The following is a 110,347-nucleotide window of genomic DNA, read 5'->3' as shown; positions in this document are numbered from 1 at the left end:
GGAAACGGACTTGGCGTGATGTTGGAGAGTGAGGGCTACGTCGTGCTTGACGATCTAACCTTCGCGATCGGGTCTTCAACGCTCAGCGACGGCACCTATCCATCGCTCGCCGCCCTTGCCGATTATCTGAAAACAAACCCGAACCGGAACGTGACGCTCGTGGGTCACACGGATGCCGAAGGCTCACTCCCCGGTAATGTCGCGCTGTCGAAGCGGCGGGCGACATCGGTGATGGATCGCTTGGTCGATACCTACGGGATCAGCCGCAGTCAGGTCAGCGCCGAAGGCATGGGCTATCTGTCCCCCCGCGCCAGCAACCTGACGGACAATGGCCGGAATCAAAACCGCCGGGTCGAGGTTATCCTGACACCGGCGGAATGATGGAAAGCGTCGCTTAGGCCGAAATTACCAGCTATCCGGCCCCTTGTCGGCAAACGCATGGACAAGGAAATCGATGAACGCGCGCACCTTCGGCTGGGTAAAGCGACCCGGCGGGTAAACCGCGTAGATGCCTTGGCGTTCGGTCGGCAGTTCAGGAATCGCTTCCTCGACCAGACCATCGCGCAGCGCGTCGGCATAAAGGAAGCTTGGCAGATACGCGATACCAAGACCCGAAATCGCGGCGTTCAGCAGCGATTGCCCGTCATTCACGCTAAGCCAACCGGCTGTCCGCACCTGACGCTTTTCGCCCGACGGCGCGGTCAGTTTCCAGACGGACCCGTTCGACTGGCTCGAATAATGCAGCAGCTTGTGATCGTTCAGATCATCGATCTTTTCCGGTCGGCCGTATTTTTCGAAATATTCCGGCGATCCGACCATCCGCTTGGTCGATTCCGTCAGTTTCCGCGCCCGGAGCGTGCTGTCGTCCAGCTCCCCGATCCGGATCGCCATGTCAAAGCCTTCGGAGATCAGTTCCACATACCGGTTGTTGAGCACCATATTAACCGTGATATCTGGAAATTCCTGAAGGAACTCGCCCAGAACCGGGGACAAGTGATTGACCCCGAAATCCGTGGCGACTGATATCCGAAGGAGACCGGACGGCGCTGACTGCATTGACGTCACGAGCGCGTCCGCTTCACCTGCATCATTCAACACACGCCGCGCGCGATCATAGTAGGCCAACCCGATTTCCGTCGGGCTGACACGCCGCGTCGTGCGGTTCAAAAGCCGGGCGCCCAGGCGGGCCTCAAGGCTTGAAACATGTTTCGAGACGGCGGATTTCGAAATCCCCATCTTCTTGGCAGCATCCGTAAATCCACCCTGATCCACCACGGTGGCAAAGGCTTCCATTTCTGTAAGTCGATCCATAATCTGGCCTGTTACTACGCTTCCCCAAGGCGGGGTATGGCAGTGAAATCGGGCGAGATTAGGTCAGATGCCGGACAATAAAGCGGTTTTCTGAAAGATCGTTTTTGATGTGGAAACGCGGAAAAACCGGCGATCTTTCATTTTTACATAAACAAATCAAAGGGTTGTCGCCAATCTCGTCCCCTGGTCGATGGCGCGCTTCGCATCAAGCTCCGCCGCAACATCGGCGCCGCCGATGACATGCGGCGTTTTTCCCGCGTCAATAAGGGCATCGGCAAGGCTGCGTTCCGGCAACTGGCCCGCGCACAGCACGATCGTATCGGCGGCGATGATCTGCGGGTTTTCCCGCGCCTCGCCAAACGAGATATGCAGGCCATCCGCGTCAATCCGTTCGTAGTTCACGCCGCCGATCATCTTGACGCCCTTCGCCTTTAGGGCCGCACGGTGAATCCAGCCCGTCGTCTTGCCCAGTCGCTTGCCAAGCTTTTCGGACTTCCGCTGCAACAGCGTGATGTCGCGCGCAGGTGGTTCGGGTTGCGGGCCTTCCGGGGCCAATCCGCCGCGGCTTTCTTCCGGATCGCCGACGCCCCACTCCTCTTTCCAAAGCTCAAGGTTCTCGGTCGGGCTTTCGCCCTCGTGCACCAGAAACTCCGCCACATCGAAGCCAATGCCGCCTGCACCGATAATCGCGACCCGTTCGCCGACCGGCGCATTGTGCCGCAGCACGTCGATATAGCTAAGGACGTTCGGCCCATCCTGCCCGTCAATCGCCGGATCACGTGGCAGAACGCCGGTGGAGATCACAACCTCATCAAACCCCGTAAGGTCATTCGCCGTGACCTCTACCCCCAGCTTCAGCGTGATGTTGGAATTGGCGACGCTATGCTTGAACCAATCGACAAAGCCTTCAAACTCTTCTTTCCCCGGCACGCGCTTTGCCATGTTCAACTGTCCGCCAAGTTCCTCGGCCTTGTCGAACAATGTGACGTTATGCCCCCGCTCCGCCGCGGTCAGGGCCGCTGACAGGCCCGCTGGCCCGGCGCCGACCACAGCGATCTGTTTTAGTTCCGCCGCTGGTTCAATCACCAGCTCAGTCTCGTGACACGCGCGCGGATTGACGAGGCAGCTTGACAGCTTTCCGCTGAACGTATGGTCCAGACACGCCTGATTGCAGGCGATGCAAGGGGCAATCGCAGCTGCCTGCCCCGCCGCCGCCTTCGCCACGAAATGCGAATCCGCAAGGAACGGCCGCGCCATCGACACCATGTCGGCGCAACCATCGGCAAGAACAGACTCCGCCACATCAGGCGTGTTGATCCGGTTTGAGGTGACAATGGGGATAGACACCTCTCCCATCAGCTTTTTCGTGACCCATGAAAACGCCCGGCGCGGCACGCTTGTCGCAATCGTCGGAATCCGTGCCTCATGCCAGCCGATCCCGGTGTTGAGGATTGTCGCCCCGGCTTTCTCCATCTCTTTCGCCAGCAGCACGACCTCTTCCCACGTCGATCCATTCGGAATCAGGTCGATCATGCTCAGCCGGTAGATCACGATGAAATCGTCGCCGATAGCCCCGCGCACCCGGCGCATCACCTCTAGCGGCAGACGCATCCGGTTTTCGTAAGACCCACCCCAACGATCCTCGCGCTTATTCGTGTGGGTGACGAGGAATTGGTTCAGGAAATACCCCTCCGACCCCATGACCTCTACCCCGTCATAGCCTGCTTCACGCGCCCGCGCGGCAGCGGTGGCGATGTCGGCGATCTGCTTTTCGATACCGTCTTCGTCCAATTCCTTCGGCGGGAACGGAGAGATCGGCGATTTCACCGGCGAAGGGGCCACACATTCCGAGCCATACGCATACCGCCCGGCGTGCAAAATCTGCATCGCGATCTTGCCACCCGCGTCATGCACGCGGTCCGTCACGACCCTGTGATTTGCGATGTCTTCGGCTGTGAACAGCCCCGCCGCCCCCGGAAACACGCCGCCTTCGCGGTTCGGGGCCATACCGCCCGTGACCATCAGCCCGACATCGCCCCGCGCGCGTTCGGCATAGAACTCCGCCACGCGGTTCCAGTCTTTCGTTTCCTCAAGCCCCGTGTGCATCGATCCCATCAAAACGCGGTTTTTCAGCGTCGTGAACCCAAGGTCCAACGGGGCGAGCATATGCGGATAGTGCGACATGGAAGCTCCCTTCAGTTGCTCCGGAAAATGCGCATGCCCTTTCGCAATGTCACGCGAAACGCGGCGTCACGTCAGCCGTTGCCGGTTTCAACGCAATGGCGGCGGAAGGCCCGTTTCAGCATATCAAGCTCTGCCCGCAGCAGGTCGAGTTCGGCGCGGAAGTCATCATCCAGTGCCCGCCCCGCGACAATGGTGTAAGAGCCGAGCCGCTGACCGCTTGCGGTATCGGTGATCAGGACCGTCTGAACGCCGTCCGACATCGCCTCAGCCGGGATTGGAAAGCGTAGGGTCCAGTCGCCTCGCGGACCGTCCATCGGGGAAAGCTCAACGCCCTCCACCGGGGCATCTTCAAAGCTGACGGCAACGTCTGGCGTTCCGTCCCCATCGGAGCGCAGCACGCCCTCCCAAATGCCCGCGCGGGTTCTGATATGGGTCAGGGCCATCGTCATTCCCCTATAGTTCAGACCGCAAGCGGCGGCTAAAGGTCAAATCCCGCAGAACAACCTGATTCATCTCAGGTTCCTTCAAGATCAGATCGACCCAAGCCCGTTCCACCCGCCGTTCGTTCACTTTGGTATAGGCGATGTCAAATTCCATCTCCGCCTCACCGTTGTTCACCGGAAGCTCTCGCACCACTTGTTCGGTGTTCGGGCCGTGCTTGATGTTCAGCCGCGCGAATAGGTCCAGCGGTTTTTCCGTCTCAACAATCGCGTCGAGCCCAATCACATGCCGCTTGCGTAAATCGTGCGTCGCCTCAGCTGGCAGATCAATCGCCAGTGACAGAAAGCTGCCGTCAAACCCGAATACATCCATGCGTAAGCCAAACGGCGCAAGATCCACAGGCCGCGTGTTGCGCAACTGGCGAAACGTGAGTTCCGAGATCGTGCAATCGTGAAATACCGTCGCCTCTGACCCGATCTGAGTCTTGGTCGGCACGCTTGCCGCACCGACCGGGCGCACCGGCCCGCGCCAGATTTCCGGCCGCCACGACCAGTCCGCCCCGATCGGCGCCTGAATCGCGTTCGAACCGATCACCGGCAAGGTTAGTTTGTATTCCGCTTTGTGCAGCACCTCATCCAGCGGCTTTTGCAATTGCCGCGCCCGTGCACCCGCCTGCCTTAGCTGATGCGGATCAAGCGCGTCTGCCTCGTCGGCAAGCTTTGTCCAACGGCTCAGAAGCCGCTTGAAAGCGAGGCGTTGCAACGGTGTTTCGTTTGATTTCGGCATCACAGTCCTTGCACCGGTTCGCCCGGTTTCCACCGACTATATTGCGCAGGATTTGCTTTCATAGATGCAAAACCGGACGGCAAAGCGAAAATCAGATGTTTCCAGCGTTGGCCGCGCGGATTTGCGCAACGAACTGCGCCAATAGCGCCCGGCCTGCATCTGTGGAAAACGGCTGCGCCTCGGTGCCGAACACAGACGCTGACACCAACCGCCCTTTCACGTCAAACAGCGCGCGCCAGTATTCGTCGCGCACATCTTCTGCCAGCCCGTCGCTGGAATCCCGCGCGTGAACGAAAAACACGCCCTCAGCGGCTGAGGTTTCCAACACCTCAACCGTTTCGGCCTGCCCTGTTTGCGACAAGGCCGCCCGCCCCGCGTCAGAATTGAAGAACGCGCCGAACGCCTCCATCGACTCCGCCACCGGAGCGCCTCCGTCAGGCGCGGCAACGGACGCGACCAGCACTCCTGCGACCTGCGGGGTCGGCGCACGGGCCGATTGCGTGACCGACGCGCAGCTTGCCATCAACACAAACGCGCTGTCCGCCGCATCGCGCGTTGCGGATTTATCAACGCAATAGCCGCGCGGACCAGCGACCACGACCTCACTCCCTGCAACTGAGATCCGGCTGTCACCACGCGGCGCACCAAGGCCAAAGCCTGCGCCCTCGCACGCCGTCAGCGACAACAGCGCGATCAATCCAAACGCGACCCGATGGGCCGGTTTAGATATCCATGTAAACATGCCGTTCCGCTTTGCCGCCGGGATGTGTGACCGCACCCTTATGCGTTGCGCCAACCTGTTTGGCGAATTTCCACAAAGCACCTGACGCATAGATCGTTTCCCTCGGCCCGTTCCACTGGGCTTTCCGCTCGGCCAGAACGTCATCTGACAGGTCCACGGAAATCTCACCCTTAATTGCGTCAATCGTAATCACGTCGCCATTTTGCAGCAACGCAATCGGCCCGCAATGGGCGGCTTCCGGCCCAACATGGCCGACACAGAAGCCCCGCGTCGCACCGGAAAAGCGCCCGTCGGTGATCAGCGCGACCTTCTTGCCCATGCCCTGCCCCGACAAAGCCGCCGTGGTGGCAAGCATTTCGCGCATCCCCGGCCCACCTGCTGGCCCTTCGTTGCGGATCACGATGACCTCGCCTTCCTCGTATTCGCGTTTCTGAACGGCGGCGAAGGCGTCTTCCTCACACTCAAATACGCGCGCGGGGCCTGAGAAGACCTGCTGCTCCGCGCTCATCCCCGCAACCTTCACGATCGCACCGTCCGGCGCGAGGTTGCCTTTCAGCCCGACGACACCACCCGTTTTCGACAGTGGATTATCAACCGGATAAATCACGCGACCATCCGCCTCGCGGGTGACCTTGTCGATCTCCTCACCGATGGAATAGCCCGTCGCGCTCATGCAATCGCGGTGGATTAGCCCGGCCTTGTCGAGTTCCTTCATCACGACCGGAACACCGCCCGCTTCATAAAGGTCTTTTGCAACATAGGCTCCGCCCGGTTTCAGATCGACGAAATAGGGCGTGTCGCGGAAAATATCGCACACGTCATCAAGGTAGAAATCAATCCCCGCCTCATGCGCGATCGCGGGAAGGTGCAGCCCGGCATTGGTCGATCCGCCGGTGCAGGCCACAACCCGCGCCGCGTTCTCCAATGCCTGAAGCGTCACGACATCGCGCGCCCGGATATTCTTTTCGATCAGGTTCATGACGGCGCGGCCTGACGCCTCGCCATACTGATCCCGGCTTTCATATGGCGCAGGCGCACCCGACGAATTCGGCAGCGCAAGGCCAATCGCCTCTGACACACAAGCCATCGTGTTCGCGGTAAACTGCCCGCCACAGGCCCCGGAACTTGGGCAGGCGACACGTTCCAACACATCCAGCGCCGCATCCGACAGCCCGCCGGATTGATACCGCCCGACCGCCTCAAACATATCCTGAACGGTCAGGTCACGGTCCAAGAAATCTTCCGGCACATCGGCCCCCGAAGGCGCTTTGCCTGGAAGGATCGATCCGCCATAGATGAACACCGATGGCGTGTTCAGACGCACCATCGCCATCATCATCCCCGGCAAGCTCTTGTCGCAACCAGCCAGCCCGACAATCGCATCATAGCAATGCCCGCGCATCGTCAGTTCGACAGTGTCCGCAATCGCCTCGCGACTGGCGAGCGAGGATCGCATCCCCTCATGCCCCATCGCGATCCCGTCGGTGACGGTGATCGTCGTGAACTCGCGCGGCGTTCCCAACGCCTGCTTTACACCCATCTTCACCGACTGCGCCTGACGGTTCAGCGCGATGTTGCACGGCGCCGCTTCGTTCCAGCAGGTCGCCACCCCGACAAGCGGTTGGTGAATCTCCTCCTCCGACAAGCCCATCGCATACATGTAAGACCTATGCGGTGCACGCGCCGGGCCTTCGGTCACGTAACGGCTGGGCAATTTGGCTTTGTCGAATTTGCTTGCGGACATAATGTCTCTCCCACGTCTGAACGGCACTGGAATAGGCGACCGCAGGCGGTGATACAAGCGCGATTGCGCTTCATGGCCCTGCCTTCTACAGTCTTGAAATCACCCGTCCCGCAACGCTCCGGCCCCACCATTTTCCCAAAATATCCCCGCCGGAGGCTCCAAAGCTCAAATCCACCGATGCGCTATCCCGCCTATGAACCTCTTATCAGCCCCGCGCGCCCGAAGTCCGAGTTTTGGCGCCTCGGCCTGGGTGTGGGGCTGTGCTTTGTCCTCTACCTGATTGGCGCAACGGTCTACACGCAGCTTGTCGCGGCGATGTTTTCGGTTCCGATCTGGGCAGTGGCGGTCGGCCTGACGAACGGGGCGCAACCGGAGTGGACGCTCGCCATGCTGTTCAGCTTTACCGCGATGGCGCTCGCCCCGATGATCGTCGTGAAATGGCTGCACCAGCGCCCGGTTCAGACGCTGTTCGGCCCGCTGCCCAGCACCGTGCGCGACGGTGTTCGGGTGGTCGTCGCCATCGCCATCCTGCAAGTCGTCTTGGAAATCCTGCCGCCGTGGGACGCCTACGGCGCTGTCCGCAACGCCGCGCTTACGGTGCCGCACTGGCTTGCACTGTTGCCGCTTTCGCTTCTCGGCGTCCTGATCCAGACCGGCGCGGAGGAGCTTTTCTTCCGCGGCTACCTGCAAAGCCAGCTTGCCGCCCGTTTCCGCTCGCCGCTCGTCTGGATGCTGATCCCCTCCGCCCTGTTCGCCGCCGGGCATTACGATCCGGTCATGATGGGGGAAAACGCACTCTGGATCACGGCTTGGGCCTTTGCCTTCGGAATGCTCGCCGCTGACCTCACCGCCCGCACGGGCAGCCTTGGGGCGGCCATCGGGTTTCACTTCGCCAATAACGTCTATGCGATGATCATCATCGGCTTTCCGGACAATTTCGGCGGCCTCGCGCTTTATCACCTGCCCTTCACCACGAAGGAACTGGAACCGACCAACCCGCTTATTCTTCTTGATTTCGCAATCATGTTGACCGCATGGCTCGCCGCACGGGTCGCGCTGCGTCGCTGATTGCAATTCACCGCCAGCCGTCTTATTTCAGGGCAACGCGAAAGAGGTGCCACCCGCATGAACTGGATCACGAACTACGTCCGACCCACGATAAACTCGCTGTTTTCCCGGCGCGAAGTGCCAGACAACCTCTGGACCAAATGCCCGGAATGCGGGTCGATGCTGTTTCATCGCGAATTGTCGGAAAACCTGAACGTCTGCACCAATTGCGACCACCACATGGCGCTGACGCCGCGCGATCGGTTCACCGCGATGTTCGATGGCGGAATATTCACCGAAGTCAAAGTGCCCGAAGCGGTCGCCGACCCACTCCATTTTCGCGATCAAAAGAAATATCCCGACCGCATGAAAGAAGCCCGCCGCAAAACCGGCGAGAAAGAAGCGATGCTGGTCGCCGAGGGTGAAATCGGCCGCACCCCGATCGTCGCGGCTGCGCAGGATTTCAGCTTTATGGGCGGGTCGATGGGCATCTATGTCGGCAACGCGATCATCGCCGCCGCCGAACGGGCGGTAAAGCTGAAACGCCCGCTGGTGCTGTTCTCCGCCGCCGGGGGTGCGCGGATGCAGGAGGGCATCCTCAGCCTGATGCAAATGCCCCGCACCACAGTCGCCGTCGAAATGCTGCGCGATGCGGGCCTGCCCTATATCGTCGTGCTGACCCACCCGACGACGGGCGGCGTCACCGCGTCTTACGCAATGCTCGGTGATGTGCAAATTGCCGAACCGAACGCCCTGATCGGCTTTGCCGGAACGCGCGTGATTGAACAGACAATCCGCGAACAACTGCCGGAAGGCTTCCAGCGATCCGAATACCTGCTGGACCACGGGATGCTGGACCGCGTGACCCATCGCAAGGATTTGCGCCGCGAACTTATCACCATCACCCGGATGCTGACCGGTATGCCCCCCGCCGTTGCCGGTGATTTGCCCGCCCCGGCAGACCTTCCCGTGGCTGAGCCGTCCGAACAGGCCGCAAAACCCGATGCGACCGGCGACGCTCCGGCCCCAGACGCCAAGAAATGACGACGGCCACATCCGACGTCATCCTCGACCGGATGATGGCCCTGCACCCAAAGATCATCGACCTGACGCTTGACCGCGTCTGGCGCCTGCTCTCCGCGCTCGATCATCCTGAACACAGGTTGCCCCCTGTGATTCATATTGCCGGCACCAATGGCAAAGGCTCCACCCTCGCCATGATCCGCGCCGGGATCGAAGGTGCGGGGCGGTCCGCCCACGCCTATACCTCGCCGCACCTCGCCCGGTTCCACGAACGTATCCGGCTAGCGGGCGACCTCATCTCAGAACCTGCGCTGACCGCGATCCTTGACGAATGCTATGCCGCGAACGAAGGCGAGGCGATTACCTATTTCGAGATCACCACCATCGCCGCCTTGCTGGCCTTTGCCCGCCACCCCGCCGACTACACATTGCTTGAGGTCGGGCTTGGCGGGCGTCTCGACGCGACAAACGTGATCGACCGCCCGGAACTGACCATCATAACCCCGATCTCTATCGACCATGAACAGTTCCTTGGCGACACGCTGACGAAAATCGCTACGGAAAAGGCGGGCATCCTGAAACGCGGCGTACCCTGCGTCGTTGGCCCACAGCTGGAAGACGCGATTGACGTGATCGAAACGACCGCTGCCAAGCTCGGCGCGCCACTGCTTGCCTACGGCCAGCATTGGCATGTCTGGGAAGAACGCGGGCGGTTGATCTATCAGGATGAACGCGGATTGCTCGACCTGCCGCTGCCCGCCCTGCCCGGCGCACACCAGATCGAAAACGCCGGTGCCGCCCTCGCCGCCCTACGCGCGCTCAACCTTGGCGAACCTGCCTACGACGCTGCGATGACCGACGCCCACTGGCCCGCCCGGATGCAGCGCCTGCGCACCGGCCCACTGGTCGAGGCCGCAGCCGGCGCTGAACTCTGGCTAGACGGAGGGCATAACCCCGCCGCCGGGTCCGCTCTCGCCGCGCACCTGAAAACCTTGCCGCCGCGCCCGACACACCTAATCTGCGGAATGCTCAACACCAAAGATATCGGCGGCTACCTCCGCCCGCTCGCCGATGTCGCCGCAACCCTCACGGCGGTGTCGATCCCCGGAGAGGCGAACACACTTCCGGCTGAAGAAACCGCCGCCGCTGCCAACACAGCGGGCCTCACCGCAACAACCGCCGACAGCGTGGCCAACGCAATCCGCGCCCTCACCGCCAAAGACCCCGGCGCGCGCATCCTGATCTGCGGATCGCTCTACCTTGCCGGCCACATTCTGCGCGAAAACGGCTGACCCCGCTTCATCTTGCCAAAAATACTCATACCGACGGCCCACCAACCACCTCGCGATCAAATTTCGCGCTCCCCCTTCCCGCCGCGCCCCCACCTGATACCCTCGCCGAAAAAGGAGCATGGCCATGAGCGATTCTCGACCTGCCTCTTCCCCCTGCTTCGCGCATGAACTTGTCGCGGGACAACCTGTTGACCCGGACACCGCCCGTGATCTGGCCCGGTTCCGTAAGGCCGAGCGCGCGCGCCTGATCGACGCCCGCCTTGCCATCCCCGCCGATGACCGCGCGGCCCTGGCAGATGAGATCGGCGATATCCTCGATACGCTAATCGACCTCAAGGCGGCCCCCATTGTCAGCCTCTACTGGCCGTTCAAGGGCGAACTCGATTTCCGCCCGTGGATGGCCCGCGCCCATGCCAGGGGAGCCCGCATTGCCCTGCCTATTGTTAAAGCAAAGGCCGAACCGCTGATCTTCCGCGAATGGACCCCCGGTTGCGAGATGACCCGCGGCGTCTGGAACATTCCGATCCCCGCAGAGGGGCCAGAGATTACACCGAACGTCGTCATCTCACCCGTTGTCGGTGTCGATCCCAATTGCTACCGCCTTGGCTATGGCGGCGGCTTCTATGATCGCACGCTTGCCGCCATCGGCCCCGACCGTCAGGTGATAGGCGTCGGTCATCCCGTCGCGGAAATTCCAACGATCTTTCCTCAGCATTACGATATTCCGATGGATGTTGTGGTGCTTGGCGCGGATCACATCCGCCACGGCGAAACGCCCTAACCGCCGCCCCAGCTCGCGTCCTGCATTTCGCGCAAGCGGCTGGCGGTGCGTTCAAACTCAAACACCCCGTCCCCTTCAACGTAGAGCATTTCCGGCTCCGCCGCTGCGGTGCAGATCAGGCGCACCTTCGCCTCGTAAAGTGCATCAATCAGCGTCACGAACCGCTTGGCCTCATTGAAGTTCGACCGCGACAGGCGGGGGATATTCTCAAGCACCAGCACCTTCACCGCGTCCGCAATCGCGAGGTAATCTGCGGGGCCAAGCGCCCGCCCGCAAAGGTCATAAAACGTCGCGCGCGCGACACCGTTGCGGAACGCGGGCAGTTCCACCTGCCGCTTGTTGACGGTCAGCACCAGCGGCTCTGCCTGCCCACCCGACAGATCCTCCCAGATTGCTTTGACGGTGGCGCGGTTTTCATCGTTGACGGGGCAGAAATAGACTTGCTCTCCGTCTAGCCGCCCCTGTCGATAATCGGTGGGGCTGACCAACTCATGCACAATCATCTGCTCTTTCAGCAAGTCGATGAACGGCAGGAACAACTGACGGTTCAACCCGTCTTTGTAGAGGTCATCCGGCACCCGGTTTGAGGTCGTAATCACCACCACTCCTGCATCGAACAGCCGCTCAAACAGCCGCCCGACGATCATGGCATCAGTGATGTCATTGATCTGCATCTCGTCAAAGGCAAGCAGTCGCACATCATCCGCGATCTTCTCAGCAACGGGCGCAATCGCGTCATCGACGCCCTTCTTGCGCGCCACGTGCATCGCGGCGTGGACCTCTTGCATGAAAGCATGGAAATGCACGCGGCGTTTATCGGGGATCGACAGGTTTTCGACGAACAGGTCCATCAGCATCGACTTGCCGCGCCCAACCCCGCCCCACAGATACAAGCCCTGCGGCACCTCTTCGGGCTTGTGAAACAACCCGCCAAGTATCCCACGCTTCTTGGCCTTCGTGCTTTCCAGATGGGTGCGAATATCGTCGAGCACAGGCAGCACGGCTTCCTGTGCGTCGTCCGGCTTTAGCGTGCCGTCGGCGACCTTCCGGTCATATGTCTCTTTCAAGCTTTCGCCCATATCCCCCAATAAATCGCCGCGACCGATATGAAAAGCTGATGTGTCACGCAACAAGGATTGAATTGACGAGGTGCGCAATCTCGGCAACTGTCGCCCGGCGCGAACGGAGATTTTCATGGACGCCACCCGCACCCCATTGATCACGCCGGTCCTGATCGGCGGCTGTATCATCATCATGCTCGGATTCGCGATCCGGGCCTCCTTCGGCGTGTTCCAGATCCCGATTGCCGAGGAATTCGGCTGGTTGCGGGCCGAATTTTCCTTCGCCATCGCGATCCAGAACCTCGCCTGGGGCATCGGGCAGCCGATATTCGGCGCAATTGCAGAGAAATTCGGCGATCGCAAGGCGATCATACTCGGCGCACTCTGCTACGCCGTGGGGCTGGTGCTTTCGTCATACGCTGTTACGCCCGGTGCGCATCAATTCCTTGAAATCCTTGTGGGATTCGGCATTGCGGGCACAGGCTTCGGCGTGATCCTTGCCGTCGTCGGTCGCGCGGCAAGCGATGAACACCGCTCCGTCACGCTCGGCATCGCCACTGCCGCCGGGTCTGCCGGGCAGGTCTTTGGTGCCCCCGTGGCGGAATACCTGCTGGGCTTTATGGCGTGGCAGTCGGTGTTCCTCGTCTTTGCGGCCGCGATCCTGTCGGCCCTGTTCGCGCTGCCGCTGCTTCGCGCCCCGGCCCCCGTCAGCAAGGCCGAACTCGAAGAATCGATGGGGCAGATCCTGACCAAAGCCTTCCGCGATCCGTCCTATACTCTGATCTTCCTCGGCTTCTTTTCCTGCGGCTATCAGCTTGCCTTCATCACCGCCCATTTCCCCGCCTTCGTGACCGAGATGTGCGGCGCGATCGACCCTTCCGGCACGCTCGCTGCTGTCGGGGTCACGACGACCTCCGCCCTTGGCGCGGTCGCGATTTCCCTCATCGGGCTTGCCAATATCGTCGGCACGATCTTCGCGGGCTGGCTTGGCAACCGATACTCTCGCAAATATCTGCTCGCCGCGATCTACACCGGGCGCACCCTCGCCGCGGCGATTTTCATCCTGCTGCCAATCACGCCCACATCGGTCATCATATTCTCGATCGTGATGGGCGCGCTTTGGCTCGCAACGGTGCCGCTCACCGCAGGGCTGGTCGGCTACCTCTACGGGATGAAATACATGGGCACGCTTTACGGCATCGTGTTCTTCAGCCACCAGCTTGGCAGTTTTCTTGGCGTGTGGCTGGGTGGGCGGATGTATGACATCTACGGCGATTACACGATGGTCTGGTGGATCGGCGTCGGGGTCGGCGCGTTTTCAGCAATCGTCCATCTACCGATCCGGGAACGTATCCTGCCCTCGGGTCGTCCTCCTGCTGCAGCTGCGTAAACAAAACGTCCATACGCGATCCATACGTAAACCATACGTCGGATTTCGGGGCTACAGCCCCTCGCGCATCAATTCCTGAAGCGCGGCGCGAACCTCCTTCGGGTGCGTATAGGCCAGCCCATGCCCCGCCCCCGGAATTGCCACCTGCCGCGCGTCGCGATGAAGTTCCGCAAGCTTCCCAAGGCCGGACAGGGGGATCACGGAATCCTCCTCTCCCCAAATCGCAAGAACCGATATGTCTGTCGCAGCAATCGCCTTGTGTTCCTTGATTTGCACCGTCCGCAGCATGTGCCGGGTGCTTGACAGAACGGCGCGCAGGAAACCCCGCTTGCGGGTTTCGGCTTCCTGCAAATCGTGAAGGTCCGGGATGGCAGAGCTTGCCGCGGCAGCTTCGGCCCGGATTCCCCGGCGCAGCATCATGCCGCCAATCACTTGCATCAGCCAGTCGCCGATCAACGGCGTGTTCGCGGCGAATTTCATCAGCCCGCCCAGATCGTGCCCCAACCCGGCGGGCGCCAGCAATACGACCCGTTCCACACGCTCAGGATGCTGCGCAGCAAAGGCCGTGGCGATGGCCCCGCCCATCGAATAACCAAAGATCGTGACAGCCTCCGAAACCTCCTGATCGTCGAGCAAAGCATTCAACTGCTTAAGAAAGAACGCCGCGTCATGATCCCCGCCTGGGCGGTCCGAATATCCGCGTCCGTAAAGGTCATAGGTCAGCACACGAAACCCGATATGGGTTAGATCATCCACGATCGGGTCCCACACAAACCGGGGCGTCGTCAGGCCATGAACGCAAACCGCGACCGGCCCATCGCGTGGCCCCGTCCAGCGGTAATGCGTGACGCCCTCGGGCAATTCCGCAAAGCGTCCGGGGGCGGTTTCGCGGACGGCTTCATCCACCGGCTGGCGCAGCGCCTCCAGCACGAACGGCAGCGCGATCAGCGCCAGAATGCCTCCAAGAAGCCACCAGATCATTCGCTCTTCGTCCTCCCTACCGGGCCCGCCAAGCCTCCAAAATATAGCGACTCGTCATCAGGTCCAGATGCGCGCCGCCACCGTTTTTGAACAGTGTAATCTCATCATCCGATTGGCGCGCGAATTGACCCGAGTCCAGATCGTAGTAATCCGCCAGAACATGCCCCCGGTCAATAACCCCTTGCGAAATCGGGATTTTCAACTCTCCGATATGGTCAAGCGTCGTCGCCCGGCTATCGACAAACACCCGCGCTTTCCGCAGCGCCTCATCATCGGCTTCTCGCATATCAGGCCGGTAGGCGCCGATCAGGTCGACGTGCTGACCGGGTTGCAACCACGCGCCCTCTATCACCGGGTCGGTCGACATTGTGGCCGAGGTCACGATATCCGCCCCCCGCACGGCGACCTCCAGGTCCGCTACGGCATGAGTGTTGTCAAACCCTTCCGCAAACGCTTCTGCATTCTTCACGGTCCTGCTCCACACCTGAAACTCAGCATCCGGGAAGGCGCTGCCATAGGCCAGCCGCAGGTTTCGCCCCACCGTTCCCGACCCCACGATCAGGATTTTCCGACTGTCCGGCCGCGCGAGGATTTTCGCGGCCAACAGGCTATCGCCCGCTGTTTTCCAATTGGTGACAAGGTGAAAATCAATCACTGCCTCCAGACCGCCATCGCGGTCGGAATAAAGCGTCACCCCGCCATTCACCGTCGCCTTTCCCTGCGCCGGATTGCCCGGAAAGATCGTGGCCGATTTCACCAGGACGCCCATGCCATCGATCCATGCGGAGCGGGATAGCAGGGTGTCATCGCGCCGATACAGAAACGTATCGTCAATCTCAGCCGCGGGCAGGGTGTGCCCGGCCCTTATCGCGTCGGTCAGGCCGTCCCAACTCAGCAGTGCGTCCGCCTCTGACCCAATCACCTCAAAGCTCATAACCCCGCCTCCGCCTTGCTTAGCAACCCTTCCTCGACCAGCCGCTTGGCCCAGCCTTCCGGCCCCTCGAACAGATGCGCCTGCCAACCCCGTTCGCGGGCGACATCAATGTTGTCAGAACGATCATCGGTGAACAAAAGCCGATCCGGCGCGACGCCGCAATCCTCCTCGACCATGCGGTAAATCTCTGGATCAGGCTTGATGACCTTCATGTGCCCCGAGATGTAGCGCCTGTCAAATTCACCCAGAAAGGGATATTGCGTCTCGGCGTAATCGAAACTCTCAATCCCGAAATTCGTCAACGCGAACACCGGAGCGCCCTTCGCCCGAAGCGCCCGCAGCAAGGCAACCGAATGATCGATAACGGGCGTTGCAAGTTCGATCCAATGATCGTGCCACATACGGATTTCATCGCGGAACGATGGCGTCGCATCGGCCATCGCATAGATCGTTTCGCGGAACGGCCCGCCCAAATCTACCTTATCGTTCATCGCGTGAAGGTCGACCGCCGCGAACATCTCTCGCCGTCGCGCTTCGCCAATCACGCGGTCATAATACCGCTCTGGCTGCCACTCGATCAGCACGTTTCCGATGTCAAAGATAACTGCATCCACAGCCGCCATATCGCGCCCTTTCCCGCCTGCTTTCGGCAAGCCTAGCGGCGGGCGCCGCGATGTGCCAGAGGGGTGCGGCGGTTCTCAGCCGTCTCGCGCCAGAACACGAACAACCCGGCCCCGACGATCAATGCGCTTCCAACCCAGCCGTTGAAATCCGGCCATTCGCCAAAGACGACGACGCCGAAAATGATCGCGGCGATGAGCGCAGTGTATTCAAGCGGTGCGATCAAGCTAGCCTCGGACAGGCGATAGGCTTGGCTGATGAAATAGCCTCCCAACCCGATGCTGACCCCGATCAGCCCAAACAGCGGATAGTCGTCGGGCGCGGGCCAAATCCAGCCGCGCACCAAAAACTCAAACATCCCATCGCCGCCCTTGGACAATGCTCCGTCGCCAAGCACGAGGCCGATTGAGCCGCTGACCAGAATGAACGTCAGTTGGATATAAAACGCCATCGTCGACGCGCGTTCCGTCCCCCCTATATGCCGCGTCAGAATGTGCAGAAGCGCATAGCCGACCGCTGCCACCACGGGCAGCAACATCGCAATACGAAAACTCTCTGCACCGGGCCGCAGCATAACGAGAACACCGAGCATCCCGACACCAACCGCGACCCAACGCCGCCGACCGGCCCGTTCCTTCAGAATCAAAACCGATAGGGCGGTAATAATCAGCGGGCTGATAAAGAACACCGCGACCGCGTCCGCCAAGGGCAGCACTGCCAGCCCGGTAAAGAACGTCATATTGGCAAACACAACGCACAGCCCGCGGGCGATGTGCATGACAGGCCGCCGTGTCTTTAATAGGTGAAATCCGCCCTCAAACGGCATGATCACGACAAACAGGACCACCAACCCGATTACAGACCGGATCAGAACAATCTGATGCAGTGCATAATCGCTGCTTAAAAACTTGATCGTTACGTCATTGATCGAAAAACACAGCACAGCGATCAGCGCCGACATGGCGCCTAACGTGGCGTGTCCGGGGGTGCTTAGCGTGTGCATCGACGTCTCCATTCGCCATCCGCTTCACCACATTCAAATGATCGGGGTCTGTTCCGTCTGCGACACCACCCGGTTTTTCGCCGCGCGGCCTCGTTTCATCTTGCCAAAAATACTCAAATCCCGCTCGGCTCAGCCCTTCATGGCGGCCCGGATTTCTCGCTCCAGCGCATCCAGAAACCGCGACCGGTCCGCCTTTGAAAACGGCCGCCCACCGCCCTGCCGGAACGGATCTGCCGCCCGCAAATCCGCCATCAAATCGCGCGAGGCGAGCTGTTGGCCAATGTTGCGTTCGTTCAGTGGCTCTCCATTGTGCCGCAGAACCCGCGCACCGGCCGCCACGCATTTCGCGGCGAGCGGGATGTCCCCGGTGATCACCACGTCGCCCGCACCAGCGCGGTCCGCAATCCACATATCCGCAACGTCCGGCCCGTCCGGCACGATCACCGTTTCGACCAGCGGATGCGATGAGGGACGTATGCCACCGTTTGACACAACGAACATCCGCAAGCCGTGGCGGGTCGCGACCCGTTCGGCCTCGGCCTTGACCGGGCAGGCGTCCGCGTCAACGTAGACGGCGGTCATCGGCTACTCGGCATAGAGCGCGTCGGCGTGGAATGCGACGTGGTCTTCCATGAAGGTCGAGACGAAGAAATAGCTGTGGTCGTAGCCTTTCTGCATCCGAACCGTCGCCTCTTGCCCGCGTGTTGCGATAGCCTCTGACAGTGCGGCTGGTTTCAGCAGGTCAAAGAACTGATCGTCGGACCCCTGATCGACCAGCACCGGGCCATCGAACCCTTTTTTCCTCATCAGAAGGGTCGCGTCATGCGCCGCCCATTTGGCCGTGTCATCGCCAAGATAAGCCCCCAGCTGCTTCCGCCCCCAATCGCTTTCCGTCGGGTTCGCAATCGGCGCGAAGGCAGACACGGACCGGAACCGCCCCGGCAGGTTCATGGCGAGGGTCAACGCCCCGTGCCCGCCCATCGAATGGCCGGTGATGCCCTGGCGCTCAGGATCAATGGCGAAGTTTTCGAACACCAGCTTGGGCAGTTCCTCCGCCATATAGTCCCACATCTTGAAATGCGCGGACCACGGCGCTTTGGTCGCGTTCACGTAGAATCCTGCGCCTTGGCCAAGATCGTATGCTTCATCATCAGCGACGCCCTCGCCCCTTGGCGACGTGTCGGGAAAAATCAGCGCGATCCCTTCTTCTGCCGCCCACGCCTGTGCGCCCGCCTTTGTCATCGCATTCTCATGCGTGCAGGTCAGGCCCGACAGATACCAAAGCACCGGGACGGGGCCATCTTCCGCCGCTTCCGGCAGGAACAATCCGAAGGTCATGTCACAGGCGCAGGCCGATGAGGTATGAGTATAAACCCCCTGCGTTCCGCCAAAGCATCTGTTCTCAGAAACAGTTTCCATCGTTCTCTCCCCTGTTGACCATTGGCGGCGTATTCATGTCATCCCCCTTGCAGGATCGCAATAACGGCTGTCACGGTCACGACGCTTACAATCGTCGAAATCAGGATTGATGCGGATACCCGCTGCGGCGCAACCCCGTAATGCTGCGCCAGTATGTAGACATTCCCCGCCACCGGCAAAGCTGCGGCTGAGATCATCACCGCCGCCGCGAACGGGTCGACGTCGAAAATCAGCAACGCCGCGACGGCAACAGCGACAGGATGCAGGATGAGCTTGGCAAATGACAACCAGATCGCGACCGAAACCCGCTCCGCCGATTTTGAGGCGAGCGATGCGCCAATCGCGAACAGTGCGCCGGGTGTTGCAGCCGCCCCGAGGATCGACAGGAATTCCTCAACCGGGCCGGGGATCGGCACCGCAAAGCCTGAACACAGCAACCCCAGCGCCATCGAAACGATCATCGGGTTCTTGAATAACCCAATCCCGACGGTGCGCAGAATTCCAATCGACATCCGACCGTCGCGCGACCCCGTGATTAGGATCACGATCAGGCTGGAAAACACGATCAGATCAATCGCGAGGACCATCAGCACCGGACCCGCCGCCGCTTCACCCAGCAGCACGACCAGCATCGGAACGCCGAGAAACCCGGTATTGCCGATGACGGCGCACTGCGCCTCAACCGCTGCTTCCTCGACCCCGATCTTGCGGATGAACGCGACCACCGTTGCAATGCAATAAACGGTCAGGCTGCCGACGAGGTAGGCGAGCACGAATTGCGTATCGAACACCTCTGTGATTGGCAAACTTGCAGCGAACCGGAACAACATCGCAGACAGCGCGAAGTAGAAGACGAACTTGGTCAGGTAGGCCGCCGCCTCTTCCGTGAAGAACCGCGTTCGGCAGGCCCAGTAGCCGAGGCCAATCAGCGCGAAGAACGGCAGGGTTTTCAGGAATATCGCCAGCATTCATAGCGCTTAGCACGCACCCCGCGCGCGCACCAGCGGGGTTTAACCCGCGCCGATCAGCACCCCGGCGGCAAAGACAAGCGCCCCCCCCAGAACAACCTGAAACGCGGCCCGCATGAACGGCGTTTCCATAAACTTGTTCTGGATCCACGCAATCGCCCAAAGCTCAACAAACACCACGATGATCGCGATGATCGTCGCCGTCCAGAAATCCGGGATCAGGTAAGGCAGCGCGTGGCCCAGCCCGCCAATCGTCGTCATGATGCCCGACGCAAAACCTCGTTTTACGGGCGATCCCCGGCCCGATAGCGTGCCATCGTCCGACGCGGCCTCCGTGAAGCCCATCGAAATCCCGGCCCCGACCGACGCCGCCAGCCCGACAAGGAATGTCGTCCACGTGTCGCCCGTCGCAAACGCGGTCGCGAAGATCGGCGCGAGCGTCGAGACCGAACCATCCATCAGCCCGGCCAGCCCCGGCTGCACCCATGTCAGCACAAACTGCCGCTTGGCCGCGCGGTCTTCATCGGTTTTTGCGTCGTCGGTCAGATGCTCTTCGGTCAACGTGTTTGCCGAATGCTCATGGCTCGCCTCTGCTGCCGCGAGTTCGGTGAGCAGGCGGCGTGTGTCGGCGTCGGTGGTTTGTGCCGCCGCCCTGACATAGAAGGCGTGGGCGTCGTGCTCCATCCGCGCGGCCTCATCCCGCATCCGCTCGATGCCAAGATTTTCGACCAGCCAGATCGGACGACGGGCATAGAATCCCGACACATGTTCGCGCCGGATCAGGGGGATAACATCGCCAAACCGCGCTTTGTGCAGGTCAATCAGGCGCTGGTGGTGTTCGTCTTCCTCCTCCGCCATGCCATCGAAAACGGCGGCGGTCGCCGGGAAATCGGCCCGCAGCCGTTCGGCATATGTGCGATAGATGCGGGCGTCATCCTCTTCCGACGATATCGCAAGTGCGACGATTTCCTGTTCGCTCAGGTCAGAAAACCGGCGGCGGTTGGTCATTCCTGGGATCATTGCTCAGCGCCTCTTTTAGAATGATTCCAATGTATTTCGTTGAATTTTCTGCGCAAGGCAAAAAAGTGAACTGATTAGTCCAAAATGCCCTTGCAATCTAAACTGATCGGTTTAGATTAACTGAACGAAACAGTTCAGAAAGGTAATGAAATGTCTTTCATCCGTATCGCCCTGACCACCGCCTTGATCGCAGTTGTCGCCCTTCCCACATCGGCGGGCGCCATGTCTTTCGACCTGCCCAGACTGGATTTCGAAGCCCCAGAAACCCCGACACAGACCGTCGTAAAGCCGGTTCTGCCGCTCGCCCCGAAATAGTACGCAGCACCGCAAAACACGCAAAGGGCGGGGTCAATCCCGCCCTTTTTTGTTTGCTTGTTGGTTTTGAACCGACCTGTTTATAATCACAGATGTAACTGGGGAAACGAATGACGGCACGCGCCGAAACAATTCGCAAGGGTAGGAAATACGATCAGGTGCTGAACGGCGCCCGTGATATTTTCCTGCGCGACGGGTTCGAAGGGGCCAGCGTCGATGACATCGCGCGCGAAGCGGGCGTGTCAAAGGCGACGTTGTATAACTACTTCCCTGACAAAAAAATGCTGTTTTTGGAAATCTGTTCCGAACAGTGCCGGATTCAAGCCGACGCGGCGTTCGAACTGGAACATACCAACCTGCCGATCCGCGATGTGCTGCGTCTCGGGGCCGAGATGTTGGTGCGGTTTCTGGTGTCGCCCTTCGCGCTTAGCATTCATCGTCTTGCGGTGGGTGAGGCTGACCGCTTCCCCGATCTCGCGCGCGAGTTCTACAAATCCGGCCCGGCACTTGGCCATGCGCGGATCAAGCTGGTGCTGGAAGCAGGCGTCAAACGCGGAGAGTTGAAGATCGACGATATCGAAATAGCCTCCGAACAATTCGCGGCGCTGTGCAAGACCGATCTGTGGGTGCAAGTGACGCTAAAGGTCCGCGAAACCGCGACCAAAGAAGAAATCGCGCATATCGTGGAAAACGCGGTTGAAACCTTTCTCGCCCGTTACGGGGCTTAATCAATGCGCCGGACCAGCAACTGATTGCCCGGTCCGGTTTTCGTTTCAAACACCTTCAGCGCGCCGACTAGATCGCTTAGCTTTTTCTTGCCGTAGCTGCGCGCGTCAAAGTCGGGCTTGTCCGCCTGAATCTGCTGGCCAAGCCGACCGAGCGAATACCACTCATCATCCTGATCGATCTTTTCCATCGCATCGATGAACAGCTGCTTCGCCTCGGTCATCGCGTGGCGGTTGGCCTTCGCAGCCGGCTTGCCAGAGGTTTTCCCGTTCGGCTCTTCATAGATGTTCTCAATCTCGACAAACCGATTGCAGACCTTGCGCAGCGCCTCAGGGGCTTTCGCTTCTCCGATCCCGATGACGGTCAGGCCCTGTTCCCGAATACGGCTGGCGAGGCGGGTAAAATCGCTGTCCGACGACACCAGCACGAAACCGTCGAAACGGCCGTTATGCAGGATGTCCATCGCGTCGATGACAAGCCCGATGTCGGATGCGTTCTTGCCCTTCGTGTTGGCGGTTTCCTGATGCTGGACAAGCCCCAGTTCCCGCGCGACTCCTGTCCAGCCCGACAGTTGCGGATTGGACCAGTCGCCGTAGACGCGGCGCAGCCCCGGCTCCCCGAACGACGTGATCTCTTTCAGGATGGCGTGGGCGAATTTCGACGGCACGTTGTCCGCGTCGATCAGAACGGCCAGCAGCAAGGATTTATCAGCCATCAATAGACAACAACCGCACGGATGCTTTCCCCCGCATGCATCAGATCGAAACCCTTGTTGATATCGTCAAGCTTCAGGACATGCGTGATCATCGGATCAATCTCGATCTTGCCGTCCATGTACCAGTCGACGATCTTGGGCACATCGGTCCGCCCGCGGGCACCCCCGAACGCCGTGCCGCGCCAGACCCGACCGGTGACAAGCTGGAACGGGCGGGTCGAAATCTCTGCCCCCGCTGGCGCGACGCCGATGATGACGCTTTCCCCCCAGCCCTTATGCGCCGCTTCCAACGCGGTGCGCATCACTTCGACATTGCCGGTCGCATCGAACGTGTAGTCGGCCCCGCCACCGGTCAATTCGACCAGATGGGACACCATATCGCCATCGACCTTTGACGGGTTCACAAAATCCGTCATGCCAAACTCGCGGGCCATCTTTTCCTTGTCGTCGTTCAGGTCAACGCCAACGATCTGCGTCGCCCCAGCCATGCGCAACCCTTGGATGACGTTAAGGCCAATGCCGCCAAGCCCGAAGACAACGCCGGACGATCCCTGCTCCACCTTCGCCGTGTTGATGACGGCCCCGATCCCAGTCGTAACACCGCAGCCGATATAGCAAATCTTGTCGAACGGCGCGTCATCACGCACCTTGGCCAGCGCGATTTCCGGCATCACCGTATGATTGGCAAAGGTCGAACAGCCCATGTAATGCAGGATCGGCGTCCCATCGAGCATCGAGAACCGCGTCGTCCCGTCCGGCATCAGGCCTTGCCCTTGGGTGCCGCGGATCGACTGACACAGGTTCGTCTTGGGATTCAGGCAGTATTCGCATTCCCGACATTCCGGCGTGTAGAGCGGGATAACGTGGTCGCCCGGTTTTAGCGTTTTGACACCCGGTCCGACTTCCAGAACAACACCCGCGCCTTCGTGCCCCAGAATCGCGGGGAACAACCCCTCGGGGTCAGCGCCCGACCGCGTAAACTCATCCGTGTGGCAAAGGCCGGTGGCCTTGATCTCAACCAGAACCTCACCCTCTTTCGGGCCTTCAAGGTTCACTTCCATCACTTCAAGCGGTTTTCCGGCTTCCAGCGCGACAGCGGCACGAGTACGCATGATTTCTTCTCCCTCAGATTTGTTGCGGCTACACTGGGGGAAAGCAGATACCATTTCAACCGAAACAGGAGGTTCCCGATGCGCTTCGCCCTGCCCGCCTTCATTGCCCTGACGGCCTGTATGCCACAACCCGTTGTCGAACCCGGCGAAGACGCCTGTGGCGCGTCGGGTTACGCAGCATTGATCGGGCAGTCAAAAGACGTGCTGGCCGCGATGACCTTCCCCGCGCCGATGCGGGTAATTGAACCGGGCAGCGCGATCACGATGGATTACAACCCCGAACGGCTGAACATCGACCTTGATGAAAGCGGCAACGTCGCCCGCGTCTGGTGTGGATAAGACAAAAGAATACCCCCTGCCGATCTGACAGGGGGCACCTCGTTCCATACTAGTCCCCGATGCCGCAGTCTGGGTGGGGGCAATTATTCCACGACATCGGGGCAGCGATTTCTCGCTATGATGCCTTTATTGCCCCTAAACCCGACAGCATCAGGGTCGAGTGCAGCTTATTTGCAGGTCATTTCGGGGCGAATTCTAGGCAGGGATTGATTTCGCGCCGGACAAAGGCCAAGATTCAGATATGACAATTCAGTCACCCACGCCGTTTCAGCGCCCGTCCCGAATCCCGGACCAAGTCAGCTTTGATCGCAAGGAACTCGGTGAAATCCTTTCTCTTTATGGTCGAATGGTCGCGGCAGGCGAATGGCGCGACTACGGCATTTCCTGCCTGAGCGACCACGCCGTGTTCTCGATTTTCCGCAGAACCGCCGAAAACCCACTTTACCGGATTGAAAAACGGCCAAAGCTGCGGATGAAGCAGCAGCTTTATGCGGTTGTGGGCATGGACGGGCAGATTCTCAAGCGCGGTGCCGAGTTGAAAACCGTGCTGCGGGTGTTGGAGCGTAAACTGATCCGCGCAATCAATTAGCGCGGTCTGCGGCGGCTTGTGACTGGGCCTTCCCCTTGTTTTTCGATCCGCGCGATTGCTGCATCGATCCCTTCGTAGGACACCGCCATCGCATGGGCATTCGCGTGGATCAGCCGGGTGTCATCCACCACCATCGCGACATGGCCGTTCCAAAACAAAAGATCACCGGGGCGAAGCGGGGCATCGTCGGCCAAACCCTCCCCCACCTCTGTTTCCTGCAGGTCGCTATCGCCGGGGCACGGGATGCCGCAGGCGATCAGCGCGGCCTGCACCAGCCCGGAGCAGTCGATCCCCCAGATCGAATTGCCGCCCCAAAGGTAGGGCGTGCCGAGGAACAGGGCCGCAACCGCAACCGGATCATCAAGCCGATGCGATACCGGCGAAAGATGCTGCGTTGGAACGAACCCGTGGGCCGTCTGGCAATAGCCATCGGCCGTGTCTGTCACCCGAACGCGACTGCCGAATGGCAGCGCCATGCGATCCGGCGTCTTGAGGTTTGGCCCCGAATAAACGTGCGTCGCGGGTGCGCTGATCCAATGGGTCGCGTCCTTCGCTTCACCCACGCTGCGGGCATCGACATAGCCGACATAGCCATCCTTCGCCGCCTCAACGAATGCCCAGCCGTCGTGAACCTCGTAGATTGTAACGCACTCGCCCAGCAAGACCTGACGATCCCGCGCGCCATTCGGTTCGCGCAATAGGTCAGCGACGGGCACGGCGATCTGGCCAACCTCGCCATCCGAATAGCGGGGCGCGTCCACCTCGCCTTTCAACCGGGTCGCAGCGATACGCGCGTTCGCCGGAGTGTTGCGACGATCCATTCTACAGCCCCAGTATGTCCGGCAGAGCGGCCAGAACGGCCCGCGCCCCCTGCCCAACGCCGCCAGCAGTTCGGGCGGGTAAAGCCGTTGGTTGCCAGCCGTAAATGTCAAAATGCGTGTAGCGCGGGCTTTGATCGACAAAGCGGCGCAGGAACAGCGCAGCGGTGATTGACCCGGCAAAACCACCCTTTGGCGCGTTGTCGAGATCGGCGATGTTCGGTTCGATCATCTTCTCATACGGCGTGTGGAACGGCATCCGCCAGACCGGGTCGGCCACCGCCGCCGCACCAGCCTCAAGCGCAGAAGAAATCCCCTGATCGTCCGTGTAATAGGGCGCAATGTCAGGCCCGACCGCGACCCGCGCCGCGCCGGTGAGCGTCGCCATCGAAATCAGACAGTCCGGCGTTTCCTCATCCGCCAGGGCAAGCGCGTCGGCCAGCACGAGGCGACCTTCGGCGTCGGTATTGTTGATCTCTACCGTCAGCCCCTTGCGGGAGGTCAGAACATCCTGCGGGCGATAGGCGTTGCCCGCGACGCTGTTTTCCACCGCAGGGACAAGCACGCGTAACCGCAGCGGCAACTGAAGCGCCATAATCATATGGGCAAGGCCTAGAACCGTCGCAGCACCCCCCATGTCTTTCTTCATCAACCCCATAGACGCCGCCGGTTTCAGGTTCAGCCCGCCCGTGTCAAAGCACACACCCTTACCGACCAGTGTCAAAGTCGGCCCCGTCGACCCCCACCGCATGTCGAGCAATCGGGGCGCTTGCGCGGACGCCCGGCCAACCGTGTGGATCAGCGGAAAGTTCTGATCCAGCAGCGCATCGCCCGCAATCACCTCGGCGGTTGCGCCGTGTTTGTCGGCAAGGTCGCGGAACGCGGATTCCAGCTGCTCCGGCCCCATATCGGATGTCGGGGTGTTGATCAGGTCGCGGGTCAGCGCCTCGCCCGCCGCGATGATTTCCAAGCGATTTGCGTCCACGCCCGCAGGCGCTTTCAACTGCGCCTTCAGTTTCGGTTTTGTCGTGTAGCGATCAAACCGATACCCGGCCAAAAGCCAGCCCAGCGCAACCTCTTCAAGCGCGGCCCCGTCCGGCCCGGTTTCGATGTGCCAAACGCCTTCGGGCAGCTTTGACCAAGCGCCCGCGCAGGGAAACCGCCCGCGTGCCCGCGATTTGGCGTTGCCATAGCCTGCCAAGGCGCAGGCAGGCGCACCACCGTCGCCCGGTATGACCAAGATCTGGCCAAGCTTCCCGCTAAACCCATTCGCCGTCGCCCATGACGACACTTTTTCCAGTTGATCGCTCAGCCAGCCATCAACGGTGTCCTCTGCCAGCAGATGCAAGGGAAGGGACGGCGCGCCCGGATCAGCGAATGTCATGGTCATGGTGTCAAAGCCTCGTCTGGTGTGTTGCCCGCAGCCTACCTGCGCCACACCTGTCTGCAAGACACAGTTTGACCGCGGCGCGTCAGACCGACATATCGCGCAGATCCCAAACGGCGGTCAGCGACCGATCCCCGACCCGGCCCAACCGGGCGAGCGTCGCCGCAACCCCCGGCCCGTCATTCAGCGACGCGCAATATTCCACATCTAGCGCCACACGCGACAGGCCACTTAACCCAACGCTTAGCGCAAGCTCCGCGATTTCCTGCGCAGCGGACGGAAGCGCGGCAGTCGGCCCGCTATCGGCCAGGGCACGAATACCCTCCAGCTTGACAGCCAACTCCTCCATCGCGCGGCCGATCATATCTTCGGCCCCGGCTTCGCCCAGTTCAACGTAAAGTTCCGTCAGCCTGTCTGGATTCAGACGGATACTCTCTTCCTGCTCTAAAACGGTCACAACCGCCATTCACTCACCCTCCATCACCCCATGCCCCCGCATGACATCGGCACATTCGCCCGAGTGTCCTTAGAAAAGGTTGATAAGGACTGCGGAATTCACTCGAAATTCTCGAAAATCTCACCTATCTAAACGGTCAGCAAACGACAGAGGCGACATTGATGAAAAACGCAACACCACTGCCAGCTTATCTCGTACAACGTTATCACGGCTGGAAGGCCACGGGCTATGCTGACAACAAAGCATGGTATCGACGGCTCGCCAGCGAAGGCCAACATCCGCGCGCGATGGTGATTTCGTGCTGCGACAGCCGGGTGCATGTGACATCGATCTTCGGCGCGGATCAGGGTGAGTTTTTTATCCACCGTAATATCGCGAACCTTGTCCCCCCTTACGGGCCTGATGGTCGGCAGCACGGGACATCGGCTGCGGTCGAATATGCCGTGAACGCGCTGAAGGTCGCGCATCTGATCGTGGTCGGGCATTCCGAATGCGGCGGCGTTGCCGGGTGCCATGATATGTGCTCCGGCAAAGCCCCGGCGCTTGAGGAAAAGACAAGCTTTGTCGGTCGTTGGATGGACATCCTGCGCCCCGGCTTTGAGCGGGTGAAAGATATTGAGGATGATGCGGCCCGCAGACGCGCGCTTGAAAAAGAGGCGGTTCTGGTGTCGTTGGAAAACCTGATGACGTTCCCGTTCGTCAAAGATGCGGTGAAGGCCGACCTGCTGACGTTGCACGGGCTTTGGACGGATATCGGCGAGGGCGGGCTAGAAACCTATGACCCCGCCAAAGGTGCGTTCGTTCCGGTTTAATCGACTACACGGCGTCGGTCTGCTTTTGGCGGACCATGTCTTGCTTTGACAGGGCATACGGAGTGCGCGTGGCACGAAACTCTGGCACGCAGGGCGGGTTATCGCGCTTTGAAAACGGCGCGGGCCGCCCAACGGGCCGTTTGGTTTTCTTGCTTAGCAAGGCGTAGGTCCGGCCCAGCCGCGCTTTGTGAATAAAATCTGTCATCTCCACCCCTTCGTTAGACCTTGCCGCGCGTTCCCCCCAACGCGACGGCAAGGGGCCCTAAGTTGCTGGGCCTCGCCGTGCTTGATGACACAATTTGGCCATAATCGTTAATTTTCCGAGCGGAAATTTCGCCAAATTTCTGTAAAACTATGAAATATATGATGTTTCTCCCTCGCGTTGCATCCGTGATAGTGCCCAATTCTTGACACAATTGACGCAAGGGCACCTGATTGGCCACCGGCGCGGACGCGGCAGCAGCCAGGGCAAAAGCAAGAAAGGCCCGACGAATCGGGCCAATCAGCAGGTTTTCTGGGGCTGGGGTCAGCCTTGTTTCAGGACTTCCCGACCGTAAAGCTCTGCGATCTGAACCGCGTTCAGCGCAGCGCCTTTGCGCAGGTTATCACTGACGCACCACAGGTTCAGGCCGTTTTCAATCGTGCTGTCCTGACGGATGCGGCTGATGAAGGTCGCGAAATCACCGACACATTCGACGGGCGTGACGTATCCGCCGTCTTCGCGCTTGTCGATGACCATCAGCCCCGGCGCCTCACGCAGGATGTCGCGTGCTTCGTCTTCGTCGAGGAAGTCTTCGAACTCGATATTCACCGCTTCGGAATGGCCGACGAACACCGGCACCCGCACGCAGGTCGCTGTCACCTTGATCGTCGGATCGACGATCTTTTTGGTTTCGGCAACCATCTTCCATTCTTCTTTGGTCGATCCGTCCTCAAGGAACACATCGATGTGGGGAATGACGTTGAAGGCGATCTGCTTGGTGAATTTCTTCGCCGGCTTGTCGTCCGTCGGGTTATACATCGATTTGGTCTGATCCCACAGCTCATCAATGCCCTCTTTGCCGGAGCCTGAAACGGATTGATATGTGCTGACTACCACGCGCTTGATCTTGGCCCGATCATGTAGCGGCTTCAGCGCCACGACCATCTGCGCGGTCGAACAGTTCGGGTTCGCGATAATCATCTTCTCGCGGTAGCCTTCAATCGCCTGCGGGTTCACCTCTGGCACGATCAACGGAACCTGCGGATCGTAGCGGTAGAGCGACGAATTATCGATCACAAGGCACCCGGCACCCGCCGCCTTCGGCGCATATTGCTTGGTCGCGTCAGAGCCGATGGCGAACAGCGCCATGTCCCATCCCGTGAAGTCGAACGTGTCGAGGTCTTTGGTCTTCAACGTCTTGTCGCCAAAGCTGACTTCCGTGCCCAGCGACCGACGGCTTGCCAGCGCAGCAATCTCATCAACCGGGAACTGGCGCTCTGCCAGAATGTTCAGCATTTCGCGGCCCACGTTTCCGGTAGCGCCAACGACAACGACTTTATAGCCCATAAAAGACCTCCGTTTCAGTTCGTCCGGGATCGGACGCGGGGCTTCTAACCGATCCAACCCGCACATGAAAGGGCGAAGGCCAAGAAAATAGGGTGATTTGGTCGCAGCTGCCCTAGTGGACCTGACGCCGGGCGCGGGCACCGCCGCGGCGGACGGGGTAAAGCGCGGGTGTGTCCGCGATGTCATGCAGATATTCGACGAATTGGGTCAACGCGACGCTGGGGCAATCGACGCCCTCGCACCGTCCGATGGCGGCCCGCGCAGCTTCCTGCGCGTCGGCCCCGGCGGGCAGCGTCAATATCCACTCCATCATCGCGGCCTTTGCCTGCGCCTCTGCAAACGCTGGCCGCTCAGCGATTTCGTTCAGGCCGTCCACTATCTGATCCAACATCCGTGCCTTTCCGCCGCATCCCCGCGGTCGTTTTCTGTGCGGTGGTGGTGAAGAGGGCAAGGCACGCTGGCGTCCATGACCCGCCTTCGCCGCGCCCCGCGGTTGACGTTTCTACCAAGGCTGGTTTCCGGACTTGGACGGGGCCTTTCGGCTAACATGACCCCTTCCCGAGCGTGCGCCCAGTGGGTGATCGTCATGTCGTTGCCCGTCCTTACCGTTGCGGGGGCAGTGCCGGAGTTTCACCGGCTTCCCAATTCTCCGCCCGAGGGCGGCACCTTGATAACCGGATGCTAACCGGATTCGACCGGCCCGCCCATCCCAAAACCGACACCCTCGCGGTTTTGACGGACACCCGCCGACGTGACACAGCGCGCGGGCAATCGCCGCCAATCCGAAACTCTGTGGTTGACTTCTACCCCTTCACCCCCGATATGACCCTCAACCCATTCCGCTGCCGCGTGAGCAGCCGCCGACACTGATCGGCAGGATGGACCCGACCAGCACCGCGATGCGGCAACGGTCCCACAATCCAAACAGTTCCCACGTCACGCGGGGGTCTGACGCGCAGGTTCACCTGACAGGACATTCGGTCCGGGGTGCGGATCTTGCGCGCAACCGCAATGGACGGGCCATTCGCATGGTCCCGCCCCGCTTGTCTGACGACTCCGTCCGTCTTGGGCGGGCGCATATATGAAAGGGTCATTCTTGACCAAATTTACTGATCTGGGCCTCAAGCCCGACCTTCTGTCCGCCATCACAAAGGCAGGATACGACACACCGACACCGATCCAGCAAAAGGCGATTCCGCTGGTGCTGGAAGGCCGCGATCTGATCGGCCTTGCCCAGACCGGCACCGGCAAGACCGCCGCGTTCGGCCTGCCGCTGATCGACCGGCTTATGGGCGCGGGCGCGAAACCCACGCCGAAATCCGTGCGGGCGCTGATCCTTGCGCCGACGCGTGAACTGGTGAATCAGATCGCCGCGAACCTGACCGCCTACACCAAAGACACGCCGATCCGCGTCGTCACCGTTGTTGGCGGTCAATCGCTGAACAATCAGGTGAAAAAGCTCGAACGTGGCACGCATATCCTCGTCGCGACACCGGGCCGTCTGATCGACCTGTGCGACCGTCGTGCAGTGTTTCTGGATACGGTCACGTATCTGGTTCTCGACGAAGCGGACCAGATGCTCGACATGGGGTTCATCCATGCGCTTCGGAAAATCGCTGCAAAGCTGGCGAAACCGCGCCAGACGCTGCTGTTCTCCGCCACCATGCCCGCGCAGATGGAGGAGCTTTCCCGCGCCTACCTGACCGATCCGGCACGGGTGCAGGTTTCCCCTCCGGGCAAAGCTGCCGACAAGATCACCCAGGCGCTGCACTATGTGCCGCAGGGCGACAAGACGGAGCTGTTGAAAGACTACCTCAACAAGGACCCCGACGGCCTGTCACTGGTCTTTGCCCGCACCAAGCACGGCGCGGAAAAGTTGAAAAAGAACCTCGAAGCGTCGGGGTTCAAGGCGACCTCGATCCACGGAAACAAATCGCAGAACCAGCGTGACCGCGCGATCCGCGACTTCAAGGCGGGCGAGGCCCGGATTCTGGTCGCGACCGACGTGGCCGCCCGTGGCATAGACATTCCTGGCGTCAGCCACGTCTACAACTACGACCTGCCAGAAGTGGCGGAAAACTACGTTCACCGGATTGGCCGGACGGCCCGTGCAGGTGCGGAGGGCGAGGCTATCGCGTTCTGCTCTGCCACCGAAATCGGCTATCTGCGCCAAATCGAAAAGGTGATGAAACTGACGATCCCCGTGGTTGGCGGCGAACGCCCGATTGAACAAAAGCCCGAAAAACGCGGCGGTCGTGGTGGCGGAGGCGGTGGAAACCGCGGTGGCGGACAGCGCCGCAGCCAGCCGAAACCGGCCAACCAATCGCATGGCAAGCCCAAGCGCAACAATCGCCGTCGGCGCAAGCCCGCGGCGTAAAGGCTATGGGGTGGACCAGATCACATCGTCCACCCCGACAAACCGCGCCATCCGGGAAAGCTCCGCGTCCAGCTTTGCGCGTCGGGCCGGGGTTTCCTTGACTTTCGACTCCCACCAATAATTCAGGACGGTCAGCGTGCCAGCCGCGCGATCTGCCTTGACCTCGATCCGCCCGACAAAACGATCCCCTTCCAGCATCGGGTAAACGTAATAGCCCCACTTGCGCTTCGCGGCGGGAACGAAAATTTCAATCCGATAGTCGAATCCAAACAACCGCAGCGCCCTGTTGCGATCCCTGACGACGGGGTCAAATGGGCTGAGGATACGCAGGCGCGTGGTCGGCGCGGGTGCGTCCCCCAACCGCTGTTCGATATCCGGCGGGGCGAGCGCAGTGGTCCATTGCCGTTCCGCAGTTTCGACCGAGACCGGGACAAGGTCGCGGGCCGTGTCGACCCATGCCTTCACCTCTTTCGCCGATGTAGCGTCCCAGAACCGCTGGACCTCACCCGGCGTTGCAAACCCCGACCGGGCCAGCGCCGCACGGCACAGCCAATCTAGTTGCTCATCCTCCGCCACCTCCCGCTGGCGCAGATCGTCGGGGAACACCCGTTCAGCCAGATCGTAATACTTGTGGAAATTCACCCGGTGGCAGGTCGCAAGCTCCCCCACATACCACATGTAATCGAGGCCAAGCTTGTGCGGTGGGCGTTGCCACATCTGCCGATCACCGGCGAACGCGCTGTCGAAGTCGCGGGTGGACAGCGCGCCCTCCTCCGCGATCCGCGCTTTGATCGCCGCGCGCCCCGCCGCATCCGGCATGGACGCATACCAGTTCGACCGGTCGAGCCATTCACGCTTCCGTCGAAACTGGCGACCCCACATCGGAAGGAACTTCATCGGCAGGACCGACGCGTCATGGGTAAAGTGCTCGAAGATCCCGCGCTGCCGCAGCAGCCGATCCAGCATCGGTTCGCGGTAATTCTGGTTCCGTGACCAGAGGATATGGTGATGCGCCCGCGAAACAACACGTATCGTGTCCAGCTGCACCATCCCGAGCCGCCGGATCAGCGCAGGCAGATCAAGCGCCCCTGTCGGCGTGTCCGACAACGCCTGCGCATGAAGCCACAGCCGCCGCGCGTCCCGGTTTGCAATCCTCAACATCCGGCGGAGCATGTCGCGGCGCGGCCATCACCGCAACCCGCTTCATGCGGAAGGCGCGACGCCCTCGCCAAAGAAGACCAGCGTGCAGTCTTCGTCCGCCACATGAAATTCGCGCTGACCATAGTCCTGATTGAACGGAGCCCGCACCCGCCCCTCTGGCAGCGCGTTCAGTCGCTGCTCCATCGAGGTATAGACGGCATCGATATCGTGAACGTCGATATAGAATGACCCCTGCCTTTCGGGGTGGTCCAGATCGACCGTCTTATCAACCTCAACCAACCGCACGGCGACATCATCCCGCCGCAGAAACGCGTAGTTATCGGCGAGAAACCCGAGCGTAAATCCAAGCACATCGCGGTAAAACGCGACTTGCCTGACCAGCAAGGTGCAGGGAACGAACGGCGTGATCTGGTGCAGACGCATGGGAACCCCCTTTTGCGCCTGACGTTACCACAACTTAACGAAACAGCAGCAGCGGAATATGGCAGTTCCTGACCATCTCTGCGGTGGTGGAGCCGATGAACAAGCTGCGAATACGCGAATGACGGAACGCCCCCATCAGCAACATGTCGATGCCACCTGCGGTCACAGCCTCGGTAATCGCTGTATCGGCTCGACCGGGCGGGGTGCGGATTTCCACGCTGTATCCCGCGCTTTTCAACTGCGCGGCAGCCCCTTCGACGGCCCGCCGGGATTCTGTCGTTTCCGCGCCTGCGCTCAGCAGCACGCAGTTCAACCCGCCAAAGACATTGCTTCGCGCAACGTGGTTCACCGCCTTCAGTGCGCTTTTGCCACCATCAAAGGCGATCAAAAACGTCTCAACCGGTTTGAACGCGCGAGAGGTGACAAGCACGGGCTTCTCGCTTGCCCGAACCACCCGTTCCAAATTCGATCCAAGATGCAGCGTCGCGAAATCCGCCGCCTCGCCGCGCTTGCCGACAACGACCAGATCGGCGTCGGCCTCAGCCCGGTGCAGTTCTTCGATCAAATCGCCGTGGCGCAGACGGGTGGTAATTTCCTCAACCCCATCCGCACGCAAGCGCGCCTCTGCATCCTCAAGGATCGCACGGCCGCGCTTCATGCTGAGCTTCGCGCGTTCGGCGTCAAGCTCCGCCAGTTCCTCCATCAGCCGGGTCCGCGCGCCCAGACCGATATTGCCCGACAGGTCGCTTTTCGCCCCCTCGCGCCGCCCCAACACGTGCAAAATCTCGACCGAAGACCCCTTGCGCGTTGCGACCCAGGCCGCGTGGTCACACACGCTCTCCGAATAGACAGAGCCATCCACCAATGCGACGATCTTTGACATGCCCGCTCTCCCTCAGTGGCCCATCAGGCGTTCCAGCGCGCCCGGTTTGTCATGTTCGGCAAGGCGGCCCATCAGGGTCTCGCTCGCCTCGTTCATCCCGATAATCTCAACATCCGCGCCTTCGCGGCGGAATTTCAGAACCACCATGTCGATGGCTGAAACAGACGAGATATCCCAGATATGCGCGCGGCTGACGTCGATGGTGACGGCCTCCAACACCTCGTTGAAATCGAAGGACTCGGCAAGGTCCGGCGCTGTGGCAAAGAACAACTGCCCCTCGACGACGTAGGTCCGCGCCCGCCCGTCTGCCGATAGGGTCGAGCGCACCCGGAACACTGCCGCGATTTTCCAGGCAAAGAAGATGCCCGACAGCAGCACCCCGACCAGAACTCCATAAGCGAGGTTATGGGTATAAACCGTCACGACAACCGTCGCGACCATCACGACCGAGGACGCCGTCGGATGTTCACGCAGGTTCTTCAGTGAAGACCAGCTAAACGTCCCGATCGACACCATGATCATGATCGCGACCAGCGCTGGCATCGGGATCTGCGCAACCCAGTCGCCCAGCACGACGATCAGGAACAGCAGGAACACACCCGCCGCAAAGCAGGACAGCCGCCCACGCCCGCCCGATTTCACGTTGATCATCGACTGCCCGATCATCGCACAGCCCGCCATACCGCCGATGAACCCGGTCGCGGTGTTGGCAAGGCCTTGGCCGATGCACTCGCGATTCTTGTCGGATTTCGTGTCGGTCAGGTCATCGACCAGCTTCGCGGTCATCAGGCTTTCCAGCAGGCCGACCACGGCAACAGCAGCAGACACCGGGAAGATAATCTGCAACGTCTCAAGGTTCAGCGGAATATCCGGCAGCAGGAAAATCGGTAGCGTATCCGGCAACGCGCCCATGTCTCCGACAACCCGAACGTCCAGCCCAAGCGCCATCGCAAGGCCCGTCAGCACGATGATCGTCACCAAGGGCGACGGGATCGCGGTCGTCAGCAACGGAAACAGATAGATGATCGCCAGCCCGCCCGCGACCATCACATAGGTCAGCCACGTGACGCCCGCATTGTGCCAGTCAAGCTCCGGCAATTGCGCCATGAAAATCAGGATGGCGAGCGCGTTGACAAACCCCGTCATCACCGACCGCGACACAAACCGCATGATATTGCCAAGGCGCAGCGCCCCCGCCCCGATCTGCAACAGCCCCGCCAGCACCGTCGCGGCCAGCAGATATTGCAAGCCGTGATCCTTCACCAGCGTCACCATAAGCACGGCCGTTGCCGCCGTTGCCGCCGAAATCATCCCCGGTCGCCCGCCCGCAATCGCGGTGATCACTGCAATCGAAAAGGACGCATAAAGGCCCACCTTCGGGTCCACCCCGGCGATGATCGAAAAGGCAATCGCCTCCGGGATCAGGGCCAAGGCCACGACAAGGCCGGCGAGTAGGTCGGCACGGATGTTACCCAGCCAGTCCTGCTTCAGGCTGGTCAGAATGTCAGCTTGCACGGAAGTCTCCAGCGTCATTGTTCGCGAGTATCCGCGCCGTTTACCCACCTCGCACGCGAATGACCAGCCGTAACCCTGTTTTTGCAGCACCCCGCCCCACCATTTTCCAAAAATATCCATACCCCGCGCCCGCAATACTCTGCCCCGTCTCGGGTAAGGACGCGCGGATCGCCCTTGCACCCATCGCCTCAGCCGCCAATATGCGCGGCATGTCACATCTGCTTTCCTTCGGCCACGGCTACAGCGCCCGCGCGTTAGCCCGGCTCCTCCTCCCCCAAGGCTGGGCGATCACCGGCACGACACGCTCTGCCGACAAAACCGACGCGTTGAAGGCCGAGGGTGTCACCTCCCTCATCTGGCCCGGCGACGACATCACGCCCGCCCTCGATACCGCGACGCACTTACTGATTTCTGCTGGCCCGACCGAGGATGGCGATCCCGTCCTCAACGAACTGCGCGGGTCGATCACCGAACGCGCCGGACAATTCAAATGGGTCGGCTACCTCTCCACCACCGGAGTCTATGGCGATCATGGCGGCGCTTGGGTTGACGAAAACACACCGCTCTCCCCCAGCACCGAACGCGGCCACCGCAGGGCAGGGGCTGAGGCGGCGTGGCGGGCCATCCCTGACCTTCCGCTCCATATCTTCCGGCTGGCGGGCATCTACGGCCCCGGTCGTGGCCCCTTCGCCAAGGTGCGGGCCGGCAAGGCGCGCCGCGTTATCAAGCCCGGTCAGGTCTTTTCGCGTATCCATGTCGACGATATCGCGCAAATCCTCGCCGCATCCATCGCGCAACCGAACTCCGACGCGGTTTATAATGTTTGCGACGATGACCCCGCCCCGCCCGAAGACGTAATCGCCCATGCCGCCGATTTACTCGGCCTGCCGCTGCCCCCGGCGGTCGACTACGACACAGCCGAAATGACACCAATGGCGCAGAGCTTTTATGCGGAAAACAAGCGTGTTCGGAATGATCGGATCAAAAACGAACTTGGGGTGACGTTGAAATACCCAAGCTATCGCGACGGTCTCTCCGCCCTTCTGGCGGATGAGTGAACGGCCCCGGCGGCCGATCAGGCCGCCGACGCTCTGGGTCTTGGCAAGGCTCCGGGCTTAGCCCGAAACCTCAATCACCCGCACATCATCGCCATCAACCGGCAGGAAAAATCCCCGCTGAAGGTTGGCGTCATGCTTTATCGTCACCGTTTCGGGTGGTGTTTCTTCTGCAATCGGAGGCTTCAACCCGCCCGCAATCGCATTAACTGCCGTCAGCGCAAGCGCCGCGGCCAATGCCAGTTTCTTCATGTCTCTGCCTCAACTCGCCCTTTGTGGGCGTTATTTATGCAGCGACCCTAGATCGGAAATTCGCGCAGAGTCGACTCGGGCCGGTCGTTGAGTGGGAGAATTGCCGCCGATGTTGCGCCGCCGCCGCATGGCTAAAATGCTCAGGCGCGGCGTTCGCCAATGGCGCTGACACCAAGAACGGCAAGCACTTTCGCCTCGATATCCGCAGCACTCAGCCCGGCGACGCGATACATATCGGCTGGGCTTGCCTGGTCGATAAAGATGTCGGGCAGCACCATCGAACGGTATTTCAGCCCCGAATCAAACACGCCTTCCTCGGCCAGCAATTGCGCGACGTGGCTGCCAAAGCCGCCGACCGCGCCTTCCTCGATGGTGATCAGCGCCTCGTGGTCCGCCGCCAGTTGCAGGATCAAGTCACGGTCCAGTGGTTTGGCAAACCGGGCGTCGGCAATCGTCGGGGTGATCCCCTTCGCTTGCAGCGACTCCGCCGCCGCCTGAACCTCTGCCAGACGCGTGCCGAAGGACAGCAGCGCGACGCGCCCGCCCTCTTGAATGATCCGGCCCTTGCCGATTTCCAGCGGCGTGCCGCGTTCCGGCAGGTCAACGCCGACGCCTTCGCCGCGCGGGAAGCGGAACGCAATCGGCCCGTCGTCATGGGCCACGGCGGTCGCGACCATGTGGACAAGCTCCGCCTCATCCGCCGCCGCCATCACGGTGAAGCCGGGAAGGTTCGACAGATATGCAATGTCATAGCTGCCCGCGTGGGTCGCCCCGTCGGCCCCGACAAGCCCCGCGCGATCAATCGCAAACCGCACCGGCAAGCGCTGGATCGCCACATCATGCACCACCTGATCGTATCCACGTTGCAGGAATGTCGAATAAATCGTGCAAAAGGGCTTCATCCCGCCAGCGGCGAGCGCGGCCGAAAACGTCACGCCATGCTGCTCGGCAATCGCCACGTCAAAGCAACGGCTGGGGTAGCGTTCGGCAAACAGGTTCAACCCCGTGCCATCCGGCATCGCGGCGGTCACGGCGCAGATCTTGTCGTCCTCCGCCGCCTCGCGGATCAGGCTGTCGGCGAACACGCGCGTGTAGCTTGGCGCGTTGGACGGTGCTTTCTTCTGCTTGCCCGTCACCACGTCAAATTTCGCAGTCGCGTGGCCCTTGTCGCGGGCCTGCTCTGCCGGGGCATAGCCTTTGCCCTTTTGCGTCGTCACATGCAGCAGCATCGGCCCCGTCGCGCGGTCCTTGACCGTGCGCAGCAGCGGCAGCAACTGGTCAAGGTCGTGGCCATCAATCGGCCCGACATAGGAAAACCCGAGTTCCTCGAACAGCGTCCCGCCAACTGTCATGCCCTTCAGCATTTCCTTGGCCCGACGCGCGCCTTCCTGAAACGGTTCAGGCAGCAGGCTGACAGCACCCTTGGCCGCGGATTTCAACTCCTGAAACGGGGCACCCGCGTAGAGGCGTGACAGGTATGACGACATCGCCCCGACCGGCGGAGCAATCGACATTTCGTTGTCGTTCAGGATGACGATCAAGCGGCGACCCAGATGGCCCGCGTTGTTCATCGCCTCATAGGCCATGCCAGCACTGATCGCACCATCACCGATCACGGCAATGGCATCCCCGATGCCATGTTCCGGCGCACCGCCCAGATCGCGGGCAACCGCAAAACCCAGTGCCGCGCTGATCGAGGTCGACGAATGCGCGGCCCCAAACGGGTCATACGGGCTTTCGCTGCGCTTAGTGAACCCGCTCAGCCCGTCTTTCTGGCGGATCGTGCGGATACGGTCGCGCCGCCCGGTCAGGATCTTGTGGGGGTAGCACTGATGGCTCACGTCCCAGATAATCCGATCCTTCGGCGCGTCAAATACCGCGTGAAGCGCGACGGTCAATTCAATGACACCCAGCCCCGCCCCCAGATGCCCGCCGGTTTCCGATACCGCGCTGATCGTCTCTGCCCGAAGCTCCGTCGCAAGGCGTTTCAGCTCCGCATCCGACATTCCCTTCATGTCCGCAGGCACGGAAACGCGATCCAGCGTCGGGGTCGCGGGGCGGGTCTGTTTTTCGTCACTCATCGCGCAGTCCCCCTTTCGGGGCCAGTTTCAGCTTTCGCGGGCAATAACGAAACGCGCCGCCTGCCGCAAGGTTTCCGCGGCCTCACCATAGGGGGCAAGCGCGGCCTCGGCCTCCGCCACCAACGCCTTCGCCCGCGCCTTGGCACCGTCCAACCCAAGAAGCGAAACGAATGTCGCCTTCCCGGCATGGGCATCCTTGTTCAGTCGCTTCCCGGCTTTTGCCGCGTCACCTTCGACATCTAGGATGTCATCCGCAATCTGAAACGCAAGGCCCAAGGCGTTGGCATAGTGCCGCAGGGGGGTGCGATCCTCGCCCGCGATCACCGCGCCCGCTTCGGCTGACCAGTTTATCAGCGCCCCTGTTTTACCGGATTGCAACGCTGTGATCTCCGCAAGCGTCAACGGCGCGTCCGCCGTCTCCGCCGCGATGTCGAGCGCTTGGCCAAGCACCATGCCCCAGGCCCCCGCCGCGCGCGAAAACCCCTCGACCAGCGCGATCCGCCGGTCCGCTGGCCCGATCTCTTCCCGCGTCAGCAACCCGAAGGCCAGCGCCTGCAACGCGTCACCCGCCAGCACCGCTGTCGCCTCGTCCCATTTCACATGAACCGTAGGCCGCCCGCGCCGCAGATCGTCGTCATCCATACAGGGCAGGTCATCATGGATCAGCGAATAGGCGTGCATCGCCTCGACCGCCGCGGCGGCCCAAACGGCGCGATCCGGGTCAATTCCGAACAGCCGCGCGCTTTCCAGCACCAGAAATCCGCGCACGCCCTTGCCGCCCTCAACCGCATAGCGCATCGCATCATGCACCGGCTGCGGGTCGAGCGTATCAAGCGTCGCGTTCAGACAGGCCGCAACCCGCGCCCGGTCCTCTGCCAGCCTGTCTTGAAACATCTACAGCCCTTCGACCGGGGTGGTCCCCGTCGGCTGCCCGTCTTCGCCAAGGGTGATCGCGGCGACCTTTTCCTCGGCCTCTTTCAGCTTCTTCTCACAGCGCTTCTTCAACTCCGCCCCGCGTTCGTAAAGCGCGATGGAATCCTCAAGCGGCACATCCCCGCGTTCAAGCTGGCCGACGACCTCCTCAAGCGCTTTCATTGCTTCTTCAAAGCTCATTTTTTCGACCGGCGTGTCGCTCATCCCGCGTGCTCCATCAATACCTTTACGTGTGCGGCGGCAGACTCCGCCAGCGCGTCAAGATCATACCCCCCTTCGAGAGAGGAGACCACCCGCCCATCACACACCCGATCCGCCAGATCGCAGATTTTCCGGCTAAGCCAGCCAAAATCATCCGTCGTCCACATCAGCCCCGCCAGCGGGTCCGCCCGGTGCGCATCGAACCCCGCAGAGATCAGGATCAACTCCGGCCGAAACGCCTCAATCGCAGGCAGGATATGCCCTTCATAAGCCGCACGCATCGCGGCAGAGCCCGTGCCGCTTGCAAGCGGCACGTTCAGCACGTTGTCATGCGCGCCACGTTCATGCGCAGCACCCGACCCCGGATAAAGCGGCATCTGGTGGGTAGAGGCGAACAGCGTCCGCGCCTCACCCCACAGCAAATCCTGCGTGCCATTGCCGTGGTGAACGTCAAAATCAATTACTGCAACACGGGAAAGCCCATGATGATCCAGCGCGTGTTTGGCCGCGATCGCCACCGAGCCAAACAGGCAAAACCCCATCGCGGTCTCCCGCTCCGCATGATGCCCCGGCGGGCGGCACGCGACGAAAGCGTTTGAAGCGTCCCCCGCCAGCACCCGATCCACCGCATCGCAAACCGCACCTACGCCGCGAAACGCGGCCCGAAGCGACCCAGGCGCGAGGTAGGTATCCCCATCAACCGCTGACCACCCGGCATCGGGAATCGCTGCCCGAATCCGGTCGATATAATCCTGCGGATGACAGCGGAGCACGTCCGTCTCGCCCCCAAGCGGCGCCTCAACATGCACAAGCCCATCAAGTTGCGCCACCGCCGAACGGATCGCAGGCAACCGCGCCACCTGCTCCGGATGCCCTTGGGGCGAGGCATGGGCATCGCAATCGCTGTGGGTGTAGAAGAGGGTCGGCATGGGGTGAGCGATAAGCCAGAAAAGCATGCCGGGCAAGGCAGTTTGGCGACGATCAGCCCGCCCCCCTTCTAACCTTTTCCGGAGGAGTCTAACACATCGTACTAATCCAATGCAGGTTTGGACGGCGGCAACTCCAGATCGGCCTTTACTATGACTTCATCATCCTTGGGCCAGTCGATCTGATCTGTCTTGCTGGCCGATGCGATGATTCCACTCACATGTTGAACGAACTCTTCCCGCCAACGACCAGTTGCGATCACCCAGATCGATCCACCCTGATCTGCTCTCAGCTCGTTAGCGGATCGGTAATGGTCGAGCGCGCGCTCGATGCTGTTCTCTCCGCTCATCAGAAGCGTGGTCCACGCCCGAGCCAAATAGACGTTTACGTTCTGTCCGCGGCCGCTGGAATGATTAATTAGTTCGGCCAGTGCTGTGTCCAGTTGCCGGATATATTTTCCTCTGTATATGCTAGTAACGCCAATCGCAGACCTGTAAGCGCTGGGGAGTACGAATTGCGAATTGCTGTCGGGGTTCTCCGCGACCAGAACGAGAAGCCTTTTCCATGCCCGATCCCTGATTTGATCCGTCGATTCTGCGACCTTCAAAAGGTTCTGCCCCCGAACCTCATAGGCGTCTCCGCTCAGCACCTCCAATCGACGCAGCATTGCCTCATAGCGGACATTCTGATCCTGAACGCTGAATGCCAAGGTCGCCAACTTCTGCTGCAAAACAGTTTCACCTAGCATTTCGGCATGCTCCGAGAGGAAAAAGTACTCCTCTGATCTCGCGCCGACCAAACTTTTGGAGAATTCACTCACCAAGCTGACGAGTATGTCTCGTTTGACCCAGTCTTCAACCGTTTCGCCGTGATCCCTGAAATAGCGTATCGCGGCAGCGGGATCCAGGCGTGCCTCCTTGAGGCTGCGGTATTCCTCCCGCCCGATCCCCAGCGCCTCCTCGATTTCAGGAAAGACCTCGCCGACTTCCACGAATGTGCTGTGAAAGTCACCCAGTTTGTTTTGGAAAGTTTCATCGGAATCAAGAACGAGGCCGAAGTCCGCAGCGTTTTCAGGGCCGTTGATGATGGCGTGCGCGACAGCGTTGTCTGCCGTACGCGACATAATGCAGTTGAGCTTCGGCCAAAAGCCTTCGCATTTGTCCGAGAAGAGGACGAAGCCGACGATCGCCAATGACGCAATGACGGCGGTAAACGCGCTTATCGCAAGAGGAATAGTGACCAATTTCTTCTTCTTAACCCAGCCCATCAACTCAGGAATGAACCACAGTTTTTCTACTTTCCCGTCAATTTTGGGAATCTTCTTTTCATCGAGATCTTTGATTTTCGTGCTTAGCGCCTCTATCGCCTCGCCGAGGTATTCGATCCGACCTTCAAGACCTTCGTCGACTTTCGTCAGATTATCTCGAAGGTTCTCCAGATCGCGGCAGACAGCCCAGACACACTCACCCAAGTTACGGCTCGACCCGTCCGCATCAAAATACTCACCATAGCCCGGGGGATCGACCGGAACGGCGTTGCCGTCTTCGGTCGGCTTTGGGCTACCTTTTTTCTTCCCCTTGGCCATATCAATCGATTCAATTGAATTAATGAAACGATGACAATTATAGCGCGAAAACGCCTTTTTTTCAATCCGGCGCCAGCATGTATCCCGCGCCCCGAACCGTTTGCAGATAGCGCGGCTGTTTCGGGTCGGCCTCAATCTTTCGCCGCAGCCGCGTGATCTGCACGTCGACCGCGCGTTCCTGCGCCTGCGCGCCGTCCCGCCCGGCACCCCGGCCAAGATCTTCGACCAGCTTCGCGCGGCTCACCGGCTCCCCGAGGCTCGCGGCGAATATCTTCATCAACTGCGCCTCGGTCGCGGTCAGGCGCACCGGCTCCTCGCCCTGCCACAGCTCTCCACGCTCCATATCATAGCGCACCGATCCCAGCATCAGCACTTTCGGCCCGCTATCGACCACCCCGGCGTTTGGCACCCGGCGCAGGATCGCGTTGATCCGCAGCAACAACTCTTTCGGCTCAAACGGTTTGGCGAGGTAGTCGTCGGCCCCCGCCTCAAGGCCTGAGATCCGATCCTCCGTCTCGCCCTTGGCGGTCAGCAGCAGGATCGGCGTTTCTATCGTCTCCCGCAGACTGCGGGTAAGGCTTAACCCGTCCTCGCCCGGCATCATCACATCGAGCACGATCAGATCAAACTCCAGCCCGCTCAGGATACGCCGGGCATGTGCGGCATCACGGGCGGAGGATACGAAAAACCCGTTCCGGATCAGAAACTTTTGCAACAGCCCCCTGATCCGCTCATCGTCATCGACGATCAGCAGATGCGCGTCAGATGCGTCGTTCATGCACCACCCTCTTTCAGTGCGCGGAAGTGGCGGCGCATTTCCGGGTCCATCATCGCTTCAAGCACCTGGCGGAACCCCTGCACTGCGTCCGGTCCCGCCATGCGGTAGGCTTTGCGCATTCGGGCGCGTTGCGCGTCTGACAGTTCCTGCTCCAACGCCTCGCCCGCATCGGTCAGATACAAGTGCCGTTCCCGCTTGTCGCGGGTTCCGACGCGGCTTTCGACCAGCCCCTCTTCGATCAAGGCCCGCAGCACGCGGTTCAGCGATTGCTTGGTGACGCCAAGGATGGCCAAAAGGTTGTTGACGGTCGTTCCGGGACGGCGGTTGATGAAATGCACGGCCCGGTGATGGGCACGGCCATAGGCATAGTTTTCCAGAATACGGTCCGGGTCAGCGGTGAATCCGCGATAGGCAAAGAACATCGCCTCGATCCCTTTGCGCAACTGCTCATCCGTCAGAAACAGAAGCCCCTCGCCGCCAACACTGGATACTCCACCACCATTCGTGGTCGTGCCCTCACTCATACCATCCCCCTGTTCACATTTCCTGCCGTTTCCGGTGATTTTAAGTCAGCCTTGTTGACTTTCCAAGAATCAATTCGTAACAACCATCAGTTTTTGAGTAACAATATGTCCGAACCGGACTTATGTTGCGCAACATTTGGAAATATCGCCGGCGTCCCCGGCAACGATGAAAGGACAAGACATGGCGGGATACGATGACCGCGACGGCAAGATCTGGATGGACGGCAAACTCGTCGAATGGCGCGATGCCAATGTCCACATCCTCACCCACGCAATGCATTACGCATCCTCCGTGTTCGAGGGCGAACGTGCCTACAACGGCAAGATCTTCCGCTCCGTCGATCACTCCAAGCGGCTGATCCACTCCGCCAAGCTGATCGACTTCGACGTGCCCTACACGGTCGAGGAGATCGAGGCCGCCAAGCAGCAGGTGCTTGACGCGAACAACCTCAGCGACGCTTACGTGCGCGTCCTCGCCTGGCGCGGCGTGGGCGAGGATATGGGCGTCGCCTCTGCTCGCAACCCGGTCCGCATGGCGGTCGCCGCGTGGGAATGGGGTGCCTATTACGGCGACGCCAAAATGAAGGGCGCAAAGCTCGACATCTCGAAATGGAAACGCCCCAGCCCCGAAACCATCCCGTCCGAAGCGAAAGCCGCCGGCCTCTACATGATCTGCACCATGTCCAAACACGCGGCCGAGGCGAAAGGCTGTTCCGACGCAATGATGTTCGACTATCGCGGCTACGTGGCCGAAGCGACCGGCGCGAACCTGTTCTTCGTGAGGGACGGAGAGGTTCACACACCCCTCGCCGATTGCTTCCTGAACGGCCTGACCCGGCAAACCGTGATCCAGATGCTGAAGGAAAAAGGCATCGCCGTCCACGAACGCCACATCATGCCGGAGGAACTTGAGGGCTTTCAGCAATGCTGGCTGACCGGCACCGCGGCCGAGGTCACGCCCGTCGGGCAGATCGGCGACTACAACTTCGAAGTCGGGGCAATTGCCCGCGATATCTCAGAAAGTTATGAGGCGCTTGTTCGCGCCTGATACCACGCCAAACCTGTAATGAAGGGGCCGGATCGTTCTGGCCCCTTTTTCATGCCCAATCGGCTTGCCCGGCGTCAATCCCGCGTGCTGCGGTCGATCTTCATATAGGCCCGGACCCGCGCGCTGCCACGCTCCACCCGGTCTTGCGGGCGGCGTTGCAGGCTGGCGGTCGTCGGGTGGGGTCCGACAGCTCCGTTCTGCCGCTCCACATCCGCAAAACGCCTAAGAACTGAGCCATTTCGCGCACCCTTGCGATGGTCGATGATATGTCGTGTCATACCGGCCTCCGTTCGGTTGGGTTGCAACCATAACACGAAAATGCAGCCTGCCCAAATTCGCAATTGGCGGAGTGCGCCGCCGCGAAAAACCCGCGCAATTTTGCGGTGTTACCCCTGCGGAGTCATATTCTTCCGGGCGCGCCCACGCTCCAACCCCAACCGATGTTCGCGCAGGATAATCAACACCCCCGCCAGAATCACAAGCGCCGCCCCGCCGAGCATGGTCAGCGTCGGCACCTCATCAAACACAAAATACCCGATCCCCAACGCAAAGATCATCGACGCGTAATCAAACGGCGCGACCACCGACGCGTCCGCGAACCGATAGCTCGAAGTCAGGAAAATCTGCCCCAACCCGCCCAGCAATCCGGCCAGCACCAGCAGCACCGCCTCGCTGCCCGTTGGCATGACCCAGCCGAACGGCAGCGTCAGCAGGGCAAGAAGCGACGAGGTGATCGAAAACCAGAATACGATTGCCGAGGTCTGTTCGGTCGCGACCATCTTGCGGATGTAGATCTGCGCGAGCGCCGCGCAGACCGCGCCCAGCAACACCAGGATCGCGCCAATCGCGGCCCCGGTTTCAACCGTCTCTCCCTCAAGCAGCGTAAGGCGCGGCGACAACACGATCAGCACGCCGACCAGCCCCAGCGCGACCGCCGACAAGCGAAACGCCCGCACCTCTTCCCCAAGGAACATCGCGGCGAAAATCACCGTCAACAGCGGCGCGGCGTAGCCCAGCGCCGTGACCTCGGGCAGCGGCAAAAGCCCCAGCGCTGCAAAGCCGCACCCCATCGCAACCGTCCCGACGAAGCCGCGCCAGAAATGGCTCATCAGGCTTTTTACCCGCAACCCCGTGCGCAGATCGCCCCGAAGCGCAAGCCACGTCAGGATCACCGGCAGCGCCAGGAACGAGCGGAAGAACACCGCCTCCCCCGGCGGGACGCGACCGGCTACGGCCTTGATCAGTGACGCCATGGTGATGAACAGCAGGACCGCGCACAGCTTCAGCAGGATGCCCTTGACCGGATTCATGTCGCCCCTTCCAACCGCTCCACCGCCCAGCGTGCCGCGTCCGCAACCGTCGGGTCTGGATCGTCCGTCAATCCCTGCGCCGCAGCCCGCAATCGCGCCGCGCCGGAATTCCCGATTGCATACAGCACGTTCCTCACGAACCGATCCCGTCCGATCCGCTTGATCGGAGAGCCTGAGAACGTCGCCCGGAACGCCGCATCATCCAGCGCCGCCAGCTCGGCGAGGTCCGGCGCCCTCAAATCCTCGCGCGCCCGATACCGGATTTCCGACGCGGCCTCGGCAAACTTGTTCCACGGGCACACGGCAAGGCAATCGTCGCAGCCGTAGATCCGGTTGCCCATCAGCGCCCGCAACTCTTCATCGACCGGACCGTGATGTTCAATCGTCAGATAAGAAATGCACCGCCGCGCGTCGAGTTCAAACGGCGCGGGAAAGGCGTTCGTCGGACACACATCCAGACAGGCCCGGCAACTCCCGCAATTTTCCCGGCCCGGCGCGTCCTTCGGCAGATTGACCGTGGTAAAAATCGCGCCAAGGAAAAACCAGTTTCCCAGCTGCCGGCTCAGCAGGTTGGTGTGCTTGCCCTGCCATCCCAGCCCCGCCGCCTCGGCCAAGGGCTTTTCCATGACCGGCGCCGTATCGACAAACACCTTGATCTCCGCCCCCGGCACCTGCTCGATCAACCAGCGCCCGACCCGCTTCAGCCGCTTCTTCACGATGTCATGGTAATCCCGGTTCTGCGCATAAACCGAAATCGCCGCGCGATCCCGCTGCTGAAGCACCTCCAGCGGATCATGCTCCGGCGTATAGGGCTCTGCCAGCATGATGACGGATCGCGCATCGGTCCACAGCGCCGCCGGGTCGCCGCGCCAATGCATCCGCTCGGCCATCCATCCCATCTGCCCGTGCCGCCCATGTTCGACAAACCGCTCCAGCCGCTCCGCAATCTGCGGCACCGCATCCGGCGCACAGATCCCGACCCGCGCGAAACCTTCCGCATTCGCCTCGGTCACCAGCCGCTCTTTCAACGCGGCGGGGGTATCCTCACCCTGTTTCATCTTGCGGAAAATACTCTCGGGGGGGCTCCGGGGGGACAGACAGCCCACCCGGTCCCGCCGCCCAATTTAAAAGTCGAGATCGGCATAATGCGCTGGCGGCGGAAAGCCCGGCACCTGATCGGCAAGGATCGACCGGAAGGCGGGGCGTGACTTGATCTTGGCATACCAGTCCTTCACCGCGTCGCTGCGGTTCCAGTCGACATCGCTGATGTAATCCAGCGCCGACAGATGCGCGGCGGCGGCAAAATCGGCCAGCGTCATGACATCCCCCGCCAGCCAGCGGCGCTGATCCAGCAGCCAAGTCATGTAATCCAGATGATACTTGATCGCCTTCGCCCCCGCCTTGACGTTCTTGCTGTCGGGATAGCCCTGCCCCGTCACCTTCTTGTTCACCCGCTCATACAGCAGGTTCGCCGTCACCTCGTGGTGGAACTTGTCGTCGAACCAACTGACCAGTCGGCGCACCTCGTATCGCGCCTCGGGGGCTGACGGCAGCAGCGGCGGTGTCGGGTATTTCTCTTCGATATATTCGCAGATCGGTGCGCTTTCGGCCATCATCATGCCGTCCATCCGCAGCACCGGCACCTTGCCCGCCGGGTTGCGGCGCAGAAAATCCGGGTCTTGTTCCCAGTATTTTTCCTCGACCAGTTCCACTTCGATCTTCTTCTCGGCAAGGCTCAACCGAACCTTGCGGCAGAACGGAGACAGGGGAACATGGAATAGCCGGTTCATCGCGCACACTCTTTGACGGGGTTTTATCCTACTTGCCGCGAAGCGCCCGCCAGATCAACCTTCGAAGCACGCGGACCGTCCGTCTGCGCGGATGGTGGCTGCTCCGTCACGGATGCTTGCGGCGCGGTTGCGGGTGCTTGGCGACGGGCGAGAGGCCGACCGCCCCTTGGGGTTCGGCAGGATCGCCGCCAGCCGCGCGGCCTGTGTCGCGGTCAGATCGGCGGCACCGACCTTGAAGTAATGCCGCGCCGCCGCGTCGACCCCGAACACGCCTTCGCCAAACTCCGCGACGTTCAGGTAGACTTCGACGATGCGTCGCTTGCTCCAGACCGCCTCGACCATTGGCGTCAGCACCGCTTCCATCGCCTTGCGGGTCCAGCTTCGGCCCTGCCACAAATAGGCGTTCTTCACGGTCTGCTGCGAAATCGTCGACCCGCCCCGCCGCGCACCGGCCGCAAACGCGTCACGGATCGCCGACATATCGAACCCCCAATGCAGGCAGAAATTCGCATCCTCCGCCGCAACGACCGACCGCGCCATGTAGGGAGAGATATCCTCGATTGCGACCCATTCCCGCTCCACCCCGCCAAGGCGGCGCGATTCCGACAGGATATAGGGCGTGGTCGGCGGATTGATGACGCTGTAAAGCGCAACCAGAACAAAGCCTGAAACGACCACGGCAAGCCCTCCCCTCAGCAGCCATTTCAGCGCCCAACGGACCGGACGCTTGCCGGTCTGTTTCTGGGCTTTCTTCGCCGCTGCCTTCTTCTTCGCAGGTTTTTTCTTTGCCGTCCGTGCCACAACTCACCATAGCAGTCGAAAAAAGCGCAGGGTCAATCCCTGCGCTTTCGTGTCTCTGATCCTATTGCAAAAATGCGACCGTTCGGGAAGCCCTTGCAGGATATTTTACGCGGTTTGCGCGTCCTCTTCGATCCCCAGCGGGGCGGCAAGATGGGGCAGCATTTCCTTCGGGCAAACCTGCAGGAAATGTTCGCGTTCAACCTCCCAATGCTGAAGGATATCGGCGGCCCGACGGCTTCCGGTTTCCTCAAGATGCCGTTCGATCAGCGTCTTCAACTCCGCCTCCCAGTGATCGACCGTGACCGGACAGATCACCAGCGTTTCGCGGTTTATCAGGATGTCGGACTTGCCTTCGGGGTCGTAAAGATACGCCATTCCGCCGGTCATCCCGGCCCCGAAATTCGCGCCGATATCGCCAAGGATCACCGCAACGCCGCCGGTCATGTATTCGCACCCGCAGGCGCCGCAGCCTTCGATCACCACATGCGCGCCCGAGTTGCGGACCGCGAACCGCTCGCCCGCCTTCCCGGCAGCAAACAGATAACCCGCCGTCGCGCCGTAAAGCACCGTGTTGCCGATGATCGTGTTGTGACAGGCCCGCAGCGGGCTTGCCATCGGCGGACGCACGACGATGGTGCCACCCGACAACCCCTTGCCGACATAGTCGTTGGCATCGCCGCTGACCTCAAGCTTCAATCCCGGCGCGGCAAACGCGCCCAGCGCCTGCCCAGCAGACCCCGAAAGCTTCACCGTCAGGTGATCCGGTTGCAGGCTATTGCGCATCCCGAACCGTTGCACGATATGGCTCGACGTGCGGGTGCCCACCGACCTGTGCGTGTTTTGCACCGCGTAAGACAGCTGCATCTTCTCGCCATCCTTCAGGAACCGTTCGGCATCGCGCACGATTTCCGCGTCGAGCGTATCCGGCACCGCATTGCGCGGCTTGTCGCGGTTGTAAACGATTTTGTCCGCGCCATCGACGGTGATCAGCAACGGGTTGAGGTCGAGGTCATCCAGATGCGCCGCCCCACGGCTGACTTGGGTCAGCCGATCCGCGCGGCCAATCACCTCATCCAGCGACCGCGCGCCGATTGAGGCGAGGATTTCCCGCACCTCGGTCGCGTAGAAGGTGATGAGGTTCACGACCTTGTCCGCCGTCCCCGTGAACTTCTCGCGCAGTGCGTCGTCCTGCGTGCAAACGCCGACGGGGCACGTGTTGCTCTGGCACTGACGCACCATGATGCAGCCCATCGCGATCAGCGCGGCGGTGCCGATACCGTATTCCTCGGCCCCCATCATCGCGGCCATGACGATATCGCGGCCCGTGCGCAGCCCACCGTCGGTCCGCAGCGTCACACGGTCGCGCAGCTTGTTCATCGACAGAACCTGGTGCGCTTCGGTCAGGCCCATTTCCCACGGCAGACCGGCATACTTGATGCTGGTTGCGGGGCTGGCCCCGGTGCCGCCGTTGTGGCCGGAAATCAGGATCACATCGGCCTTGGCCTTGGCCACACCTGCGGCAATCGTGCCAACGCCTGACGACGCGACCAGCTTCACCGTCACCTTGCAGCGCGGGTTGATCTGCTTGAGGTCATAGATCAACTGCGCAAGGTCCTCGATGGAGTAGATATCGTGATGCGGTGGCGGCGAGATCAGCGTCACCCCCTTCGTCGAATGCCTGAGCCGCGCGATCAGGTCGGTGACCTTCATCCCCGGAAGCTGCCCACCCTCACCCGGCTTCGCGCCTTGGGCGACCTTAATCTCCAACTCCTCGCACTGGTTCAGGTATTCCGCGGTGACACCGAAGCGGCCTGACGCCACCTGCTTGATCTTCGCGGACGGGTTGTCGCCGTTCGGCTCCGGCGTGAAATGCGCCGGGTCTTCGCCGCCCTCGCCAGAGTCCGACTTCGCACCGATCCGGTTCATCGCGACGTTCAGTGTCTTGTGCGCCTCGGGCGACAACGCCCCCAGCGACATGCCCGGCGTCACGAACCGTTTGCGGATCGAGGTGATGCTTTCCACTTCCTCCAGCGGGATCGGCGCGCCGAGCGGCTTGATGTCCAGCAAATCGCGCAGATGGATCGGCGGGGCCGCTTTCATCTTGGATGAATACTGCTTCCACATCTCGTAAGATGCCCGCGTGCAGGCCGATTGCAGCATGTGCATCGCCTGCGCTTCCCACGCATGTGTTTCGCCGGATTTGCGCGCCTTGTAGAAGCCGCCGATGGGCAGCACATCCTGCCCGCCACGAAACCCCTTGGCGTGCACCGCTTCGGTCTTTTTCTGAATCCCGTAGGTGCCGATGCCGGAAATCCGGCTCAGCATTCCGGGGAAATATTCCGCGCACATCGCGCGGCTTAGGCCCACGGCCTCAAAGTTCAGACCGCCGCGATAGGACGACACGACCGAAATCCCCATCTTCGCCATGATCTTCAAAAGCCCCTGATCGATCGCCGTGCGATAGCGGCGCACCGCTTCGGTCAGGCTGCAATCCAGCAAGCCGCGTTCGATCCGGTCGGCAAGGCTGTCTTCGGCAAGATAAGCGTTCACAACGGTTGCCCCGGCCCCGATCAGCACCGCGAAATAATGCGGATCGATACATTCCGCCGTGCGAACGTTCAGCGATGTGAATGTCCTCAGCCCCTTGCGCGTCAGCCAGCTATGCACGGCGCTGGTCGCAAGGATCATCGGCATCGCCACGCGATCCTCGCCCTGCGCCATGTCGCTCAGGATGATGTGGCCACAGCCCGACCGCACGGCGTCCTCCGCCTCGGCCCGGATACGTTTCAGCGCGGTCGACAGAGCGCTTGAGCCACCATCGACCGGGAAAGTGCAGTCAATCTCAACCATCGGCGCGTTGAAGTGGCGGACCAGTTCATCAAACTGCGCATTGCCGACAAACGGGCTTTCCAGCACCAGGATTTCGGTCTGGCTGCTATCCTCGTCCAGCACGTTCTTGAGGTTGCCGAACCGGGTCTTCAGGCTCATCACCCGGAATTCCCGCAAAGAGTCGATCGGCGGGTTCGTCACTTGGCTAAAGTTCTGGCGGAAGAAGTGGCTAAGCGGGCGGTATTTCGTCGACAACACCGCCGAGGGCGTATCGTCCCCCATGCTCGCCAGCGCTTCCTTCCCATCCTCGGCCATCGGCGCGAGGATTTGTTCCAACTCCTCAATCGTATATCCAGCCGCAATCTGGCGGCGGCGCAGGTCCGCGCCGGTAAAGACCGGGCGTTCCGTCGTTGCGGCAAGCTCCGCGTCAAGTTCGTGGATCTTGCCGACCCACTCCCCGAAGGGCAACGCACGGGCCAGCTTGTCCTTGATCTCGGTGTCGTGGAACAGCAGCCCCTTCTTCATGTCGACGGCGATCATCTGGCCGGGGCCAAGCGCGCCCTTCTCGACCACCGTGGCCTCGTCAATCGGAACCATCCCGGCCTCGGACCCCGCGATCAGCAGGCCCTCGCCCGTCACGACATAGCGCATCGGGCGCAAGCCATTCCGGTCAAGCCCCGCGCAAACCCAGCGCCCGTCGGTCATCGCCAGCGCGGCGGGGCCGTCCCACGGCTCCATCACGCTGTTGCAGTAGGAATACATATCCCGCCAGCTTTGCGGCAATTCCACCGCCTGCTTTGACCAGCTTTCCGGCACCAGCATGGTTTTCGCCATCGGCGCGGACCGCCCGGCGCGCACCAGAACCTCGAACACCCCATCAAGTGCTGCGGAATCCGAAGACCCCTGCGCGATGATCGGCTTGATATCGTCCGCATGATCGCCAAACGACGCCGAGGCCATGCGGATTTCATGGCTTTTCATCCAGTTGAGGTTGCCCTTCAGCGTGTTGATCTCGCCGTTATGGGCCAGCATCCGAAACGGCTGCGCCAGCCACCATTGCGGGAAGGTGTTGGTGGAATAGCGCTGGTGATAGATCGCGAAGGCACTGACGAAGCGTTCATCCTGTAAGTCCGGGTAGAACTCGCTCACCTGCTCGGCCAGCATCATGCCCTTGTAGATCACCGACCGGCAAGACAGCGACGCGATGTAAAGCGATGGCACCTGCGCGGCGGCGGCAGCCTTTTCGATGCGGCGGCGAATCACGTAAAGCTCCCGCTCGAACGTGTCCTCATCCACACCTTTGGAATTCGAAATCAGGATCTGTTCAATCTCGGGCCGCGTCGCGTTGGCCTTTTCGCCAAGGCAGGTGACATCGACCGGCACGTGGCGCCAGCCGTAGATGTAATAGCCCATGCGCAGCACTTCGGTTTCGATGATCGTGCGGCAGGTCTCCTGCGCCCCGAAATCCGTGCGCGGCAGGAACACCTGCCCGACCGCGACCAGTTCATCCATCCGCGGCTCATGCCCCGTGCGTTCGATCTGGTCGTAGAAGAACTTGACTGGAATCTGCACATGGATGCCCGCGCCGTCCCCGGTCTTGCCATCGGCATCGACAGCCCCCCGGTGCCAGATCGCCTTCAGCGCGTCGATGCCCGCCTCAACCACGCCACGGCTGGCCGATCCATTCACCGATACGACAAGCCCGACCCCACAGGACGAATGTTCCTCATCCTCGGAATAAAGGCCGTTCTCGGCCATCCACTTGCGCTTTTCTTCCTCGGCGGCGGCCCAGTTCGCGTCAAATTTGGTCATTGGCCATCTCCTTCACCCACGTGGGGATTGTTCTGTTCATATTCTTCGCGGGTCGCCCGCGTGTGTTTTCCGTCCAGACGGATCGAGGCGAGCGCGCAATCTGCATAGATTTCCGACCGCAGCGGCCAGTCGCGCGCATCGTCGAATAGGCCCGGCATCAGGTCGTACCCGGCGTCGGCCTCTGTCGTGTCCCGCATCCAAAGATGCGATCCGCAGGTGGCGCAGAACGCCCGCTCCGCGAAGGCCGACGACGCATGGCGGGCGACCGGTCCGGTGGCCGTCACGCTGTCCGCCGGTGCCTCGAAACACAGGAACAGCCCGCCCGACCAGCGCTGGCACATGCGGCAGTGGCAGGCCCCGACACGGGGGTCGTGGCCGCTGACGGTCACGGTGACCGCGCCACACAGGCATTGGCCGGTCAGTGCGGTCATTCCGCCTCCTCCGCCCCGTCAGGATTCATCATCGCCATGATGTCCGCCTCGGTCATCCGGGTGCGTTCCCCGGCAAAGGCGTGGCCATCGGGCTTGTGGTCGATATAAACCTCGTGGTCGAGCTTCAGGTCGCCGAGGTCATCAAGCGATCCGGCGCTCAGGCTCATCATGCCGTGATGCGGCCCCGGTGCGGTCAGCTTCCAGTAGAGGTTCGACCCGCAAATGTCGCAGAACGCTCGCTCTGCCCAGTCCGACGATTTGAAGACGCGGATGTGGTCATTGTTTTCAAAACTGATCGCATCGGCCGTCGTCTGAATGCCAAGCTCGATCCCGCCTGACCAGCGCCGGCACATGCTGCAATGACACGCGCCATAGCTTTTCGGAGTTTCCGCCAGCGTGTAGCGCACCGCACCGCAAAGGCACCCGCCCGTTTTGGATGTCTCAGCCATCTTGTTCATCCTTCGTTAACCCGGTTAGTCAGTATCGCTGACCCACCGCCTTCGCTAACCATCAGTAGCGGCACCGCGCGTATGCACAGGGTGTGTACGGCCCGTGCACGCGTTCTGCACCGTCCGTGCATGCCCCGAAATCACTCCGCCGCCACCTGCACACCTGCGTTAAGCTCTTCCAGAATGCTCTCCGCCGCCTCGCGCCCGTCGCGGATCGCCCAGACCACGAGGCTCGCACCGCGGACGATATCGCCCACCGCATAGACGCCCGGCAGGCTTGTCGCATGGGTGCGGAAATCGGCTTTCACGGTGCCCCAGCGGGTCACTTCCAGCTCTTCCTCGCCCCAGAGGGTCGGCAGGTCTTCGGGTTCAAAGCCAAGCGCCTTGATGACCAGATCGGCCTCTTCGACATATTCCGCGCCGGGAATTTCCTCGGGCGTCTGGCGACCCGTCGCATCGGGCTGGCCAAGGCGCATTTGCTGGATCATCACGCCGCTAACAGCATCGCCGGTAAAGCCCTTGGGCGCGGTCAGCCAAACAAACTCGACGCCTTCTTCTTCAGCATTCGCGACCTCGCGCTGCGATCCCGGCATGTTGGCGCGGTCGCGGCGATAGAGGCATTTGACGCTCTCTGCGCCCTGCCGCACCGCCGTGCGCACGCAGTCCATCGCCGTATCGCCACCACCGATCACAACGACGCGCTTGCCCTCGGCGTTCAGCTCTCCGCTGTCAAACTCCGGCACATCGTCGCCAAAGCTCTTGCGGTTGCTGGCGGTCAGGTAATCAATGGCGCGAACGATCCCGTCCGCCCCGCTGCCCGGTCCTTGCAGATCGCGTGTTTTATAGACTCCGGTCGCGATAATCACCGCGTCGTGCTTGCCGCGAATGGCATCGAAAGAGATATCCTCGCCGACATTGGTGTTCAGCACGAATTCGACGCCGGCCTTTTCCAGCTGCTCGTTGCGCTGCATGACGACCGGCTTTTCCAGCTTGAAGCCGGGAATGCCGTAGGTCAGCAGTCCGCCCGCGCGGTCATAGCGGTCGTAGATCGTGACCTGCACGCCAGCCCGGCGCAGCATGTCGGCGGCGGCGAGGCCACCCGGGCCCGCGCCGATGATCCCGACGCTTTCGTCACGCTCACGCTCAGCCGTGATCGGCTTGACCCAGCCCTGTTCCCAAGCTGTATCAGTGATGTATTTTTCGACCGCGCCGATGGTGACAGTGCCGTGACCCGACTGTTCGATCACGCAATTGCCTTCGCACAGGCGGTCCTGCGGACAGATGCGGCCGCAGATCTCGGGGAAGGTGTTGGTCGCCTGGCTAAGCTCATACGCTTCTTTCAGGCGGCCTTCGGCGGTCAGGCGCAACCAGTCGGGGATGTTGTTGTGCAGCGGGCAATGCGTCTGGCAATAGGGCACGCCACACTGGCTGCACCGGCTTGATTGCTCCTTCGCTTTTTGATCCGCGAACTGGGCGTAAATTTCCTGAAAATCCGTATTCCGTAGACTGGCATCCCGCTTCTGCGGCATATCCCGATCGACAGAGATGAATTTTAACATAGGATTTTCGGCCATTCTGCACTCCTGAATCGCAAGAACTGTCTTGATACGCAAAGCTCTCGGTAAATAAAAGTCAGTATGTATTACCTATTTGCATATTTTTGAGCGTCACGGCGCCGCAGGTCAGAAGAATTTTGCCTATGCGCGCCAAATTTAAGGAAACTGTGCTTACCTATTTCTCACCTTCCTATTCCCCCGCCGCCCGCTAGGTTGTTCAAAACGAATCACGCAGGCGCGGGCATGACACTCTTCCACCTTCTCATCATCGCTATAATTCAAGGTGTTACGGAGTTTTTGCCGGTTTCGTCCTCGGCCCATCTGATCCTGTTGCCGCAACTGACGGGGATGGAGGATCAGGGTCAGGTGATCGATGTTGCCGTCCATGTCGGAACGCTGGCTGCGGTCATTCTGTATTTCCGAACCGATGTGGCGCTGGCCCTGTCGGGCGTGCCTCGGCTGCTGCGCGGAAAGATCGACACACCGGGCGCAAAGCTCGCCTTTCTATTGGTGGCCGCGACCATCCCCGTGGTGATCGCAGGGGTAATCCTAAAGCTGACCGGCCTTGATGATGCGATGCGGTCCGTCGCGGTGATTGGCTGGACGATGCTGATCTTCGGCCTCGTCCTTTACTGGACGGACCAGAAGGGTGATGACGCCAAGACCGCGCCCGATTGGTCCGTGCGCGACGCGCTTATCATGGGGCTGTGGCAGGCGATTGCGCTGATCCCCGGCACATCCAGATCGGGGGCCACAATCTCTGGCGCAAGGGCGTTAGGCTACGCGCGCGAGGATGCGGCAAAGCTTGCCATGCTGATGTCAATCCCGACGATCATCGCGTCTGGCGTTCTGCTGGGGGCAGAGGTCGCGATGACCGCCAACGCCGCCCTCGCCCGCGACGGGGCTATCGCCGCCGTATTCGCTTTTGGCGCGGCCCTGCTGGCGCTTAGCCTGATGATGCGGCTGCTGAAATCCATCAGCTTCACGCCCTACGTGATCTACCGCGTCATCCTCGGCGTGATCCTGTTGATCATCGCCTATAGCTGACAGCTCAGGCCTTCAGGTTCTTCGCGGAATTCTTGATCGCCGCGTACTGCCCCGAGGGGCGGAACCGCCACAGGTAGTCGGGCAATACAGCCTCCATCGCCGTCGGCGTGATGCCGAGATCCGCAAACCCCTTCGCGTCATCCGCCACAACATTATCGTGCCGCAGGCTGCGCAGCTGGTCCCGTGTCAGCAGGGAATTGTGGAACAGGCCAAGCGTCACCGCCTGCAACCCGTCGAGAATACCCGCAAGGATCGCCCCCGCGAAAAACGGCTTGTTGATGACAAGCCGGCGGCGCTGGATCACCTCAAGCATTTGGTCGATCAGCTCTCGCAAAGTGTTCACATCCGGCCCGCCAAGCTCATAAATGCCCGGCTCCGCCTCACCCAGAGCACCCTTCACGGCAGCCTTCGCAACATCATCGACATAGACCGGCTGGAACCGTGTGTTGCCGCCAAAGATTGGCAAAATCGGCCCAAACCGCGTCATGCCGGCGAAGCGGTTAAAGAACTGATCCTCATGTCCAAAGATCACCGAGGGACGCAGGATCACCGCATTGGGGAAGTGGCTTAGCACGCCGTCTTCGCCCTCGGCTTTCGACTGGCTGTAAAGGCTGTCGCTGTCCTTATCCGCCCCGACAGAGGAGATATGGACCATCTGCCCAACACCTTCCTCGGTCGCGATCCGGGCAATGCGTTCAGCCCCAAGATGCTGGACCGCCTCAAAGTTGTTGCGGCCGGATTTGTCGAACGTCCCAACGCAGTTCACCACCGCATCCGCGCCCTGCATAACAGCGCGAACCGATTCATCGTCACGGATGTTGCAGAATACCGGCTCGACCTGCCCGACGGTCCCGTAGGGTTTGACGTGCATCGCCTCATTCGGGCGCCGCACCGCCACCCGGACGCGCCAGCCTTCCTTCGCCAGACGCCGCGCAATATAGCGCCCGACAAAACCGGACCCGCCGTAGATGGTTGCTAGTTTGGTCATTGGACACTCCGCGTCTGAATTTCACATTCTAAATAGCTTCCAAGACGCATCGGAACAAGCCGCTATCACGTCGCGCACCAAAACCCTCGAATCCCGTTGACACGCCCCGCCACTGATATTACATCGCGGCGAACGACACCTGCCCAGGTGGCGGAATTGGTAGACGCGCTAGCTTCAGGTGCTAGTATTCGCAAGGATGTGGAGGTTCGAGTCCTCTCCTGGGCACCATCGGTTCTTTGCGTCGCGAAACACCGACCATCCCAAAAAAATCAAACCAACAGCCAATTCGGCAATTAATTCCTGTGCGTTCGCGAAAGCGTGGCAAGCGGCATCATGCTGTGTGTCTTGCCCCGACGCGTTCCACCCTTTCCGCGCCCTCCGCCGTCAGGTATTCCAATGCAAAAGCATCCTGTGGGAGGGCATGAGCATGACTCTATCGAGGCGAACCATCACATTGTCGCTGCTGGCCAGCGCATTGTCGGCCTGTGTGGGCGGCGGCACGCAACCGCAGGCTTCGAGGGTCTCGGCGATTCCGACTTCGAACCCGGCGTTTGATTCCTGGGTTGCAGCGTTTCGATCGCGGGCGGCGGGATCGGGGATCTCGGCCGCGACGCTTGATCGGGCGTTTCGCAATGTGGGCTACCTTCCCTCAGTCGTTGAAAAGGATCGAAACCAGACTGAATTTACCCGAACGCTTGAGGATTACCTTGCCATCGCCGCGTCGGATGAGCGGATCGAGAAAGGCCGCGCGAACCGCCGCCGATATGCCGCGACCCTTGGGGCGATCGAAAACCGGTATGGTGTCGCGTCCGAAGTCGTGACGGCGATCTGGGGACTTGAAAGCAAATACGGCGAACGCCGGGGCGATATTCCAGTGATCTCTGCCCTGTCGACCCTGGCCTTTGACGGACGGCGGGGCGCGTTTTTCGAACAGCAGCTAATCGCGGCGCTTCGCATTCTTCAGCGGGGCGACATTACGGCGGATCGCATGACCGGAAGCTGGGCCGGAGCGATGGGGCATACGCAATTCATCCCGACCTCGTATCAGGCCTATGCCGTGGATTTCACCGGCGACGGGCGGCGCGATATCTGGTCCGAAGACCCGACGGATGCGCTGGCCTCAGCGGCCGCGTATCTGCAGCGATCAGGTTGGCGGGCCGGGCAGCCTTGGGGGACAGAAGTGCGCCTTCCCAGCGGGTTCAACACATCGCTTGCAGGGCGCGGCAATGCCCGCAGCGCATCTGCGTGGAACGAGCGTGGCGTGACAGATGCGGCTGGTCGACCGCTGCCGAACTACGGATCGACCGCGATTCTGATGCCGCAGGGACCGAACGCCCCGGCCTTTGCGGTGTTCCGAAACTTCGGCGTTATCCTGCGCTACAACAATTCGCAAAGCTACGGCATCGGCGTCGGTCATCTGGCCGACCGGATTGCGGGCAAGCCAGCGTTGCGCGGTGCATTTCCGCCGGATGCGCAAGGCATGACCATCGACAATAGGAAAGAGCTTCAGCGCCGCCTGACAGCGCGAGGGTTTGACACCCAAGGCGATGATGGCGTGATCGGTCCGAACACGATCAGCGCGATCCGGGCCTATCAATCAAGCACCGGATTACCGGTGAATGGTGAGCCGACAATGGCACTGCTTCAGCGACTTCGCTAAAAGAAAAAGCGCACGGGCAACGTGGTATTTCGGCGGGAATATGACAACGCCCTGCGCAGATTACCGATGATCTAAGCCATTCTTTTTTCGGGATATACCGTCACTTTCGGCCATCTACCGCTGAAACCGCAGCGATTCTTCGCCATTTGCGATTTTGACCGTCATGGGCAATCGGCGTAAATCCCCGACCCCATGAAAAACACACTCACTCACACCCCGCCCTTTCGCCGCACGTCTCTCGCACTAATTTGTGCGTTGGCGTGCATTGGTTTGACGGATCGCGTTGCGGCCCAAGATGGCGTAACGCTGTCGGGCGTCGCTCTCGACACTGTCGACGACAATCGTTTTTTCACACGGGTCGGCGGCACTGTTCGCGACGACGTGACCTATGACGGTTTGACTGCCGGGCAGCCTTATACACTGGCCGCCCAACTATTCAGCCTGACGACCGAAGATGTGGTCGGCGACATCGAATTCGTGACCTTCACCCCTGACGCTGCCGCCGGAACGGTAAGCGTCGAACTGCCCGTTCCGCAGAACCGGACGGAGTTCAATATCGACTATGTCGTGCTCGCCACGCTTTACGAAGGCGAAGTCGACCCGGCGACCGCTGACGACTCCGCCGCACTGGCCAAACTTGACGACACCGCAAACCTCGACCAGACGATTCAATCCCACGCGATCCAGAGCATCTCCGTCACCGCCGCCGATGCCGCAGATGGGGACCAATCGCTTGCCCCCGAAGGCGGAACGATCAGCGCGGATGTGGAATTCATCAACCTCGTCGAAGGCTACAAATACACGATCTGGGGCCAATTACTGACACCCAGCGGCCAGACCGCCGGGGTATTCGCCAGCATTCCAGAATACATTCCGGATGAGAAAAACGGCAGCGTCACGCTAGAGTTCGAAGTGCCGGAAGGCTTTGACGGCATCAAGCTCGCCCCGACCGTTGGCCTATACCATCAGAACCGGGTCGAGCTTCACGAAGACGGATCGCTGTCGTGGCTACCGGACGCGCCAATGCCCGTGATGATCGCATCCGACCTTAGCGTCGACGCTGAGGAGCAGACGATCAAGATCGGCGTGCCGTTCGAAGAGCAATAGGCCTAGGCCGCGCTGTAAAGAACCACGCGGGTTTGCAGCGGCACCTGGTTGTAAAGGTGGACCATGTGGCTGTTCACCAGCCGGGCGCAGCCGTTTGACACTGCCGTGCCGATGGTCGAAGGCCGGTTCGTGCCGTGGATGCGTAGGAACGTATCGCCACGGCCCGGCGCAAACAGGTAAAGTGCGCGGGCGCCCAGCGGATTGTTGACGCCACCCGGCATGCCGTCTGCGAATTGTTCATATTGCTCAGGTTGGCGGCGGATCATGTCATCGGTCGGCCGCCAGCTTGGCCACTCCTTTTTGGCGCCGACGTAGAATTCTCCGGCTTCGTACAAGCCGGGGCGTCCGATGCCGACAGCGTAGCGGATCGCCTTTTGGTCCGGCATGGTCCAGTAAAGCGAGAACTCGCTTGGCAGAACATGGATTTCGCCGGGGGTGAATTCTTCGCTGATCCGCACGATACGGGGCAGCAGGTATTCCGGAACTTCGGAGGTTTGCGTCGCCTCTTGGGCAAAACTCGCAACAGGCGCCAGCGCCGCCGATGCAGCGGCGGTCGTCAAAAATCGTCTACGGTTAATCATTCGTCGTCTTCCCCAAATACCAAAACCCCGAGTTTCAGCGCAGCACGTCAGGCAGCAGCACAAAAGCGGACTTAGAATTAAGGAGCATTCGCCAGCCGTCAACAAAAACGGCCCCTATCGCGATACGCTTATTTGCAAAGGGTTGCGGAAGAGCCTCTATCTGCGCCGGAAAACCTCCAAAATCGCGGTTTTCGCGCCGTTAATCGTTCAGTGTCACGTCTGCGGGAAGGCGTGTGGCGCTGATCCGGCGGGCGTTGGCCAGATCATTCCCCTCGGCGCGGGCGAGCGCCGCTTCGGGCGTGTGGTTGTGATTGAGCCAGCGTTGCACACAGCGTTCGCGCAGCACCGCCTCGGGCGTTTCCAACCAGATCGAAAGATCCCACAGCGGGGCGAGCGCGCGCCATGGGTCTTCATCCAGCAGCAGATAGTTGCCTTCGACGATGGCGACATCGCAGTCGGCTTCGATCACTGCCGCGCCGGAGATCGCAATGTCCCGTTCACGGTCGAACAGCGGATACACGACCTCTCCGCCCCGCTTCAGACGGCCCATCAGGTTGATGAAGCCCGACGCATCGAAGGTTTCCGGGGCGCCCTTGCAGGCGCGAAGTCCCCGCGCGTCTAGGATCGCGTTGTCGAGGTGGAAGCCATCCATCGGGATTGTCCGCGCCGCCCGGCCCGCCTGATTGACCATCTTGGTCAGTGTTTCGGCCAGCACGGATTTCCCGCTTGCCGGTGCGCCGGCCACCGCAACCACCCGCCGCCCCAGGTCGCGGGGCAGGGTCAGGATACGTTGTGTCAGGTCGCCGAGGGACGGCCGTTCAAGCGCCTCAGGCGATGACATTCTCAACCTCGGCCGGTTCTTTGGCCCCGGTCATATAGGCAACCGCGTCTGACATCGAGTGATCCTTCGGGTCGATCACGCACAATCGCTTGCCAAGGCGGTGCACGTGGATACGGTCCGCGACCTCAAACACATGGGGCATGTTGTGGCTGATCAGGATGATTGGAATACCCCGCGATTTCACGTCTTGGATCAACTCAAGCACCTTGCGGCTTTCCTTCACGCCAAGGGCTGCGGTCGGCTCATCCAGAATAATGACTTTCGATCCGAACGCTGCGGCGCGGGCCACCGCGACACCCTGACGCTGACCACCGGACAGCGTTTCGACCGCCTGATTGATGTTCTGGATCGTCATCAGGCCCAGTTCGCTTAGCTTGTCGCGGGCAAACTTCTCCATCGCCGGACGGTCGAGTTGCCGAAGCAGCGACCCCCGGATGCCCGGCCTGCGGATTTCCCGCCCCATGAAAATATTGTCGGCAATCGACAGCGCGGGCGACATGGCGAGCGTTTGATAGACCGTTTCGATCCCGGCATCGCGGGCGTCGATGGGCGAATGGAAATTCACCTTTTGCCCGTCGAGCCATACGTCGCCCTCATCCGGGATCACCGCGCCGGACACGGCCTTGATCAGCGTGGACTTGCCTGCTCCGTTGTCGCCGATGACGGCCAGAATCTCACCCGGCATCAGATCGAAATCGCAATGGTCGAGGGCAGTGACACGACCATACCGTTTGACGAGGTTGCGTCCTTTAAGAATAGGCTCCGTCATGCCGATACCTTTCTGATCCACTGGTCAACCGCAACAGCGGCGATGATAAGAAGGCCGATCAACAGGAAGGTCCACTGCGCGTCCGCGCCCATAAGGCGCAGCCCAAGCGTGAACACCCCAACGATCAGCGCCCCGAACAACGTGCCGAGGATTGATCCCCGCCCGCCGAACAGCGAGATGCCACCGATCACCACAGCGGTGATGCTTTCAATATTGGCCAACTGCCCCGAGGTGGGAGAGACCGATCCGATCCGACCAATCAACGCCCAGCCCGCGAAGGCGCAGATCAGACCCGACAGCATGTAGACTGACATCAGCGTCTTGTGAACGTTCACGCCCGACAGCTCCGCCGCTTCGGGATCGTCCCCGACGGCATAGACGTGTCGCCCCCAAGCCGTGTGTTTCAAGGCGTAGGACAGCACAAGGATCAGCAGCAGCATGAAGACCACGCCAACGGTAAGAACCGCGCCGCCAATGTTGAACTTTGCCCCGAACAGTTGAAGCAGCGGCGCGTTCGCCTCAATCTCCTGACTGCGGATGGTTTCGTTGGCGGAATAGAGGAAGTTCGTGGCGAGCACGATTTGCCACATGCCCAGCGTCACGATGAAGGGTGGCAGCTTGACCTTGCTAACCAGCCAGCCGTTGATCGCCCCGATCAGCGTGCCACATGCAAGCCCGCAGATCACGGCAATCGACGGCGGCAGGCCATAGCGGAAGGTGAACTGCCCCATCACCACCGATGACAGCACCATGATCGCCCCCACGCTAAGGTCGATACCGGCGGTCAGGATAACAAGGCTTTGCGCCGCCGCGACGATACCGACGATCTGCACCTGTTGCAGGATCAGGGTCAGCGCGAAGGGGGAGAAGAACTTCGACCCCTGTAAAATCCCAAACGCGATGATCGCCGCGACAAGAACGATCAGCGGCACCAGTGACGGATTGACGTGCAGCAGGTGCTGGATCGAACCGATCAGACCGCGCTTATGATCGTCGAACGCCGCCACGGTTTGCGGACTGTCCGCAACGGCGGCCTCGTAATTATCGCTTTTTGTGTTTTGCGAAGACATCTCGATCACTTCCAACTTAGGGCTGAGGAAATTGAGTGTTGTGTCTGGAGTGTCCCAGATAAGCCGGCGATTGTCGCCGTCCCGTTTATGTCGGAGGGCGGAGAACCCGCCCCCCGAAAATTCCTAGTCAGCGATTAACCCCAGCAGAGGTTCATGCCTTCTTCAACCGAGATTGACTCGACGCCCTCGGCAGGCTGGTCGGTGACAAGTGCCACGCCAGTGTCGACGAAGTCTTTGCCCTCGGTCGGCTCGGGCTTGGTGCCATCGTCGGCCCACGCCTTGATCGCCTGAACGCCAAGCGCAGCCATTTGCAGCGGGTATTGCTGCGAGGTCGCGCCGATCACACCGTCCGCGATGTTTTGAACGCCGGGGCACCCGCCATCAACGGACACGATCAGCACGTCGTTTTCGCGACCAATCGCCTTCAACGCCTCATAGGCACCAGCGGCAGCAGGTTCGTTGATCGTGTAGACCACGTTGATTTCCGGGTCGGTCGCCAGCAGGTTTTCCATCGCGCGGCGGCCACCCTCTTCGTTGCCTTGGGTCACGTCATGGCCAACGATGCGGGGATCGTCTTCGTCACCCCATTTGCCGGGATCTGCGATGTCGATGCCAAACCCTTGCAGGAAGCCTTGGTCGCGCAGCACGCCAACGGTCGGCTGGCTTACGGCAAGGTCAAGCATGGCGATTTTGGCATTGGCAGCTTCGTCACCGAGCTGCGCCGCGGCCCACTGGCCGATCAGCTCACCCGCGATGAAGTTGTCGGTGGCGAAGGTCGCATCGGCCGCGTCGATCGGCTCAAGCGGTGTGTCGAGTGCAATCACCAGCAGCCCGGCATCGCGGGCCTGCGTGACAGCAGACACAATCGAAGACGTGTCGGACGCGGTGATCAGAATACCTTTCGCACCATCCAGAATGCAGGTTTCAATCGCTTGCACCTGCGTTTCGTGGTCGCCATCGACCTTACCGGCAAACGACATCAGGTTCATGCCCAGCTCCGACGCCATAGCTTCGGCGCCTTCCTTCATTTTCACGAAGAAGGGATTGGTATCGGTCTTGGTGATAAGGCACACGGTCGGGGCGTGGCCGTCGGCAAAAGCAGTGCTCGCCAATGTGGTTGTCAGCAGGCCAGCGGCGGCCCCCATAAATAGCTTGTTCACGGACGTTCCTCCCATAACGGAATCCAGAGATTTGGCGGTTCACCCACCTGATCGAAAGATGAAAGATGCGCAGCACCACTCCACCCTGATCGTTAAAGAACAACGATTCTACGGTCTCTGTCAATAAATAAATCAAGTTGGTTTATTATTGACAAGATGGCGCCGAAGGCTTCATGCTTTGCGAACGAGATGGAGGATCTTCGTGACCGACGTTCCAAAACCAGATGAGGCCGAAGCGTCACCCAGCCCCGTTGTTCGCGGCTCAAGCCAAAGCGAATTGCGCGCACATAACGAACGTTTGATCCTGTCAATCCTGCGAAATCACGGCCCGACCGCAAAAGCTGAAATCGCCCGGATGACGGGCCTTTCCGCACAAAGCGCGTCGGTCATCATGCGCAAGCTTGAAGGTGAGTCGCTGATTGAACGATGCGCGCCCGTGCGGGGTAAAGTCGGTCAACCTTCCATCCCGATGCGCCTTGCGACCGACGGGGCGTTGTTCTTCGGCCTCAAGGTCGGGCGACGCAGCACGGATATGATCCTCGTCGATTTCCTCGGCACCATTCTGGACCGCGTGCACCTGACCTATCGGTATCCCGAACCCGATCAGACGCTGGGGTTCGTTCATGACTCAATCGCCCAGATCACCAAGAAACTGACCGCCCAACAGCGGGACCGCATCGCCGGGCTCGGCATCGCCATCCCCGGCTACCTGTGGGAATGGGCCAAGATCATTGATGAGCCGAGCGACAAGATGGACACTTGGAAAGAGAGAGACATCCGCGCAGAGATCGACGATCTATACGATTTCCCCGTCTATCTGCAGAACGACGCGACGTGCGCCTGCGGGGCCGAATTGGTCTTCGGCGGACAGGACTACCCGGCGGAGTTTCTGTATTTCTACGTTGGCTATTTCATCGGCGGCGGGGTGGTCATAAACCATGCCCTGTTCACGGGGCCGACCGGCAATGCAGGTGCGCTCGGCCCCCTTCCGGCGGGTGGCACTCAGGGCGCACAATTGATCGACGTCGCATCGCTGTCCGGTTTGGAAAAGTCGATGCTGGATGCGGGTGCCGATGCCGCCGCGCTTTGGGAATCCTCGGCGTCGTGGAATGTGGACCGCGACCTGCTAAGCCGCTGGCTGGATCAGGCGGCGGAGGGGTTGGCACATGCAATTGTTGTGTCCTGTTCGGTCATTGATTTTGAACTGGTAGTGATCGATGGCTGGCTACCGGAAGAGGTGCGGCGCGAACTGGTCGACCTGACCGCCGAGAAAATGCGCAAGCTCAATTGGGCGGGTCTGATCCAACCGGACGTGCGTGAAGGTTCAATCGGCCCCGACGCACGCTCCCTTGGCGCGGCGAGCTTGCCGCTGTCACAACGGTTCATGGTGTCGAAACGGGTGTTTTAGGAACGCCACACAGAACTGGGATGCACCCCAAAAGGTCCATCTCATTTAAAACTGTCAAAGGCGGTGATGTTGGTCGGGCTGAGAGGATTCGAACCTCCGACCCCCTGCTCCCGAAGCAGGTGCGCTACCAGGCTGCGCTACAGCCCGACCGTGAGGGTGCGGGTTAAACCTCTGGGGCGATTTTGGCAAGCCCTCATTCGCTGGAGGTTATGCGCCGCACGAAGGTTCCGACGCGCAATCCGTTGCCCGTTCCGATCCGGCTGCGGGTGCGAAGAACAGGCGTATTCTCTGACGCCCCGGCGGCGCTTTCGCGGATCAGGATGTAGATACCGCTGGCGATGATGATCCCTGCGCCGATGATTGTGGGCGTGTCTGGTATTTCGTTGAAAAACAGCAGGCCGAAAATCGTGGCCCAGATGATCTGCGAATACTGCATCGGCGCGACAATCACCGCCTCGCCATTGCGGTAAGCGGCGATCAAGAACCTGACGGCGAGGAATGCGAACAGCGCGACCAAAGCCATGCCGCCGAAATCCAGCGCGGGCATGGGTTTGTAATAGAACGGCATCAACGCACCCATCACGATGACGGTGGCAAGCATGGGATACATCATCAGGACCGCGCTGCGTTCCTCCTGCCCAATCTTGCGCACGATGATCGAATTGAACGCGCCACCGATCGCACACCCAAGTGCCGCCAGATGTCCAAGCCCAATCGGGACTGAGCCGGGCCGAAGCACGACAAGCACCCCGATCAGCCCGACGATCACGGCAAGCCACCGGCGCAGGCGCACGACCTCTCCCAAGATCGGGATCGACAGGACCGTAATCAGCAGGGGCGACGCAAAAATAATCGCGTAGGTCTGCGCAAGTGGCAGGACAGAGAAGGCGTAGAACGCGCAAGCCCCGGTGAAGATCGACGCAATCGTGCGCGCTGTCATCCACAAGGGATGGACCGGTCGCAGATTGCCTTTCGTGTCGTCCTGCATCAGCATCAGCGCAACGAACGGGAACCCCATCAACGCGCTGAAAAAGACGATCTGAAACGGCGAATACCCCCCGCCCAACGCCTTGACGATGACGTCATGCGCGGAAAACAGGCCATAGGCCATCAGGGCGTTCAACGCGCCTTTGGTATTGGTCGGGCCGGTTGTGGGTGTGCTCATCGCGCCAGCTCCGTTAACGCTAACAGTTGCGGGACCATAGGACCGGCCCCGGCAAACCGCAAGCGGTGCCTGACCCCAGTTGGCTTCCCTTAAAGGCTTGCGTTCAGCGCTTCGATGACGGCATCGCCCATTTCGGTGGTCGACGCCGGATTGCCGTCACCCGACTGCATCAGATCACCAGTGCGGACGCCTGCGGCCAGCACGCTTTCGACAGCTTGTTCAAGCCGGGTGGCTTCGCCGCCCTGATCGAAGGAATAACGCAGCGCCATCGCGAAGCTGAGGATACAGGCGCATGGGTTGGCCTTGCCCTCTCCCGCGATGTCGGGGGCGGAGCCGTGGACTGGTTCATAAAGCGCCTTTGGCCGCCCGTTTTCCATCGGTGCCCCAAGGCTCGCCGATGGCAACATGCCAAGCGATCCGGTCAGCATCGCCGCGCAGTCCGACAGAATGTCGCCGAACAGGTTGTCGGTCAGGATCACGTCAAATTGTTTCGGCGCGCGCACAAGCTGCATCGCGCCGTTGTCGGCATACATATGGCTTAGCTCGACGTCGGCGTAATCAGCCTGATGCACCTGCGTGACGACCTCGCGCCACAGGATGCCAGATTCCATGACGTTGGCCTTTTCCATCGAGCAGACCTTGTTCCCACGCCGGCGGGCGAGTTCGAACGCCGCACGCGCAACGCGGTCAATCTCGGATTCCGTATAGCGCTGGGTGTTGATTCCGACGCGTTCGTTGCCTTCTTCGAAAATCCCGCGCGGCTCTCCGAAATAGGACCCGGAGGTCAGTTCCCGCACGATCATGATGTCGAGGCCCGCGACGATATCGCGCTTCAGCGAGGAAAAATCGGCGAGCGCGTCAAAGCACTGCGCCGGGCGCAGGTTTGCGAACAGGTCCATTTCCTTGCGCAGACGCAGCAGCCCACGCTCAGGCTTCACGCTGAAATCGAGAACGTCGTATTTCGGGCCACCAACCGCGCCCAGCAAAACCGCATCTGCTTCTTGCGCCTTTTCCATCGTCGCATCGGTCAGCGGAACGCCATGCGCGTCATAGGCAGCCCCACCAACAAGGTCTTCGGACACGTCAAACGCCATCCCGCGCTTGTCACCAAACCACGCGATGATCTTGCGAACTTCGGCCATGACTTCGGGGCCGATACCATCACCGGGAAGGATAAGAAGCGTGGGTGTCGTCATGGCGATACAATCCTTTATTTGAAGGTTGTTTCGCCGTAGCGGGTTCTTGTCAGAGGGTCAAGAACCCCCGCCCGTGATCGCGGCCTAGGGAAGCTGGATGTCAACCCACACCATGCGATGCCGGGAAGCTATCGCCACAACCTCTGCCATCGGGCCAGACGCGGGCCAGAACACCCCGCTTGCAACGACCTCCTGATCGCGCGAGGGCAAAACATAATCCACCCGCATATTACCGGGTTTCCCGCCGGTATCCGGCCAATCGGCGGTATCAAAAGCCGGATCGCCCCGTTGGCGCGCGTTTATCCCGCCTTGGTTTGCGGCTTGCGCGCCGCCGTCGCTTTGCGGTTCGGGATCGTGCAACAGCGGATGGGCTAACAGCGCCCAGATCGCCTCACCCCGCCCGTCGCCGTCGATGGGGTCGAGGTTGGCATCGCCCAGAACGATGAACGGGGCATCCGGAGCAGGTTCCGCCAGTATCCCGTCGAGATAACCCGCCCAGAACACCGTTTCATCGTGGTTGCGCCGCCCGTTGCGGTCCTCCTCTCCGTCGAAAACCGGAGTTGTTCCGTGCCATGAAAGCAGGTGCAACCGCGTCCCACCGGGCAAAACAACCGGAACATCCCAGTGGCCGACCGACGATAGCCGCTGCACCTCTTGCGCTTCGGGTGACGGAAAGGGCGCGCCATCCATCATCGGCAGCAGCGCGCCGGGAAAATCCTTCCACAGAAGCGTCGTGAAATCTCGCACACCCACATCGTCAATCGGATAGTGCGACAGAAGCGCCATGCCACCTTGCCCCGAGAAATCACCATACCCCTGCGTATCCCGCGCTTCGCCCAATCGTCCGTTGCCATCCATATCAAGCCCCGTTGCAACGCCGGAATTGGGTGGCAGCGCAAAGAGGTGGGGATAGTCGATGCCCGCTTCACGCAGCGTATCGACAAAGGCCGACAACGCGATCAAGTCATGATCGTAGTCGAACCGTTGCAGCAGCAGGATATCGGGGGCGACCTCGGCGATGACGGCGACGACTGCGGCGATCTGCGCGTCCTCGCCCCGCACGATGTCACGCAAAAGCAGACCCGGACCTTCACGGTCCAGCTCTGCGTTATACGTTGCTATTCGGTAGGTATCGGAAAAGGCGGCGCTGGCGGCAAGCCAGATCAGGCATGCGCCAACCCATTTTGTGCAAGCTCGTGCGATTGCCGCCGCTGCTCGGTAATCATGTCGGCGATCCGTCCCATGGCGATGCCGCGCATGAACAGACTTGCCGGAAGAAACGCCCATGCCGCCACTGTCCAGATCAGGGTTTGCGACGATGTGGTCGCCAGCGGATCGAACAGCGCCGCTGCGGACTTCACCGCCAATGGCGTCAAGAATGGCAGCAAGAAGCCTAAGGAAATGTTAAACCGAGCGTCACGGATCAGCCGATCTACCACATCTCCGCCCGCTGTGGGGTCGAAGGTCGGCAGGTTGACCCAGACGTTGAACGAACGCCCCTTCATCGGCCAACCCTGCAGGCGCAGCACGATCAGGAACACCGCCAGCGACAAGAGCGAGATCAGGTAAGACAATCCGGCGGTCGTGCGGACCAGCGCAAGGCTTGCCCGGTCGGTTCCATCCGGGAACATCGACAGCACAAGACGGACCGGGCTGTACGGAAAATCAATCGCGTGTCCGATCAGCGCGCCGATAGTTGTCAAAAATTGCGTGAGCGTTGTTGGGTCCGTGCGGCCGCGGCAGATTATGGTCAACAGAAAGACCGTTATGAACAGCGATAGAAACCGCACCCGGTTGAACGGCGGAGCGTCCCGGAACTCTATCAAGCTCGGGTAGTTCGACGCGTATTCAATCATTATCAGAATTGCGGAGAACAGCGCGACCAGAGTCACAATCTGCGCCGTGTCAGATGACTGACCCGGAAGCAACAACGTCGGCATTGCGATGAGCAATACCACGAATACCGCGCGAACGAACGCGCCTGCCAATTGCGAAATCAACGTATCGTACCCTTACCTAGGCCGGCCGCGATACAATGCCGCGACCTTATGCCCATCAGCGTCCGCTTTTTGCGACAGCTTTTCATTTTCTTCCCCAAGTTGTGGCCCCTACGAATCTATCCATCAAGGATTTGTTAACCATGACGATTTTAATGAGGCATTTTCGTGGAAGAACTGGTGCGACTTTGCATCAATCACGCAGCAAAAAGGGGGCCAGCGAAACTGACCCCCAATATATAGTGGTGTATCAGTGTTTTAGACCCAAGGCCGTTCTTGGGCTGCTTTGCTCTCAAACGTCGAAATCGACGCTTCTTTCGACATTGTCTGCCCGATATCGTCGAGTCCTTCGATCAGACAGTGCTTCTTGAACGCATCGACTTCAAACGCGACGGTCTGACCGTCAGAGGTCGTGATCTCCTGCTTTTCCAGATCGACGGTCATACGCGCATTCGCGCCGCGCTCCGCATCTTTCATCAGGATATCAACATCTTCCTGCGGCAGTGCGATCGGCAGGATACCGTTCTTGAAGCAGTTGTTGAAAAAGATGTCGGCGAAAGACGGGGCGATCACGACCTTGATCCCGAAATCCTTGATCGCCCAAGGTGCATGTTCGCGCGACGATCCGCAGCCGAAATTTTCTCCGGCCACCAATATCTCAGCATTGCGATAGGCGGGCTTGTTCAGCACGAATTCTGGCCGCTCATTCCGGTCGTCGTCATAGCGCATTTCGTCGAACAGGTTCACGCCGAGGCCGGACCGTTTGATCGTCTTGAGGAACAGCTTCGGGATAATCATATCCGTGTCGATATTGATCAGCGGCATCGGGGCCGCGACGCCCGTAACGGTTGTGAACTTGTCCATGTCATGTCTCCTGTAACGCCGCTTCGGATAGCCGAACGCCCCCCGAAAGACAAGCCGTGCTGCTATTCAGGCACCTGAAAGGTCAGCGCGGCCCACAGGGTTTCCCAAACCGGACCATCTTCGACGGAGTCGTTTTCTGTTGGGCGCATGACGACCGCATCCGCCAGATACTCGTGCCCGGCCTTCGCAGGCACCGTCGCGCGGCCCTCAGCGTCGGTCGTGTGAAGCGTGATCGTAACCTCGCCGTCCGGCGCTTTTTCGAACAGCTCGACCTGCGCGCCGACGCGGGGCGCGCCGTCATAAAGCACGCGCAGCGGCAGGCCATCGGACAGATCGTCGGTGTAAGGGTTCGCCTCGGCCACAATCTCTGTCAGCATCCCGACCGGGCGATCCGTGCCTGTGCCGTCACCGACCGCGATCAGCGCCTTGCAATATCGGCTGTAAAGCTCAACGAAGCCCGCATCCGGCAATCCCCGCTCCGCGTGCGCCTCTAACGTGCCGTCCATCGCCTTGTGTTCGACGAAGCGCACGAACTTCTCCCATTCGGTGTAGGTCAGGCGGCTGGTCGTGGTTTCGTGCACGACAATCGCCAGCCCCCCATCCCCTGCCGGCATGTTCAGCGCGGGTTTGTCGCCGATGCGCCCTTCGACCGGGCGCACGGTGTCGCCGTTTATGATTTCGAACCGGGTGAAACGTTCGGGCAGATAGGAATAGCCCGAACCGACGAATTCCTCGCCGTTTCTCAGATTTCCAACGATCTGATCATCCGGGGTGACCGTATAGTCTTCTGGTGATATCCAAAACTCGTGCGCGTGCGCGATGCCAGAAAACGCCACCGTAACAACGGCAAGGACAAGAAAGCGGACAATAGACATGAAGATCTTTCCAGTGATGCAGGCCCTCAACATCTTCGGCAGGGTCCTCAGCAAGTCAACCCTGCTGCTTGTCACGCTTCTGTGGGCAAACGCAACCATCGCGCATGAGATTGAGCCTGCGGTCGCGGATGTCAGCGTTAGCGAAAGCGTGGTCGACATCACCGTGGATCTGTCGCTTGAACCTTTGATCGCCGGGATGGACCTTGCCGGGCTGACCGACACGAATGACTCGCCGCTTTCGGGCACCTATGACGAACTCCGCAGCAAGGACCCGGAAGCGCTTGAGGCCGCCTTTCGTGCGGCCTGGCCTGGCATCGCGGAAGGTATAACCCTCAACGCCGGGGATACCGCACTGACGGCTGAGATTACGGCCATCGAAATCCCACCCGTCGGTGACGCGGAACTCCCCCGCAGTTCCACACTGCAGCTGACCGCCCCGCTCCCCGATGACGACACGCCCGTCGTGCTTGGCTGGGTCGCCGCCTATGGCCCGCTGGTCGTCCGACAGGAAAGCGCGGGCGAGGATGCCTACGCCGCGATGCTGCCCGATGGCGGGCTTAGCGCCCCCTTGCCCCGCAGCGGCGTTGCAGAGGTCGGCGGGCTTGCCGCCTTCCTTGATTACATCGTTATCGGCTTTGAACATATCGTGCCGAAGGGTCTTGACCACATCCTGTTCGTGCTCGGGCTATTCTTCTTCTCGCTGCATATCCGCCCCCTCTTGGTACAGGTGACGGCCTTCACCCTTGCCCACACGGTCACGCTGGCGCTTGCCACGCTTGAAATCGTGTCTGTCCCCGCCAGCATCGTCGAACCGCTGATCGCCGCGTCCATTGTCTATGTCGCGGTCGAGAACATCATCGGCGGAGAGATAACATGGCGACGCACCGCGATTGTCTTTGCGTTCGGCCTGCTGCACGGCCTCGGCTTCGCGTCAGTGCTGGGCGATATCGGGCTAGAGCCGACGCGGTTCCTGACCGGCTTGATCGGTTTCAACATCGGGGTGGAACTTGGCCAGCTCGCGGTGATCGCCGCTGCGTTCCTGCTGGTTGGCCTTTGGTTCGGGCGGAAAGACTGGTATCGCCGCGTGATCGCGGTGCCAGCCTCCGTCGTCATTGGGCTGGTTGGTGCCTATTGGTGTGTGGAAAGGGTGTTTCTCTGATCCCCGCTCGCGTGACCGGGGATCAAAGCCGGATCAGATGAAATCCCGCACATCCGTCAGCTTGCCGGTAACCGCCGCCGCCGCTGCCATCGCGGGCGACAGCAGGTGCGTCCGTCCGCCACGGCCCTGACGGCCTTCAAAGTTGCGGTTTGACGTCGCCGCACAGCGTTCGCCGGGGGAAAGCTGGTCCGGGTTCATCGCGAGGCACATGGAACAGCCCGCAAGCCGCCATTCAAACCCCGCTTCGATAAAGATGTCGGCTAGACCCTCTTCTTCCGCCTGTGCACGGACAAGGCCAGACCCCGGAACGACCATCGCCCGCATCCCGTCCTTGATCTTTTTCCCTTTCAGGATGGCCGCCGCCGCCCGCAGATCTTCGATCCGCCCATTGGTGCAGGAGCCGATAAAGACCGTGTCGATCTCGATCTCGCTCAGCGGGGTGCCGGGCTTCAGGCCCATGTATTCCAGTGAGCGCTTCGCGGCCTCAACCTTGCCACCGGTGAAATCCTCGGGGCTTGGCACGGTCGCAGTGATCGGCAGAACGTCTTCGGGCGAGGTGCCCCAGGTCACGACCGGGGCAATGTCTTCGCCCTTCAACGTGATGACCTTGTCGAAATGCGCGCCTTCGTCGGTGTAGAGCGTTTTCCACCAGTTCAGCGCCGCCTCCCACTGCGCCCCTTTGGGGGCATGCGGGCGGCCTTTCACGTATTCATATGTAGTATCGTCCGGCGCAATCAGGCCCGCGCGTGCGCCGCCTTCAATCGCCATGTTGCAGACGGTCATCCGGCCTTCCATCGAAAGGCTGCGGATCGCCTCGCCGCAATATTCGATCACGTAGCCGGTGCCGCCAGCGGTGCCAGTTTCGCCGATGATCGCCAGCGTGATGTCCTTCGCAGTCACGCCGGGGTTCAGCTTGCCGGTGACTTCGACCTTCATGTTCTTCGATTTCTTCTGGATCAGCGTTTGCGTCGCCAGAACGTGTTCGACCTCAGACGTGCCGATCCCGTGGGCCAGCGCGCCGAACGCGCCATGCGTCGCGGTGTGGCTATCGCCGCAGACGACCGTCATGCCCGGCAGGGTCCAGCCCTGCTCTGGTCCGACGATATGCACGATCCCTTGGCGCACATCGGATACCGGATAGTAGTGGATGCCGAAATCCTTGGCGTTCTTGTCAAGCGCATCGACCTGAATGCGGCTTTCCTCGTTGTCGATCCCGTTCACCCGGTCGAGCGTTGTCGGCACGTTATGATCCGGAACCGCAATCGTCTTTTCAGGCGCGCGAACCGTGCGCCCGGCCATGCGCAGCCCTTCAAAGGCTTGCGGGCTGGTTACTTCGTGCACCAGATGGCGGTCGATATACAGCAAGCTGGTTCCATCCTCGGCCTCATGCGCGAGGTGGGCATCCCAGATTTTGTCGTAGAGCGTCTTGGGGGACATCAGTCCTCTCCCATACTGTGTTCAGATATTACGATGACTGCGGTGATCGTCGGGCTGTCAGTGCCCGATGGAAAGCGACTGACCGTAGAACCGCCACGGCAGAAAGGCGCGGTCATGAATATCGTAGATGCGTTTCATGCGCATGCATTACATCGCTTTGGGGATTCCATCAAGCAGACAACATGAACCGTCACAGCCGGGCGAAGAACACAACGCTCATCGTCAGGCCGATCCCGATGATAACCGCTCGCATGACGGGTTTCGGCAATACCCGCGCCAAGCGCGCCCCGGCATAGCCGCCAGCGATTGCAGCGACGGCCATCAGCAGCGCCGCCTTCCATTCGACGATGCCCGCCACGGCGAACGTCGCGACCGAGATCGCGGAAATCACGAAGGACAGCGCATTCTTCAACCCGTTCATGAGGTTGAGGTTTTCCATGCCCCAAAGCGCAAACAGCGCCAGCAGGACAATCCCCAGCCCGCCGTTGAAATAGCCGCCATAGACCGCGACCGCGAACAGGCCGAAAATCCCGTAAGGCTGCGCCTGAAACACGCCATCCCGCATCCAGCCCTGCAATTGCGTCTGAAAGGCAAAGGCGGCGGTGGCGGCCAGCAGCAGGAACGGCACGATCACGGAAAACACATCGTCCGAGGACACCAGCAACAGCAGCCCGCCAACCAGTCCACCGATCAGCGAAACAACCGTCGCCCGGATCAGCTTTGCCCGGTCGAGCGATCCGATCTCCTCCCGAAAACCCGCCGCGGCGGACAGGTAGCCCGGAAACACCGCAACCGCACTGGTCGCATTGGCGATCACCGGCGGCACGCCAACATAGACCAGCGCCGGAAATGTCAGGAAAGTACCGCCCCCTGCGATGCTGTTGACGACACCCGCGCCAAACGCGGCGATCAGAAGGATCACTGTCTCTGTCATGTGCTGCGGTTAGCTTTTATTTCAATGGTTTGCAACGGCAGTTGTCGCCCGGCGCAGGTCGTGTAAAAATGCTCTCAATGGAAAGCGAAACAGAGTCTGTGGCGACCGAGGTTCAATCCCTCCTGTCGCAAATCGAATTCTTCCTGACGTCCCTTTTGCTGCCCTCGCGGCTCTATCAGGTTGCCGGTGTTCTGGCGGTTGTCGCGGCCGCACTGCTGCTGCGAATGATCGTAGCGCCGCGTTTTCACGAATGGATACGCAGCCTTGAGGGGCGCCCGAAATGGCAGCTTCGCTGGCTACTGATTGTCTACCGGCGCACCGGGCTGATCCTATTCGTCCTCCTGATCTGGATGGTGATCGTCTTTATGCGGGAGGTTCTGCAGACCTTCCCATCGCGCACCTACATCCTGTCGATCGTCGGTACGATCACCTTTGCATGGCTTGCCATCGTCATCGCAAGCCAGGTGATCCGAAACGCCTTTCTGCGAAGGGTCGTGCGTTGGGGTGGTTGGGCGTATGTCACGCTATTCTACTTCGGTTTTGTCGATGCAACGTCGCGGGTGCTTGATAACCTCGCCATCGAGTTTGGCGATTTCCGCCTGTCTGCGTTGACGCTACTGAAGGCGTTGGTCGTGACGGGCGTGCTGTTTTTTGCGGCGCGCGTGATCTCAAAAACCGCGGCGAACCGGATTTCGGCGAACGAGGATATCTCGCCCTCCATGCGGGTGCTGGCTGTCAAGTTCCTTCAGGTGCTGCTATTCGGATCTGCCTTCTTCATCGGGTTGAAGGCGGTCGGCTTTGATCTTACGGGCCTTGCGGTTCTGTCCGGTGCCATTGGTGTCGGCCTTGGTTTTGGTTTGCAAAAGGTCGTGTCGAACCTTGTCTCGGGCATTATCATCCTGCTCGACAAGTCGATCAAACCGGGCGATGTGATATCGATTGGTGACACCTTCGGCTGGATCAATTCACTTGGTGCCCGCTACGTTTCGATCACCACGCGAGACGGCAAGGAATATCTGATCCCGAACGAAGACCTGATCACCGGACAGGTCGTGAACTGGTCGCATTCAAACGAGTTTGTGCGGCTCGACATCTACTTTGGCACAGCCTATGGCGACAACCCGCACGACGTGCGGCGTATCGCGATCGACGCGGCGAAGGGGGTCGAAAGGGTGCTCAGCTTCCGCGCGCCAGTCTGTCACATCGTCGGATTTGGTGACAGCTCCGTCGACTACATCCTACGGTTCTGGATCAAAGACCCGACCGGCGGGCTGACCAATATCCGGGGCAATGTTTATCTGGCGCTGTGGGATGCGTTCAAAGAAAATGACATCTCAATCCCGTTCCCGCAGCGCGAAGTTCGAATGCTGGGCGACGAGGGGTTCGAGCCACCGGAAGACAAACAGTCGCCGAAAGATTAGGCCGATTGTTTCAGGTCTTCCCTAAAAGTTGAGCGTCCATATGCAGACGTGATTTGGCCCTATCCCCCATCCCAACCACACTGAAATTCACGCATTTTGCAGTGATTCTGCCCGATAATCAGCCGTTTTTCCACAACGGCGAACCTGTGCCTATCCTGCCACAGCACACCCATCCCTCCATTGAGATTTCATCCCCGCGATGTTACCTTTCACTCAGGCTCTGCGCCGGGGCTGGTTTCGGCGCGATCGAAAGGAGGACATTGTCCTGTCTCACACTGCAAACGTAGCTGGTAGCACAGCTGCTCCGAACGCGCCGATGGCCGCTGGTTCGGTAAATATTTCAAGCGAACAGCTGCTTGAACGCATCCTAACTTCACTCGACGATGACAAGGCCGAGGACGTAGTCCAGATCGACCTGCGTGGAAAATCCGCAATGGCCGACTATATGGTCGTATGCTCGGGTCGTTCCACCCGGCAGGTGGCGGCGATTTCGACGAAACTTGTTGATGAGTTGAAGCGCGATCTTGGCCGCATATCAAAGATTGAGGGCAAGGATCAGGGCGACTGGGTTCTGATCGACACGGGCGACATCATCGTGCATGTCTTCCGGCCCGAAGTGCGGGAGTTCTATCAGCTGGAAAAGATGTGGTTGCCCACGGGCGGCGCTGACGCTTCGGCGTAATGCGCGTGCACATCTGCGCTGTTGGTCGCCTTCGGGCGGGGCCAGAGCGTGATCTTATTGACGACTATCTCACACGATTTGACCGCACCGGACGGGCGCTTGGGCTTGGCCCTGCCTCCGTGATTGAGGTCGAGGATAAAAAGGGCGGCGGGCAGGATGCCGAAGCCGCCCTGCTGGACCGCGCGATCCCGAACAGCGCGGTCGTCTGTGTGCTCGAAGAACGGGGAAAGGTCATGCCCTCCCCCGAATTTGCGGCGCAACTCGGCCGTTGGCGCGATGACGGGCGCGGCGATCTGGCCTTCGTGATCGGCGGCGCGGACGGCATCGCGAAACCGCTGCGGGCGCGGGCGGATTTCAAGCTCAGCTTTGGGGCAATGGTCTGGCCGCATATGCTGGCGCGGGTGATGCTGTCCGAACAACTCTACCGCGCGGCGTCAATCCTTGCCGGTGCCCCCTATCATCGCAGCTAGAAAGGTTGCCCTTCGCCCCGGTGATCCTTAGACACAGGCCAAGCAGTTCTTGAGGCGAAAGATGAGCACACCCAAACCCGTGGTTCTCTGCATCCTGGACGGATGGGGACTTCGTGACACGACAGAGGCGAATGCGCCTGCGCTGGCCGAAACGCCGAATTTCGACAGGCTGATGGCGACCTGCCCGAATGCGACCCTGACGACGCATGGGCCGGATGTGGGCCTGCCGACGGGGCAGATGGGAAATTCAGAAGTCGGACACACGAATATCGGCGCGGGCCGGGTCGTTGCGATGGACCTTGGCCAGATTGATCTTGCGATTGAGGATGGATCGTTTTTTCAGAACGCCGCAATCAAAGATCTGATCGCCAAGTTGAAGAAATCCGGCGGCACGGCGCATCTGATGGGACTGCTCAGTGATGGCGGCGTGCACGCGCATCTTGATCACATCATGGCCGCCGCGACCATGCTTTCCGATGCAGGCATTCCGGTCGCGATCCATGCCTTCACCGATGGCCGCGACGTGGCCCCGAAATCGGCGGAGAGCTACCTTGCGACAGCCGGGAAAGAACTGCCGCCGAACGCGTGGTTCGCAACCATCACGGGCCGTTATTACGCGATGGACCGCGACAATCGGTGGGAACGGGTTAAGACCGCCTATGACGTCATCGTGCATGGCAGGGGCGATCAGGCGACCGGACCGTTCGAGGCGGTGCAACAGGCTTACGCCGACGGCAAGACCGATGAGTTCATACCGGCCACCGCGATTGCGGGCTATGACGGGATGCACACGGGCGACGGGCTGTTTTTCATCAACTTCCGGGCCGACCGGGCGCGGGAATTGCTGGCGGCGATTGGCGCGCCGGAGTTTGACGGGTTTGATCGCGGCGACCGCCCGAACCTTGTGGCGCGTTTGGGAATGGTGAAATATTCCGACGCCCACAACGATTACATGACCGCGGTCTTTCCAAAGCGCGACATCGTCAACACGCTGGGCGCATGGGTCGCGCAGCACGGCAAGCGCCAGTTCCGGCTGGCCGAGACCGAGAAATACCCGCACGTGACCTTCTTCCTCAATGGCGGCAAGGAAGTGCCGGAGGAAGGTGAGGATCGCTTCATGCCGCCCTCGCCCAAGGTCGCGACCTACGACATGCAGCCCGAAATGTCGGCACCCGACGTCACCAAGAAATTCGTTGAGGCGATCAAGGACGGCTACGACCTGATCGTCGCCAATTACGCGAACCCCGACATGGTGGGACATACGGGCGATCTTGATGCTGCAATGAAAGCCTGCGCTGCCGTCGATGCGGGGCTTGGGCAAGCGCTCGCGGCGCTTGAAACCGCAGGTGGCGCGATGATCGTCACCGCCGATCACGGCAATTGCGAAACGATGGTCGATCCCGAAACCGGCGGGCCGCACACGGCGCATACGACGAACCCGGTGCCGGTGATCCTGTTCGGCGGGCCGGAGGGGGCAAGCTTGCGCAAGGGGCGGCTCGCTGATCTTGCGCCGACGCTGCTGGCGCTGATGGGCTTGCTGCAACCAGATGAAATGACCGGGGAAAGCCTGATTTCGTGATGTGGGCATCGCGTATCACCGGCCCGGTCACGGGGCTTTTTTTGGCGCTGGCGACGCACGCTACCGCACAGACTGATCCGTCAATCACCGCCCGCCGCGCCGCCCAGCAGCTTGAGGCCGCATCGGTCGCCCTGCAAGACGCCGACGGCGCGCGCGACAGGGTGTCGGCCCTGACCCAAACGATTCAAGCCTACGAAGAAGGCCTCGGCGCGATGCGGCAGGGTTTGCGGCAGGCCGCGATCCGCGAACAGTCCATCCAACTGGTGTTCGAGGCTAAACGCGATGAGGTATCGCGCCTTCTGGGTGTCTTGCAAACCATGCAGAATTCTCCCGCTCCGCTTCTTCTCCTGCACCCGTCCGGCCCGGTCGGAACCGCCCGCTCCGGCATGATCCTGTCATCCGTCACACCCGCCATTCAGGCCGAAGCCGAAACCCTGCGTGCCCAGCTTGAAGAGGTCGCCCTGCTGCGAGAACTTCAGCAAAACGCGACCATCACGCTGGAAGAGGGACTCGCCGGGGTGCAGATCGCGCGGACGGAACTGTCAAAGGCGATTTCCGACCGCACCGACCTGCCCCGCCGCTTCACCGCTGACCCGGAGCGGATGCAGGCACTGCTTGATGGCAGTGAGACCCTGCAAGGCTTTGCCAGCGGGCTATCGTCGCTGCCCGAAGGCAGCCTTGAAATCGACCTGCCGGATTTTGAGGCGGTGAAAGGGGCGCTCGCCCTTCCGGTGTCCGGTACGGTTCTTCGCCAATTCAACGAACCCGACGCGGCGGGCATCCGCCGCCCCGGATTACTGCTTGCCACGCGCCCGCTTTCCATCGTGACGGCACCGTGGCCCGCAACGATCCGATACCGTGGCCCGTTGCTCGACTACGGAAATGTGATGATCGTTGAGCCGCATAAGGACTATCTTGTGGTGCTTGCGGGCCTCGGAACGGTCTATGGTGAGGTCGGAGAGGTCGTGTCAGCCGACGCGCCGCTTGGCCTGATGCCGGGTGACGGAACGACCGCAGGCGATGTAACCACCGACGCAGGTGTAGACCGGACAGAGACGCTGTATATAGAGTTGAGACATGCGCAAAGCCCTGTGGACCCAAGCGACTGGTTCACGATGAACAAGGATTAGGACGTAACATGAAAAAGTTTGTAATGGCCGCGTTGGGCGGCACCCTTGCCGGGGTCGTGGCTACAACGCAGATCGCGGGGCCGCTGATCGCGCAGGAAACCACGCGAAATACAAACGTCTATGAACAGCTTGATCTGTTTGGCGACATATTTGAACGCATCCGTTCGCAATATGTCGAAGAGGTGGACGAGGCGGAACTGATCGAAGCGGCGATCAACGGTATGCTCAGCTCGCTCGATCCGCACTCAAGCTTCCTGCCACCCGATGATTTCGACGAGATGCGCGAACAGACGCGAGGCGAATTCGGCGGCCTCGGCATCGAGGTCACGCAGGAAGAGGGTTTCGTCAAGGTGGTGTCCCCGATTGACGGCACGCCTGCCGCCGCCGCCGGGATCGAGGCGGGCGATTTCATCACCCATGTCGATGGCGAGAGCGTTCTGGGCCTGACACTCGACGAAGCGGTCGATCTGATGCGCGGGCCGGTCGGGTCGGAAATCATCATCACCATCGTCCGCGAAGGCGAGGCGGAGCCGTTCGATGTCTCGATCATCCGCGACACAATCACCCTGACCGCCGTGCGCACCCGCACCGAAGGCGAAACCGTGGTTCTGCGCGTGACGACGTTCAACGACCAGACTTTCCCCAACCTGCGGGACGGCATGATGGAAGCGGTTGAAGAAGCCGGCGGCATGGAAAACGTCAACGGCTTCGTGCTGGACCTTCGCAACAATCCGGGCGGTCTGCTCAACCAGGCGATCCTCGTTTCCGACGCCTTCCTTGAAGCCGGAGAGATCGTTTCGACCCGTGGCCGCGCCGCCGAAGACGGCGAACGCTTCAACGCCAACCCCGGCGACCTTGCCGACGGGAAACCGATGGTGGTGCTGATCAATGGCGGCTCTGCCTCCGCCTCTGAAATCGTAGCAGGCGCGTTACAGGATCACCGCCGCGCCATCGTGATCGGCACGAAAAGCTTTGGCAAAGGATCTGTTCAGACGGTCATGCCGCTGCGCGGCGACGGCGCGATGCGCCTGACCACCGCGCGGTATTACACGCCTTCCGGCCGCTCAATCCAGGCGCTTGGCGTATCGCCCGACATCGTCGTTGAACAACCCCGCCAGCGCCCCGATGAGGAAGAGGAGGAGGAAGGCCCGCGCGGCATCCGGTCAGAGGCCGATCTGCGTGGCAGCCTCGACAATGACTCGATCTCCGAAGATCAGCGCAAAGTGCTGGAAGAGGAACGCGCTGCTGCCGAAGCCGCCGCAGAACTGCGCGAGGAAGACTATCAGCTCGCCTATGCTATCGACATCCTGAAGGGGATGTCAGCACTGGCGCTTGCAGCAGAATAAGGGATCGGGCCGGGGCAACCCGGCCCGCCACACGATGACCCCGGATCAGATCGCACACCTGCCCTATCGCCCCTGTGTCGGGGTGATGCTGGCAAATGCCGATGGCCGAATTTTTGCGGGGCAGCGGATCGACACCGACATCCCCGCTTGGCAAATGCCCCAAGGCGGGATCGATGAAGGCGAAAACGCCCGCGACGCTGCCTTGCGCGAACTGTGGGAGGAAACCGGAGTGGTGGCCGATCTGGTTTCCATTGAGGCTGAAACCCGCGATTGGGTCGCCTATGACCTGCCGCATGACCTCGTCCCGAAGCTGTGGAAGGGGCGGTATCGCGGGCAGAAACAGCGTTGGTTTCTGATGCGGTTTCAGGGCTCCGACAGCGACATCCAGATTGAAACGGAACACCCGGAATTTTCGCGTTGGAAGTGGGTGACAGCGCAAGAAATGCTCGACTCCATCGTGCCGTTCAAGCGCGATCTCTATGCTAAAGTGGTGGCGGAACTCGGAGAATACCTATGTTCAGATACCTCACCGCCATCGGAACCGTCCTGATCGCATCACAAGCGCACGCGCTGTCCTGCCTGCCGCCAAACCCGATCCGCGCGACCGAAGTCGCCGTCGAAAGCACTGACCGGTTCGTGATGGCCTATGGCCAGTTGCAGGCGATCAACGGTCGCCCGGACAGGCCCAATATCGACCCGAACAATCAAAACCCACCCGCGATTAGTTATGAGGCGCGGTTCGTCGGCATGTCAGCCTCCCGACGGGCGTTTGACACACCGATTGATGCACGCGTCACTGTGACGGAAACCTGCCTTGCCGTTTGGTGCGGGCGGGCTGCACTTAACACGCAAATGCTGGTGTTTCTGAAACAGCAGGCGGGCGACTATTCCATCGAAACCGGGCCGTGCGACATGGGTGGCGGGTTCCCCAACCTTGGCCGGGCTGATCTGCGCGAGGTGCTGCGTTGCGCCTTTCAAAGCGACTGCGATGCAGAGAGGTTTGAACTGCGGTAACGCTCAGCGCAGCCGCCGCAGGATGTCCATCGACGCATAGCCATCTGGAATCAGACCGATCGACGACTGATAAGAGCGGATCGCTGCAATCGTGTTGGGGCCGATAATTCCATCAAGCCCGTCCGTGTCGAACCCGGCAGAGGTCAAACGCTCCTGTAATTCCTTCTTTTCGCTGAACCGGAGGGGCCGATCACTGCGGGGCCAACTTGCGCGGATTGCGGGGCCGCCGCCGATCCGGTCAGACAGGTGACCAACGCCGATCACATAGGCGTCTGCGGTGTTGTAGCGTTCGATCACATGGAAGTTCTGAAAGATCATGAACGCCGCGCCTTGCGCCCCAGCGGGCAGCAGGATCGACGCGGCGCCATGTTCGGGAATTTCGCGGCCCGCTGCATCACGGATGCCCATCGCCATCCAATCGCTGACGGGCTTTTTGATCCGTTCACCGGACTGCGCGTAGTCAAAGCCGCTGGGAAGGCTGACCTCAACGCCCCAAGGCTGCCCCTTGGTCCAGCCAAAGCGGGCGAGGTAGGCCGCGGTCGACGCCAGCGCATCCGCCGGATTGTCCGACCAGATGTCACGCTTGCCATCGCCGGTGAAGTCCTGCGCATACGACAGGTAGCTTGTCGGAATGAACTGCGTGTGCCCCATCGCCCCGGCCCATGATCCGGTCATGTTCCCCGGCGCGACATCGCCGGATTGCACGATCTGGAGCGCGGCGATCAGTTGTTGTTCAAAGAACCGCCCCCGCCGGCCATCATAGGCGAGCGTTGCGAGTGCCCCGATAATGGGTGTACTGCCGCGAAACGCACCGTAAGCGCTTTCCAGCCCCCAGACGGCGACGACGACTTCCTTTTCCACCCCGTATCGCGCTTCGATCTGCTCCAGCAGGGCGAGGTTGTCGCGCAGCGCCGCTTGGCCGTTTTCGATGCGGGTGTCAGACGCAGCGCTATCCAGATAATCCCAAATCTGCTTGGTGAATTCGGATTGGTTGCGGTCCTTCTGGATCACGTCGGCATTGTAGCGCACATCCCGAAACGCCGCGTCGAGCGTTGATCGGTTGATCCCCTTAGACGCCGCGCGGATGCGGAAGCCTTCGATCCAGCGGGCGAACCCCGCATTGCCACCTTGGATTTGCGTTTCCACGACGTTATCGCCCTGCGGCCGCGCCGCGGGGCGGGGCGACACGGTGATGCCGCGTGTCGAAATAGTCGTTGTATGCTCCACCGCTCCGGGTCGTTCGACCGGGCGTTGCGATGTGCTTTGCGCCGCGACTGCGGGCGCAACACACCCCAAGAGTGCTGCCATCAGAAAACTGCGCTGCCACACGGATACCACCTGCTCTTTTTGTTGTCTTTGCGCGAAGTTTACCCGTTATCCGGGTTCTCGCAAAGCGTCTTTGAACGGGTCGGCAGTGATCAGCCACGTCGCTTGCGCTCAACCTTTTTGCGGGTCTTGGCGGTCTTGGATCGGCTGCGATTTTTGGCGCGGCCCCGGTTGCTTGATCCGCCACGCCCCCCGCCGCCGCGCGGCATTGGTTTTCCGGCAACCGCCAGCAGTTCAACAACCAGCCCGCCCGTCACAGGAGCCGCTTCGGCCAGCCGAACGGTCACGGGCATTCCCAGCCCGAGAGTAAAGCCGGTATCGGACCCGGTCAGCGTCTGCTCCTCCACATCATGCCGGAAGTATTCGCGGCCCAGCGTGCCAATCGGCACCAGCCCGTCCGCCCCAGTTTCATCCAGCCGCACGAACAGCCCGAATCGCGCAATGCCAGAGATGCGACCATTCAGTTCACTGCCCACACGCTCCGCCAGATAGGCGGCAAGGTAGCGGTCCGTCGTATCACGCTCTGCCATCATCGACCGCCGTTCGGTATCGGAAATATGCGTGCCGGTCTGGGCGAGCATATCGACGTCCTCAGGCGTTAGACCATCATCACCCCAGCCATGCGCTGTCACCAGCGCGCGGTGCACGATCAAATCTGCATAGCGCCGGATCGGAGAGGTGAAATGCGCATACGCTTTCAGTGCCAACCCGAAGTGCCCGAAATTTTCCGGCGCGTAGTAGGCTTGCGTCATCGACCGCAGCGTCGACATATTGATCAGCTCGCTATTCTCCGTATCCGCTGCCTGTTCGAGCAGGCGGTTCAGGTGCTGGGTCTTCAACACCTGCCCCTTGGCGAGCGTCAGCCCCGACGCCTGCGCAACCTCGCGCAGCGATTCAAGTTTCTCCGGGCTCGGTTCTTCGTGGACGCGGAACAGCAACGGCTGGCGTTTTGAAATCAACTCCTCCGCCGCGGCGACATTGGCGAGGACCATGAATTCTTCAATCAATCGGTGCGCGTCCAGCCGTTCCTTGAAGTTAACGGCTGTCACCTCGCCCTCATCGCTTAGCTCAATCCGGCGCTCCGGCAGGTCGAGTTCAAGCGGCTGACGCACGGCGCGGGCGATTTTCGTCGCCTCATACGCGGCGTAGAGCGGTTTCAGCACGTCCTCAAGCAACGGCGCGCAGCGGTCATTAGGATTGCCGTCAATCGCCTGCTGCACCTCTTCGTAGTGAAGCGAGGCCGCGGATTTCATCATCGCGCGGGTAAAGCGGTGGCTGATCTTGTTACCCTTCGCGTCAAGCACCATGCGGACCGCGATACAGGCGCGGGGCACGCCTTCGTGCAGGCTGCACAGATCGCCGGACAGGCGGTCGGGCAGCATCGGCACGACGCGATCGGGGAAATAGGTCGAATTCCCACGTTTCCGCGCCTCTCGATCCAGCGCCGATCCGGGGGTAACGTAATGCGCGACATCCGCAATCGCGACCCAGACGACATGGCCGCCGGGGTTCTTCGGATCATCGTCGGGGTGGGCATAGCAGGCATCGTCGTGGTCCCGCGCGTCTGCGGGGTCGATGGTGAACAGCGGCATATCCCGCAGGTCTTCGCGCTTGCCGAGGGGCGCGGGTTTGATCGCGTCGGCCTCTGCGATCACCTCATCCGGGAAGGAATCCGGGATACCATGCTGGTGGATCGCAATCAGCGAAATCGCCTTTGGCTGGGTCGGGTCACCAAGGCGAGAGGTTATGCGCGCCGCGGGCAGACCCATGCGTGACTTTGGCCCGGCAGCTTCGGCCTCAACCAGTTCGCCATCCTTGGCGCTGAGGGACGCGCCGTTTGCCACGGTCCATTCCTTGTCCGATCCCTTGTCGATCGGCAGGATGCGCCCGCCTTCCGCCCCTTTGCGAAAGATGCCGAGGATACGGCCCGGATTGGTGCCGATCCGCCGGATCAGCCGCGCTTCGTAGTCGTGCTGCTCGCCTTTCACCTCCGTCAGCCGGGCGAGGATACGGTCGCCTTCCCCCATTGCGGGGTCCGACGCTTTCGGCACGAACAGAACCACCGGCGCGTCGCCGTCGCCATGCCACTCCAACGGTTTCGCGAACAGATCGCCATCACCACCGGGCGCGAGCATCTCAAGCACCGAAACTGGGGGCAGCTTGTCCGGGTCGCGATAGGTTTTCTTGCGTTTCTCCAGATGACCGTCCGCCTGAAGCTCTTTCAAGATGCGTTTCAGGTCGATCCGCGCTGCGCCCTTGATGCCAAAGGCGCGGGCGATGTCACGTTTGCTGGTCTGGGTCGGGTTCTCAGAAATCCATTGCAGGATTTCATCTTTTGTAGGAATGCGCGTCATGGCTATGGCGTAGCACGGCGCAACGGGCGCGTCATTCGGTAAGTTTGGCGAGGTCTTCGGCGGTATCGATATCCTGAAGCGTGTCGATCAGCGCGATGGAGCAATCGCCGAGCGTCGCCCGCGTATCCGAAAGCGCGTGTTCGGTCGACCATCGCACGCCTTCAAACAATTGCACGGGCACCGGGCGGATGCGTTTGAGGCCGATTAACCAATACCCACCGTCGGGGGCGGGTCCAAACACTGCGTCATGGTCGCCCAGCGCCTTGAACGCCCGCGCGATATGGGCGCGAGTGATGCCGGGGATATCGGCACCGACGATAACGACCGGACCGGGCGCGAGGGTGCGGAACACGCGGCCCATGCGGTCGCCCAGATCGCCCGGCCCCTGCGGTATTCGCGGCAGATGCGCGGGCCAGACACGGCTTTGCATCCCCTCGTGATCCGGTGAAACGGCAAGCACGGTATCCCAGCGCGCGTCATCAATACGGCGAAGCAAGCCCGCGACCTGGCGACGGAACCACCACGCGGCGGGGACCATGCCCATGCTCTTGCCAAGCCGGGTCTTGACCCGGCCGGGGCGCGGTTCCTTCACCATGACCACCAGTCGCGGGCGGGCGTTAGGCGAAATAGTCACGTAGAATCCGCGTGTAGACCGCTTTCAGCTGGATGATCTGTTCGATCTCCACCCGTTCATCGACCTGGTGCATCGTCTTGCCGACCAGCCCGAATTCAACGACTGGGCAGTGATTCTTGACGAACCGCGCATCGGACGTGCCGCCAGATGTCGACAGAACCGGAGTCGCGCCCGTTTCCACCTCAACCGCCTGCGCCACGAGGTCGGAGAGCGGGCCGGGTGGGGTCAGAAAGCTCTCGCCCGAGATTTTTACGTCCACGTCAATGGACACGCCGCTTTCGCCCGCGACCTCGGCAGCCGTTGCGTTCAACCAAGCGGTCAGGCTTTCGCCGCTATGGGCGTCATTGAAGCGGATGTTGACGGTGGCGCGGCATTCGGCAGGGATCACGTTATTCGCCGGGTTCCCGGTATCGACCGTGGTGATCGCAAGCGTTGTAGGGTCGAAATGCTCTGTTCCCTCATCGAGCTTATGCGACGCCAAGCGGTCGAGCAGTTTGACCATCACCGGTAGCGGATTGCGGGCGCGATGTGGATAGGCCGAATGACCTTGCACTCCCTTCGCCGTCAGATAGGCGGTCATCGATCCGCGCCGCCCGATTTTTATCATCTCGCCCATTTTGTCGGGGCAGGTCGGCTCCCCCACTAGACAGGCGGTCATCGCCTCCCCCTCGGTTTCCATCCAGTCGAGAAGGGCGATGGTGCCGTCTTGGGCATCGCCCTCTTCATCACCGGTAATCGCTAGGATGACGGCCCCGTCTGGAGGGGTATCGCGCACGAAATCAATCGCGGCGGCGGCAAACGCCGCGACGCCCGATTTCATATCGGTCGCACCCCGCCCCCAAAGCATCCCGTCGGCTTTCGCCGCGCCGAAGGGATCAACGCTCCACGCCTCGGTGTCGCCAACTGGCACGACATCGGTATGACCGTTAAACCCAAACGACTTCGGATGCGCCTTGTCGCCCCAACGGGCATAAATGTTCGCAATCCCGCCACGATCAACGCGGGTGCAGGTAAACCCCGCCGCGCTCAGCCGCTCTTCCAGCAAAACCAGCGCGCCGCCCTCGTCGGGTGTGACGGACGGACAACGGATCAGATCGGCGGTCAGGGCAACGGGATCGGTCGGTTCGGTCACTTGGCTCTCCTTTCCGGTAGCGATAGCCCGGTTGAAACGGGGCTGCAATCCCGCGACACCCGCGTCCTTGGCATCGCTTATGCATCCACGGGCGATTTCACGGCGATACAGTTTGTGTTTTCGACCACGGGGCGGGCACGGGTCTTGATTGCACAAGCGGTCGCGGCCTAGAAGCAATTATGCGCGTGGAAAATCATCGGCACCGAATTGGACAGGGTTTGACCACAGCCGTATTCTGCGTGACAGATCGCACGGCAAACGCCCCTTGCGATCCAAGCAGTGTGTTGCGAGGAAACGGGTTTTAATGAGTTGGCTGGCGTATCGAGCTTTCAAGGCCCTGGATCGACACGATCTGGATCGCGCCTTGCCGGCTTCGGGCGACAACATCGCGCGGCTCGACAAAGGCAGCTTGTTGTTTGAAGTTGACGCCCCCGTTCGCGGCCAAGGCGGGCAAACCCTGATCGACCTGCGGTCCGAACCCGGCCGCAATATGGATTTCTTTCTGAAGCTGACGGGCAACGGGGCAGTACGGCTGCGCTATCAAAAGCTTGATATGATGGTGCCCTTCGGCGCGGCCGATTGGGAACAGCCGCTGCATGTCAGCTTTGTCTGGGACAAGTCGGCGCATAAATGTCGCCTGGATGTTGAATGTCTGGAAAGCGGCGACATTCTGACCGTGTCGGAAAATATCAAGATCGCCGTCCCGACCGATCTGATCCAAGTGCTGTCCCGCACGCGCGACCCCGAAAAAGTATCCGGTGCCGTGGTGATGTTTGCCCTGTCAAACGAAGTCGCGCCGATTTCCCACCTGCCGTCGATTGAGGCATCCAGCCCCGTCGAAACCCCCGACGGCTGGCGCCCGATTAAAGAATTGGCGGTCGGAGACCTTGTCCTGACCGACGATCACGAGGCACAGCCCGTGCGCAAGATCACCTCACGGGAGGTTCCGGCGATTGGTCATTTCCAACCGCTACGCATCCGCGCGCCGTTTTTTGGGCTGGCGCAGGACATTCTGGTCGCACCCCATCAGTCTTTGGTCATTCACGATGATCTGGTGGAATATCTTTTCGCCGAAGAACGCGTTCTGGTCGAGGCGGGACAGCTATCCGACGGCTCCGCGATCTTTCCCGAACACAACATCAGCACGGTCCGCTACGTTCAGTTGATCTTTGACGACCACGTGATCCTGAACGTCGCGGGGGCCGAGATGAGCAGCCAGTTCAACCCCGAAGCAGGGGCCGCTGAAGGCGATCCGATCCACGAAGAGCTCGCCTGCCCATCCCTGCGCCGGTATGAGGCGCTGACGCTCAGGTCGATGCGAAACGCGTAAACCTAGCTGCCCGGTTTGTCGAAGAACGGCGTCATCTGCGCGACGATCACCGCGTTTTCTTCCAACGCGCGCGTCATCAAGGCGCGTTCCTCTTCGCCGATCTCGTGCCCCTGTTCCAGACGTTCATCAAGGGTGCCGTAGCCCGTGACATCCAGCGGCGCGGTGTCCGCTTGTTTCAGGATCGCGACGGTTTCGCGCACGGCCTCGGCCTCATCCACGCCGCTGGCAAAGCACATCAGCGCAGCGCCAGTCGCCCCTTTGGGCAACCCGTCACCGTCCTTGCGGCCGACCTCGACCAGCAGGGTATAGACCTGCTGGCGCGATGGTTTCTTGGGCTTGTCAGTCACGCAGCAGCTCGTTGATCCCGGTTTTTGACCGGGTGCGTTCGTCCACGCGCTTGACGATCACGGCGCAATAAAGGCTGATGTTGTTCTTCGACGGCATCGACCCGGCGACGACGACCGAATAGGGCGGCACCTCGCCATACATCACGTCGCCGGTTTCCCGGTCCACGATCTTGGTCGACTGGCCGATGAAAACGCCCATGCCAAGGACGGACCCTTCGCGCACGATGCAACCCTCAACAACTTCGGATCGGGCGCCGATAAAGCAGTTGTCTTCGATGATCGTCGGCCCGGCCTGCATCGGCTCAAGCACGCCACCGATGCCGACGCCGCCCGACAGGTGGACGTTCTTGCCGATCTGCGCGCAACTTCCGACGGTTGCCCATGTGTCGACCATCGTGCCCTCGTCCACGTAGGCGCCAAGGTTCACGAAGGACGGCATCAGCACGACGCCCGGCGCGACGAATGCGGACTTGCGCACCACCGCACCTGGCACAGCACGGAAACCCGCGGCCTTCCACTGGTTGTCGCCCCAGCCCTTGAACTTGCTGTCGACCTTGTCCCACCAGCCGCCGCCTTGCGGGCCACCGTCCTGCTGTTCCATGTTCTTGATGCGGAACCCCAGCAGCACGGCTTTCTTCGCCCACTGGTTCACATGCCATTGACCGTCATCGCCCCGCTCCGCAACCCGCAGCTTGCCGCTGTCGAGCGCGTTCAGCGTATCTTCAATCGCCTCGCGGGTTTCACCGGTCGTTGCGGGCGTAATCGCATCGCGGGTCTCCCATGCGGCTTCGATCGCGGCTTCAAGTTGGGTATTCGACATGAGAGTCCCCTCTAAAACGTGTCTGGCCTCGGTTCGGCGAAGGCTATAGACCGGGAAGCTACAACGCGCAATGCAGGACAAATAGGTAGGAGCCTTTGATGAAAGACGAAAATCGCAAACATCCGATGCGATACGCCCGTCAGGACATGGAACAGGCGCGCGAGATTCCGGATACGCCGCAGACCCGTGCCCCCGCCTACCGACTGGCCTTTGCCGACGACGATTTCCTGTGCCGCGCCGAACTGCGCCCGGTGCGCTTGCAACTGGAACTGCTGAAACCCGAAATGGCGCTGGAAGAGGCCGGGATCAATTCAACCATCGTCCTGTTCGGTGGTGCCCGCATCCCAGAGCCGTCAAAGAAAGACACCGCGCGGACAGAGACATTAGCTGAACTGTCCTCGTTCTATGACGAAGCCCGCGAATTCGCCCGGCTGATGACGCTGAAATCGCTAGAGAGCGACAGCAAGGAAGACGTGATCGTCACCGGCGGCGGCCCCGGCGTGATGGAGGCCGGCAACCGCGGCGCAATCGACGCGGGCGGTTGTTCGATGGGTCTGAATATCGTCCTGCCCCACGAACAGGCCCCAAATGAATACGTGACACCCGGTCTTTGCTTCAATTTCCACTACTTCGCGATCCGCAAGATGCACTTTCTGATGCGGGCCAAGGCGATCTGCGTCTTCCCCGGCGGCTTCGGCACGCTGGACGAACTGTTTGAATCGCTGACGCTGATCCAAACCGGCCGCATGAAACGCATCCCGTTCCTGCTGTTCGGCGAAGCCTTCTGGCGCAAAATCATCAACTGGAAAGCGCTAGAAGACGCCGGGACGATTGGCGCCGATGACCTTGAGCTTTTCCGGTTTGTGGATACAGCACAGCAGGCGGTGGAGATTATTGAGGGGTGGAGCCCCGAGGACGCACCGGCGGCGCATCCCACCTAGCGGCACCGCTCCCGTTAGCGGTTCAGAAACTCTTCGACTGCGACGGCGGCCCTGTCGATATTGGTATCAAGATCGGGGCCGTAGCGGTCCAGAATCGGCTGGAACATCTCGTCCCGCCAGGTTTCGCCGTCCAGAAACGCTTGCGCACTGTCGGCGTCCGAAATGACCGGCAGATGGGCGATCTTGTCTGCATTTTCGCCGATGCGGTGCATCTCCGTATCGATAATCGCCAGTGGCAGCTTGCGATAGACGGCATCAAGCACGACTGTCGAGGGGTGGCTAATCACCATATCGGCGTGATCCATGACATCATGCACGCCGGCCCATTTCAGCGGCCCCGAATGGCGGTCCGACAATAGAACGTTGTCAAAGGTCTCTGCCAGATCGGTGTCGAGGTCTTTGTGCCCGTCAAGGTTTCGGCTGCGATGGGATCGCAGGATAAACAGCCGGTCCGGATTCGCGGCGACCATCTTGCCCATGTAATCGCGGGCATGGGTGTATTTCGCGCCGTCATGAAGCCGCTCAGACCCATAGTTGTGGCAAATCAAGACGATCTGCCGATAGGCAGCGCAAATCTCCGTCATCTCTGCCGCGCCGGGGAAAGCAGGCAGCAGGTTTTTCTTCTGAAACCCGACGACACTGCTCCGGGGGCGGATATCCTCGTGGGTGATCTCTTTCATGTTGGACGGCAGATCGTCCCAAAGAAGGAATTTCTGCGCGTAGTAGTTTTTGATGATGTTATCGCGGGTGTAGTTCAGCGAAAGCTGGTTCATTCCGTGCTGCATGAAGATCAGCGGCACTTTCATCTTGGGAATCACAGTGTCACGGGGGCGGATGCGTTTGTAATAGGCAACAGGGTCAGTATGGGCGAGCACCGCGTCGGCCCGCAGCATCCGAGGGAGGGAAAGCAATTCTAACCCGATCGGTGAGGCGACTTTGAAAGGCATACCGCTCCGCTCAAACAACGGCAGGATACGGGGATCGGTTTTGATAAGACGCTTGCCGACAATCGCCTCAACCGCGACGTTGCCGCGTTGATGAAGGCGGAACAGCAGTCCCGTGCAAATTTCGAAACTCGGCGGGTGCGGGATAAAGCTGATAAGCTTTTTCACGGATCAGCCACCACTATGCTGCCGAGACAGCGATCAAAGCTGCGCGCGCCCAACACATCACCTTACAACCCCGCCTCTTGCGCAATCTGCTTGCGAGATTTCAGGGCGCGTTCGGTTTCCGACTTCAACTGCCCGCAGGCGGCCATGATGTCTTCGCCGCGCGGGGTGCGGATGGGGGATGCGTAGCCAGCCTTGTAGATGATATCGGCAAAGGCGCGGATGCGGTTGTTTGACGACCTTTCGTAAGGCGCGCCGGGCCATTCGTTGAAGGGGATCAAGTTCACCTTGGCCGGGATACCTTTGATCAGTTCGATCAGGCGGCGGGCGTCTTCGTCGCTGTCGTTCACGTCTTTCAGCATCACATATTCAAACGTGATCCGTTCCGAATTCGACACCTTGGGATATTCCCTGAGCGCGTCGAGAAGGTCGGCAATCGGCCAGCGTTTGTTGATCGGGACGAGCTTATTGCGCACCTCATCCGTGGTCGCATGGAAGGACACCGCAAGAAGACAACCGATTTCCTCGGCTGTGCGAGCAATCTCTGGCACGACGCCGGAGGTCGACAGGGTGATCCGGCGGCGCGACAGGGAAATCCCTTCGGGGTCCATCGCGATCTTCATCGCGTCGCGGACGTTTTCGAAATTATAAAGCGGCTCTCCCATGCCCATCAGGACGATGTTCGACAAAAGGCGGGTTTCGTTTTTCGGGTTCCGCCCGGGTTCGGGCCATTCACCCAGATCGTCGCGGGCGACCATCACCTGACCGATGATCTCAGCTGGCGTCAGGTTGCGCACCAGCTTTTGCGTGCCGGTGTGGCAGAAGGAACAGGTCAATGTGCAACCGACCTGCGAAGAAATGCAAAGCGTGCCGCGCCCTTCCTCGGGGATATAGACGACCTCGACCTCATGCCCGCCTGCGATGCGGACAAGGTATTTGCGCGTTCCATCTTCGCTTAGTTGACGGGTCACGACCTCTGGCACTTCGATGACGAAGTTTTCGTCAAGCTGGGTGCGGTAATCCTTGGCAAGGTTTGTCATCGACGCAAAGTCGCGCACACCCTTCTGATAGATCCACTGCCAAATCTGACCGACCCGCATATTGGCCTGCTTTTCCGGCGTTCCGGTCGCAAGCAAGGCGTCCCGCATCCCGTCGCGCGTCAGGCCGACAAGGTTTACCTTGCCGCCTTCCGGCGCTTTTCGGGGGATGGTCAGAACATCCTGAGTGATGGGTGTCGAGGCTGTCATTGGTGGCTCCGTCGCGGTCAAGCGGCCTCAGTATAGCAAATGGGCGCGGTTGAGAACCACCGCGCCCATGAAAATCACCAGATTGTGCGCGGCTTAGCTGCTACAGCGATTCTCTGCCTCTTCCAGCGCGGCGGTGAAGCCAAGCAGGGAGAAGGTGTCTTGCGTTTTGGTGCCCCGGCTTGAACGGCCAGAGATAATGGCGTTTGTGCCGCGTTTCATCGCGGTGATGATCTTGGCATCGTCGCCCTCACCCGCAGGCCATGCGTTTTCGCCTGAGGTGAACAGCACGAATTTCGCATCGCCAATCTCAAGCTCAACCGTTGATCCTTCGGCGAAGGGGTAGCCGCCGGTGAACGACACTTCACCCGACACGCCTGCGCCGGGGCGATAGGACACGAACATCAGGATTTCGCTGCGACGCACAGCGACAACGCGACCATCCTTGGTGTTCACAGTTTCCTTGGGGCTGGACACGGCCCAGCATTCCTTCGGTTCATCCTCGACAAACACGCTCCAATCCGTGCTTGCCGCGACGCGGTTGTCGGATGTTTCCTGCGCCAGCGCTCCGGTAGCCAATAGGGCCAATCCGGCGCCGCCGATCACGCGTGCAAAAATTGATGTCATTCTATTCACAGCCTCCAGCTGTATGTGCCTCTGTTTCCGTCCGCCGGGCGGGGCTTACTGCCCACCTTCTTGCCGGCGCGCGGTTTTCAACTCGATACCGGCACAATAACGTAATAATGCCAATAGTTGAAAGACCCGTTGGCAGAAAATTGCGCAGCCATTCAAGGAAGGAAAATCATGAGTTCACCGGAAGTGTTCGCCGAAATCTGGCGCGGTTCGATCCTGGAATGTGTGCATCTGGGCCACGCGGTCGTGTGCGACGCCTCCGGCGCTATTGTCGAAGCGTGGGGAAACCCCGATCAGATCATCCTGCCGCGGTCGTCCTGCAAGATGGTGCAGGCACTTCCGCTAATCGAAAGCGGTGCTGCGAAAGCCGCAGGTGTGACCCCCGAAGAACTGGCGCTTGCCTGCGCGTCCCATGACGGGGCGACGATCCATACCGACCGCGTGGCAAGATGGCTTGATCGGATCGGGTTGTCCGAATCCGATCTGCGCTGCGGGGCGCATCCGCCGACCGGTGTTCCGGCGCGGGATCGGCTGATCCGCGCGGGTGATAGCCCCTGTCAGCTTCATAACAACTGTTCCGGCAAGCACGCTGGGTTCCTGTCTTACGCCAAGCATGTCGGTGCGGGACCAGAATATGTAGACCTTGACCATCCGCTGCAAAAGGCTGTGCGGGAGTCGTTCGAAGACCTGACCGGGATGGAAAGCCCCGGCCACGGGATCGACGGATGCTCCGCCCCGAATTTCGCGACGTCCGTGCATGGGTTGGCCCGCGCGATGGCGTTTTTCGCCGCCGCGCCCGAGGATGGAACGACCCGCGAAGCTGCCGCGCATCAGCTGGTCCGGGCGATGATTGCGCATCCAGACCTCGTCGCGGGCGAAGATCGCGCCTGCACCGAACTGATGCGCGCGATGGATGGGAAAGCCGCGATCAAGACCGGCGCGGATGGTGTCTATATCGGTATTCTGCCGGAGCAAAAGCTGGGTCTCGCGTTGAAAATCGTCGATGGGGCGACCCGCGCGTCTGAATGTGCGATTGCGGCGCTGCTGGTGCGGTTGGGTGTTCTGGCTGCTGACCACCCGGCGACGCGCAAGCGGATGAACCACCGGGTTACGAACTGGCGAGGGCTGGAAACAGGCTCTATCCTGCCCGGAAAGGTGCTTTTGACGTAGCGATCAGCCGGCGACAAACGCGTCGCGGGAATAGCCTTGGATATATAATAACGCGGTCAGGTCACCGTGATTGATGCGGATATCGCATTCCGCTGCAACCATGGGTTTTGCGTGTAGGGCGACGCCTGATCCGGCAAGTCCCAGCATCCCCAGATCGTTCGCCCCGTCGCCGACAGCCATAACATCTTGCGGCATGATCCCGAGCGTCGCGGTAATCTCCTGCAACGCCTCGACCTTCGCATCCCGGCCCAAGATCGGCTGCGCAACCTCACCTGTCAGTTTGCCATCCTTCGCCAGCAACCGATTGGCGCGATTTTCGTCAAAGCCGAGTTTCGCGGCGATATGCGCGGTAAAATCGACAAACCCGCCCGACACCAGCGCAGTATAAGCGCCATTCGCCTTCATCGTCCCCAGCAACTCCGGCCCGCCGGGCATCAGGGTAATGCGATTGGCCAAAACAGTCTCTATTACACCGTAATCTAGCCCTTTTAGCAGCCCGACCCGTTCGCGCAGAGCTCCCTCAAAATCCAGCTCACCATTCATCGCGCGGGCGGTAATCGCGGCAACGTGGTCGCCCACCCCGGCCTCTGCGGCGAGTTCGTCGATACACTCCTGCTGGATCATCGTGGAGTCCATATCGGCAAGAAGTATCGCCTTGCGCCGTCCCTCCTCCGGTTGCACGACAAGGTCGATCCCGAGGGTTTGCAGGTTTTTCCATACCTCCCACCGGTTTGATGGGATTTCGGCGATGGCAAACTCCGCCGCGATATCGGGCGACAGCCATTGCACATCCCCGCCGCCCCATGCGTTACGCAGGGCGTCAACCGTGGCGGCATCCAGACAAGGCGTCGCCGGGTTCGTCAGTAGGGTCGCGATGAACATAAACAGAGTTCCGTTTCAGACTGCGTCGTTTTTTATCACTCAAGCGGCGCATTAGCGCCTTTTTTGCCCTTGCACCAGCCCCGGAAACCGCTAAACCCGTCTGCGGGACACCCCTCCCCAACGAGGGGCATATATCTGGAAGGATACCATGACTGATATTGTAAAACCGGCAACGCGGCCGGCCAATCCGCGTTTTTCTTCTGGCCCTTGTGCCAAACCCCCCACATGGACGCTTGATGCGCTGTCTGACGCCGCTTTGGGCCGGTCCCACCGTGCCGCCATTGGCAAAGACAAGCTGAAAGCCGCCATCGAACAGACGCGCGAAATACTTGAAATTCCAGCAGATTACCGCATTGGAATCGTACCTGCATCCGATACGGGCGCCGTCGAAATGGCGATGTGGTCGCTTCTGGGCGAACGCCCGGTCGAAATGCTCGCCTGGGAAAGTTTCGGCAAGGGCTGGATCACCGATGTGATGAAACAGCTCAAGATCGACGCGACCGCGCATGAGGCGGAGTATGGCCGCCTGCCCGATCTGGCTGCGGTGAATTTCGACAATGACGTCGTATTCACGTGGAACGGCACGACCTCTGGCGTGCGCGTGCCGAACGGCGACTTTATTTCGGCGGACCGGGATGGTCTGACGATTTGCGATGCCACATCTGCCGCGTTCGCGATGGATCTGCCTTGGGACAAGCTCGATGTGACGACATTCTCTTGGCAGAAGGTGCTGGGCGGCGAGGCGGCGCACGGGATGCTGATCCTCAGCCCTCGGGCGGTTCAGCGGCTGGAAAGCTACACCCCCGCTTGGCCGCTGCCGAAAATCTTCCGCCTGACCAAAGGCGGCAAGCTGATCGAAGGCATCTTTGAAGGCGCGACAATCAACACGCCGTCGATGCTCGCTGTCGAGGATTACCTTTTCGCGCTCGATTGGGCGAAATCGGTCGGTGGTTTGGCTGGGTTGAAGGCGCGTGCAGACGCGAATTCGGCTGAAATAGAGTCTCTTTGCGGCCGAAACGACTGGATCGACTTCCTTGCCGAAGTGCCCGCGACGCGGTCAAACACCTCGGTCTGTCTCAAGTTCACGGATGAACGGATCACCGATGGCGCAACTTTCGCGAAGGCCGTGGCGAAGCGGCTGGAAGCCGAAGGTGTCGCCTATGACATCGGCGCTTATCGCGACGCCCCCGCGGGTCTGCGGATCTGGTGCGGCGGAACGGTCGAAACCTCTGACATCGCGGCCCTGACGCCGTGGATCGAGTGGGCGTTTCACTCCGAAATCGCGGCACTGTCAGAGCCTGCATAATTCCCTTGCGGGCGGCCCGCGCCGCCCGAACCACCAGAATTTCATTCCTACAAGGACCCGCAAAAATGGCTCCCAAAGTTCTCGTTTCCGACAAGCTTTCCGAAACCGCCGTTCAGATTTTCCGCGACCGGGGGATCGACGTCGATTTCGAACCCACCCTTGGCAAAGACAAGGAAAAACTGGCCGAGGTGATTGGTCAATACGATGGCCTCGCCATCCGTTCTGCCACCAAAGTCACTGAAAAGCTGCTGCGGCAGGCGGATAACCTCAAGGTCATCGGTCGCGCCGGGATTGGGGTCGACAACGTCGACATCTCCGCCGCATCGAAAAAGGGCGTGATCGTAATGAACACCCCTTTCGGCAATTCCATCACTACTGCCGAACACGCGATTTCACTGATGATGGCGGTCGCCCGACAAGTGCCAGAGGCAAACGCGTCGACCCATCAGGGCAAATGGGAAAAGTCCCGTTTTATGGGCGTTGAACTGACGAACAAGACGCTTGGCGTTATCGGATGCGGCAATATCGGCTCTATCGCGGCAGATCGGGCGCTTGGGCTTAAGATGAAAGTCGTCGCGTTCGACCCTTTCCTGAGCGAAGAGCGCGCGGCAAAACTTGGTGTCACCAAGGTTGAGCTGGACGAGTTGCTGGCCCGTGCGGATTTCATCACGCTGCATGTGCCGCTGACCGACAAGACGCGAAATATCCTGTCGGCCGAAAACATCGCGAAGACCAAGAAGGGCGTGCGGATCGTCAACTGCGCCCGTGGCGGTTTGGTAGATGAGGCCGCGCTGGCCGACGCGCTGAAATCCGGCCATGTCGCCGGCGCGGGCTTTGACGTGTTTGAGGTCGAGCCTGCCACCGACTCCCCCTTGTTCGGGCTGCCCAATGTCGTCGTGACGCCGCACCTTGGCGCCGCAACGACCGAGGCGCAGGAAAACGTAGCGGTTCAGGTGGCGGAGCAGATGTCAGACTACCTGCTGACCGGGGCCGTGCAGAACGCACTGAACATGCCATCGGTCACGGCAGAGGAAGCCGCCGTTATGGGGCCGTGGGTCAAGCTTGCCGAACACCTCGGCGCGTTTGTCGGGCAGATGACGGATGAACCGGTGAAGGCGATCAATATCCTCTATGACGGCGCGGTTGCCGAAATGAACCTTGAAGCGCTGAACTGCGCCGCCGTATCCGGTATCATCAAGGCGTCGAATCCGGATGTGAATATGGTCTCCGCCCCGGTTGTCGCGCGGGAACGGGGAATCACGATTTCCAAAACCACGCAGGAAAAGACCGGGGTGTTTGATGCCTATGTCAAGCTGACCGTGGTGACGGCTGAACGTGAACGGTCAATCGCAGGCACGGTGTTTTCGGACGGAAAGCCCCGGTTCATCCAGATCAAGGGCATCAACATCGACGCCGAGATCGGGCGCCACATGCTCTACACCACGAACAACGATATGCCGGGGATCATCGGCACGTTGGGTCAGACGATGGGCGAAAACGGCGTCAACATCGCGAACTTCACCCTTGGCCGATCCACCGTTGGGGGGGAGGCGATAGCCCTGCTTTACGTCGATGATCGGGTCGCCGATAGCGTTCTGGAAAAGCTATGCGGCACAGGTATGTTCCATTCGGTCAGACCGTTGGAATTCGACGTCGCCTGACGCATTTCGGGGCATCGTCCTTCGGTGCCTCATACGACCCTAATCCACGGTCAAAAGCGCGGCTTTCATCGCATCACGCAGAACCTCTCGGTCCCCTATGTGATTGGCCAGCAGCAGGATCAGCCGCGCGTTGATCGCAGCGCTTTCGTCAAGGTCGCGACCCTCGTGCAGTTCCAGAAGTTCGGCATAGAAACCGTCGGCGTCGGGGATGTTCGGTGTGGTCTTGAGCATGTCGGTCATCCTCACACTTGGCCCGTCGCGCGGCGGATCGCGGCGCGCACGGCGGTTTCGTCATAATCGGTCCATCGGGCGGCGATATGCTGATCGGGACGGATCAGATAGATCGCCGCTGATTTTTCGCCGAGGTAGCGATCATCGAAATCCCGATTCTCGCCCGGGGCAATCGACAGGGTTTCAACACGAACACCAGACTCCTCGATCGCCTCGGGCGCATCGCATCCAATCGCCAGAAGCCGGAACCGACTGTCGAGATGGTCAAGCAACCACCCCTTCGCAATCGGCGCATCGCAGGCCGGAACGCCGGGGCGCGTCCGGTCAGGAAGGGTCGTGTCATCCGCCGTGTTCAGCGCGGAATGGTGATAGGTACAAGGCACGGACAGACGGCCCGAATTGACCAGCGGGCGGGCGAATTCGTGATGTTCGGCCAGATCCAGAACCGCATCGCGGAAGGTGCGGCTGACCTCGGATTTCGGTGTGATGAAATCGGTCGAACGAGAAGAGTTCAGGATATTCTCGTCCGCGCCGTGAACCCGTTCATCATCATAGGTGTCGAGCAGGCTTTCCGGCGCTGCCCCGTCAATCACCAGTTTCAGCTTCCAGCATAGGTTGTCCACGTCTTGCAGCCCGGAATTCGCACCCCGCGCGCCGAAGGGGCTGACCTGATGCGCCGCGTCGCCGGCAAAGATGGTGCGACCGTGGCGGAACTTGTCCATCCGGCGGCATTGGAAGGTGTAGATCGACACCCACTCAATCTCAAACTCCACATCTTCGCCAAGCATCGCTTTCAGGCGCGGGATCACGTTTTCCGGCTGCTTTTCGCGTTCCTTGTCGATATCCCAGCCAAGCTGCAAATCAATCCGCCAGACCCCGTCAGGCTGCTTGTGAAGCAGCGCGGATTGCCCGCGATTGAAAGGCGGATCGAACCAGAACCAGCGTTCGGTCGGAAAGTCCGCCTCCATCACCACATCGGCGATCAGGAAGTTATCCTCAAACACCCGCCCGACGAAATCGAGGCCGAGCATCCGGCGCGTTGGCGACCCTGCGCCGTCACAGGCGATGAGCCAGTCAGCCTCGATGTTATACGCCCCCTCAGGCGTGTCGATCTCCAGCGTGACGTGGTCGTCGTGCTGGCCGATGGCGGACACCTTGTTGCGCCCACGCAGGTCGATGGGTTTGCCCTCTGCCTGAAATTCGCGCACACGGGCGACGAGGTATTCTTCCAGATAGTATTGCTGAAGATTGATGAAGGCGGGTCGTTTGTGCCCCTCCTCCGGCAGCAGGTTGAAGGTATAAGTTTCCCGTTCGCCAAAGAACACCTTGCCGACATTCCACGTCACACCCTTTTCCACCATCGGATCACCGCAGCCCAAACGGTCAAGGATTTCCAGCGGACGCTTGGCGAAGCAAATGGCGCGGCTGCCAAAGCTCACCTTGTCATTGTCATCAAGCACGACGACCGGAATATCCTGCTGACCAAGATCAATCGCCGCAGCGAGGCCAACCGGGCCCGCCCCAATGATCACGACCGGATGGCGGACGGGTGTGTGGGCATCCTGATCGGGCGAGCGGGTGTAGGCGTAGAGGGGTGTTTCAAAAATCTTGGTCATCCGAATATCCTCCTACCGGGCGTTGGTATTTTACCCCTGCAACGCGCCCCACATTTCCAGATCGCGCTGCGCGGTCCAGATACGCGGGGTGTCGATGCCGCGGGCTTCGTCATAGGCGCGGGCGACGTTGAAGGGCAGGCAGTGTTCGTAGATCGCGTAATCGGCGAATTTTGGGTCGCACTCGGCCCGCACAGCGTCCCACGCGTCTTTTAGGGAGCCTCCTCGCGCCGCAACCTTCTGAACCGGGCGATAGGTGCTTTCGATGAAGTCGCGGGTGTTTTCAATGGCGGCGGCGACCATTTCGCGGCCGACCAGCGCATCCCCCCGCCCTGGTGCAATGGAACTTGGGTCGAACCAAGCGATGTTGTCCAGCGTATCGCCCCAATCGCTGAAATGCCCATCACCGCAATAGCAGGCGGAGTGGTATTCGACGATATCGCCTGTGAACATCACCTCTTGATCAGGCACCCAGACGACGGCGTCGCCCGCCGTGTGCGCGCGGCCAAGATGCATAATGTCGATCCGCCGATTGCCGAGGTAGACGGTCATGCTGTCCGAAAAGGTCGTGGTCGGCCACGTGAGGCCCGGAATACTCTCATGCCCCTCGAACAGACGCGGGAAGCGTTGGAATTCGCTGTCCCAATCCTCCTGCCCGCGTTCGACCACCATCGCGCGAGCGGTGTCGGACATGATGATCTGATCGGCCCCATAGGCCGCCGCGCCCAACACGCGGACGGCGTGGTAGTGGGTCAGAACCAGATGGGTGATCGGCTTGTCCGTCACCTTGCGGATTTCCTCGATCACCTTGTTAGCGAGCCGCGGGGTCGCCTGTGCTTCGACCACCATGACGCTGTCGTCACCGATGATAACGCCGGAGTTCGGGTCGCCCTCAGCCGTAAACGCCCAAAGGCCATCACCAACCTCGGTAAAACTGGTCTTTTTCTCGGTCATATCGCCTTGTGATGCGAATGCTTTGGCCATGGTCCGGTATTCCTTTCTAGACAGCGAACGGGCGGTGTGATTCTGTCCGCCCATGTTTGATCGTCGATTGATACCCTATTGGGTGACCGCCTTCGTTATCCTTGCCACTGCGGCCATCCTGCTTGGGATGGGGCGCGTACCGATTTGCGAGTGCGGGACAGTCAAGCTTTGGTATGGGGAGGTGATGACCTCTGAAAACTCTCAGCATTTGATGGACTGGTATACGCCCAGCCATCTGCTGCACGGGTTCTTGTTCTACGCCGCTCTCTGGCTGGTGGCGCGGCGTGTTCCCATTGGTTGGCGGCTGGTGATCGCTACGATTGTCGAATGCGCGTGGGAGATTGTCGAAAACACCAACGCGGTGATCGAACGGTATCGTGAGGTTACGATCTCTCTCGACTATTACGGCGACTCCGTCGTCAATTCGGTAGCTGACATCGTGGCGATGCTGGTTGGTTTCTGGCTGGCGCGGGTATTGCCGGTCTGGGTCAGCGTGGTGATCGTTATCGGGTTTGAGCTGCTGACCGCATACCTGATCCGCGACGGGCTGGCGCTGAACGTGCTGATGCTGCTTTATCCGCTCGATGCGGTGAAAGACTGGCAAGGCGCGCTCTGACACCGGGTATGTCGCCGGGCCTGCCATCTAGCGCTTGTAAGGGTCTTTGTGCGCCGGAAGCAGCGTGCCCACGCAATCGCCAAAACCGATCTGGTAGCCGTCGCCCTTCGCCGCGCCTTTCAGTGTCAGCGTATCGCCATCCTCGATGAAGCTGCGTTCTTCTCCGGTCTCAAGCGCGATGGGTTCCTTGCCGCCCCAGCTAAGCTCCAGAAGCGCACCGCGTTCATGCTTTTCAGGGCCGGAGATGGTGCCGGAACCGAGCAGGTCGCCCGCATTCATCGGGCAGCCGGAGGTCGTGTGATGCGCAAGCTGCTGCGCCGCCGAATAATACATCACGCTGTAGTTCGTGCGCGTGATCGTGGTTTCGGATTTGCCTTCGGGGGCAAGCGATACCTCAAGGTCGATATCATACAGCATCGGGCCGGGTTCTTGCAGATAGGGCAGCAGCGGCTTTTCGCGGTCGGGGGTTGATGTGCGAAACGGCTCCAGCGCCGCTTTGGTCACGATCCAAGGGCTGATCGTGGTCGCCGTCGCCTTGGCCTGAAACGGGCCGAGCGGTTGGTACTCCCACGCCTGAATATCCCGCGCGGACCAGTCGTTCAGAAGGACGTAGCCGAAGATCGCGTCGTCCGCCTCTTGCACGGTGATCGGGCCTTCGGAGGGGGTGCCGACGATCGCGCCCATCTCAAGTTCGATGTCAAAACGCTTGCACGGCTCGAACCGTGGTGCGTCGTCGTTCGGCCCCTTGAGCTGCCCCCAAGGGCGGCGCACATCGGTTCCGCTGACAACGACCGACGACGCGCGGCCATTATAGCCAATCGGGATATGCAGCCAGTTCGGCGGAAGCGCGTTTTCCGGCCCCCGGAACATGGTGCCAACATTCATCGCGTGGTTCTTACCGGCGTAGAAATCGGTGTATTCGGACACGATAAACGGGAGGTGCAGGGTCGTGTCGGCCATAGGCACCAGCGCTTGGGCGCGCATGTCGGCATCGGACGACAGCACATGATCGCCACCCTCTTTCAGCAGATCGGTGAGGCGGGCGCGAAGCTCTGCCCATTTTTTCGGCCCAAGCTCCATCACCTCGTTCCAGAACGGCAGATCGAGCGCCGGTTCGTCGTCCAGCGCGATCACGCCTTCTTCCTCTAGATAAGCAACGTCGAGGATCATATCGCCAATCGCCACACCGCACCGCGGTTCATCCTCATCCACCGAAAACACCCCGTATGGCAGGTTGTTCAGAGGGAACGGAGTGTCGGGCGAATTGGCGCTTTCGACCCAGGATTTCAGAAGTTTGGTCATGTGGTCCTCATGTCAGGCGGCGTCGGGCTGAACTTCGGGCCGCGCGTCTTGAAAGGGTTTCAGGGCAAGGCACGCCCGTTCGATCGCAACCAATCGGGGATAGGCGGTCATGTCCACCCCCCACCGGTTCGCATTGTAGATCTGCGGCACGATGCAGATATCGGCAAGGCTGGGCGCATCGCCCGTGGCATAGGGCAGATCGGGCGGCAGCAGGGCCGTCAGCGCGTCAAAGCCCCGCTGCATCCAGTGGCGCATCCAATCGGCCTTGGCGTCCGCATCCGCGCCGAAATCGGTGCCGAGCTTTTGCGCCACCCGAAGGTTGTTCACCGGATGGATATCCATCGCAACCGTATGCGCTATGGCCAGACACCGCGCCCGCGCCAGCGGATCGGACGGCACAAGCGCCGGGTCAGGATAAGTCGCGTCGAGCCAATCAATGATCGCAAGCGATTGCGTCAGCACCTCACCGTCATCGGTCACCAGCGTCGGCACGGAGTGACCCGGATTCAGCGCGACGTAGTCCGCCGAATGTTGCTGCCCGCCGTCCTTCATCAGATCGACGGGGATGAGATCGCACGCGATCCCTTTGAGGTTCAGCGCAATCCGGGCGCGGTAGGCGGTGGTAGAACGCCAGTAGGTATAGAGTTTCATCGCCCGTCGCCCCTGCGTCGGTTGGGCAGGCGATCCCATTGCTGCCGCTCCGGCCCGCGCAGTTCATGGCCCGGCCCCTTGCCGTATCGATCCGGCCGGTTGTTCACAAATTTCTGCCACCACGCATATAGAACGGCGATCAAGGCCAGCCCGACAAGGACCAGAAAGACAACGCCCATCAGCTTCATTTGCGACCCGGCGTGCCGTCGAATTTCTTTTCGATATCCGTCCAGCAGTCGATGTAGTTGTCCTGTAGCGGAGCTTCTTTCGCCGCGAACGAGGTCAGGTGTTGCGGAAAGCGCGTTTCGAACATGAACGACATCGTGTTGTCGAGTTTTTCGGGCTTGAGGTCAGCATTCGAAGCGCCTTCAAAGGCGTTCTTGTCCGGGCCATGCGGGATCATCATGTTATGAAGACTCATCCCGCCGGGAACGAAGCCTTCGGGCTTTGCGTCATACTGGCCGTAGATGTTGCCCATCAGCTCGGACATGATGTTCTTGTGATACCAAGGCGGGCGGAACGTATCCTCCATCACCATCCAGCGTTCGCGGAACAGGACGAAGTCGATATTCGCCGTGCCTTCGACGCCGGACGGCGCGGTCAAGACGGTAAAGATCGACGGGTCCGGGTGGTCGAACAGGATCGCACCGACCGGGCAATAAGTGGTCAGGTCGTATTTCACCGGCGCGTAGTTGCCGTGCCATGCGACGACATCCAGCGGAGAGTGGCCGATTTCCGTCTTGTGGAATTGGCCGCACCATTTGACGGTCACGGTCGACGGCACTTCACGGTCTTCAAACGCGGCAACGGGGGTTTTGAAATCCCGTCGGTTCGCCATACAGTTCGCGCCGATCGGGCCACGGCCCGGCAGTTCAAACTTCTGGCCGTAGTTTTCGCAGACAAACCCGCGTGCCGGACCTTCCACCAACTCAACCCGATAAACCAACCCGCGCGGAATGATCGCGATTTCCTGCGGCTTGAGGTCAATGATGCCAAGTTCCGTGTGGAACCGCAGCTTGCCGTCCTGCGGGACAATCAGCAATTCGGAATCCGCCGAGAAGAAGTAGTCATCCTCCATCGACGCGGTCACGAGGTAGATGTGGCTTGCCATGCCGACTTGGGTGTTCACATCCCCGGCAGTCGTCATGGTTCGCATCCCGGTCACAAAGGTCAGCGGCGTGTCGGTATGAGGAACCGGATCCCACCGATATTGGCCGAGCGAGATCACATCAGGATCGACATTCGGCGCCGACACCCAATGCGGCATGTCGATCTTGGCAAAGCGATGCGTGTGCTTGACTGAGGGGCGGATACGGTAACACCACGTCCGTTCGTTCTGATGGCTGGGCGCGGTAAAGGCGGTGCCGGAAAGCTGCTCACCATAAAGGCCGTAGTTGCATTTCTGCGGGCTGTTCATGCCTTGCGGCAGGGCGTCGGGTAGTGCTTCGGTTTCGAAATCATTGCCAAAACCGGGCATGTAGCCTTCGGACGTTCCGTAAGGTGTCGCGGCGCGTGTCATGTCGCGGGGCGGAGTCTGGGTGTTCATCGAAATTCCTCCCAAGTGGATCAGCGGCAACTATATCGTTGCAAATGCAACGAAGTCAAGCTGACTGGCCCCCAATCACCGCGCGAACGGCAGGAAGATATGTGCGGCTGACCGGAAGCTCTCGCCCATCGGACAGGATCACTGCATAGCTTGATCCCTGGCGTTTAAGTTCCGTGATATGCGCCGTTACCGCCCAATGGGATCGATGAACCCGGATGCCCGGAAAATCTGCAAGCACCGTTTCAACCGTGCTGATTTTCTCAAGAACAAGCCGCCTGCCTTGGGTTGTCGTTACTTCAAGGTAGTGGTCCTGTTTGCTGAGAGAGATGAGCTCCCCTCCGACCTTGCCGCAGAGTTTGTGCATGAACCGAGCATGTTTGAAAGCGGCATTATCTCGCGTGCCCGAGAGGGAGATTCCAGCAGGATTCAGCCGAGCCTTTGCCAATGGACGCAGGTCGACAACGCACATAACAGCGTTGATCGCCAGTACCTTCAGGTAGAGGGGGGCGAACTCTTCAAGTCTCTGCTCCGGGTCCAGAAAGACCTTTCCAAGCGCCAGCATCACAAGCGTCGCGGGCACCGACCCCACTAGCGCCCAGCCGATTATCCGCAGCACCGCGGACGCACGTTGAACCAGCGTCAACCGCAACGAATAGTAAGCCATTGAATTCATGATGAGACCGATCCCACCAACGGCCAGACCCCAATAGGCAAAACGGCCAAAAAAATCGAGCGATCGGTATGTTCCGAATGGCCCCGAATACGCCAGCACCAATGTGGCCCCGGCCACGATGACGAGCTTTCTTTTTAAATCAACTTTAACGTGTGTAACTGGGGAAATCACTTGCGATACGTCACTGGTAATACTTGCCATTCACGAATGATAACGCGTCACTCGTGCAAGACAACTAATCTCAGGCATCAGAACTTGCTAGCCCAATCGGCGGGAAGTGCAGGCAGCATGTGTGAGTGACGCATGTCTGAGTGAGCATATTTCGAATAGCAAAAAATTTTCTGGTCTGCGCTTCCCGCTAATGCGAATTTCAGGCATCCCAATCCAGAACCACCTTGCCGGACGATCCGCCTTTCATCGCGGCGAACCCGTCGCGGAAATCGTCGACTTTGAAGCGGTGGGTGATCACCTCTCGCACGTCGAGACCGTTTTCGAGCATGGCGATCATCTTGTACCACGTCTCAAAAATCTCGCGCCCATAGACGCCCTTGATCGTGATCGCCTTGAACACGATGCGGGACCAATCGACCGGCGATTTTCCGGGCGGGATTCCAAGCAATGCGATCCGCCCGCCCATCACCAAGGCTTCGACCATCTGGTCAAGCGCGGCCTGATTGCCGGACATCTCAAGCCCCACGTCGAACCCCTGCTTCATCTTGAGAGAGGAGACAACGCTTTCCAAATCCTGCTCGGCCACATTGACCGGAACCACATCCGTCACCCGCGCCGCCAGGGCGAGACGGTCGGGGTTGACGTCGGTAATCACAACATGCCGCGCGCCGACGTGACGGGCGACCGCCGCCGCCATGATGCCAATCGGCCCGGCTCCGGTGATCAGAACGTCCTCTCCCACGAGATCAAAGCTAAGCGCGGTGTGAACGGCGTTTCCAAGCGGATCGAGGATCGCGCCGATCTCATCATCAATCTGATCTGGCAAGGGCACGACGTTGAAAGCGGGCAACCGCAGATATTCGGCAAACGCGCCCTGTTCATTCACGCCGATCCCACGGGTCGCCGGATCTAGGTGAAACTTCCCCGCGCGGGATTGGCGGGAGGTTTTGCCGATCAAATGCCCCTCGCCCGAACAGCGCTGCCCGATTGACAGCCCTTCGACATTCTTGCCCATATCGACAATCTCGCCTGCGAATTCATGGCCAGTGATCAGCGGCACGGGCACGGTTTTCTGCGCCCAGTCATCCCAGTTCCAAATATGAATATCGGTGCCGCAGATACCGGTCATCCGCACCCGGATCAGCACATCATCGGGGCCGATCTCGGGGACGGGGTGATGCTCCATCCAAAGCCCTTCCTCGGGCTTGGCTTTCACCAGAGCTTTCATTTCGTTGGTCATTGTATCACCCCTACAGCGCGACCCGCCGTCGCAAATGCATTGAGAGAGAAATCAAGGTCATCCCGCGTCAGCGCCGCGTTCATCTGCGTTCTGATCCGCGCCTGCCCTTTTGGGACGACCGGAAAAAAGAACCCGGCAACGAACACGCTTTCCTTGAACAGCCAAGTTGCCATGTCCTGACTTAGCCTTGCGTCGCCGAGCATCACCGGAACAATCGGATGTTCACCGGGCAACAGGTCAAAC

At 60.6% G+C, this 110,347-nt stretch carries 112 protein-coding genes, 2 tRNA genes and 1 riboswitch (2 of these 115 only partly in view); of the genes, 35 read left to right on the top strand and 79 right to left on the bottom strand.

Annotated features, from left to right (window positions below; genetic code table 11):
- A protein-coding gene (locus ACEWPJ_RS01830) for an OmpA family protein (protein ID WP_416510450.1) crosses the window boundary here: on the top strand, window positions 1-381 show its 3' portion. Its footprint begins 579 nt before the window's first position; only the last 381 of its 960 coding nucleotides appear in the window; its start codon lies off the left edge, out of view; the stop codon is at window positions 379-381.
- Between the two features lie 24 nt (window positions 382-405).
- On the opposite strand, the gene ACEWPJ_RS01825 is transcribed toward ACEWPJ_RS01830, so the two are convergent.
- From ACEWPJ_RS01825 to ilvD, 6 genes are all read right to left on the bottom strand, one after another.
- On the bottom strand, window positions 406-1,311 hold the full coding sequence (locus tag ACEWPJ_RS01825; RefSeq protein WP_416510449.1) for a LysR family transcriptional regulator: 906 nt from the start codon (window positions 1,309-1,311) through the stop codon (window positions 406-408).
- A gap of 156 nt (window positions 1,312-1,467) precedes the next feature.
- Window positions 1,468-3,495, bottom strand: a complete 2,028-nt coding sequence (locus ACEWPJ_RS01820) for an FAD-dependent oxidoreductase (protein ID WP_416510448.1) — start codon at window positions 3,493-3,495, stop codon at window positions 1,468-1,470.
- 71 nt (window positions 3,496-3,566) lie between these two features.
- A complete protein-coding gene (locus tag ACEWPJ_RS01815; protein ID WP_416510447.1) occupies window positions 3,567-3,938 on the bottom strand; it encodes a hypothetical protein in 372 nt (123 codons plus the stop codon).
- A 10-nt stretch (window positions 3,939-3,948) separates the two neighbouring features.
- Window positions 3,949-4,722, bottom strand: coding sequence for a DUF6478 family protein (locus tag ACEWPJ_RS01810; RefSeq protein ID WP_416510446.1), 774 nt, complete (start codon window positions 4,720-4,722; stop codon window positions 3,949-3,951).
- Between the two features lie 91 nt (window positions 4,723-4,813).
- Window positions 4,814-5,464, bottom strand: coding sequence for a hypothetical protein (locus ACEWPJ_RS01805; protein WP_416510445.1), 651 nt, complete (start codon window positions 5,462-5,464; stop codon window positions 4,814-4,816).
- Window positions 5,445-7,208, bottom strand: coding sequence for a dihydroxy-acid dehydratase (gene ilvD / locus ACEWPJ_RS01800; RefSeq protein ID WP_416510444.1), 1,764 nt, complete (start codon window positions 7,206-7,208; stop codon window positions 5,445-5,447). The genes ACEWPJ_RS01805 and ilvD overlap by 20 nt, the downstream gene beginning before the upstream one ends.
- 177 nt (window positions 7,209-7,385) lie before the next feature.
- On the opposite strand from ilvD, the gene ACEWPJ_RS01795 reads away from it, so the two are divergent.
- From ACEWPJ_RS01795 to ACEWPJ_RS01780, 4 genes are all read left to right on the top strand, one after another.
- The gene (locus ACEWPJ_RS01795) at window positions 7,386-8,276 is read left to right on the top strand and encodes a CPBP family intramembrane glutamic endopeptidase (RefSeq protein ID WP_416510443.1); all 891 of its coding nucleotides are present in this window, start codon (window positions 7,386-7,388) and stop codon (window positions 8,274-8,276) included.
- Window positions 8,277-8,333: 57 nt separating this feature from the next.
- On the top strand, window positions 8,334-9,299 hold the full coding sequence (gene accD, locus ACEWPJ_RS01790) for an acetyl-CoA carboxylase, carboxyltransferase subunit beta (protein ID WP_416510442.1): 966 nt from the start codon (window positions 8,334-8,336) through the stop codon (window positions 9,297-9,299).
- Complete coding sequence (locus ACEWPJ_RS01785; protein ID WP_416510441.1) at window positions 9,296-10,570, top strand: bifunctional folylpolyglutamate synthase/dihydrofolate synthase; 1,275 nt, start codon at window positions 9,296-9,298, stop codon at window positions 10,568-10,570. The genes accD and ACEWPJ_RS01785 overlap by 4 nt, the downstream gene beginning before the upstream one ends.
- 124 nt (window positions 10,571-10,694) lie before the next feature.
- Window positions 10,695-11,351: a 5-formyltetrahydrofolate cyclo-ligase gene (locus ACEWPJ_RS01780; RefSeq protein ID WP_416510440.1), complete on the top strand. Its 657-nt coding sequence runs from the start codon at window positions 10,695-10,697 to the stop codon at window positions 11,349-11,351.
- Here ACEWPJ_RS01780 and zapE read toward each other — a convergent pair.
- Window positions 11,348-12,430, bottom strand: a complete 1,083-nt coding sequence (zapE, locus tag ACEWPJ_RS01775) for a cell division protein ZapE (protein WP_416512984.1) — start codon at window positions 12,428-12,430, stop codon at window positions 11,348-11,350. The two genes, ACEWPJ_RS01780 and zapE, sit on opposite strands and share 4 nt — an antisense overlap.
- A 115-nt stretch (window positions 12,431-12,545) precedes the next feature.
- On the opposite strand from zapE, the gene ACEWPJ_RS01770 reads away from it, so the two are divergent.
- Window positions 12,546-13,802 (top strand): MFS transporter, encoded by a 1,257-nt coding sequence (locus ACEWPJ_RS01770; protein WP_416510439.1) that lies wholly within the window; start codon window positions 12,546-12,548, stop codon window positions 13,800-13,802.
- Between the two features lie 51 nt (window positions 13,803-13,853).
- Here ACEWPJ_RS01770 and ACEWPJ_RS01765 read toward each other — a convergent pair whose 3' ends face one another.
- From ACEWPJ_RS01765 to mbfA, 8 genes are all read right to left on the bottom strand, one after another.
- On the bottom strand, window positions 13,854-14,783 hold the full coding sequence (locus tag ACEWPJ_RS01765) for an alpha/beta fold hydrolase (protein ID WP_416510438.1): 930 nt from the start codon (window positions 14,781-14,783) through the stop codon (window positions 13,854-13,856).
- Window positions 14,784-14,799: 16 nt separating this feature from the next.
- Complete coding sequence (locus ACEWPJ_RS01760) at window positions 14,800-15,717, bottom strand: ornithine cyclodeaminase family protein (protein WP_416510437.1); 918 nt, start codon at window positions 15,715-15,717, stop codon at window positions 14,800-14,802.
- Entirely contained in the window at window positions 15,714-16,340 is a 627-nt protein-coding gene (locus ACEWPJ_RS01755) for an HAD family hydrolase (RefSeq protein ID WP_416510436.1), read from the bottom strand. Before ACEWPJ_RS01755 ends, ACEWPJ_RS01760 begins: the two co-directional genes overlap by 4 nt.
- 32 nt (window positions 16,341-16,372) lie before the next feature.
- Window positions 16,373-17,341, bottom strand: coding sequence for a DMT family transporter (locus ACEWPJ_RS01750; RefSeq protein ID WP_416510435.1), 969 nt, complete (start codon window positions 17,339-17,341; stop codon window positions 16,373-16,375).
- 129 nt (window positions 17,342-17,470) lie between these two features.
- A complete protein-coding gene (locus ACEWPJ_RS01745) occupies window positions 17,471-17,923 on the bottom strand; it encodes a YaiI/YqxD family protein (protein WP_416510434.1) in 453 nt (150 codons plus the stop codon).
- A 3-nt stretch (window positions 17,924-17,926) separates the two neighbouring features.
- Window positions 17,927-18,760, bottom strand: coding sequence for an S-formylglutathione hydrolase (fghA, locus tag ACEWPJ_RS01740; protein ID WP_416510433.1), 834 nt, complete (start codon window positions 18,758-18,760; stop codon window positions 17,927-17,929).
- Window positions 18,761-18,798: 38 nt separating this feature from the next.
- Window positions 18,799-19,728: an AEC family transporter gene (locus tag ACEWPJ_RS01735; RefSeq protein WP_416510432.1), complete on the bottom strand. Its 930-nt coding sequence runs from the start codon at window positions 19,726-19,728 to the stop codon at window positions 18,799-18,801.
- A 42-nt stretch (window positions 19,729-19,770) separates the two neighbouring features.
- A complete protein-coding gene (gene mbfA, locus ACEWPJ_RS01730) occupies window positions 19,771-20,748 on the bottom strand; it encodes an iron exporter MbfA (protein WP_416510431.1) in 978 nt (325 codons plus the stop codon).
- A 150-nt stretch (window positions 20,749-20,898) separates the two neighbouring features.
- Here mbfA and ACEWPJ_RS01725 point away from each other — a divergent pair, with 150 nt between their 5' ends.
- Complete coding sequence (locus ACEWPJ_RS01725; RefSeq protein ID WP_416510430.1) at window positions 20,899-21,063, top strand: hypothetical protein; 165 nt, start codon at window positions 20,899-20,901, stop codon at window positions 21,061-21,063.
- A gap of 110 nt (window positions 21,064-21,173) precedes the next feature.
- Window positions 21,174-21,791 (top strand): TetR/AcrR family transcriptional regulator, encoded by a 618-nt coding sequence (locus ACEWPJ_RS01720; protein ID WP_416510429.1) that lies wholly within the window; start codon window positions 21,174-21,176, stop codon window positions 21,789-21,791.
- On the opposite strand, the gene ACEWPJ_RS01715 is transcribed toward ACEWPJ_RS01720, so the two are convergent.
- Window positions 21,788-22,504 carry an NYN domain-containing protein gene (locus ACEWPJ_RS01715; RefSeq protein ID WP_416510428.1) on the bottom strand — a complete coding sequence of 239 codons (717 nt, stop codon included), beginning with the start codon at window positions 22,502-22,504 and terminating at the stop codon, window positions 21,788-21,790. The genes ACEWPJ_RS01720 and ACEWPJ_RS01715 overlap by 4 nt on opposite strands.
- Window positions 22,504-23,616, bottom strand: a complete 1,113-nt coding sequence (locus ACEWPJ_RS01710) for an S-(hydroxymethyl)glutathione dehydrogenase/class III alcohol dehydrogenase (RefSeq protein WP_416510427.1) — start codon at window positions 23,614-23,616, stop codon at window positions 22,504-22,506. The genes ACEWPJ_RS01715 and ACEWPJ_RS01710 overlap by 1 nt, the downstream gene beginning before the upstream one ends.
- A 78-nt stretch (window positions 23,617-23,694) precedes the next feature.
- Between ACEWPJ_RS01710 and ACEWPJ_RS01705 the strand changes: the two genes are divergently transcribed.
- Together ACEWPJ_RS01705 and ACEWPJ_RS01700 are read left to right on the top strand one after the other, a co-directional pair.
- Window positions 23,695-23,955, top strand: a complete 261-nt coding sequence (locus tag ACEWPJ_RS01705) for an I78 family peptidase inhibitor (protein WP_416510426.1) — start codon at window positions 23,695-23,697, stop codon at window positions 23,953-23,955.
- A 241-nt stretch (window positions 23,956-24,196) separates the two neighbouring features.
- Window positions 24,197-24,544: a DUF2794 domain-containing protein gene (locus tag ACEWPJ_RS01700; RefSeq protein WP_416510425.1), complete on the top strand. Its 348-nt coding sequence runs from the start codon at window positions 24,197-24,199 to the stop codon at window positions 24,542-24,544.
- Here ACEWPJ_RS01700 and ACEWPJ_RS01695 read toward each other — a convergent pair.
- The 3 genes from ACEWPJ_RS01695 to ACEWPJ_RS01685 form a co-directional block, all read right to left on the bottom strand.
- On the bottom strand, window positions 24,541-25,365 hold the full coding sequence (locus tag ACEWPJ_RS01695) for a C40 family peptidase (protein ID WP_416510424.1): 825 nt from the start codon (window positions 25,363-25,365) through the stop codon (window positions 24,541-24,543). The two genes, ACEWPJ_RS01700 and ACEWPJ_RS01695, sit on opposite strands and share 4 nt — an antisense overlap.
- Window position 25,366: 1 nt before the next feature.
- Window positions 25,367-26,752: a leucyl aminopeptidase family protein gene (locus tag ACEWPJ_RS01690; RefSeq protein WP_416510423.1), complete on the bottom strand. Its 1,386-nt coding sequence runs from the start codon at window positions 26,750-26,752 to the stop codon at window positions 25,367-25,369.
- Between the two features lie 82 nt (window positions 26,753-26,834).
- Window positions 26,835-27,215 (bottom strand): hypothetical protein, encoded by a 381-nt coding sequence (locus ACEWPJ_RS01685; RefSeq protein ID WP_416510422.1) that lies wholly within the window; start codon window positions 27,213-27,215, stop codon window positions 26,835-26,837.
- A 152-nt stretch (window positions 27,216-27,367) separates the two neighbouring features.
- On the opposite strand from ACEWPJ_RS01685, the gene ACEWPJ_RS01680 reads away from it, so the two are divergent.
- Complete coding sequence (locus ACEWPJ_RS01680) at window positions 27,368-28,018, top strand: carbonic anhydrase (protein WP_416510421.1); 651 nt, start codon at window positions 27,368-27,370, stop codon at window positions 28,016-28,018.
- Window positions 28,019-28,022: 4 nt separating this feature from the next.
- Here ACEWPJ_RS01680 and ACEWPJ_RS01675 read toward each other — a convergent pair whose 3' ends face one another.
- The 3 genes from ACEWPJ_RS01675 to ACEWPJ_RS01665 form a co-directional block, all read right to left on the bottom strand.
- Window positions 28,023-28,223 carry a hypothetical protein gene (locus ACEWPJ_RS01675; protein WP_416510420.1) on the bottom strand — a complete coding sequence of 67 codons (201 nt, stop codon included), beginning with the start codon at window positions 28,221-28,223 and terminating at the stop codon, window positions 28,023-28,025.
- Between the two features lie 321 nt (window positions 28,224-28,544).
- Window positions 28,545-29,567 (bottom strand): aspartate-semialdehyde dehydrogenase, encoded by a 1,023-nt coding sequence (locus ACEWPJ_RS01670; RefSeq protein WP_416510419.1) that lies wholly within the window; start codon window positions 29,565-29,567, stop codon window positions 28,545-28,547.
- Between the two features lie 112 nt (window positions 29,568-29,679).
- Window positions 29,680-29,958 (bottom strand): hypothetical protein, encoded by a 279-nt coding sequence (locus ACEWPJ_RS01665; RefSeq protein ID WP_416510418.1) that lies wholly within the window; start codon window positions 29,956-29,958, stop codon window positions 29,680-29,682.
- Between the two features lie 100 nt (window positions 29,959-30,058).
- Window positions 30,059-30,252: riboswitch (cobalamin riboswitch) on the bottom strand.
- A gap of 411 nt (window positions 30,253-30,663) precedes the next feature.
- On the opposite strand from ACEWPJ_RS01665, the gene ACEWPJ_RS01660 reads away from it, so the two are divergent.
- The gene (locus tag ACEWPJ_RS01660; RefSeq protein ID WP_416510417.1) at window positions 30,664-31,944 is read left to right on the top strand and encodes a DEAD/DEAH box helicase; all 1,281 of its coding nucleotides are present in this window, start codon (window positions 30,664-30,666) and stop codon (window positions 31,942-31,944) included.
- 3 nt (window positions 31,945-31,947) lie between these two features.
- On the opposite strand, the gene ACEWPJ_RS01655 is transcribed toward ACEWPJ_RS01660, so the two are convergent.
- The 4 genes from ACEWPJ_RS01655 to ACEWPJ_RS01640 are packed head-to-tail and all read right to left on the bottom strand — an operon-like array spanning window position 31,948 to window position 35,944.
- On the bottom strand, window positions 31,948-33,105 hold the full coding sequence (locus ACEWPJ_RS01655) for a winged helix-turn-helix domain-containing protein (RefSeq protein WP_416510416.1): 1,158 nt from the start codon (window positions 33,103-33,105) through the stop codon (window positions 31,948-31,950).
- Window positions 33,106-33,147: 42 nt separating this feature from the next.
- The gene (locus tag ACEWPJ_RS01650) at window positions 33,148-33,528 is read right to left on the bottom strand and encodes a VOC family protein (protein ID WP_416510415.1); all 381 of its coding nucleotides are present in this window, start codon (window positions 33,526-33,528) and stop codon (window positions 33,148-33,150) included.
- Window positions 33,529-33,562: 34 nt separating this feature from the next.
- Complete coding sequence (locus ACEWPJ_RS01645; protein WP_416510414.1) at window positions 33,563-34,411, bottom strand: universal stress protein; 849 nt, start codon at window positions 34,409-34,411, stop codon at window positions 33,563-33,565.
- A 12-nt stretch (window positions 34,412-34,423) separates the two neighbouring features.
- Window positions 34,424-35,944 carry a SulP family inorganic anion transporter gene (locus tag ACEWPJ_RS01640; protein ID WP_416512983.1) on the bottom strand — a complete coding sequence of 507 codons (1,521 nt, stop codon included), beginning with the start codon at window positions 35,942-35,944 and terminating at the stop codon, window positions 34,424-34,426.
- A 191-nt stretch (window positions 35,945-36,135) separates the two neighbouring features.
- Here ACEWPJ_RS01640 and ACEWPJ_RS01635 point away from each other — a divergent pair, with 191 nt between their 5' ends.
- Window positions 36,136-36,984 carry an SDR family oxidoreductase gene (locus ACEWPJ_RS01635; protein ID WP_416510413.1) on the top strand — a complete coding sequence of 283 codons (849 nt, stop codon included), beginning with the start codon at window positions 36,136-36,138 and terminating at the stop codon, window positions 36,982-36,984.
- A 57-nt stretch (window positions 36,985-37,041) separates the two neighbouring features.
- Here the strand turns inward: ACEWPJ_RS01635 and ACEWPJ_RS01630 are convergent, their stop codons facing one another.
- The 8 genes from ACEWPJ_RS01630 to ACEWPJ_RS01595 all read right to left on the bottom strand — a co-directional run bounded on the left by ACEWPJ_RS01630 (window position 37,042) and on the right by ACEWPJ_RS01595 (window position 44,262).
- Window positions 37,042-37,233: a hypothetical protein gene (locus tag ACEWPJ_RS01630; protein ID WP_416510412.1), complete on the bottom strand. Its 192-nt coding sequence runs from the start codon at window positions 37,231-37,233 to the stop codon at window positions 37,042-37,044.
- Window positions 37,234-37,373: 140 nt separating this feature from the next.
- Window positions 37,374-39,314 (bottom strand): 1-deoxy-D-xylulose-5-phosphate synthase, encoded by a 1,941-nt coding sequence (gene dxs, locus ACEWPJ_RS01625; RefSeq protein ID WP_416510411.1) that lies wholly within the window; start codon window positions 39,312-39,314, stop codon window positions 37,374-37,376.
- Window positions 39,315-39,341: 27 nt separating this feature from the next.
- The gene (locus ACEWPJ_RS01620) at window positions 39,342-40,208 is read right to left on the bottom strand and encodes a polyprenyl synthetase family protein (RefSeq protein WP_416510410.1); all 867 of its coding nucleotides are present in this window, start codon (window positions 40,206-40,208) and stop codon (window positions 39,342-39,344) included.
- The gene (locus ACEWPJ_RS01615) at window positions 40,209-40,451 is read right to left on the bottom strand and encodes an exodeoxyribonuclease VII small subunit (protein WP_416510409.1); all 243 of its coding nucleotides are present in this window, start codon (window positions 40,449-40,451) and stop codon (window positions 40,209-40,211) included.
- Entirely contained in the window at window positions 40,448-41,377 is a 930-nt protein-coding gene (locus ACEWPJ_RS01610; RefSeq protein ID WP_416510408.1) for a histone deacetylase family protein, read from the bottom strand. Before ACEWPJ_RS01610 ends, ACEWPJ_RS01615 begins: the two co-directional genes overlap by 4 nt.
- Before the next feature lie 101 nt (window positions 41,378-41,478).
- Complete coding sequence (locus tag ACEWPJ_RS01605; RefSeq protein WP_416510407.1) at window positions 41,479-42,960, bottom strand: hypothetical protein; 1,482 nt, start codon at window positions 42,958-42,960, stop codon at window positions 41,479-41,481.
- 61 nt (window positions 42,961-43,021) lie between these two features.
- The gene (locus ACEWPJ_RS01600) at window positions 43,022-43,738 is read right to left on the bottom strand and encodes a response regulator (protein WP_416510406.1); all 717 of its coding nucleotides are present in this window, start codon (window positions 43,736-43,738) and stop codon (window positions 43,022-43,024) included.
- Complete coding sequence (locus ACEWPJ_RS01595) at window positions 43,735-44,262, bottom strand: MarR family winged helix-turn-helix transcriptional regulator (RefSeq protein ID WP_416510405.1); 528 nt, start codon at window positions 44,260-44,262, stop codon at window positions 43,735-43,737. Before ACEWPJ_RS01595 ends, ACEWPJ_RS01600 begins: the two co-directional genes overlap by 4 nt.
- 181 nt (window positions 44,263-44,443) lie before the next feature.
- Here ACEWPJ_RS01595 and ACEWPJ_RS01590 point away from each other — a divergent pair, with 181 nt between their 5' ends.
- Window positions 44,444-45,310, top strand: a complete 867-nt coding sequence (locus ACEWPJ_RS01590) for a branched-chain amino acid aminotransferase (protein ID WP_416510404.1) — start codon at window positions 44,444-44,446, stop codon at window positions 45,308-45,310.
- Window positions 45,311-45,384: 74 nt separating this feature from the next.
- Here ACEWPJ_RS01590 and ACEWPJ_RS01585 read toward each other — a convergent pair whose 3' ends face one another.
- The 9 genes from ACEWPJ_RS01585 to ACEWPJ_RS01545 all read right to left on the bottom strand — a co-directional run bounded on the left by ACEWPJ_RS01585 (window position 45,385) and on the right by ACEWPJ_RS01545 (window position 56,306).
- Window positions 45,385-45,588, bottom strand: a complete 204-nt coding sequence (locus tag ACEWPJ_RS01585) for a hypothetical protein (protein ID WP_416510403.1) — start codon at window positions 45,586-45,588, stop codon at window positions 45,385-45,387.
- Between the two features lie 108 nt (window positions 45,589-45,696).
- Window positions 45,697-46,620: a DMT family transporter gene (locus ACEWPJ_RS01580; RefSeq protein WP_416510402.1), complete on the bottom strand. Its 924-nt coding sequence runs from the start codon at window positions 46,618-46,620 to the stop codon at window positions 45,697-45,699.
- Window positions 46,617-47,678 carry a tRNA epoxyqueuosine(34) reductase QueG gene (queG, locus tag ACEWPJ_RS01575; RefSeq protein ID WP_416510401.1) on the bottom strand — a complete coding sequence of 354 codons (1,062 nt, stop codon included), beginning with the start codon at window positions 47,676-47,678 and terminating at the stop codon, window positions 46,617-46,619. Before queG ends, ACEWPJ_RS01580 begins: the two co-directional genes overlap by 4 nt.
- Window positions 47,679-47,744: 66 nt before the next feature.
- Window positions 47,745-48,410, bottom strand: a complete 666-nt coding sequence (locus ACEWPJ_RS01570; RefSeq protein WP_416510400.1) for a glutathione S-transferase family protein — start codon at window positions 48,408-48,410, stop codon at window positions 47,745-47,747.
- A 54-nt stretch (window positions 48,411-48,464) separates the two neighbouring features.
- Window positions 48,465-49,211 carry a monofunctional biosynthetic peptidoglycan transglycosylase gene (gene mtgA, locus ACEWPJ_RS01565; protein WP_416510399.1) on the bottom strand — a complete coding sequence of 249 codons (747 nt, stop codon included), beginning with the start codon at window positions 49,209-49,211 and terminating at the stop codon, window positions 48,465-48,467.
- A gap of 105 nt (window positions 49,212-49,316) precedes the next feature.
- Entirely contained in the window at window positions 49,317-53,852 is a 4,536-nt protein-coding gene (gene gltB, locus ACEWPJ_RS01560) for a glutamate synthase large subunit (RefSeq protein WP_416510398.1), read from the bottom strand.
- A complete protein-coding gene (locus tag ACEWPJ_RS01555; RefSeq protein WP_416510397.1) occupies window positions 53,849-54,283 on the bottom strand; it encodes a GFA family protein in 435 nt (144 codons plus the stop codon). Before ACEWPJ_RS01555 ends, gltB begins: the two co-directional genes overlap by 4 nt.
- Window positions 54,280-54,732 carry a GFA family protein gene (locus ACEWPJ_RS01550; protein WP_416510396.1) on the bottom strand — a complete coding sequence of 151 codons (453 nt, stop codon included), beginning with the start codon at window positions 54,730-54,732 and terminating at the stop codon, window positions 54,280-54,282. The genes ACEWPJ_RS01555 and ACEWPJ_RS01550 overlap by 4 nt, the downstream gene beginning before the upstream one ends.
- Window positions 54,733-54,872: 140 nt before the next feature.
- Complete coding sequence (locus ACEWPJ_RS01545) at window positions 54,873-56,306, bottom strand: NAD(P)-dependent oxidoreductase (protein WP_416510395.1); 1,434 nt, start codon at window positions 56,304-56,306, stop codon at window positions 54,873-54,875.
- 225 nt (window positions 56,307-56,531) lie between these two features.
- Here ACEWPJ_RS01545 and ACEWPJ_RS01540 point away from each other — a divergent pair, with 225 nt between their 5' ends.
- Window positions 56,532-57,335 (top strand): undecaprenyl-diphosphate phosphatase, encoded by an 804-nt coding sequence (locus tag ACEWPJ_RS01540; RefSeq protein WP_416510394.1) that lies wholly within the window; start codon window positions 56,532-56,534, stop codon window positions 57,333-57,335.
- Between the two features lie 4 nt (window positions 57,336-57,339).
- Here the strand turns inward: ACEWPJ_RS01540 and ACEWPJ_RS01535 are convergent, their stop codons facing one another.
- Window positions 57,340-58,323 carry a complex I NDUFA9 subunit family protein gene (locus ACEWPJ_RS01535; protein ID WP_416510393.1) on the bottom strand — a complete coding sequence of 328 codons (984 nt, stop codon included), beginning with the start codon at window positions 58,321-58,323 and terminating at the stop codon, window positions 57,340-57,342.
- A 141-nt stretch (window positions 58,324-58,464) separates the two neighbouring features.
- Here ACEWPJ_RS01535 and ACEWPJ_RS01530 point away from each other — a divergent pair.
- From ACEWPJ_RS01530 to ACEWPJ_RS01520, 3 genes are all read left to right on the top strand, one after another.
- A tRNA-Leu gene (locus tag ACEWPJ_RS01530) sits at window positions 58,465-58,551 on the top strand.
- A 199-nt stretch (window positions 58,552-58,750) separates the two neighbouring features.
- Window positions 58,751-59,983, top strand: a complete 1,233-nt coding sequence (locus ACEWPJ_RS01525; RefSeq protein ID WP_416510392.1) for a lytic murein transglycosylase — start codon at window positions 58,751-58,753, stop codon at window positions 59,981-59,983.
- 270 nt (window positions 59,984-60,253) lie between these two features.
- Window positions 60,254-61,090, top strand: a complete 837-nt coding sequence (locus tag ACEWPJ_RS01520; protein ID WP_416510391.1) for a VaFE repeat-containing surface-anchored protein — start codon at window positions 60,254-60,256, stop codon at window positions 61,088-61,090.
- Window positions 61,091-61,092: 2 nt separating this feature from the next.
- On the opposite strand, the gene ACEWPJ_RS01515 is transcribed toward ACEWPJ_RS01520, so the two are convergent.
- From ACEWPJ_RS01515 to ACEWPJ_RS01495, 5 genes are all read right to left on the bottom strand, one after another.
- Window positions 61,093-61,671, bottom strand: a complete 579-nt coding sequence (locus ACEWPJ_RS01515) for a L,D-transpeptidase (protein ID WP_416510390.1) — start codon at window positions 61,669-61,671, stop codon at window positions 61,093-61,095.
- A 199-nt stretch (window positions 61,672-61,870) separates the two neighbouring features.
- The gene (locus ACEWPJ_RS01510; RefSeq protein WP_416510389.1) at window positions 61,871-62,512 is read right to left on the bottom strand and encodes a nucleoside/nucleotide kinase family protein; all 642 of its coding nucleotides are present in this window, start codon (window positions 62,510-62,512) and stop codon (window positions 61,871-61,873) included.
- Window positions 62,499-63,281, bottom strand: coding sequence for an ATP-binding cassette domain-containing protein (locus ACEWPJ_RS01505; RefSeq protein WP_416510388.1), 783 nt, complete (start codon window positions 63,279-63,281; stop codon window positions 62,499-62,501). Before ACEWPJ_RS01505 ends, ACEWPJ_RS01510 begins: the two co-directional genes overlap by 14 nt.
- A complete protein-coding gene (locus tag ACEWPJ_RS01500) occupies window positions 63,278-64,351 on the bottom strand; it encodes an ABC transporter permease (RefSeq protein WP_416510387.1) in 1,074 nt (357 codons plus the stop codon). Before ACEWPJ_RS01500 ends, ACEWPJ_RS01505 begins: the two co-directional genes overlap by 4 nt.
- 134 nt (window positions 64,352-64,485) lie before the next feature.
- Window positions 64,486-65,511 (bottom strand): sugar ABC transporter substrate-binding protein, encoded by a 1,026-nt coding sequence (locus tag ACEWPJ_RS01495; protein ID WP_416510386.1) that lies wholly within the window; start codon window positions 65,509-65,511, stop codon window positions 64,486-64,488.
- A gap of 202 nt (window positions 65,512-65,713) precedes the next feature.
- Between ACEWPJ_RS01495 and ACEWPJ_RS01490 the strand changes: the two genes are divergently transcribed.
- Window positions 65,714-66,919 (top strand): ROK family transcriptional regulator, encoded by a 1,206-nt coding sequence (locus ACEWPJ_RS01490; protein ID WP_416510385.1) that lies wholly within the window; start codon window positions 65,714-65,716, stop codon window positions 66,917-66,919.
- A 70-nt stretch (window positions 66,920-66,989) separates the two neighbouring features.
- Here the strand turns inward: ACEWPJ_RS01490 and ACEWPJ_RS01485 are convergent.
- From ACEWPJ_RS01485 to ACEWPJ_RS01455, 7 genes are all read right to left on the bottom strand, one after another.
- Window positions 66,990-67,066, bottom strand: a tRNA-Pro gene (locus ACEWPJ_RS01485).
- A 46-nt stretch (window positions 67,067-67,112) separates the two neighbouring features.
- The gene (locus tag ACEWPJ_RS01480) at window positions 67,113-68,084 is read right to left on the bottom strand and encodes a DMT family transporter (RefSeq protein ID WP_416510384.1); all 972 of its coding nucleotides are present in this window, start codon (window positions 68,082-68,084) and stop codon (window positions 67,113-67,115) included.
- 89 nt (window positions 68,085-68,173) lie between these two features.
- Entirely contained in the window at window positions 68,174-69,280 is a 1,107-nt protein-coding gene (leuB, locus tag ACEWPJ_RS01475; protein ID WP_416510383.1) for a 3-isopropylmalate dehydrogenase, read from the bottom strand.
- Between the two features lie 84 nt (window positions 69,281-69,364).
- Complete coding sequence (locus ACEWPJ_RS01470) at window positions 69,365-70,402, bottom strand: endonuclease/exonuclease/phosphatase family protein (RefSeq protein WP_416512982.1); 1,038 nt, start codon at window positions 70,400-70,402, stop codon at window positions 69,365-69,367.
- A 41-nt stretch (window positions 70,403-70,443) separates the two neighbouring features.
- Window positions 70,444-71,280 (bottom strand): hypothetical protein, encoded by an 837-nt coding sequence (locus tag ACEWPJ_RS01465; RefSeq protein WP_416510382.1) that lies wholly within the window; start codon window positions 71,278-71,280, stop codon window positions 70,444-70,446.
- Window positions 71,281-71,535: 255 nt separating this feature from the next.
- On the bottom strand, window positions 71,536-72,141 hold the full coding sequence (gene leuD, locus ACEWPJ_RS01460) for a 3-isopropylmalate dehydratase small subunit (RefSeq protein ID WP_416510381.1): 606 nt from the start codon (window positions 72,139-72,141) through the stop codon (window positions 71,536-71,538).
- A gap of 62 nt (window positions 72,142-72,203) precedes the next feature.
- Window positions 72,204-73,016, bottom strand: coding sequence for a DUF4198 domain-containing protein (locus ACEWPJ_RS01455; protein WP_416510380.1), 813 nt, complete (start codon window positions 73,014-73,016; stop codon window positions 72,204-72,206).
- Here ACEWPJ_RS01455 and ACEWPJ_RS01450 point away from each other — a divergent pair.
- The gene (locus ACEWPJ_RS01450) at window positions 73,015-74,175 is read left to right on the top strand and encodes a HupE/UreJ family protein (protein WP_416510379.1); all 1,161 of its coding nucleotides are present in this window, start codon (window positions 73,015-73,017) and stop codon (window positions 74,173-74,175) included. The genes ACEWPJ_RS01455 and ACEWPJ_RS01450 overlap by 2 nt on opposite strands.
- Window positions 74,176-74,208: 33 nt before the next feature.
- Here the strand turns inward: ACEWPJ_RS01450 and leuC are convergent, their stop codons facing one another.
- Window positions 74,209-75,612, bottom strand: coding sequence for a 3-isopropylmalate dehydratase large subunit (gene leuC, locus ACEWPJ_RS01445; RefSeq protein ID WP_416510378.1), 1,404 nt, complete (start codon window positions 75,610-75,612; stop codon window positions 74,209-74,211).
- A 190-nt stretch (window positions 75,613-75,802) separates the two neighbouring features.
- Window positions 75,803-76,546, bottom strand: coding sequence for a sulfite exporter TauE/SafE family protein (locus ACEWPJ_RS01440; protein ID WP_416510377.1), 744 nt, complete (start codon window positions 76,544-76,546; stop codon window positions 75,803-75,805).
- A 77-nt stretch (window positions 76,547-76,623) separates the two neighbouring features.
- Between ACEWPJ_RS01440 and ACEWPJ_RS01435 the strand changes: the two genes are divergently transcribed.
- From ACEWPJ_RS01435 to ACEWPJ_RS01400, 8 genes are all read left to right on the top strand, one after another.
- Complete coding sequence (locus ACEWPJ_RS01435) at window positions 76,624-77,967, top strand: mechanosensitive ion channel family protein (RefSeq protein ID WP_416510376.1); 1,344 nt, start codon at window positions 76,624-76,626, stop codon at window positions 77,965-77,967.
- 316 nt (window positions 77,968-78,283) lie between these two features.
- A complete protein-coding gene (gene rsfS, locus ACEWPJ_RS01430) occupies window positions 78,284-78,649 on the top strand; it encodes a ribosome silencing factor (protein ID WP_416510375.1) in 366 nt (121 codons plus the stop codon).
- Window positions 78,649-79,119 (top strand): 23S rRNA (pseudouridine(1915)-N(3))-methyltransferase RlmH, encoded by a 471-nt coding sequence (gene rlmH, locus ACEWPJ_RS01425; RefSeq protein WP_416510374.1) that lies wholly within the window; start codon window positions 78,649-78,651, stop codon window positions 79,117-79,119. The genes rsfS and rlmH overlap by 1 nt, the downstream gene beginning before the upstream one ends.
- 61 nt (window positions 79,120-79,180) lie before the next feature.
- Window positions 79,181-80,698: a 2,3-bisphosphoglycerate-independent phosphoglycerate mutase gene (gene gpmI / locus ACEWPJ_RS01420; protein WP_416510373.1), complete on the top strand. Its 1,518-nt coding sequence runs from the start codon at window positions 79,181-79,183 to the stop codon at window positions 80,696-80,698.
- The gene (locus ACEWPJ_RS01415; protein ID WP_416512981.1) at window positions 80,698-81,828 is read left to right on the top strand and encodes a murein hydrolase activator EnvC family protein; all 1,131 of its coding nucleotides are present in this window, start codon (window positions 80,698-80,700) and stop codon (window positions 81,826-81,828) included. Before gpmI ends, ACEWPJ_RS01415 begins: the two co-directional genes overlap by 1 nt.
- Window positions 81,829-81,836: 8 nt before the next feature.
- Complete coding sequence (locus tag ACEWPJ_RS01410) at window positions 81,837-83,174, top strand: S41 family peptidase (protein WP_416510372.1); 1,338 nt, start codon at window positions 81,837-81,839, stop codon at window positions 83,172-83,174.
- A 34-nt stretch (window positions 83,175-83,208) separates the two neighbouring features.
- Window positions 83,209-83,724 carry an RNA pyrophosphohydrolase gene (locus tag ACEWPJ_RS01405; RefSeq protein WP_416512980.1) on the top strand — a complete coding sequence of 172 codons (516 nt, stop codon included), beginning with the start codon at window positions 83,209-83,211 and terminating at the stop codon, window positions 83,722-83,724.
- Window positions 83,688-84,188 carry a hypothetical protein gene (locus ACEWPJ_RS01400; protein ID WP_416510371.1) on the top strand — a complete coding sequence of 167 codons (501 nt, stop codon included), beginning with the start codon at window positions 83,688-83,690 and terminating at the stop codon, window positions 84,186-84,188. Before ACEWPJ_RS01405 ends, ACEWPJ_RS01400 begins: the two co-directional genes overlap by 37 nt.
- 3 nt (window positions 84,189-84,191) lie before the next feature.
- Here the strand turns inward: ACEWPJ_RS01400 and ACEWPJ_RS01395 are convergent, their stop codons facing one another.
- The 4 genes from ACEWPJ_RS01395 to dapE all read right to left on the bottom strand — a co-directional run bounded on the left by ACEWPJ_RS01395 (window position 84,192) and on the right by dapE (window position 89,634).
- Window positions 84,192-85,496, bottom strand: coding sequence for a lytic murein transglycosylase (locus ACEWPJ_RS01395; RefSeq protein WP_416510370.1), 1,305 nt, complete (start codon window positions 85,494-85,496; stop codon window positions 84,192-84,194).
- Window positions 85,497-85,606: 110 nt separating this feature from the next.
- On the bottom strand, window positions 85,607-87,868 hold the full coding sequence (gene rnr / locus ACEWPJ_RS01390) for a ribonuclease R (RefSeq protein WP_416510369.1): 2,262 nt from the start codon (window positions 87,866-87,868) through the stop codon (window positions 85,607-85,609).
- A 31-nt stretch (window positions 87,869-87,899) separates the two neighbouring features.
- Window positions 87,900-88,463 carry a TIGR04282 family arsenosugar biosynthesis glycosyltransferase gene (locus ACEWPJ_RS01385; protein ID WP_416512979.1) on the bottom strand — a complete coding sequence of 188 codons (564 nt, stop codon included), beginning with the start codon at window positions 88,461-88,463 and terminating at the stop codon, window positions 87,900-87,902.
- A gap of 22 nt (window positions 88,464-88,485) precedes the next feature.
- Entirely contained in the window at window positions 88,486-89,634 is a 1,149-nt protein-coding gene (dapE, locus tag ACEWPJ_RS01380; protein WP_416510368.1) for a succinyl-diaminopimelate desuccinylase, read from the bottom strand.
- On the opposite strand from dapE, the gene ACEWPJ_RS01375 reads away from it, so the two are divergent.
- Window positions 89,635-89,805 (top strand): hypothetical protein, encoded by a 171-nt coding sequence (locus tag ACEWPJ_RS01375; protein WP_416510367.1) that lies wholly within the window; start codon window positions 89,635-89,637, stop codon window positions 89,803-89,805.
- 133 nt (window positions 89,806-89,938) lie between these two features.
- Window positions 89,939-90,964, top strand: coding sequence for a Hint domain-containing protein (locus tag ACEWPJ_RS01370; protein ID WP_416510366.1), 1,026 nt, complete (start codon window positions 89,939-89,941; stop codon window positions 90,962-90,964).
- A 2-nt stretch (window positions 90,965-90,966) separates the two neighbouring features.
- On the opposite strand, the gene ACEWPJ_RS01365 is transcribed toward ACEWPJ_RS01370, so the two are convergent.
- Both ACEWPJ_RS01365 and dapD read right to left on the bottom strand, forming a co-directional pair.
- Window positions 90,967-91,311: a hypothetical protein gene (locus ACEWPJ_RS01365; RefSeq protein WP_416510365.1), complete on the bottom strand. Its 345-nt coding sequence runs from the start codon at window positions 91,309-91,311 to the stop codon at window positions 90,967-90,969.
- A complete protein-coding gene (gene dapD / locus ACEWPJ_RS01360; protein ID WP_416510364.1) occupies window positions 91,304-92,131 on the bottom strand; it encodes a 2,3,4,5-tetrahydropyridine-2,6-dicarboxylate N-succinyltransferase in 828 nt (275 codons plus the stop codon). The genes ACEWPJ_RS01365 and dapD overlap by 8 nt, the downstream gene beginning before the upstream one ends.
- Before the next feature lie 98 nt (window positions 92,132-92,229).
- On the opposite strand from dapD, the gene ACEWPJ_RS01355 reads away from it, so the two are divergent.
- Window positions 92,230-93,072: a TIGR00730 family Rossman fold protein gene (locus tag ACEWPJ_RS01355; protein ID WP_416510363.1), complete on the top strand. Its 843-nt coding sequence runs from the start codon at window positions 92,230-92,232 to the stop codon at window positions 93,070-93,072.
- 14 nt (window positions 93,073-93,086) lie between these two features.
- On the opposite strand, the gene ACEWPJ_RS01350 is transcribed toward ACEWPJ_RS01355, so the two are convergent.
- The 3 genes from ACEWPJ_RS01350 to ACEWPJ_RS01340 form a co-directional block, all read right to left on the bottom strand.
- On the bottom strand, window positions 93,087-94,184 hold the full coding sequence (locus ACEWPJ_RS01350; RefSeq protein ID WP_416510362.1) for a hypothetical protein: 1,098 nt from the start codon (window positions 94,182-94,184) through the stop codon (window positions 93,087-93,089).
- A gap of 62 nt (window positions 94,185-94,246) precedes the next feature.
- A complete protein-coding gene (rlmN, locus tag ACEWPJ_RS01345; protein WP_416510361.1) occupies window positions 94,247-95,428 on the bottom strand; it encodes a 23S rRNA (adenine(2503)-C(2))-methyltransferase RlmN in 1,182 nt (393 codons plus the stop codon).
- 93 nt (window positions 95,429-95,521) lie between these two features.
- Window positions 95,522-96,052 carry an invasion associated locus B family protein gene (locus ACEWPJ_RS01340; protein WP_416510360.1) on the bottom strand — a complete coding sequence of 177 codons (531 nt, stop codon included), beginning with the start codon at window positions 96,050-96,052 and terminating at the stop codon, window positions 95,522-95,524.
- Window positions 96,053-96,229: 177 nt separating this feature from the next.
- Between ACEWPJ_RS01340 and ACEWPJ_RS01335 the strand changes: the two genes are divergently transcribed.
- Window positions 96,230-97,228 carry an asparaginase gene (locus ACEWPJ_RS01335; RefSeq protein ID WP_416510359.1) on the top strand — a complete coding sequence of 333 codons (999 nt, stop codon included), beginning with the start codon at window positions 96,230-96,232 and terminating at the stop codon, window positions 97,226-97,228.
- 3 nt (window positions 97,229-97,231) lie between these two features.
- On the opposite strand, the gene serB is transcribed toward ACEWPJ_RS01335, so the two are convergent.
- Window positions 97,232-98,110, bottom strand: coding sequence for a phosphoserine phosphatase SerB (gene serB, locus ACEWPJ_RS01330; RefSeq protein WP_416510358.1), 879 nt, complete (start codon window positions 98,108-98,110; stop codon window positions 97,232-97,234).
- 148 nt (window positions 98,111-98,258) lie between these two features.
- Here serB and ACEWPJ_RS01325 point away from each other — a divergent pair, with 148 nt between their 5' ends.
- Together ACEWPJ_RS01325 and serA are read left to right on the top strand one after the other, a co-directional pair.
- Complete coding sequence (locus tag ACEWPJ_RS01325; protein WP_416510357.1) at window positions 98,259-99,416, top strand: phosphoserine transaminase; 1,158 nt, start codon at window positions 98,259-98,261, stop codon at window positions 99,414-99,416.
- Window positions 99,417-99,481: 65 nt separating this feature from the next.
- Window positions 99,482-101,077: a phosphoglycerate dehydrogenase gene (gene serA / locus ACEWPJ_RS01320; protein ID WP_416510356.1), complete on the top strand. Its 1,596-nt coding sequence runs from the start codon at window positions 99,482-99,484 to the stop codon at window positions 101,075-101,077.
- 39 nt (window positions 101,078-101,116) lie between these two features.
- Here the strand turns inward: serA and ACEWPJ_RS01315 are convergent, their stop codons facing one another.
- Genes ACEWPJ_RS01315 through ACEWPJ_RS01305 form a run of 3 tightly spaced genes read right to left on the bottom strand, consistent with a single transcriptional unit; the run spans window position 101,117 to window position 103,905 of the window.
- A complete protein-coding gene (locus ACEWPJ_RS01315; protein WP_416510355.1) occupies window positions 101,117-101,308 on the bottom strand; it encodes a DUF2783 domain-containing protein in 192 nt (63 codons plus the stop codon).
- A gap of 11 nt (window positions 101,309-101,319) precedes the next feature.
- Window positions 101,320-102,924, bottom strand: a complete 1,605-nt coding sequence (locus ACEWPJ_RS01310) for an FAD-dependent oxidoreductase (RefSeq protein ID WP_416510354.1) — start codon at window positions 102,922-102,924, stop codon at window positions 101,320-101,322.
- A 30-nt stretch (window positions 102,925-102,954) separates the two neighbouring features.
- Window positions 102,955-103,905, bottom strand: coding sequence for an MBL fold metallo-hydrolase (locus ACEWPJ_RS01305; protein ID WP_416510353.1), 951 nt, complete (start codon window positions 103,903-103,905; stop codon window positions 102,955-102,957).
- Between the two features lie 52 nt (window positions 103,906-103,957).
- On the opposite strand from ACEWPJ_RS01305, the gene ACEWPJ_RS01300 reads away from it, so the two are divergent.
- Entirely contained in the window at window positions 103,958-104,521 is a 564-nt protein-coding gene (locus ACEWPJ_RS01300; protein WP_416510352.1) for a DUF2585 domain-containing protein, read from the top strand.
- A 27-nt stretch (window positions 104,522-104,548) separates the two neighbouring features.
- Here the strand turns inward: ACEWPJ_RS01300 and fahA are convergent, their stop codons facing one another.
- The 7 genes from fahA to ACEWPJ_RS01265 all read right to left on the bottom strand — a co-directional run.
- Window positions 104,549-105,823 (bottom strand): fumarylacetoacetase, encoded by a 1,275-nt coding sequence (gene fahA, locus ACEWPJ_RS01295; protein ID WP_416510351.1) that lies wholly within the window; start codon window positions 105,821-105,823, stop codon window positions 104,549-104,551.
- A 12-nt stretch (window positions 105,824-105,835) separates the two neighbouring features.
- Window positions 105,836-106,474, bottom strand: a complete 639-nt coding sequence (gene maiA, locus ACEWPJ_RS01290) for a maleylacetoacetate isomerase (protein ID WP_416510350.1) — start codon at window positions 106,472-106,474, stop codon at window positions 105,836-105,838.
- Complete coding sequence (locus ACEWPJ_RS01285) at window positions 106,471-106,662, bottom strand: hypothetical protein (protein ID WP_416510349.1); 192 nt, start codon at window positions 106,660-106,662, stop codon at window positions 106,471-106,473. The genes maiA and ACEWPJ_RS01285 overlap by 4 nt, the downstream gene beginning before the upstream one ends.
- Window positions 106,659-108,020 carry a homogentisate 1,2-dioxygenase gene (gene hmgA, locus ACEWPJ_RS01280; protein WP_416510348.1) on the bottom strand — a complete coding sequence of 454 codons (1,362 nt, stop codon included), beginning with the start codon at window positions 108,018-108,020 and terminating at the stop codon, window positions 106,659-106,661. Before hmgA ends, ACEWPJ_RS01285 begins: the two co-directional genes overlap by 4 nt.
- Before the next feature lie 55 nt (window positions 108,021-108,075).
- Window positions 108,076-108,894, bottom strand: coding sequence for a LytTR family DNA-binding domain-containing protein (locus ACEWPJ_RS01275; RefSeq protein WP_416510347.1), 819 nt, complete (start codon window positions 108,892-108,894; stop codon window positions 108,076-108,078).
- Window positions 108,895-109,063: 169 nt separating this feature from the next.
- Window positions 109,064-110,104, bottom strand: a complete 1,041-nt coding sequence (gene tdh, locus ACEWPJ_RS01270; RefSeq protein ID WP_416510346.1) for an L-threonine 3-dehydrogenase — start codon at window positions 110,102-110,104, stop codon at window positions 109,064-109,066.
- Window positions 110,101-110,347, bottom strand: the end of a protein-coding gene (locus tag ACEWPJ_RS01265; RefSeq protein ID WP_416510345.1) for a glycine C-acetyltransferase. Its footprint extends 956 nt past the window's final position; only the last 247 of its 1,203 coding nucleotides appear in the window; its start codon lies beyond the right edge, outside the window; the stop codon is at window positions 110,101-110,103. The genes tdh and ACEWPJ_RS01265 overlap by 4 nt, the downstream gene beginning before the upstream one ends.

Origin of the sequence: Aliiroseovarius sp. YM-037 (assembly GCF_048060095.1) — a bacterium.
GTDB lineage: Bacteria > Pseudomonadota > Alphaproteobacteria > Rhodobacterales > Rhodobacteraceae > JBLUOA01.
The sequence above is the reverse complement of the archived record's forward strand: the minus strand, read 5'-3'. Positions and strand labels throughout refer to the sequence as shown.

What these genes read in the sequence shown, in the direction of transcription:
- ACEWPJ_RS01820 (WP_416510448.1), bottom strand. Translation starts at nt 3,495, where the DNA reads ATGTCGCACTATCCGCATATGCTCGCCCCGTTGGACCTTGGGTTCACG.
- fghA (WP_416510433.1), bottom strand. Translation starts at nt 18,760, where the DNA reads ATGGAAACTGTTTCTGAGAACAGATGCTTTGGCGGAACGCAGGGGGTT.
- ACEWPJ_RS01400 (WP_416510371.1), top strand. Translation starts at nt 83,688, where the DNA reads ATGTTCAGATACCTCACCGCCATCGGAACCGTCCTGATCGCATCACAA.
- ACEWPJ_RS01525 (WP_416510392.1), top strand. Translation starts at nt 58,751, where the DNA reads ATGACTCTATCGAGGCGAACCATCACATTGTCGCTGCTGGCCAGCGCA.
- rnr (WP_416510369.1), bottom strand. Translation starts at nt 87,868, where the DNA reads ATGACGCGCATTCCTACAAAAGATGAAATCCTGCAATGGATTTCTGAG.
- ACEWPJ_RS01435 (WP_416510376.1), top strand. Translation starts at nt 76,624, where the DNA reads ATGGAAAGCGAAACAGAGTCTGTGGCGACCGAGGTTCAATCCCTCCTG.
- rlmN (WP_416510361.1), bottom strand. Translation starts at nt 95,428, where the DNA reads ATGACAGCCTCGACACCCATCACTCAGGATGTTCTGACCATCCCCCGA.
- ACEWPJ_RS01395 (WP_416510370.1), bottom strand. Translation starts at nt 85,496, where the DNA reads ATGGCAGCACTCTTGGGGTGTGTTGCGCCCGCAGTCGCGGCGCAAAGC.
- ACEWPJ_RS01440 (WP_416510377.1), bottom strand. Translation starts at nt 76,546, where the DNA reads ATGACAGAGACAGTGATCCTTCTGATCGCCGCGTTTGGCGCGGGTGTC.
- ACEWPJ_RS01480 (WP_416510384.1), bottom strand. Translation starts at nt 68,084, where the DNA reads ATGAGCACACCCACAACCGGCCCGACCAATACCAAAGGCGCGTTGAAC.
- ACEWPJ_RS01570 (WP_416510400.1), bottom strand. Translation starts at nt 48,410, where the DNA reads ATGAACCGGCTATTCCATGTTCCCCTGTCTCCGTTCTGCCGCAAGGTT.
- ACEWPJ_RS01750 (WP_416510435.1), bottom strand. Translation starts at nt 17,341, where the DNA reads ATGCACACGCTAAGCACCCCCGGACACGCCACGTTAGGCGCCATGTCG.
- ACEWPJ_RS01700 (WP_416510425.1), top strand. Translation starts at nt 24,197, where the DNA reads ATGACAATTCAGTCACCCACGCCGTTTCAGCGCCCGTCCCGAATCCCG.
- ACEWPJ_RS01675 (WP_416510420.1), bottom strand. Translation starts at nt 28,223, where the DNA reads ATGACAGATTTTATTCACAAAGCGCGGCTGGGCCGGACCTACGCCTTG.
- ACEWPJ_RS01680 (WP_416510421.1), top strand. Translation starts at nt 27,368, where the DNA reads ATGAAAAACGCAACACCACTGCCAGCTTATCTCGTACAACGTTATCAC.
- leuD (WP_416510381.1), bottom strand. Translation starts at nt 72,141, where the DNA reads ATGGACAAGTTCACAACCGTTACGGGCGTCGCGGCCCCGATGCCGCTG.
- gltB (WP_416510398.1), bottom strand. Translation starts at nt 53,852, where the DNA reads ATGACCAAATTTGACGCGAACTGGGCCGCCGCCGAGGAAGAAAAGCGC.
- serB (WP_416510358.1), bottom strand. Translation starts at nt 98,110, where the DNA reads ATGTTCATCGCGACCCTACTGACGAACCCGGCGACGCCTTGTCTGGAT.
- ACEWPJ_RS01780 (WP_416510440.1), top strand. Translation starts at nt 10,695, where the DNA reads ATGAGCGATTCTCGACCTGCCTCTTCCCCCTGCTTCGCGCATGAACTT.
- ACEWPJ_RS01595 (WP_416510405.1), bottom strand. Translation starts at nt 44,262, where the DNA reads ATGAGTGAGGGCACGACCACGAATGGTGGTGGAGTATCCAGTGTTGGC.
- ACEWPJ_RS01285 (WP_416510349.1), bottom strand. Translation starts at nt 106,662, where the DNA reads ATGAAGCTGATGGGCGTTGTCTTTCTGGTCCTTGTCGGGCTGGCCTTG.
- ACEWPJ_RS01650 (WP_416510415.1), bottom strand. Translation starts at nt 33,528, where the DNA reads ATGCGTCTGCACCAGATCACGCCGTTCGTTCCCTGCACCTTGCTGGTC.
- ACEWPJ_RS01580 (WP_416510402.1), bottom strand. Translation starts at nt 46,620, where the DNA reads ATGAATCCGGTCAAGGGCATCCTGCTGAAGCTGTGCGCGGTCCTGCTG.
- ACEWPJ_RS01795 (WP_416510443.1), top strand. Translation starts at nt 7,386, where the DNA reads ATGCGCTATCCCGCCTATGAACCTCTTATCAGCCCCGCGCGCCCGAAG.
- ilvD (WP_416510444.1), bottom strand. Translation starts at nt 7,208, where the DNA reads ATGTCCGCAAGCAAATTCGACAAAGCCAAATTGCCCAGCCGTTACGTG.
- ACEWPJ_RS01695 (WP_416510424.1), bottom strand. Translation starts at nt 25,365, where the DNA reads ATGGATCGTCGCAACACTCCGGCGAACGCGCGTATCGCTGCGACCCGG.
- dxs (WP_416510411.1), bottom strand. Translation starts at nt 39,314, where the DNA reads ATGAGTGACGAAAAACAGACCCGCCCCGCGACCCCGACGCTGGATCGC.
- serA (WP_416510356.1), top strand. Translation starts at nt 99,482, where the DNA reads ATGGCTCCCAAAGTTCTCGTTTCCGACAAGCTTTCCGAAACCGCCGTT.
- ACEWPJ_RS01620 (WP_416510410.1), bottom strand. Translation starts at nt 40,208, where the DNA reads ATGTTTCAAGACAGGCTGGCAGAGGACCGGGCGCGGGTTGCGGCCTGT.
- ACEWPJ_RS01705 (WP_416510426.1), top strand. Translation starts at nt 23,695, where the DNA reads ATGCGCTTCGCCCTGCCCGCCTTCATTGCCCTGACGGCCTGTATGCCA.
- ACEWPJ_RS01405 (WP_416512980.1), top strand. Translation starts at nt 83,209, where the DNA reads ATGACCCCGGATCAGATCGCACACCTGCCCTATCGCCCCTGTGTCGGG.
- ACEWPJ_RS01715 (WP_416510428.1), bottom strand. Translation starts at nt 22,504, where the DNA reads ATGGCTGATAAATCCTTGCTGCTGGCCGTTCTGATCGACGCGGACAAC.
- gpmI (WP_416510373.1), top strand. Translation starts at nt 79,181, where the DNA reads ATGAGCACACCCAAACCCGTGGTTCTCTGCATCCTGGACGGATGGGGA.
- fahA (WP_416510351.1), bottom strand. Translation starts at nt 105,823, where the DNA reads ATGACCAAACTTCTGAAATCCTGGGTCGAAAGCGCCAATTCGCCCGAC.
- ACEWPJ_RS01455 (WP_416510380.1), bottom strand. Translation starts at nt 73,016, where the DNA reads ATGTCTATTGTCCGCTTTCTTGTCCTTGCCGTTGTTACGGTGGCGTTT.
- ACEWPJ_RS01510 (WP_416510389.1), bottom strand. Translation starts at nt 62,512, where the DNA reads ATGTCATCGCCTGAGGCGCTTGAACGGCCGTCCCTCGGCGACCTGACA.
- ACEWPJ_RS01645 (WP_416510414.1), bottom strand. Translation starts at nt 34,411, where the DNA reads ATGTCAAAGATCGTCGCATTGGTGGATGGCTCTGTCTATTCGGAGAGC.
- ACEWPJ_RS01535 (WP_416510393.1), bottom strand. Translation starts at nt 58,323, where the DNA reads ATGACCAAACTAGCAACCATCTACGGCGGGTCCGGTTTTGTCGGGCGC.
- ACEWPJ_RS01590 (WP_416510404.1), top strand. Translation starts at nt 44,444, where the DNA reads ATGGCGGGATACGATGACCGCGACGGCAAGATCTGGATGGACGGCAAA.
- ACEWPJ_RS01635 (WP_416510413.1), top strand. Translation starts at nt 36,136, where the DNA reads ATGTCACATCTGCTTTCCTTCGGCCACGGCTACAGCGCCCGCGCGTTA.
- hmgA (WP_416510348.1), bottom strand. Translation starts at nt 108,020, where the DNA reads ATGAACACCCAGACTCCGCCCCGCGACATGACACGCGCCGCGACACCT.
- ACEWPJ_RS01685 (WP_416510422.1), bottom strand. Translation starts at nt 27,215, where the DNA reads ATGGCGGTTGTGACCGTTTTAGAGCAGGAAGAGAGTATCCGTCTGAAT.
- queG (WP_416510401.1), bottom strand. Translation starts at nt 47,678, where the DNA reads ATGAAACAGGGTGAGGATACCCCCGCCGCGTTGAAAGAGCGGCTGGTG.
- ACEWPJ_RS01335 (WP_416510359.1), top strand. Translation starts at nt 96,230, where the DNA reads ATGAGTTCACCGGAAGTGTTCGCCGAAATCTGGCGCGGTTCGATCCTG.
- leuC (WP_416510378.1), bottom strand. Translation starts at nt 75,612, where the DNA reads ATGTCCCCCAAGACGCTCTACGACAAAATCTGGGATGCCCACCTCGCG.
- ACEWPJ_RS01825 (WP_416510449.1), bottom strand. Translation starts at nt 1,311, where the DNA reads ATGGATCGACTTACAGAAATGGAAGCCTTTGCCACCGTGGTGGATCAG.
- ACEWPJ_RS01810 (WP_416510446.1), bottom strand. Translation starts at nt 4,722, where the DNA reads ATGCCGAAATCAAACGAAACACCGTTGCAACGCCTCGCTTTCAAGCGG.
- ACEWPJ_RS01585 (WP_416510403.1), bottom strand. Translation starts at nt 45,588, where the DNA reads ATGACACGACATATCATCGACCATCGCAAGGGTGCGCGAAATGGCTCA.
- ACEWPJ_RS01370 (WP_416510366.1), top strand. Translation starts at nt 89,939, where the DNA reads ATGAGTTGGCTGGCGTATCGAGCTTTCAAGGCCCTGGATCGACACGAT.
- rsfS (WP_416510375.1), top strand. Translation starts at nt 78,284, where the DNA reads ATGGCCGCTGGTTCGGTAAATATTTCAAGCGAACAGCTGCTTGAACGC.
- tdh (WP_416510346.1), bottom strand. Translation starts at nt 110,104, where the DNA reads ATGACCAACGAAATGAAAGCTCTGGTGAAAGCCAAGCCCGAGGAAGGG.
- ACEWPJ_RS01310 (WP_416510354.1), bottom strand. Translation starts at nt 102,924, where the DNA reads ATGACCAAGATTTTTGAAACACCCCTCTACGCCTACACCCGCTCGCCC.
- leuB (WP_416510383.1), bottom strand. Translation starts at nt 69,280, where the DNA reads ATGACGACACCCACGCTTCTTATCCTTCCCGGTGATGGTATCGGCCCC.
- ACEWPJ_RS01540 (WP_416510394.1), top strand. Translation starts at nt 56,532, where the DNA reads ATGACACTCTTCCACCTTCTCATCATCGCTATAATTCAAGGTGTTACG.
- ACEWPJ_RS01275 (WP_416510347.1), bottom strand. Translation starts at nt 108,894, where the DNA reads ATGGCAAGTATTACCAGTGACGTATCGCAAGTGATTTCCCCAGTTACA.
- mbfA (WP_416510431.1), bottom strand. Translation starts at nt 20,748, where the DNA reads ATGATCCCAGGAATGACCAACCGCCGCCGGTTTTCTGACCTGAGCGAA.
- ACEWPJ_RS01300 (WP_416510352.1), top strand. Translation starts at nt 103,958, where the DNA reads ATGTTTGATCGTCGATTGATACCCTATTGGGTGACCGCCTTCGTTATC.
- ACEWPJ_RS01505 (WP_416510388.1), bottom strand. Translation starts at nt 63,281, where the DNA reads ATGACGGAGCCTATTCTTAAAGGACGCAACCTCGTCAAACGGTATGGT.
- ACEWPJ_RS01615 (WP_416510409.1), bottom strand. Translation starts at nt 40,451, where the DNA reads ATGAGCGACACGCCGGTCGAAAAAATGAGCTTTGAAGAAGCAATGAAA.
- ACEWPJ_RS01640 (WP_416512983.1), bottom strand. Translation starts at nt 35,944, where the DNA reads ATGACGCTGGAGACTTCCGTGCAAGCTGACATTCTGACCAGCCTGAAG.
- ACEWPJ_RS01760 (WP_416510437.1), bottom strand. Translation starts at nt 15,717, where the DNA reads ATGAGCTTTGAGGTGATTGGGTCAGAGGCGGACGCACTGCTGAGTTGG.
- ACEWPJ_RS01355 (WP_416510363.1), top strand. Translation starts at nt 92,230, where the DNA reads ATGAAAGACGAAAATCGCAAACATCCGATGCGATACGCCCGTCAGGAC.
- ACEWPJ_RS01785 (WP_416510441.1), top strand. Translation starts at nt 9,296, where the DNA reads ATGACGACGGCCACATCCGACGTCATCCTCGACCGGATGATGGCCCTG.
- ACEWPJ_RS01665 (WP_416510418.1), bottom strand. Translation starts at nt 29,958, where the DNA reads ATGTTGGATCAGATAGTGGACGGCCTGAACGAAATCGCTGAGCGGCCA.
- ACEWPJ_RS01305 (WP_416510353.1), bottom strand. Translation starts at nt 103,905, where the DNA reads ATGGCCAAAGCATTCGCATCACAAGGCGATATGACCGAGAAAAAGACC.
- accD (WP_416510442.1), top strand. Translation starts at nt 8,334, where the DNA reads ATGAACTGGATCACGAACTACGTCCGACCCACGATAAACTCGCTGTTT.
- ACEWPJ_RS01325 (WP_416510357.1), top strand. Translation starts at nt 98,259, where the DNA reads ATGACTGATATTGTAAAACCGGCAACGCGGCCGGCCAATCCGCGTTTT.
- ACEWPJ_RS01655 (WP_416510416.1), bottom strand. Translation starts at nt 33,105, where the DNA reads ATGTTGAGGATTGCAAACCGGGACGCGCGGCGGCTGTGGCTTCATGCG.
- ACEWPJ_RS01765 (WP_416510438.1), bottom strand. Translation starts at nt 14,783, where the DNA reads ATGATCTGGTGGCTTCTTGGAGGCATTCTGGCGCTGATCGCGCTGCCG.
- ACEWPJ_RS01450 (WP_416510379.1), top strand. Translation starts at nt 73,015, where the DNA reads ATGAAGATCTTTCCAGTGATGCAGGCCCTCAACATCTTCGGCAGGGTC.
- ACEWPJ_RS01710 (WP_416510427.1), bottom strand. Translation starts at nt 23,616, where the DNA reads ATGCGTACTCGTGCCGCTGTCGCGCTGGAAGCCGGAAAACCGCTTGAA.
- ACEWPJ_RS01805 (WP_416510445.1), bottom strand. Translation starts at nt 5,464, where the DNA reads ATGTTTACATGGATATCTAAACCGGCCCATCGGGTCGCGTTTGGATTG.
- zapE (WP_416512984.1), bottom strand. Translation starts at nt 12,430, where the DNA reads ATGGGCGAAAGCTTGAAAGAGACATATGACCGGAAGGTCGCCGACGGC.
- ACEWPJ_RS01755 (WP_416510436.1), bottom strand. Translation starts at nt 16,340, where the DNA reads ATGGCGGCTGTGGATGCAGTTATCTTTGACATCGGAAACGTGCTGATC.
- ACEWPJ_RS01735 (WP_416510432.1), bottom strand. Translation starts at nt 19,728, where the DNA reads ATGCTGGCGATATTCCTGAAAACCCTGCCGTTCTTCGCGCTGATTGGC.
- ACEWPJ_RS01555 (WP_416510397.1), bottom strand. Translation starts at nt 54,283, where the DNA reads ATGACCGCACTGACCGGCCAATGCCTGTGTGGCGCGGTCACCGTGACC.
- ACEWPJ_RS01815 (WP_416510447.1), bottom strand. Translation starts at nt 3,938, where the DNA reads ATGGCCCTGACCCATATCAGAACCCGCGCGGGCATTTGGGAGGGCGTG.
- ACEWPJ_RS01385 (WP_416512979.1), bottom strand. Translation starts at nt 88,463, where the DNA reads ATGGTGAAGGAACCGCGCCCCGGCCGGGTCAAGACCCGGCTTGGCAAG.
- ACEWPJ_RS01340 (WP_416510360.1), bottom strand. Translation starts at nt 96,052, where the DNA reads ATGACATCAATTTTTGCACGCGTGATCGGCGGCGCCGGATTGGCCCTA.
- dapD (WP_416510364.1), bottom strand. Translation starts at nt 92,131, where the DNA reads ATGTCGAATACCCAACTTGAAGCCGCGATCGAAGCCGCATGGGAGACC.
- maiA (WP_416510350.1), bottom strand. Translation starts at nt 106,474, where the DNA reads ATGAAACTCTATACCTACTGGCGTTCTACCACCGCCTACCGCGCCCGG.
- ACEWPJ_RS01725 (WP_416510430.1), top strand. Translation starts at nt 20,899, where the DNA reads ATGTCTTTCATCCGTATCGCCCTGACCACCGCCTTGATCGCAGTTGTC.
- ACEWPJ_RS01415 (WP_416512981.1), top strand. Translation starts at nt 80,698, where the DNA reads ATGTGGGCATCGCGTATCACCGGCCCGGTCACGGGGCTTTTTTTGGCG.
- ACEWPJ_RS01500 (WP_416510387.1), bottom strand. Translation starts at nt 64,351, where the DNA reads ATGTCTTCGCAAAACACAAAAAGCGATAATTACGAGGCCGCCGTTGCG.
- rlmH (WP_416510374.1), top strand. Translation starts at nt 78,649, where the DNA reads ATGCGCGTGCACATCTGCGCTGTTGGTCGCCTTCGGGCGGGGCCAGAG.
- ACEWPJ_RS01745 (WP_416510434.1), bottom strand. Translation starts at nt 17,923, where the DNA reads ATGACCGCCGTCTACGTTGACGCGGACGCCTGCCCGGTCAAGGCCGAG.
- ACEWPJ_RS01610 (WP_416510408.1), bottom strand. Translation starts at nt 41,377, where the DNA reads ATGCCGACCCTCTTCTACACCCACAGCGATTGCGATGCCCATGCCTCG.
- ACEWPJ_RS01515 (WP_416510390.1), bottom strand. Translation starts at nt 61,671, where the DNA reads ATGATTAACCGTAGACGATTTTTGACGACCGCCGCTGCATCGGCGGCG.
- ACEWPJ_RS01550 (WP_416510396.1), bottom strand. Translation starts at nt 54,732, where the DNA reads ATGGCTGAGACATCCAAAACGGGCGGGTGCCTTTGCGGTGCGGTGCGC.
- ACEWPJ_RS01770 (WP_416510439.1), top strand. Translation starts at nt 12,546, where the DNA reads ATGGACGCCACCCGCACCCCATTGATCACGCCGGTCCTGATCGGCGGC.
- ACEWPJ_RS01410 (WP_416510372.1), top strand. Translation starts at nt 81,837, where the DNA reads ATGAAAAAGTTTGTAATGGCCGCGTTGGGCGGCACCCTTGCCGGGGTC.
- ACEWPJ_RS01690 (WP_416510423.1), bottom strand. Translation starts at nt 26,752, where the DNA reads ATGACCATGACATTCGCTGATCCGGGCGCGCCGTCCCTTCCCTTGCAT.
- ACEWPJ_RS01670 (WP_416510419.1), bottom strand. Translation starts at nt 29,567, where the DNA reads ATGGGCTATAAAGTCGTTGTCGTTGGCGCTACCGGAAACGTGGGCCGC.
- ACEWPJ_RS01600 (WP_416510406.1), bottom strand. Translation starts at nt 43,738, where the DNA reads ATGAACGACGCATCTGACGCGCATCTGCTGATCGTCGATGACGATGAG.
- ACEWPJ_RS01315 (WP_416510355.1), bottom strand. Translation starts at nt 101,308, where the DNA reads ATGCTCAAGACCACACCGAACATCCCCGACGCCGACGGTTTCTATGCC.
- ACEWPJ_RS01605 (WP_416510407.1), bottom strand. Translation starts at nt 42,960, where the DNA reads ATGGCCAAGGGGAAGAAAAAAGGTAGCCCAAAGCCGACCGAAGACGGC.
- ACEWPJ_RS01630 (WP_416510412.1), bottom strand. Translation starts at nt 37,233, where the DNA reads ATGAAGAAACTGGCATTGGCCGCGGCGCTTGCGCTGACGGCAGTTAAT.
- ACEWPJ_RS01720 (WP_416510429.1), top strand. Translation starts at nt 21,174, where the DNA reads ATGACGGCACGCGCCGAAACAATTCGCAAGGGTAGGAAATACGATCAG.
- ACEWPJ_RS01545 (WP_416510395.1), bottom strand. Translation starts at nt 56,306, where the DNA reads ATGGCCGAAAATCCTATGTTAAAATTCATCTCTGTCGATCGGGATATG.